General features: G+C 74.1%; 39 protein-coding genes and 1 riboswitch (1 of these 40 running past the window's edge). Of the genes, 26 read left to right on the plus strand and 13 right to left on the minus strand.

Annotated elements, in window-relative coordinates; translation table 11 throughout:
* The 9 genes from AB0L89_RS26800 to AB0L89_RS26840 all read left to right on the plus strand — a co-directional run.
* Positions 1 to 10,575, plus strand: partial view of a type I polyketide synthase gene (locus AB0L89_RS26800; RefSeq protein ID WP_365145788.1) — the 3' portion only. 405 nt of this gene lie to the left of the window's left edge; the window shows 10,575 of its 10,980 coding nt (coding positions 406–10,980); its start codon lies beyond the left edge, outside the window; the stop codon is at positions 10,573 to 10,575.
* 84 nt (positions 10,576 to 10,659) lie between these two features.
* Positions 10,660 to 21,855 carry a type I polyketide synthase gene (locus tag AB0L89_RS26805; RefSeq protein ID WP_365145791.1) on the plus strand — a complete coding sequence of 3,732 codons (11,196 nt, stop codon included), beginning with the start codon at positions 10,660 to 10,662 and terminating at the stop codon, positions 21,853 to 21,855.
* Between the two features lie 99 nt (positions 21,856 to 21,954).
* Positions 21,955 to 37,437 carry a type I polyketide synthase gene (locus tag AB0L89_RS26810; RefSeq protein ID WP_365145794.1) on the plus strand — a complete coding sequence of 5,161 codons (15,483 nt, stop codon included), beginning with the start codon at positions 21,955 to 21,957 and terminating at the stop codon, positions 37,435 to 37,437.
* A 110-nt stretch (positions 37,438 to 37,547) separates the two neighbouring features.
* Positions 37,548 to 44,099, plus strand: a complete 6,552-nt coding sequence (locus AB0L89_RS26815; protein ID WP_365145797.1) for a type I polyketide synthase — start codon at positions 37,548 to 37,550, stop codon at positions 44,097 to 44,099.
* 73 nt (positions 44,100 to 44,172) lie between these two features.
* A complete protein-coding gene (locus tag AB0L89_RS26820; RefSeq protein WP_365145800.1) occupies positions 44,173 to 55,020 on the plus strand; it encodes a type I polyketide synthase in 10,848 nt (3,615 codons plus the stop codon).
* 48 nt (positions 55,021 to 55,068) lie between these two features.
* Positions 55,069 to 65,067 (plus strand): SDR family NAD(P)-dependent oxidoreductase, encoded by a 9,999-nt coding sequence (locus tag AB0L89_RS26825; protein WP_365145803.1) that lies wholly within the window; start codon positions 55,069 to 55,071, stop codon positions 65,065 to 65,067.
* A 157-nt stretch (positions 65,068 to 65,224) separates the two neighbouring features.
* Positions 65,225 to 67,018 carry a carbamoyltransferase C-terminal domain-containing protein gene (locus tag AB0L89_RS26830; RefSeq protein ID WP_365145806.1) on the plus strand — a complete coding sequence of 598 codons (1,794 nt, stop codon included), beginning with the start codon at positions 65,225 to 65,227 and terminating at the stop codon, positions 67,016 to 67,018.
* A complete protein-coding gene (locus tag AB0L89_RS26835) occupies positions 67,015 to 68,673 on the plus strand; it encodes a hypothetical protein (RefSeq protein WP_365145809.1) in 1,659 nt (552 codons plus the stop codon). Before AB0L89_RS26830 ends, AB0L89_RS26835 begins: the two co-directional genes overlap by 4 nt.
* Positions 68,670 to 70,220 carry an ABC transporter transmembrane domain-containing protein gene (locus AB0L89_RS26840; RefSeq protein ID WP_365145812.1) on the plus strand — a complete coding sequence of 517 codons (1,551 nt, stop codon included), beginning with the start codon at positions 68,670 to 68,672 and terminating at the stop codon, positions 70,218 to 70,220. Before AB0L89_RS26835 ends, AB0L89_RS26840 begins: the two co-directional genes overlap by 4 nt.
* A 169-nt stretch (positions 70,221 to 70,389) precedes the next feature.
* Here the strand turns inward: AB0L89_RS26840 and rfbB are convergent, their stop codons facing one another.
* Positions 70,390 to 71,364 carry a dTDP-glucose 4,6-dehydratase gene (gene rfbB, locus AB0L89_RS26845; RefSeq protein ID WP_365145815.1) on the minus strand — a complete coding sequence of 325 codons (975 nt, stop codon included), beginning with the start codon at positions 71,362 to 71,364 and terminating at the stop codon, positions 70,390 to 70,392.
* 10 nt (positions 71,365 to 71,374) lie between these two features.
* Positions 71,375 to 72,244 (minus strand): glucose-1-phosphate thymidylyltransferase RfbA, encoded by an 870-nt coding sequence (gene rfbA / locus AB0L89_RS26850; RefSeq protein ID WP_365145818.1) that lies wholly within the window; start codon positions 72,242 to 72,244, stop codon positions 71,375 to 71,377.
* Positions 72,245 to 72,799: 555 nt separating this feature from the next.
* Between rfbA and AB0L89_RS26855 the strand changes: the two genes are divergently transcribed.
* The 3 genes from AB0L89_RS26855 to AB0L89_RS26865 all read left to right on the plus strand — a co-directional run bounded on the left by AB0L89_RS26855 (position 72,800) and on the right by AB0L89_RS26865 (position 76,549).
* Positions 72,800 to 74,269: a GuaB1 family IMP dehydrogenase-related protein gene (locus tag AB0L89_RS26855; RefSeq protein WP_365145821.1), complete on the plus strand. Its 1,470-nt coding sequence runs from the start codon at positions 72,800 to 72,802 to the stop codon at positions 74,267 to 74,269.
* A 344-nt stretch (positions 74,270 to 74,613) separates the two neighbouring features.
* Positions 74,614 to 76,083: an amino acid permease gene (locus AB0L89_RS26860; protein ID WP_365145824.1), complete on the plus strand. Its 1,470-nt coding sequence runs from the start codon at positions 74,614 to 74,616 to the stop codon at positions 76,081 to 76,083.
* A gap of 10 nt (positions 76,084 to 76,093) precedes the next feature.
* Positions 76,094 to 76,549: an Lrp/AsnC family transcriptional regulator gene (locus AB0L89_RS26865; RefSeq protein WP_055564807.1), complete on the plus strand. Its 456-nt coding sequence runs from the start codon at positions 76,094 to 76,096 to the stop codon at positions 76,547 to 76,549.
* On the opposite strand, the gene AB0L89_RS26870 is transcribed toward AB0L89_RS26865, so the two are convergent.
* A complete protein-coding gene (locus AB0L89_RS26870; protein ID WP_365145827.1) occupies positions 76,546 to 77,160 on the minus strand; it encodes a Repetin in 615 nt (204 codons plus the stop codon). The two genes, AB0L89_RS26865 and AB0L89_RS26870, sit on opposite strands and share 4 nt — an antisense overlap.
* Positions 77,161 to 77,340: 180 nt before the next feature.
* A complete protein-coding gene (locus AB0L89_RS26875; protein ID WP_365145830.1) occupies positions 77,341 to 77,979 on the minus strand; it encodes a Repetin in 639 nt (212 codons plus the stop codon).
* Between the two features lie 367 nt (positions 77,980 to 78,346).
* Here AB0L89_RS26875 and AB0L89_RS26880 point away from each other — a divergent pair, with 367 nt between their 5' ends.
* On the plus strand, positions 78,347 to 79,135 hold the full coding sequence (locus tag AB0L89_RS26880) for a carbon-nitrogen hydrolase family protein (protein ID WP_365145923.1): 789 nt from the start codon (positions 78,347 to 78,349) through the stop codon (positions 79,133 to 79,135).
* A 58-nt stretch (positions 79,136 to 79,193) separates the two neighbouring features.
* Positions 79,194 to 80,891 carry an NAD(P)/FAD-dependent oxidoreductase gene (locus tag AB0L89_RS26885; protein WP_365145833.1) on the plus strand — a complete coding sequence of 566 codons (1,698 nt, stop codon included), beginning with the start codon at positions 79,194 to 79,196 and terminating at the stop codon, positions 80,889 to 80,891.
* A gap of 37 nt (positions 80,892 to 80,928) precedes the next feature.
* Here AB0L89_RS26885 and AB0L89_RS26890 read toward each other — a convergent pair whose 3' ends face one another.
* From AB0L89_RS26890 to AB0L89_RS26910, 5 genes are all read right to left on the minus strand, one after another.
* A complete protein-coding gene (locus tag AB0L89_RS26890; RefSeq protein WP_365145836.1) occupies positions 80,929 to 81,858 on the minus strand; it encodes a TIGR03619 family F420-dependent LLM class oxidoreductase in 930 nt (309 codons plus the stop codon).
* A 125-nt stretch (positions 81,859 to 81,983) separates the two neighbouring features.
* Entirely contained in the window at positions 81,984 to 82,688 is a 705-nt protein-coding gene (locus AB0L89_RS26895) for a DUF5995 family protein (protein WP_365145839.1), read from the minus strand.
* Positions 82,689 to 82,808: 120 nt separating this feature from the next.
* A complete protein-coding gene (locus AB0L89_RS26900) occupies positions 82,809 to 83,993 on the minus strand; it encodes a Cmx/CmrA family chloramphenicol efflux MFS transporter (RefSeq protein WP_365145842.1) in 1,185 nt (394 codons plus the stop codon).
* Positions 83,994 to 84,241: 248 nt separating this feature from the next.
* Positions 84,242 to 85,645, minus strand: coding sequence for a solute carrier family 23 protein (locus AB0L89_RS26905; protein ID WP_365145845.1), 1,404 nt, complete (start codon positions 85,643 to 85,645; stop codon positions 84,242 to 84,244).
* A gap of 139 nt (positions 85,646 to 85,784) precedes the next feature.
* The gene (locus AB0L89_RS26910; protein WP_365145848.1) at positions 85,785 to 86,996 is read right to left on the minus strand and encodes an MFS transporter; all 1,212 of its coding nucleotides are present in this window, start codon (positions 86,994 to 86,996) and stop codon (positions 85,785 to 85,787) included.
* Between the two features lie 98 nt (positions 86,997 to 87,094).
* Between AB0L89_RS26910 and AB0L89_RS26915 the strand changes: the two genes are divergently transcribed.
* Positions 87,095 to 88,264 carry an ROK family transcriptional regulator gene (locus AB0L89_RS26915; RefSeq protein WP_365145851.1) on the plus strand — a complete coding sequence of 390 codons (1,170 nt, stop codon included), beginning with the start codon at positions 87,095 to 87,097 and terminating at the stop codon, positions 88,262 to 88,264.
* Positions 88,265 to 88,367: 103 nt separating this feature from the next.
* Here AB0L89_RS26915 and AB0L89_RS26920 read toward each other — a convergent pair whose 3' ends face one another.
* Positions 88,368 to 90,704 (minus strand): chitinase C-terminal domain-containing protein, encoded by a 2,337-nt coding sequence (locus AB0L89_RS26920; RefSeq protein WP_365145854.1) that lies wholly within the window; start codon positions 90,702 to 90,704, stop codon positions 88,368 to 88,370.
* A 267-nt stretch (positions 90,705 to 90,971) separates the two neighbouring features.
* Positions 90,972 to 91,102, plus strand: a riboswitch (FMN riboswitch).
* A gap of 212 nt (positions 91,103 to 91,314) precedes the next feature.
* Here AB0L89_RS26920 and ribD point away from each other — a divergent pair.
* The 10 genes from ribD to AB0L89_RS26970 all read left to right on the plus strand — a co-directional run bounded on the left by ribD (position 91,315) and on the right by AB0L89_RS26970 (position 99,807).
* Positions 91,315 to 92,373 carry a bifunctional diaminohydroxyphosphoribosylaminopyrimidine deaminase/5-amino-6-(5-phosphoribosylamino)uracil reductase RibD gene (gene ribD / locus AB0L89_RS26925; protein WP_365145926.1) on the plus strand — a complete coding sequence of 353 codons (1,059 nt, stop codon included), beginning with the start codon at positions 91,315 to 91,317 and terminating at the stop codon, positions 92,371 to 92,373.
* A gap of 1 nt (position 92,374) precedes the next feature.
* Positions 92,375 to 92,989, plus strand: coding sequence for a riboflavin synthase (locus tag AB0L89_RS26930; protein ID WP_365145857.1), 615 nt, complete (start codon positions 92,375 to 92,377; stop codon positions 92,987 to 92,989).
* 44 nt (positions 92,990 to 93,033) lie between these two features.
* On the plus strand, positions 93,034 to 93,633 hold the full coding sequence (locus AB0L89_RS26935; protein WP_365145929.1) for a nicotinamide mononucleotide transporter family protein: 600 nt from the start codon (positions 93,034 to 93,036) through the stop codon (positions 93,631 to 93,633).
* Complete coding sequence (locus AB0L89_RS26940; protein WP_365145860.1) at positions 93,630 to 94,919, plus strand: bifunctional 3,4-dihydroxy-2-butanone-4-phosphate synthase/GTP cyclohydrolase II; 1,290 nt, start codon at positions 93,630 to 93,632, stop codon at positions 94,917 to 94,919. The genes AB0L89_RS26935 and AB0L89_RS26940 overlap by 4 nt, the downstream gene beginning before the upstream one ends.
* Positions 94,920 to 94,964: 45 nt before the next feature.
* Positions 94,965 to 95,450 carry a 6,7-dimethyl-8-ribityllumazine synthase gene (gene ribH / locus AB0L89_RS26945; protein ID WP_365145863.1) on the plus strand — a complete coding sequence of 162 codons (486 nt, stop codon included), beginning with the start codon at positions 94,965 to 94,967 and terminating at the stop codon, positions 95,448 to 95,450.
* A gap of 35 nt (positions 95,451 to 95,485) precedes the next feature.
* Positions 95,486 to 95,758: a phosphoribosyl-ATP diphosphatase gene (locus tag AB0L89_RS26950; RefSeq protein ID WP_030951748.1), complete on the plus strand. Its 273-nt coding sequence runs from the start codon at positions 95,486 to 95,488 to the stop codon at positions 95,756 to 95,758.
* 56 nt (positions 95,759 to 95,814) lie between these two features.
* Positions 95,815 to 96,663, plus strand: coding sequence for an ATP phosphoribosyltransferase (hisG, locus tag AB0L89_RS26955; protein WP_365145867.1), 849 nt, complete (start codon positions 95,815 to 95,817; stop codon positions 96,661 to 96,663).
* Positions 96,664 to 96,681: 18 nt separating this feature from the next.
* Complete coding sequence (locus AB0L89_RS26960; RefSeq protein WP_365145870.1) at positions 96,682 to 97,137, plus strand: PH domain-containing protein; 456 nt, start codon at positions 96,682 to 96,684, stop codon at positions 97,135 to 97,137.
* 217 nt (positions 97,138 to 97,354) lie between these two features.
* Positions 97,355 to 98,716, plus strand: coding sequence for a hemolysin family protein (locus AB0L89_RS26965; RefSeq protein ID WP_365145873.1), 1,362 nt, complete (start codon positions 97,355 to 97,357; stop codon positions 98,714 to 98,716).
* A complete protein-coding gene (locus tag AB0L89_RS26970; protein WP_365145876.1) occupies positions 98,713 to 99,807 on the plus strand; it encodes a hemolysin family protein in 1,095 nt (364 codons plus the stop codon). The genes AB0L89_RS26965 and AB0L89_RS26970 overlap by 4 nt, the downstream gene beginning before the upstream one ends.
* A 30-nt stretch (positions 99,808 to 99,837) precedes the next feature.
* Here AB0L89_RS26970 and AB0L89_RS26975 read toward each other — a convergent pair whose 3' ends face one another.
* Together AB0L89_RS26975 and AB0L89_RS26980 are read right to left on the minus strand one after the other, a co-directional pair.
* Positions 99,838 to 101,766 carry an AAA family ATPase gene (locus AB0L89_RS26975; RefSeq protein WP_365145879.1) on the minus strand — a complete coding sequence of 643 codons (1,929 nt, stop codon included), beginning with the start codon at positions 101,764 to 101,766 and terminating at the stop codon, positions 99,838 to 99,840.
* 443 nt (positions 101,767 to 102,209) lie between these two features.
* Positions 102,210 to 102,857, minus strand: coding sequence for an AAA family ATPase (locus AB0L89_RS26980; protein WP_365145881.1), 648 nt, complete (start codon positions 102,855 to 102,857; stop codon positions 102,210 to 102,212).
* 205 nt (positions 102,858 to 103,062) lie between these two features.
* Between AB0L89_RS26980 and AB0L89_RS26985 the strand changes: the two genes are divergently transcribed.
* Complete coding sequence (locus AB0L89_RS26985; protein ID WP_365145884.1) at positions 103,063 to 104,436, plus strand: peptidase C39 family protein; 1,374 nt, start codon at positions 103,063 to 103,065, stop codon at positions 104,434 to 104,436.
* A gap of 48 nt (positions 104,437 to 104,484) precedes the next feature.
* On the opposite strand, the gene AB0L89_RS26990 is transcribed toward AB0L89_RS26985, so the two are convergent.
* Positions 104,485 to 105,015: a nuclear transport factor 2 family protein gene (locus AB0L89_RS26990; protein WP_365145886.1), complete on the minus strand. Its 531-nt coding sequence runs from the start codon at positions 105,013 to 105,015 to the stop codon at positions 104,485 to 104,487.
* Positions 105,016 to 105,140 lie beyond the last annotated feature (125 nt).

The raw sequence follows: 105,140 nt of genomic DNA on the forward strand, positions 1-105,140 counted from the left end.
CTCACCCGGCAGCGCAGCTCCGCAGCCGTCTCGCACCACACCCTCGCCGGTCTCCAGCGCAGCATGATCGCGAACCGGCTCTCCTACCTCCTCGGGGTCAACGGCCCCAGCCTGACCGTCGATTCGGGCCAGTCCTCCTCCCTCGTCGCCGTGCACATGGCCTGCCAGAGCCTGCGCGCCGGGGAGTGCGAGGTCGCCCTCGCCGGCGGCGTGAACCTGAACCTCACCTTCGACGGCACCCTGACCGTCTCGCGCTTCGGCGGACTCTCGCCCGACGGCCGCTGCTACACCTTCGACTCCCGCGCCAACGGCTACGTCCGCGGCGAGGGCGGCGGTTTCGTCCTGCTCAAGCCGCTGGCCCGGGCGCTGGAGGACGGCGACCACATCCACGGCGTCCTGCGCGGCAGCGCCGTCAACAACGACGGCGGCGGCGACAGCCTCACCACCCCCAGCCGGCAGGCCCAGGAGGACGTGCTCCGCCGCGCCCACGAAGCCGCGGACGTACGCCCCGAGGACGTCCAGTACGTCGAACTCCACGGCACCGGCACCGCCGTCGGCGACCCCATCGAGGCGGCGGCGCTCGCCGCGGTCCTCGGCGCCACCCGCCCGGCGGACGCACCGCTGCGGGTCGGCTCGGTCAAGACGAATGTCGGCCACCTGGAGGGTGCCGCGGGCATCGTCGGCCTGATCAAGGTGCTGCTCTCGCTCGAAGCGGGAGCGCTCCCGCCGAGCCTCAACTTCGAGACGCCCAACCCCGCCATCCCGCTCGACGACTGGCACCTCCAGGTCAACACCGAGCGCTCGCCCTGGCCGCGGCCGGAGACTTCGCTGGTGGCGGGCGTGTCGTCGTTCGGTTTGGGCGGTACGAACGCGCATGTGATCGTGGAGCAGGCTCCTGAGGTCGATTCCGTTCCGGCGGTGAGTGCGGCCGGGGCCGGTCCTGCGGGTGTGGTGGCTGGTTCCGGTGTGGTGCCGTGGGTGCTGTCGGGCCGGTCGGCCGCGGGTCTGCAGGGGCAGGCGGAGCGGCTGCGGGAGTTCGTGACGACGGCCGCCGAGACCTCGTCGATCGCCGATCTGGCCTGGTCGCTGGTGTCGTCGCGGGCGAGTCTTGAGCACCGTGCGGTGGTGCTGGGTTCGGATCGTGCGGAGTTGCTGGCGGCGTTGGAGGCCGTGGCGGCGGGTGAGCCTGCCGAGGGTGTGGTTTCCGGTGTGCGAGGCGACGAGGCCGATGGTGTCGTGTTCGTGTTCCCGGGTCAGGGTTCGCAGTGGGCGGGCATGGCGACCGGACTCCTGGACTCCTCGCCGGTGTTCGCGCAGCGCTTCGTCCAGTGCGCCGCCGCGCTGGCGCCCCACATCGACTGGTCCCCCGAGGATGTCCTGCGGCAGCGGGACGGCGCGCCGTCCCTGGACCGCGTGGACGTGGTCCAGCCGATGCTGTGGGCCGTGATGGTCTCGCTGGCCGAGGTGTGGCGTGCGCACGGCGTGCGGCCCTCGGCCGTGGTGGGGCACTCCCAGGGCGAGATCGCGGCCGCCGCGGTCGCGGGTGTGCTCTCCCTGGACGACGCGGCGCGGATCGTGGCGCTGCGCAGCCAGTTGATCGGGCGTGAGCTGGCGGGTCAGGGCGGGATGGTGTCCGTCCCGGTCGGGCGAGAGGTGGCCGAGGGGCTCATCGAGCCGTGGGCCGGTCGGATCAGTGTGGCCACGATCAATGGCCCGCAGTCGACGGTGGTCGCGGGTGAGGCGGGGGCGCTCGATGAACTGATGGCCGCGTGTGAACGCGACGGGGTCAACGCCCGCCGGATCCCGGTGGACTATGGCTCGCACACCCCGCAGGTCGAGCTGCTGAAGGACGCCCTCCTTGAGCTGGCCGCTCCGGTGACGCCGCGCTCCGGTGACGTACCGATGTATTCGACCGTGACCGCCGAGCTGCTGGCGGACGGTACGGCCGACGCGGAGTACTGGTTCCGGAATCTGCGGCAGCCGGTGCGTTTCCTGGACACCGTGCGGGAGTTGATCGCCGCGGGTCACACGACCTTCGTCGAGGTCAGCCCGCATCCGGTGCTGACCTCGCCGGTCGAGGAGACCGGCGAGTCGGTCGGTGTGGACGTCTTCGCGGGCGGCACGCTGCGCCGTGACCAGGGCGACGGCCGCCGCTTCCTCACCTCGCTCGCCGCGCTCTGGACACACGGCGGCACCCCCGACTGGACCGAGGTGTTCGCCGGGACCGGCGCGCGCCGCGTCGAGCTGCCCACGTACGCCTTCCAGCGCCGCCGCCACTGGCTGGACGGCGAGGTCACGGCCCCCGACGCCGTGGCGGCCCCGGCGGCCGACGAGCCGGCCGCCGCGCACGACGACGGCGCCGACGGCACGCGGGACGTCGGGCACGCCGTACGCGCCCAGACGGCCGCCGTGCTGGGGCACGGCGCGCCGGAGGAGATCGACGCCCGGCGCTCGTTCAAGGACCTCGGCTTCGACTCGATCATGCTGGGCGACCTGCGCGGACGGCTCAACACCGTGCTGGGCGGGCGGCTCACCATGGCCACCCTCTTCTCGCACCCGTCCCCGGCCCGGCTGACGGGACACCTGGAGTCCATACGCGGCGGCGACGGCCCCACCGCGGCCGTCGCCGTGCGCGCAGCGGGACACGACGGCGCGGCGGACGACGACGACCTCATCGCCATCGTCTCCATGAGCTGCCGCCTGCCCGGCGGCGTGGCCTCGCCCGAGGACCTGTGGCGGCTCGTCACCTCCGGCCAGGACGCCATCACGCCCTTCCCCGACGACCGAGGCTGGGACCTGGAGCGGCTCCTGAGCCCCGACGGCCAGGGCCGGGTCACCACCGGAACCGGCGGGTTCATCGACCGCGTCACCGACTTCGACCCGCGCTTCTTCGGCATCTCGCCGCGCGAGGCGCTCGCCATGGACCCCCAGCAGCGCCTCCTCCTGGAGACCTCCTGGGAGCTCCTGGAGCGTGCGGGCATCGACCCGGACGAGCTGCGCGGGACCAGGACCGGCGTCTTCGTCGGCACGATGGACCAGGAGTACGGCCCCCGGCTGCACGAGGCGCCCGAGACCCTCGACGGCCTGATGCTCACCGGCAAGACCACCAGCGTCGCCTCGGGCCGCATCGCCTACGTCCTCGGCCTGACCGGACCCGCGCTCACCATCGACACCGCGTGCTCGTCCTCGCTGGTGGCGCTGCACCTGGCCGTGGAGTCCCTGCGGCGCGGCGAGTGCTCGATGGCGCTCGCCGGCGGGGCCACCGTCCTGTCGACGCCCGGCATCTACACCGAACTCACCAGCCAGCAGGGGCTCGCGCAGGACGGCCGCTGCAAGGCCTTCGCCGCGGCCGCCGACGGCACCGGCTTCTCCGAGGGCGCCGGCATGCTGCTCGTCGAGCGGCTCGCGGACGCCCGCCGCAACGGCCACCGCGTCCTCGCGGTCGTCCGCGGCTCCGCGATCAACCAGGACGGCGCCTCCAACGGCCTCACCGCGCCCAACGGCCTCTCGCAGCAGCAGGTCATCCGCGACGCCTGGACGCGCGCCGGTCTCACCTCCGCCGACGTGGACATGCTGGAGGCCCACGGCACCGGCACCGCGCTCGGCGACCCCATCGAGGCCGAGGCGCTGCTCGCCACGTACGGCCAGGACCGGCCCGATGACCGGCCGCTGCTGCTCGGCTCCCTCAAGTCCAACATCGGCCACACCCAGGCCGCCGCGGGCGTCGCGGGCGTCATCAAGTCCGTGCTCGCCATCCGGCACGGCCTGGTCCCGCGCACCCTGCACGTCGACGGCCCGACCCCGGAGGTCGACTGGACCGCGGGCGCGGTGCGGCTCGCCACCGAGAGCACCCCGTGGCCCGGCACCGACACGGTCCGGCGGGCCGGTGTCTCCTCCTTCGGCATCAGCGGCACCAACGCCCACGTGATCCTCGAACAGGCACCCGCGCACACCCCGGCCCCCGCCGAGGCGGCACCCGCGCCCGCCGCACGGCCCCGTGCGGGCGGCGCGCTGCCCTGGGTCGTCTCCGGCCGCACGGCGGCGGGACTGCGCGCCCAGGCCGCGCGGCTGCGGGAGTTCGCCGCCGACAGCGCCGTGACGGACGAGGAGCTGGGCCGCGCCCTGGCCACCACCCGGTCGGCGCTGGAGCACCGCGCCGTCGTCGTCGCCGACGACCGGGAGACCTTCCTGGCCGGACTCGACGCCCTGGCCACGGGGGAGTCCGCCCCGCACGTCCTCACCGGCAGGGCGCCCGACGCCCCCGGCGACCTCGTCTTCGTCTTCCCCGGGCAGGGGCACCAGTGGGCGGGCATGACCGCCGAACTGATGGCCGCCTCACCGGTGTTCGCCGACTCCATGCGCCGCTGCGCCGAGGTGCTCTCCGCCGAGGTCGACTGGAATCTGCTCGACATCGTGCGCGACGCCACGGTCCTGGAGAGCGTGGACGTCCTCCAGCCCGTGCTGTGGGCCGTCATGATCTCGCTCGCCGAGGTCTGGCGCTCCGTCGGCGTGCTGCCCACGGCCGTCGTCGGCCACTCCCAGGGAGAGCTGGCCGCGGCCTGCTTCTCCGGTGCGCTCTCGCTCGCCGACGGCGCCCGGCTCGTGGTGCTGCGCAGCAGGCTCGCCGCGGCCGAACTGGACTGCAGCGGCGGGCTGCTCACGCTCTCCGCGCCCGTCGACCGGGTCGAGGAGATGCTCGCGGGACGCGAGGGCATCTGGATCGCCGCCGCCAACAGCCCCGGCTCCACCGTGGTCGGCGGTCTCCCCGAGGTCCTCGCCGAGGTGCGCGAGGAGGCCGAGCGGGCCGAGCTGCGCCCGCGGGTCGTCCCCGCGACCTTCGCCTCCCACACCCCCGTGGTCGAGGCGCTCAAGGAGCCGCTGCTCGAAGGCGCCGCCCCGGTCCGCCCGCGCACCGGCACCATCCCGATGTACTCGACCGTCACCACCGAGCCGATCGACGGCGCGGAACTGGACGCCCAGTACTGGTACGACAACCTGCGCCGCCCGGTCCGCTTCCAGGACACCGTCGAGAACATGCTCGACGCGGGCAAGCGGGTCTTCCTGGAGATCAGCGCCCACCCGGTGCTGACCGCCCCGCTGCAGTCCGTCGGGCACGCCGCCGAGCGCGACATCCTCTGCGCCGGCACGCTCCGCCGCGAGCAGGGCGGCGTCGGCCAGTTCCTCACCAACCTCGGGCAGCTGTGGATCCGCGGCGTCCGCCCCGACTGGACCGCGCTGTTCGCCCCCGCCGCCGACGAGCCCGTCGAACTGCCCACGTACGCCTTCCAGCGCGAGCGCTACTGGCTCGCGCCCTCGGCCGCCGGCGCCCCGGTGCTCGTGGAGCTGCCCTCCGCGCCGGTCACCGAACCGGTCGACGGCTTCCGGCAGAAGGTCTTCGACGCCCCCACCGACACCCAGCGGCTGCGTGTCGTCCTGGACGAGGTGTGCGGCCAGGCCGCGGCCGTTCTCGGCTGGTCCTCGGCGCAGGAGGTCGAGGTCAACCGGGCGTTCCGCGAGGCGGGCTTCGACTCGCTGACCGCCGTGGACCTGCGCAACCGGCTGACCATCGCGACCGGGCAGACCCTCGCGCCGACCGCCGTGTTCGACTACCCGACCCCGCAGCTGCTCGCCGAGCACCTGCGCGACCGCGTCCTCGGCGGGGACGCCCCGCAGGCCCCGGCCGACGAGGCCGCCGCGGCCGTCGCCGCCCGGATCGCCCGCACGGCGTCCGGCGACGACCCCATCGCGATCGTCGCCACCAGCTGCCGCTTCCCCGGCGACGTGCGCTCGCCCGAGGACCTGTGGCGGATGCTGCACGACGGGCAGGACGCCATCAGCGGCCTCCCGGACAACCGCGGCTGGGACCTCGACGCGCTCTACGACCCGGACTCCACGCGGGCGGGCACCAGCTACGTCGACCAGGGCGGATTCCTGCACGACGCGGGCCAGTTCGACGCGTCCTTCTTCGGCATCTCGCCGCGCGAGGCCGTCGCCATGGACCCGCAGCAGCGCCTCCTCCTGGAGACCTCCTGGGAGGCCATGGAGCGCGCGGGCCTCGACCCGGCGTCGCTGCGCGGCAGCAGGACCGGCGTGTTCGTCGGCATCGTCCCGCACGGCTACGGCACCGACGCCGCCAACGCCCAGGACTCCGGCGGATACCTGTTCACCGGCGCGGCGGGCAGTGTGGCCTCCGGCCGCATCTCGTACAGCTTCGGGCTGACCGGCCCGGCGGTGACGGTGGACACGGCGTGCTCGTCCTCGCTGGTGGCGCTGCACCTGGCGGTGCAGGCACTGCGGCAGGGCGAGTGCACGATGGCGTTCGCCGCCGGTGTCACCGTCATGTCGACGCCGGGCGTCTTCACCGAGTTCAGCCAGAACCGCGGGCTCGCCCCCGACGGCCGCTGCAAGCCCTTCGCTGCGGCGGCGGACGGCACGTCCTGGGGCGAGGGCGTCGGCGTCCTCCTCCTGGAGCCGCTGTCCCAGGCCCGGCGCAACGGCCACGAGGTCCTCGCCGTGATCCGCGGTTCGGCCGTCAACCAGGACGGCGCGTCCAACGGCCTGACCGCGCCCAACGGCCCCTCCCAGCAGCGGGTCATCCGGCAGGCCCTCGCCAACGCCGGGCTCACCGCGTCCGACGTGGACGTGGTGGACGCGCACGGCACGGGCACGACGCTCGGCGACCCGATCGAGGCGCAGGCGCTGCTGGCCACCTACGGCCAGGACCGCCCCGCCGACCGGCCGCTGCTGCTCGGCTCGCTGAAGTCGAACATCGGCCACACCTCCGCGGTCGCGGGCGTCGCCAGTGTCATCAAGATGGTCGAGTCGATGCGCCACGGCGCGGTGCCCAAGACGCTGCACGTCGACGGGCCGAGCCCGCACGTGGACTGGACGTCGGGCGCGGTGGAGCTGGTGACCGAGGAGCGTCCGTGGCCGGAGACGGGCCGGGCGCGCCGCGCCGGTGTCTCGTCGTTCGGCGTGAGCGGCACGAACGCGCACGTGATCGTGGAGCAGGCCCCGGTGGAGGAGCAGGCTCCGGTCCGCTCCGTGACCGGTGAGGGCCCGGCCGGACCGGCCGGTGGTGGTGGTGTGGTGCCGTGGGTCGTCTCGGGCCGGTCGGCCGACGGGCTGCGGGGCCAGGCCGCGCGGCTGCGCGCGTACGTGGCCGCGTCCGCCGACCTGTCGATCGCGGACGTGGGCTGGTCGCTGGCGTCCTCGCGGGCGGGTCTGGAGCACCGCGCGGTGCTGCTGGGCGCCGACCACGAGGAACTCCTCACCGCCCTGAAGGCTCTGGAGGAGGGCGAGCCCGCGGCCGGTGTGGTGTCGGGCGTGGCCTCCGAAGGCGCCTCGGACGTGGTGTTCGTCTTCCCCGGCCAGGGTTCGCAGTGGGCGGGCATGGCGACCGAACTCCTCGACTCCTCCGCGGTGTTCGCGGAGCGGTTCGGCGAGTGCGCCGCCGCGCTGGCGCCCCACATCGACTGGACTCCTGAGGACGTCCTGCGGGAGCGGGACGGCGCGCCGTCCCTGGACCGCGTCGACGTGATCCAGCCCATGCTGTGGGCCGTGATGGTCTCGCTGGCCTCGGTCTGGCGTGCCAACGGGATCAAGCCGGCTGCCGTGGTCGGTCATTCGCAGGGCGAGCTGGCGGCCGCCGTGGTCGCCGGTGTGCTGTCGATCGAGGACGCGGCGCGCATCGTGGCGCTGCGCAGCCAGCTGATCGGGCGTGAACTGGCCGGTCAGGGCGGGATGGTCTCCGTACCGATCGGACAGGAGGCGGCCGAGCAGCTCATCGAACCGTGGGCCGGCCGGATCAGCGTCGCCACGATCAACGGTCCGCAGTCGACAGTGGTCGCCGGTGAGGCGGCGGCCCTCGACGAACTGATGGCCGTGTGCGAGCGCGACGGTGTGCGGGCCCGCCGGATCCCGGTGGACTACGGCTCGCACACCCCCCAGGTCGAGCTGCTGAAGGACGCGCTGTTGGAGCTGGCCGCGCCGGTGACGCCGCGTGCGGGCGACGTACCCATGTACTCGACCGTCACGGGCGAACTCCTCGCGGACGGCGCCGCGGACGCCGAGTACTGGTACCGCAACCTGCGCGAGCCCGTCCGCTTCCTCGACACCGTCCGGGCCCTGATGGAGACCGGGCACACCACCTTCGTCGAGTCGAGCCCCCACCCCGTCCTGACGTACGCCATCGCGGACGCCGGAGAGGCCGCGGCCACCGACGTCACCGTGGTCGGCACCCTGCGCCGCGACGAGGGCGGCCCGCAGCGCCTCCTGGCCTCCCTGGCCGAGCTGTGGGTCCGGGGCATCGCCCCCGACTGGCGGGCGGTGTTCGCCGCCAGCGGCGCCCGCCGCGTGGACCTTCCCACGTACGCCTTCCAGACCCGGCACTACTGGTTCGACACCGCGCAGGTCCGCCCCGCGACGGCCGCGGACCCGCACTCCGCCTTCTGGGACGTCGTCGAGCGCGAGGACCTGGAAGGACTGGCCAGGACCCTGCGCCTGGACGAGACGCCGACCGGACTCACCACCGTCCTGCCCGCGCTGTCCGCCTGGCACAAGCGGCACGCCGAGGCGAGCGCCCTGGACTCGTGGCGCTACCGGGCGCACTGGAAGTCGCTCCCCGGCGGCGCCAGGAGCACCCTGACCGGCACCTGGCTGCTGGCCGTCACCCCGGAACAGCTCGACGGCCCGCTGTACGAGACGGTGGCCACGGTGCTGCGCGCCCAGGGCGCCGAGGCCGAACCGCTCGTGGCGGACGGATCCGGCGACGGCGCGCGTCCCTGGGCGGACGCCCTCGCGGCGCACCCCGGCGCGGCCGGTGTCCTGTCGCTGCTCGCCCTGGACGAGACGCCCCTCACGGACGCGTCCGCCGTCCCCGCCGGATACGCCGCGAACCTCGCGCTGCTCCAGGAGCTGGAGGCCGCCGACGCGGACGCCGCGCTCTGGTGCGTCACGAGCGGAGCGGTGTCCACCGGCGACCGCGACCCGCTCGCCAGTCCCGCCCAGGCCCTGGTCTGGGGCCTCGGCAGGGTCGCCGCGCAGGAGCTGCCCGCCCGCTGGGGCGGTCTGGTGGACCTGCCGCGGGAGCCGGACGACCGCGCCCTCGCACGGCTGTGCGCGGTGCTCGCGGGCGACGCCGACGAGGACCAGGTCGCGGTCCGCGCCACGGGTACGTACGGCCGACGGCTCGTCCGCGCGCCCCTCGGCGACGCGGCGGCCGACGACTGGACCCCCGGCCGGGGCACCGTCCTGATCACCGGCGGCACCGGCGCGCTCGGCGGCCAGGTCGCCCGTCGCCTCGCCGCCCGGGGCGCCGAACACCTGCTGCTCGTCAGCAGGCAGGGCGACACGGCCCCCGGCGCCGCCGAGCTGACGGCCGAGCTGGTCGCGGCGGGCAGCCGCGTCACCGTCGCCGCCTGCGACGTGGCCGACGCGGACGCCCTGCGCGAGCTGCTGGCCGACGTGCCCGACGACTGCCCGCTCACGATGGTCGTGCACACCGCGGCCGTGCTGGACGACGGCGCGCTGAGCACGCTGACGCCCGAGCAGCTCGACCGGGTGCTGCGGGTCAAGGCGGGCGGCGCGTGGCGCCTCCACGAGCTGACCCGGGACCTGGACCTCTCCGCCTTCGTGCTGTTCTCGTCGCTGGCCGGCACCGTCGGCATGGCGGGCCAGGGCAACTACGCCCCCGGCAACGCCTACCTCGACGCCCTCGCCCAGCACCGCCGCGCACAGGGCCTCGTCGCCACCTCGGTGGCCTGGGGCTCCTGGGCCCAGGGCGGCATGGCGGGACTCGACGCGGTGGGGGAGACCAGCACCCGGCACGGCGTACCCCTGCTGCGGCCCGAGCGCGCCACCGTCGCCCTGGAGGCGGCGCTGGCGAACGGCGACACCAGCCTGGTGATCGCCGACATCGACTGGGAGCGGTTCGCGCACGCCTACACCGCGACGCGGCCCAGCCGGCTGCTCGACGAACTGCCCGACGCCCGTGCCGTCCTCACCGCGGACGAGCCCACGGAGGACACCGCCGCGGGCGCTCTGCCCGAGCGCCTCGCCGCGCTCGCGCCGGCCGAGCGCGAGCGGCAGCTCCGCGAGGTCGTCCGGGCCCAGGTGGCGGCCGTCCTCGGCCACGACTCGGTGGAGACGGTGGAGCTCCGGCGCCGGTTCCTCGAACTCGGTCTGGACTCCGTCACCGCCGTCGAACTGCGCAACCGTCTCAACGTCGCGACGGGACTGCGCCTGCCCACCACCGTCATCTTCGACTACCCGACCGTCACGGAGCTCGTGCGCCACCTCGGCACCGAACTCTTCGACGACGAAGGGCCGGCCGCGGACCCCGCGGATGGCACGGCGCCCGGCACGGCCGAACTCGACCGCATCGAAGCGCTGTTGACCCGACTGCCCGACGGCGACCCCAACAGAACCGAGATGGCCGGACGGCTGCGGCAACTGCTGCGCGCCGCCACCGGCACGGCTCCCGACGGCGACGACGCCGTCGACGCCGAGGACCTCGAATCCGCAAGCAACGACGAGATCTTCGACTACATCGGCAAAGAGTTCGGGATCTCCTGAACCCCCTGCTCACGTCGCGGCTCTGACCGGCGCCCTCCCGCGGGCGCACGCACACTTCCGTCTCACCCTCGGGGGCACGCAAGCATGGATGACGCCAAGAAGCTCCGCTACTACCTGACCCGGGTCACGGCCGAGCTGAAGGAGACCCAGTCGCGGCTGCAGGCCGCGGAGTCGGCGGGCAGCGAGCCGGTGGCGATCGTCGGCATGAGCTGCCGCTTCCCCGGCGGCGTGGCCTCGCCCGAGGACCTGTGGCGGCTGCTGTCCGAGGGCGGCGACGCCATCACCGGGCTGCCGGAGGACCGCGGCTGGGACCCGGCCTCGCTCATCGACGTGACGGGCGAGCGTCCCGGCTCGTCGTACGTCGCCGAGGGCGGATTCCTGCACGAGGCAGGGGAGTTCGACGCTTCCTTCTTCGGCATATCGCCGCGCGAGGCGCTCGCGATGGACCCGCAGCAGCGACTCCTCCTGGAGACCTCCTGGGAGCTTTTCGAGCGCTCCGGCATCTCCGCGGACGCCCTGGAGGGCAGCAGGACCGGTGTCTTCATCGGCTCCAGCTTCCGCGACTACGGCAGCAGGCTGCCCGCGATCCCCGAAGAGGTCGAGGGCCACGCCATGACCGGCACCGCGGGCAGCGTGGCCTCGGGCCGCATCGCCTACAGCTTCGGTCTGACCGGCCCCGCCGTGACGGTGGACACGGCCTGCTCCTCCTCGCTGGTCGCGCTGCACCTGGCGGTGCAGGCGCTGCGGCAGGGCGAGTGCACGATGGCGCTCGCCGGCGGTGTCGCGATCATGTCGACGCCCGACCTGTTCACGGAGTTCAGCCGCCAGCAGGGTCTTGCGCGCGACGGCCGCTCCAAGGCGTTCGCCGCCGCCGCCGACGGCATGAGCGCCTCCGAGGGCGTCGGTCTGCTGCTGGTCGAGCGCCTCTCGGACGCGCGCCGCAACGGCCACCAGGTCCTCGCCGTGATCCGTGGCACCGCCGTCAACCAGGACGGCGCCTCCAGCGGTCTGACCGCGCCCAACGGTCCCGCGCAGCAGCGCGTCATCCGCCAGGCCCTGACGAGCGCCGGCCTCGCGTCGTCCGACGTGGACGTGGTGGAGGCGCACGGCACGGGCACGGCCCTGGGCGACCCGATCGAGGCGCAGGCGCTCCTTGCGACGTACGGCCAGGACCGTCCCGAGGACCGCCCCCTGCTGCTCGGCTCCCTCAAGTCCAACATCGGCCACACGCAGGCCGCCGCCGGTGTCGCCAGCGTCATCAAGATGGTCGAGTCGATGCGGCACGGCGCCGTGCCGAAGACGCTGCACGTCGACGAGCCGACGCCGCACGTCGACTGGGCGTCGGGCGCCGTGGAGCTGGCGACCGAGGAGCGTCCGTGGCCGGAGACCGGCCGGGTGCGCCGCGCCGGTGTCTCGTCGTTCGGCGTGAGCGGTACGAACGCGCACGTGATCGTGGAGCAGGCTCCTGAGGCCGAGTCCGCTCCGGCCGTGAGTGCGGCTGAGGCCGGTCCTGCGGGTGTGGTGGCCGGTTCCGGTGTGGTGCCGTGGGTGCTGTCGGGCCGGTCGGCCGCGGGTCTGCAGGGGCAGGCGGAGCGGCTGCGTGATTTCGTCGCCACTGCCGACACCTCGTCAACCAACGATCTGGCCTGGTCGTTGGTGTCGTCGCGGGCGGGTCTTGAGCACCGTGCGGTGGTGCTGGGTTCGGATCGTGCGGAGTTGCTGGCGGCGTTGGAGGCCGTGGCGGCGGGGGAGCCCGCCGAGGGTGTGGTCTCGGGTGTGCGGGCCGATGAGGCCGATGGTGTCGTGTTCGTGTTCCCGGGTCAGGGTTCGCAGTGGGCGGGCATGGCGACCGAACTCCTGGACTCCTCGCCGGTGTTCGCGCAGCGCTTCGTCCAGTGCGCCGCCGCGCTCGCGCCCCACATCGACTGGGTGCCCGCGGACGTCCTGCGGCAGGAGCCGAGCGCCCCGTCGCTGGACCGCGTGGACGTCATCCAGCCCATGCTGTGGGCCGTGATGGTCTCCCTCGGCGAGCTGTGGCGTGCCAACGGGGTCAAGCCGGCTGCCGTGGTGGGTCATTCGCAGGGTGAGCTGGCGGCCGCGGTGGTCGCCGGTGTGCTGTCGATCGAGGACGCGGCGCGCATTGTGGCGCTGCGCAGCCAGTTGATCGGGCGTGAGCTGGCGGGTCAGGGCGGGATGGTGTCCGTCCCGGTCGGGCGAGAGGTGGCCGAGGGGCTCATCGAGCCGTGGGCCGGTCGGGTCAGTGTGGCCACGATCAATGGTCCGCAGTCGACGGTGGTCGCCGGTGAGGCGGCGGCGCTGGACGAGCTGATGGCCGCGTGCGAGCGCGATGGGGTCAACGCCCGCCGGATCCCGGTGGACTACGGCTCGCACACCCCGCAGGTCGAGCTGCTGAGGGACGCGCTGTTGGAGCTGGCCGCGCCGGTGACGCCGCGCTCCGGTGACGTACCGATGTACTCGACCGTGACCGCCGAGCTGCTCGCGGACGGGGTGGCCGACGCGGACTACTGGTACCGCAACCTGCGCGAGCCCGTCCGCTTCCTGGACACCGTGCGGGAGTTGATCGCCGCGGGTCACACGACCTTCGTCGAGGTCAGCCCGCATCCGGTGCTGACCTCCCCGGTCGAGGAGACCGGCGAGTCGGTGGGTGTGGACGTCTTCGCGGGCGGCACGCTGCGCCGTGACCAGGGCGACGGCCGCCGCTTCCTCACCTCGCTCGCCGCCCTGTGGGCGCGGGGCGTGGAGCCCGACTGGCAGGCGGTGTTCGCCGGGACCGGCGCGCGCCGCGTCGAGCTGCCCACGTACGCCTTCCAGCACCGCCACTACTGGCTGGACGGCGCGGCGGGCACCGCGGAGGTCTCCGGGGCCGGTCTCGCCGCGCTCGGCCACCCGCTGCTGGCCGCCGGCATCGCCCTCGCGGACGGCGAAGGACACATATCCACCGGCCGCATATCGCTGCACACCCACCCCTGGCTCGCCGACCACGCCGTCATGGGCCGGGCGCTGGTGCCGGGCGCCGCCGTGCTGGAACTCATGCTGCGCGCGGGCGAGGGCGTCGGCGCCGAGCAGTTGGACGAACTCGTGCTGCACGCCCCGCTGGCCGTGCCGGGCGGCGACGCCGTGGCCGACCTCCAGGTCGCCGTGGACGCCCCCGACGAGCAGGGCAGGCGCGCCGTGCGGCTGCACTCCCGGACCGTGCGCCCGGGGCAGGAGGACGACGGCGCCGAGTGGATCTGCCACGCCGAGGGCCTCCTGACCGCCGCGCCCGCCGAGGAGCGCGGCACCGCCGACACAGCCTGGCCGCCGGCCGGTGCCGAGTCCGTGGACATCGACGGGCTCTACGACCGCCTCGCGGCCACCGGCTACGGCTACGGACCCGTCTTCCAGGGCATCCGCGCGGTCTGGCGGCGCGGCGACGAGCTGTTCGCCGAGGTCGCGCTGCCGGAGGGCGCCGAGCGGGACGCCGGGCGCTTCGGGGTGCACCCCGCGCTCGTCGACGCCGCGCTCCAGACCCGCCTGGTGACCCTCCTGGAGGGCGAGGGCGAGCGCCTCATGCCGTTCTCGTTCGCCGGGGCCCGCCTGCACGCCACCGGGGCCACCACGGCGCGCGTCCAGCTGACGCCGACGGGCGCCGAGACCCTCGCGGTGCGGCTGACCGACCACACCGGACTGCCCGTCCTCACCATCGACGCGCTCACCTCGCGCCCGCTGACCGCCGACGCGGTCGCAGGTCAGCGGGTGGACTCGCTGTACGAGGTCAACTGGACGCCGTTCGCGGGCGGTTCGGAAGACAACGATGCCTTCGGCCCTTCGGCCGTCCTCGGTGACACGCTGCCGGGCCTGGACCTGCCGCGCCACGACGACCTCGCCGCGCTCGCCGAGAGCGTCCGCGCGGGCGGCCCGGTGCCGACGACCGTGTTCCTGGCCTGCCCCGCGCCGGCCGACACGGACACCCCGGCCGCCGTCCGCGCACTCCTCGCCGCGACCCTCGCCACCGCACAGGAGTGGCTCGACCTGCCCGAGCTCGCGGAGGCCCGGCTCGCCGTGGTGACCCGCGGCGGCGCGGCCGTCGCGCCGGGCGAGCGCCCCGAGCCCGCGCACGCGGCCGTGCGGGGCCTGCTGCGCACCGCGCACACCGAGAACCCCGACCGCTTCCTGCTGGCCGACCTGGACGGCGACCCGGCGTCCGCGGCCGCCCTGCCCGCCGCCGTCGCCGGTGCGGTCGCCGCGGCCGAGTCCGCGCTCGCGATCCGCTCCGGCGCGGTGTCCGTGCCCCGTCTCGGCCGGGTCGCCCCCGCCGACGCGGGCACCCTGGCGCTTCCCCCGGCCGAGGCCTGGGGCGTGGACCTGGACACGGCGGGCACCCTGGACGGGCTGCGCCTCGCCGAGGCCCCGCGCTCCGCCGAGCCGCTTGCGGACGGCCGCGTACGGGTCGCCGTGCGTGCCACGGGCGTCAACTTCCGCGACGTACTGGTGGCGTTGGGCGTCGTCCCGAACACCGAGGCGCTGTTCGGCAGCGAGGGCGCGGGCGTCGTCACCGAGGTGGGCCCGGGCGTCACCGGGTTCCAGGTGGGCGACCGCGTCATGGGCCTGCTGTCCGGTTCGTACGCGGGACCCGCCGCGATCGCCGACAGCCGCATGCTCGTCCCGATGCCCGCCCACTGGTCGTTCGCCCAGGCGGCGTCCGTGCCCGCGGCGTTCCTGACCGCCTACTACGCGCTCGTCGACCTCGCCGAGCTGCGCGAGGGCGAGTCGCTCCTCGTGCACGCCGCCGCCGGCGGCGTCGGCATGGCCGCCGTGCAGCTCGCCCGCCACCTCGGCGCCGAGGTGTACGCGACGGCGAGCGAGCCCAAGTGGCCCACCGTGCGCGCCACCGGCGTCGAGGCCGACCGCCTCGCCTCCTCGCGCAGCCTCGACTTCGCCGACCGCTTCCTCGCGCGGAGCGAGGGGCGCGGCGTCGACGTCGTCCTCAACAGCCTGGCCCGCGAGTACGTCGACGCCTCGCTGCGACTGCTGCCGCGCGGCGGCCGGTTCGTCGAGATGGGCAAGACCGACATCCGCGACGCCGACGAGATCGCCGCCGCCCACGGCGGCGTGCGCTACCGCGCCTTCGACCTCGGCGAGGCCGGCGCCGACCGCCTCGGCGAGATGCTCACGCACCTGGCCGGCCTCTTCGCCCGCGGCGAGCTCGCCCCGCTGCCGGTCACCGCGTGGGACACCCGCCAGGTGCCGCAGGCCTTCCGCCACATGAGCCAGGCCCGCCACACCGGCAAGGTCGTCCTCACCAACGCGCGCCCGGCCCTCGACGGCACCGTCCTGGTCACCGGCGGCACCGGCCTGATCGGCTCCGCCGTCGCCCGCCACCTGGTCACCGGACACGGCGTCACCGACCTGGTGCTCACCAGCCGCCGCGGCCAGGACGCCCCCGGCGCCCGCGAACTCGCCGCCGAACTCACCGGACTCGGCGCCACCGTGCGCGTCGAGGCCTGCGACGCCGCCGACCGCGCCGCCCTCGGCACGCTCCTGGACGGCATCGACGGTCTCGCCGGCGTCGTGCACGCCGCGGGCGCCCTCGACGACGGCATCGTCTCCGCCCTCACGCCCGAGCGCCTGGACACCGTGCTGCGCCCCAAGCTGGACGCCGCGTGGCACCTGCACGAGCTCACCCGCGACCGCGACCTGGCGCTGTTCGTCCTCTTCTCCTCGGCCGCCGGTGCCCTCGGCTCCGCGGGCCAGGGCGGCTACGCGGCGGCGAACTCCTTCCTCGACGCCCTCGCCGAGGAGCGCCGCGCCCAGGGCCTGCCCGCGCACTCCCTGGCCTGGGGGCTGTGGGCCGACCGCAGCGCCATGACCGGCACGCTGGGCACCGCCGACCTCGACCGGATGCGCCGCATCGGCATCCGCCCGCTCACCACGGACGAGGGCCTCGCCCTGTTCGACGCGGCGGTGCGCCTGCCGTACCCGTACACCGTCCCCGTCCGCCTCGACGTGGCCGCGCTGCGCGAACAGCGGCCCCCGGCCCCGCTGTTCCGCGCCCTCGTGCGCACCACGGCCAAGCGCGCCGCCGCCAACTCCCCGGCGGGCGGCGGCGACGGGCTGCGCGAGCGGCTCGCCGCGCTGGCCCCTGCCGACCGCGACCGCGCCCTCACCGACCTCGTGCGCACCCAGGCCGCGGTCGTCCTCGGACACGGCGGCGCCGACGCGGTGGAGACCGACCGGGCCTTCCGCGACATGGGCTTCGACTCGCTGACCGCCGTCGAACTGCGCAACCGCATCGGCTCCGCCACCGGCCTGCGGCTGCCCGTGACCGCCGTCTTCGACCACCCGACCCCGGTCGCGCTCGCGGCCGAGATCGGCGCGCGGCTCGGCGTGGACGCCGGCGCAGCGCCGGACCGCGCGGTCCCGCTCGCCGCACCGGCCGCCGCCGGCGCGGGCGACGACGACCCGATCGCGATCGTCGGCATGAGCTGCCGCTTCCCCGGCGGCGTCGACTCGCCCGAGGCGCTGTGGCGGCTGCTCACCGACGAGCGCGACGCCATGGGCGACTACCCCACCGACCGCGGCTGGGACTCCGTCGACCTGCACAACCCCGAGTCCCCGGACCTGCACTTCGCCAAGGTCGGCGGATTCCTGCACGACATGGCGGACTTCGACCCCGGCTTCTTCGGGATGTCGCCCCGCGAGGCCCAGGCGACCGACCCGCAGCAGCGGCTGCTCCTGGAGGCCACCTGGGAGGCGCTGGAGCGCGCCGGCATCGACCCCGGCACGCTGCGCTCCACCCCGACCGGCATCTTCACCGGCCTCATCTACAACGACTACGCCGCGCGCTTCCCCGACCTGCTCAGCGGCTACGAGGGCTACCTCGGCAACGGCAGCGCCAACAGCGTCGCCTCCGGCCGCATCGCCTACACGCTGGGCCTGGAGGGCCCCGCGATCACCGTCGACACGGCGTGCTCGTCCTCCCTGGTGGCCCTGCACCAGGCCGCGCACTCCCTGCGCAACGGCGACTGCACGCTGGCCGTCGCCGGTGGTGTCACCGTCATGTCGACCCCGCGCCCGATGGTGGAGTTCAGCCGGATCAGCGGCCTCTCGCCCGACGGCCGCTGCAAGGCGTTCTCCGCCGAGGCCAACGGCATGGGCTTCGCCGAGGGCGTCGGCATGGTCGTCGTCGAGCGGCTCTCCGAGGCCCGCCGCAACGGCCACCCGGTCCTCGCCGTGCTGCGCGGCTCCGCCCTCAACCAGGACGGCGCCTCCAACGGCCTGACCGCGCCCAGCGGCCCCGCCCAGCAGCGCGTCATCCGCCAGGCGCTCGCCAACGCCGGGCTCACCGCCGCCGACGTCGACGCCGTCGAGGCCCACGGCACGGGCACCCCGCTGGGCGACCCCATCGAGGGCCAGGCGCTGCTCGCCACCTACGGTCAGGACCGCCCCGAGGAGCGCCCGCTGCTGCTCGGCTCGGTGAAGTCCAACATCGGCCACACCCAGGCGGCGGCCGGTGTCGCGGGCGTCATCAAGATGGTGCTCGCCCTGCGCCACGGCGTCGTACCGCGCACCCTGCACGTCGACGACCCCACCCCGCACATCGAGTGGGGCTCCGCGGGCGTGCGCCTCGCCGACGCGAGCGTGCCGTGGCCCGAGACGGGCCGCCCGCGCCGGGCCGCCGTCTCCTCCTTCGGCATCAGCGGCACCAACGCCCACATCATCCTCGAACACGCCCCCGAGGCGGCGCCCGAGGCCGGCCCCGACACCGGCGCCCCCCTGCCCTGGGTGATCTCCGCCAAGAGCGCGGAGAGCCTGCGCGAGCAGGCCACCAAGCTGCACGCCCACGTGAGCGCCGGCTCGGCCGCCGCCGTCGACGTGGCCCGCTCGCTGCTGACCACACGGGCGCGCTTCGACCACCGTGCCGTCGTCATCGGCCGTGACCGCGACGAACTCCTGGACCGCCTGGCCGCGTTCGGCCGCGGCGAGGAGCCGGCCGGTGTCATCCAGGGCACCGCCGCACGCGACACCCGGACCGCGTTCGTCTTCCCCGGCCAGGGTTCGCAGTGGGCGGGCATGGCGACCGAACTCCTCGACTCCTCCGCCGTGTTCGCGGGGCGGTTCGGCGAGTGCGCGGCCGCGCTGTCGCCGCACATCGACTGGGTGCCCGCGGACGTGCTGCGCGAGCGGGAGGGCGCACCGTCCCTGGACCGCGTGGACGTGATCCAGCCGATGCTGTGGGCGGTCATGGTCTCGCTGGCCGAGGTGTGGCGTGCGCACGGGGTCAAGCCCGCTGCCGTGGTGGGTCATTCGCAGGGTGAGCTGGCGGCCGCGGTGGTCGCCGGTGTGCTGTCGATCGAGGACGCGGCGCGGATCGTGGCGCTGCGCAGCCAGTTGATCGGGCGTGAGCTGGCGGGTCAGGGCGGGATGGTGTCCGTACCGATCGGCGAGGACGCCGCGGAAGAACTGATCGAGCCGTGGGCCGGTCGGATCAGTGTGGCCACGATCAACGGTCCGCAGTCGACGGTGGTCGCCGGTGAGGCGGCGGCGCTGGACGAGCTGATGGCCGCGTGCGAGCGCGACGGTGTGCGGGCCCGCCGGATCCCGGTGGACTACGGCTCCCACACCCCGCAGGTCGAGCTGCTGAAGGACGCCCTCCTTGAGCTGGCCGCTCCCGTCACCCCGCGCCCGGCCGACGTACCCATGTACTCGACCGTCACCGCCGAACTGCTCGCGGACGGTGTGGCGGACGCCGAGTACTGGTACCGCAACCTGCGCGAGCCCGTCCGCTTCCAGCAGACCGCGCAGGCGCTGGCCGACGCGGGCCACGGCGTCTTCGTCGAGGTCAGCCCCCACCCCGTGCTGACCAACGGCATCGCCGACAGCCTGGCGGACCTCGCGGCCGAGCCCGTGGTCGCCGGCACCCTGCGGCGCGACGACGGCGGCCACGCCCGGCTGCTGACCGCGCTCGCCGAACTGTTCGTGGCCGGCGCCCCCGTGGACTGGTCGGGCACGCTCGACGGCGGCCGGACCGTGGACCTGCCCACCTACGCCTTCGCCCGCCAGCGCTACTGGCTGGACGCGCCCGCGCCCGCCAAGGGCACCGCGGCACCCGGCGTCGACGGCGCGTTCTGGACGGCGGTCGACGGCGGCGACACCGAAGAGGTCGCCTCCGCGCTCGGCGTCGCCGACGACTCCGTGCGCTCCTCGCTCGCCACCGTCCTGCCCGCGCTCTCCGCCTGGCACAGCAGGCAGCGCGAGGAGTCCGCCGTGGACGCCTGGCGCTACGGCATCGAGTGGACGCCCGTCCAGGACACCAAGGCCCGCCTGTCGGGCACCTGGCTGCTCGCCGTCCCCGAGGAGCACGCCGACGACCCGGCCGTGCACCTCGTCGCCGCGGGCGTCGAGCGCCGCGGCGGCTCGGTCCGGCCCGTCCTGCTCCCCGCGGAGACGGCCGACGACGCCGGTACCGCGTACGCCGAGGAGATCGCCGCACGACTGCGCGCCGTCGAAGGACACGAACAGGCCGCCGGCGTCCTGGCGCTGACCGGCCGCGACGAGGAGTCCCACCCGGCGCACCCGGGCGTCCCCGTCGGCTTCACCCGCACCCTCGGCCTGATCCAGGCGCTGGCCGCCACCGCCGTCACCGCGCCCGTGTGGTGCGTGACCAGCGGCGCCGTCACCACCGGTGGCGAGAGCGAACTCACCGGACCCCGGCAGGCGATGGTGTGGGGCCTCGGCCGGGTCGCGGCCCAGGAGTACCCCGACCGCTGGGGCGGCCTCGTCGACCTGCCCGCCGACCCCGCCGACCAGGACATCGACCGGCTGTGCGCGCTGCTCACCGGCGAGTCCGGCGAGGACCAGCTCGCGGTACGCCCCTCCGGCGTCCGCGCCAGGAGGCTGGTGCGCACCGCCGCCGAGGCGGGCCGTGCCGGTGCCTGGCCGACCCCGAAGGGCACCGTCCTGATCACCGGCGGCACCGGCGCGCTCGGCGGCCACCTCGCCCGGTGGCTCGCGGAGCGCGGCGCCGAGCACCTGCTGCTCCTGAGCCGCAGCGGCGAACGGGCCGAGGGCGCCGCCGAGCTGCGGGCCGAACTGACCGCGGCGGGCGCCGGGGTGACCATCCTGTCCTGCGACGCGGGCGACCGCGACGCGCTGGCGGCCGTGCTCGCCGGCATCCCCGCCGAGCGCCCGCTGACCGCGGTCTTCCACACCGCGGCCGCCCTGGACGACGGCCCGCTGGAGACGCTGACCGTCCCCCGCGTGGCCGCCGCGCTCCGCTCCAAGGCCGGTGCCGCCTGGAACCTCCACGAGCTGACCGCCGACGCGGACCTGTCGGCGTTCGTGCTCTTCTCCTCCACCGCGGGCACCTTCGGCGCCGCGGGCCAGGGCAACTACGCGCCCGGCAACGCCTACCTGGACGCCCTCGCCTGGTACCGCAGGGCGCAGGGCCGGGTGGCGACGTCCATCGGCTGGGGCGCGTGGGACCAGGGCGGCATGGCGGAGAAGGACGCCGTCGCCGACCTGCGCCGCAGGCACGGGGTGCCGCTCATGTCCCCGCGGCGCGCGACCCTCGCCATGGAGCGGGCGCTGTCCGGCGACGACACCTTCGTGGTGCTCGCGGACATCGAGTGGGAGAAGTTCCAGCTCGCCTACACCGCCGCACGCCCCAGCCCCCTGCTGTACGGCCTCGCGGAGGTCGCCCGCCCGCAGGAGGCGGCCGCCGACCGGCCGGGCTCCGGCGGCGGACAGGCGGGCCCCGCGCTCGCCGAGCGCCTGCGCGGCCTGGCCCGCAAGGAGCAGGAGCGCGTGCTGCGCGAGGCCGTCCGCACCCACGCCGCCGCCGTGCTCGGCCACGACGGCGCCGAATCGGTGCCGCTCGCCCGGCCGTTCGGCGAGCTCGGGCTCGACTCGGTCACCGCCGTGGAGCTGCGCAACCGGCTCGGCGGCGCCGTCGGCCACAAGCTGCCCGCGGGCCTCATCTTCGACTACCCGACGGTCGCCGACCTCGTCGCCTACCTGCACGACCTGCTGTGCGGCGACGAGACCTCCACCAGCAGCCCGCTGCTGGCCGAACTGGACCGGCTCGACGTGGAGTTGGCCACCCTGCGCGACGACGACCCCGCCCGGGGCGAGGTGGCGGAGCGGCTGGAGAAGCTGCTGCGCCGCGTCAGCCCCGACTCGGTCGTCACCTCGGGCGGCGGGGCGCAGGGCTGGGACCTGGGCGCCGCGTCCCAGGACGAAGTGTTCGCAATGATCGACGAAGAGCTGGGGGAGTCGTGATCCGGACCGGCCGGGCGCCCTGCGCGCCCGCCCCGCTGACCCAGCCCGGAACCACGTCTGCCGATCCCGTTAGTGCACAGAAGGATGGACTCGTCCCCCATGGCGAATGAAGAGAAGCTCTTCGACTACCTCAAGCGCGTGACCGCGGAGCTCAAGGAGACCAAGTCACGCCTGCGCGAGGTGGAGTCGGCGGCCGCCGAACCCGTGGCGATCGTCGGCATGAGCTGCCGTTACCCCGGCGGCGTCGCCTCGCCCGAGGAGCTGTGGCGGCTGGTGGCCGACGGCTCCGACGCCGTCTCCGGGATCCCCCTCGACCGCGGCTGGGACGTGGCGGGCCAGTTCGACGTGACGGGCGAGCGCGCCGGCACGTCGTACGTCGCCGAAGGCGGATTCCTGCACGAGGCCGCCGAGTTCGACGCCGCCTTCTTCGGCATCTCGCCGCGCGAGGCCCTCGCGATGGACCCGCAGCAGCGCCTCCTCCTGGAGACCTCCTGGGAGCTGTTCGAGCGCTCCGGCATCAACCCGACGAGCCTGCGCGGCAGCGACACCGGCGTCTTCGTGGGCTCCAGCTTCCACGGGTACGGCGACCCGGCCACCGCCCCCGACGAGGTGCAGGGCTATCTGCTCACCGGGCGCGCCGACAGCGTCATCTCCGGGCGGATCTCCTACACCCTCGGCCTGGAGGGCCCGGCGCTCACCGTCGACACGGCCTGCTCCTCCTCCCTGGTCGCCCTCCACCTGGCGGTCAACGCGCTGCAGCGCGGCGAGTGCTCGCTCGCGCTCACCGGCGGCGTGATGGTCATGTCGACGCCCGAGGTGTTCGTCGGGTTCAGCCGCCAGCAGGGGCTCTCCCGCGACGGCCGCTGCCGCGCGTTCGCCGACAGCGCGGACGGCACCGGGCTCGGCGAGGGCGTCGGCCTGCTCCTGGTCGAGCGGCTCTCCGACGCCCGCCGCAACGGCCACCAGGTCCTCGCCGTCGTCCGCGGCACCGCCGTCAACCAGGACGGCGCGTCCAACGGCCTCACCGCCCCCAACGGCCCCTCCCAGCAGCGCGTCATCCGCCAGGCCCTCGACACCGCCGGGCTCGCCCCCGCGCAGGTCGACGTCGTCGAGGCGCACGGCACCGGCACCACCCTCGGCGACCCCATCGAGGCCGACGCGCTGCTCGCCACCTACGGCAAGGAGCGGCCCGCGGAGCGCCCGGTGCTGCTCGGCTCGGTGAAGTCCAACATCGGCCACACCCAGGCCGCCGCGGGCGTCGCCGGCATCATCAAGATGGTCGAGGCCATGCGCCACGGCACCGTCCCCAAGACGCTGCACGTGGACGAGCCCACCACCCACGTCGACTGGGCCTCCGGCGCCGTCGAGCTGGTCACCGAGGCCCGCCCCTGGCCCGACACCGGGCAGCCGCGCCGCGCCGGTGTGTCCTCGTTCGGCGTGAGCGGCACCAACGCGCACGTCATCGTCGAGCAGGCGCCGGCCGACGAGAGCGCCGACGCCGAGGCCGCCGCGCCGGTCGACGGGCCCGCCGCGTCCGGCGTGGTCGCCACCGGCGGCGTCCTCTTGTGGCCGCTCTCCGGCCAGTCCGCCGCCGGACTGCGCGGACAGGCCGCCGCCCTGCGGGAGTTCACCGCCACCGGCGCGTCCTCGCCCGCCGGCATCGGCCGCTCCCTCGCCCTGACCCGCGCGGGCCTGGAGCACCGCGCCGTGGTCATCGGCGCCGACGCCGACGAGCTCGCGGCGGGCCTCGCCGCGCTGGAGAACGGCGAGCCCGCCGCCGGGGTCGTCTCCGGCCTGCGCTCCGGCGACACCTCGTCCGACGTCGTCTTCGTCTTCCCCGGCCAGGGCGCCCAGTGGGCGGGCATGGCCACCGAACTCCTCGCGACCTCGCCGCAGTTCGCCGCCCGGTTCGCACAGTGCGCCGCCGCGCTCGCCCCGCACATCGACTGGGTGCCCGCCGACGTCCTGCACGAGCGCGCGGGCGCGCCGTCCCTGGACCGGGTGGACGTCGTCCAGCCGATGCTGTGGGCGGTCATGGTCTCCCTGGCCCACCTGTGGCGCAGCCACGGCGTCGAGCCGTCCGCCGTCGTGGGCCACTCCCAGGGCGAACTGGCCGCCGCCGTCGTCGCCGACGTCCTCTCGCTGGACGACGCGGCCCGCGTCGTGGCGCTGCGCAGCCGCCTCATCGGCCGAGAACTGGCGGGCCAGGGCGGCATGGTCTCCCTGCCGCTGCCCCGCGCCGTCGCCGAGGAGCTCATCGCCCCCTGGGACGGCCGCATCGACGTCGCCACGGTCAACGGCCCGCAGTCCACCGTCGTCGCCGGTGAGGCCGCGGCCCTGGACGAGCTGATGGCCGCCTGCGAGCGCGACGAGCTGCGCGCCCGCCGCATCCCCGTGGACTACGCCTCCCACACCGCGCAGGTCGAGCAGCTGCGCGACGCGCTCCTCGACCTCGCGGCCCCGGTGACGCCGCGCCCGGCCCGGGTGCCGATGTACTCCACGGTCACCGCCGAACTCCTCGCGGACGGCACGGCCGACGCCGAGTACTGGTACCGCAACCTGCGCGAGCCCGTCCGCTTCCACGACACCGTCCAGGCCCTCGTCCGTGCGGGCAGCACCACCTTCGTCGAGGCCAGCGCCCACCCCGTGCTGACCGCCGCCGTCCAGGACACCGGCGGCGCGCTCGACACCGAGGTCGCCGCCGTCGGCACCCTGCGCCGCGACGAGGGCGGCCCGCGCCGCTTCCTGGCCTCCCTCGCCGAGCTGTGGACGCACGGCGTGGAGCCCGACTGGCAGGCCGTGTTCGCGGGCACCGAGGACGACCGCGCCGACCTGCCCACGTACGCCTTCCAGCGCCGCCGCTACTGGCTGGACAGCGCGGCCGGCACCGCCGACGTCGCGGGCGCCGGGCTCACCGCGCTCGCCCACCCGCTGCTGTCCGCGGGCATCGCGCTCGCCGACGGCGAGGGCTACGTCTGCACCGGGCGCCTCGGCCCCGACTCCCACCCCTGGCTCGCCGACCACACGGCCGCGGGCCGCACCGTCGTCCCCGCCGGTGTCCTCCTCGAACTCGCCCTGCACGCGGGCGAGCACCTGGGCGCCGACCGCCTCGCGGACCTGGAGATCCACCGGCACCTGGTGCTGCCCGACGGCGCGCAGGGCACCGCGCCCGGCGTGGACGTGCAGGTCGTCGTGGACGCCCCCGACGAGCGCGGCGAGCGCCGCGTCCGCGTCTTCGCCGGCGCCGACACGGACGGCGACCCGGACCGCGCCTGGACCCTGCACGCCACCGGCACCCTCGGCACCCGCACCGACGCGGGCGCCCCCGACGAACTCGGCGGCACCTGGCCGCCCACCGGCGCGACCGCCGCCGACCCCGACGAGCTCTACGGGCGCCTGGCCGCCGCCGGTCTCGCCCTCGGCCCGGTCTTCCGCGGCCTGCGCGGCGTCTGGCACAGCGGCCGCGACGTCTTCGCCGAGGCCGAGCTGACCGAGTCCGCGGCCGGTGACGCCGCGCGGTTCTGCGTGCACCCCGCCCTGGTCGACGCCGCGCTGCGGCCCGCCGAGGGCACGACGCCCGCCGCCTTCACCGGCGTCGAACTGCACGCCACCGACGCCACCGCCGTGCGCGTACGGCTGCGGACCGTCGCCGCCGACACGCTCGAACTGCTCCTGACCGACCCCACGGGCCGCCCCGTCCTCACCGTCGAGCAGGTCACCACCCGCCCGTTCGACGCCGCCGAGGCCGCCGGCGCGCCGCAGGCGCTGTCCTCGCTGTACGAGGTCTCCTGGACCGCGCTGCCGGAGACTTCCGCCGCACAGGGCACCGCACGCCACGCCTTCCTCGGCGAGGGCGCCGCTCCACAGGGCGCCACCGTCCTCGCCGACCTGGACGCGCTGCGCGCCGCCGTCGCCGACCCGGCCGCCGCACCGGACACGGTGTTCCTGACGGTGCCGGGCACCACGGACGCCGGGGCCGACATCCCGCGGGCCGCGAGGGACGCGGCGGCCGAGATCCTGGAGACCCTCCGCGCCGTCCTGACCGACGACGCGCTCGAAGCCGTCCGGCTGGTCGTCCTCACCGAGCACGGCGCCGCCGTCTCCGCGGACGAGCCCGTCGAGGTGCCCGCGGCGACCGCGCGCGGCCTGGTCCGCTCGGCCGCCGCCGAGTACCCCGGCCGCGTCACCCAGATCGACCTCGACGGCACGGCCGCCTCCCGCGCCGCGCTGCCCGCCGCCGTCGCCACCGCGACCGCCGCCGGGGAGCCGGAGACCGCCCTGCGCGAGGGCACCGCCCTGGTGCCCCGCCTGGGCCGGGTCCGCGACGCCGGGCCCGCGCCCTTCCCGCGCGACGGCGAGGGCCCAGTCCTGATCACCGGCGGCACCGGCGTCCTCGGCGCCGCCGTCGCCCGCCACCTGGTCACCGGGCACGGCGTCACCGAGCTGGTGCTCGCCGGCCGCCGCGGCCCGGACGCCCCCGGCGCCGCCGACCTCACCGCCGAACTCGCCGCGCTGGGCGCCGACGTCCGCGTCGTGGCCTGCGACGTGGCCGACCGGGACGCGGCGGCCGAGCTGATCGCCGCCCTGCCCGGACTGCGCGGCGTCGTGCACGCGGCCGGCGTCCTGGACGACGGCGTCGTCGCCGCGCTCACCCCCGAGCGCCTGGACACCGTCCTGCGGCCCAAGGCCGACGCCGCCTGGCACCTGCACGAACTCACCGCGGACCTCGACTTCTTCGTCCTGTTCTCCTCCGCCGCCGGTGTCTTCGGCGCCCCCGGCCAGGGCAACTACGCGGCGGCCAACGCGTTCCTCGACGCCCTCGCCCGGCACCGCCGCGCCCAGGGCCTGCCCGCGCACTCCATGGCCTGGGGCCTGTGGGCCGACGCCAGCGCCATGACCGGCGTACTCGACCAGGTCGACCTGCAGCGCATCGGCAGGGCCGGCGTACGGCCCCTGTCCACCGAGACCGGCCTCGCCCTCTTCGACGCGGCCCTCGGGCTCGACCGGGCGCTCACCGTGCCCATCGGCCTCGACCTGGCCAAGGCCCGCGCCGCCGACACCGTGCCCGCGCTGCTGCGGGGCCTGGTGCGCCCGCGGCGCGCCCTCGGCCGGGCCGCCGCCGAGAGCGCCACCCTGGAGCTCGGCGACCGTCTCGCCGCGCTCCCCGGAGCCGAGCGCCGACGCACCCTCGTGGAGCTGGTGCGCGCCCAGGCCGCCGCCGTGCTCGGCCACGACGGCACCGACGAGGTCGGCGCCGACCGGCCGTTCAAGGCGCTGGGCTTCGACTCGCTCACCGCCGTCGAACTGCGCAACCGCCTCAACACCGCGACCGGCGTACGGCTCTCCGTCACCGCCGTCTTCGACCACCCCACCCCCCTCGCGCTGGCCGCGCACCTGCTGCCGCTGGTGCTGCCCGGCGCCGGGACCGAGGGCACGGACCGGCCCGCCGCGGTCACCGTGGCGCGCGCCGACGACGAGCCCATCGCCATCGTCGGCATGGGCTGCCGCTTCCCCGGCGGCGTGACCTCGCCCGAGGAACTGTGGCGGCTGCTGGCCGACGAGCGCGACGCGCTCTCCGACTTCCCCGCCGACCGCGGCTGGGACCTGGACGCCCTGTTCGACCCGGACCCGGACCGCGCGGGCACCTCCCACACCCGCACCGCCGGATTCATCGACGACGTCGCCGACTTCGACGCGGAGTTCTTCGGGATCTCGCCGCGCGAGGCGCTCGCCATGGACCCGCAGCAGCGGCTCCTCCTGGAGACCACCTGGGAGGCCATGGAGCGTGTCGGCATCGACCCGCTGAGCCTGCGCTCCACCCCGACCGGCGTCTTCATCGGCGGTGCCGTCTCCGGCTACAGCACCGACCTGTTCACGACGGAGGACGGCCTCGACGGCCACCTCCTCACCGGCAACGCGACCAGCGTGGCCTCCGGCCGCCTCTCGTACACGTTCGGTTTCGAGGGTCCCGCGGTGACGGTGGACACGGCGTGCTCCTCGTCGCTGGTGGCGCTGCACCAGGCGGTGCAGGCACTGCGGCAGGGCGAGTGCACCCTTGCCGTGGCGGGCGGTGTCGCCGTCATGCCCACCCCGCGGCTCCTGGTCTCCTTCAGCAGGCAGCGCGGGCTGTCCCAGGACGGCCGCTGCAAGGCGTTCGCGGCGGACGCGGACGGCACCGGGTTCGCCGAGGGCGTCGGCGTCCTGTTGGTGGAGCGGCTTTCGGACGCGCGGCGCAACGGGCACGAGGTGCTCGCGGTGGTGCGGGGTTCGGCGGTGAACCAGGACGGTGCGTCGAACGGTCTGACGGCGCCGAACGGTCCGTCGCAGCAGCGGGTGATCCGTCAGGCGCTGGCGAGTGCCGGGCTCGGCGCGGCCGAGGTCGACGTCGTCGAGGCCCACGGCACCGGCACCTCCCTGGGCGACCCGATCGAGGCGCAGGCCTTGATCGCCACGTACGGCCAGGACCGGCCCGAGGACCGGCCCCTGCTCCTCGGCGCCCTGAAGTCCAACATCGGCCACACGCAGGCCGCCGCCGGTGTCGCCGGCGTCATCAAGATGGTCGAGGCGATGCGGCACGGGATGGTGCCCAGGACGCTGCACGTCGACGAACCGACCCCGCACGTGGACTGGTCCGCGGGCACGGTCGCGCTGACGACCGAGAGCCGCGCGTGGCCGGAGACCGGGCGGCCGAGGCGCGCCGGTGTCTCCGCGTTCGGCATCAGCGGCACGAACGCGCACGTGGTTCTGGAGCAGGCGCCGGTGGAGGCACCGGCCGCCGTCGACGCCGAACCCGCCGGGGAGCCGGCCGCCGACGGCCCGCTGCCGTGGGTCGTCTCCGGCCGCACCGCCGCGGGGCTGCGCGGACAGGCGGCGCGGCTGCGGGAGTTCGCGGCGGGTGCCGAGGCGTCCGACACGGACATCGCCTGGTCGCTGCTCTCGACCCGGGCGGGCCTCGAACACCGTGCCGTCGTGCTCGGCGAGAACCGCGCGGACCTGCTGGCCGGGCTCGACGCCCTGGCCGCCGGCGAACCGGCCGGGAACGTGGTCCGCGACCTCACCGCGGGCGAGCGCCCGATGGCCCTGGTGTTCTCGGGGCAGGGTTCTCAGCGGGTCGGTATGGGTCGTGAGTTGGTGGGTCTGCCGGGGTTCGGTGAGGTCTTCGAGGAGGTGTGCGGTGCCTTTGACGCGGTGTTGGATGTGCCGTTGCGTGAGGTGTTGTGGGCGGAGGAGGGCTCGGAGCGTGCGGGTCTGATCGACGAGACGGTGTACACGCAGTCGGGTCTGTTCGCTTTTGAGGTGGCGCTGTTCCGGCTGCTTGAGCGGTGTGGAGTGCGTCCGGATTACGTGATGGGTCACTCGGTGGGCGAGTTGGCTGCTGCTCATGTGGCGGGTGTGTGGTCGCTTGAGGATGCCGTTCGTGTGGTCGCGGCTCGGGGTCGTCTGATGCAGGCGCTGCCCGCCGGTGGCGTGATGGTCTCCCTCGAAGCCTCCGAGGAGCAGGCGCTCGCCTGGCTCGCCGAGGCCGGGGCGGACGACGAGGTCTCGCTGGGTGCGGTGAACGGTCCGTCGTCCGTGGTGGTTTCCGGTGCCGGGGCTGCGGTGGAGCGGGTGGCGGAGCTGGCGCGGGCGGCCGGGTGCCGGACGCGGCGGCTGCATGTGACGCAGGCGTTCCACTCGCCGCTGGTGGAACCGGTGCTTGAGGAGTTCGCCGCCGTCCTGCGCGAGGTCTCGTTCGCCGAGCCGTCGCTTCCCGTTGTCTCCAATGTGACCGGTGAGGTGGCCGGGGCCGGTGAGCTGACCGATGTGGACTACTGGGTACGCCATGTGCGTCAGGCCGTGCGCTTCGCCGACGGGGTGGAGTGCCTGGTCGAGCGGGGCGTGACGGAGTTCGTCGAGGTCGGCCCCGAGGCGGTGCTCAGCGGTCTGGTGCAGGGCCGTGGCGAGGGCGTCGTGGCGGTGCCCGCGGTGCGGGTCACCCAGGGCGAACTCGCCTCCTTGGTCCAGGCGTTGGCGCGCCTGCACGCCCGGGGTGCCGAGGTGACCTGGCCGACGCTGCGTCCCGGACGCCGTGTCGCCCTGCCCACCTACGCCTTCGACCGGCAGCGCTACTGGCCCCGGCGCTCCGCACCGGCCGGCGTGGAGGCCGCCATCGGATCGGTCGGCCTCGAACCCACCGGGCACCCGCTGCTCGGCGCCCGGGTCGGTCTGGCCGACGGCGACGGCGTGCTCCTCACCGGCCGGATCTCGCTGGCCGAACAGCCCTGGCTGGCCGACCACGCGGTGCTCGGCACGGTCCTCTTCCCCGGCGCGGGCTTCGTCGAGATGGCGCTGCGCGCCGGTGACGAGGTCGGCTGCGACGGCGTCGAGGAGCTGACGCTGCACGCCCCGCTGGTGCTGCCCGAGGGCGTCACCGCGCGGATCCAGCTCACCGCGGGCGACGCCGACGACGAGGGCCGGCGCTCCTTCACGGTGTACGCGAGGACCGGCGACGCCGGGCAGTGGGTCACCCACGCCACCGGTGTGCTGGCCCCGGCCCAGGCGGCCCCCGCGCCGTCCGCCGTCTCCGAGGTGTGGCCGCCCGAGGGCGCCGTACCCGTCGAGGTGGCCGGGCTCTACGACGCGATGAGCGAGGGAGGCTTCGCCTACGGGCCCGCCTTCCAGGGGCTCAGGGCGGCCTGGCGCCGCGGGTCCGAGGTGTTCGCCGAGGTCCGGCTGCCCGAGGGCGGCGACGCGGGCGACGCGGCCGACTTCTGCCTGCACCCCGCCGTCCTCGACGCGGCCCTGCACGGCGTGGGCCTCCTCGAGGCGTCCGGCGGCGCCGAGCCGCCGCGCGGGCTGCCGTTCTCCTGGGAGGGCGTACGCCTGTACGCCACCGGTGCGAGCACGGTGCGGGTCCGCCTCGCCCAGGCGGGCAGCGGCGTCACGGTGACCATGACCGACGGCGCCGGGCTGCCCCTGGCCTCCGTCGGCTCGCTCGCCCTGCGCCCGGTCACCGGCGACCAGCTGCGCGCCGCGCGCGGTCACGGCGACTGGCTGTACCGCGCGGGCTGGGCCGAGGTGTCCCCGGTCGCGGCCCCCGACGGCGCTTCCCGGCCCGTCTGGGCCGCGGTCGGCGACACGGCTGCCGCGCTCACCGGTACGGCCGACGCGGACGTCACGGCGTACGCGGACCTCGCCGCGCTCGCCGCGGCCCTCGACGCGGGAGCCACCGCGCCGGAAGCCGTCGTCGTCACCTGCCCGGACCTCGCCGGGGACGGCGTGGACGTACCGGAGGCGACGAGGGAGGCCACCGGCTGGGCGCTGGAGACCGCGCAGACCTGGCTCGACGACGACCGGTTCGCCCCGGCCCGCCTGGTCCTGGTCACCCGCGGCGCGGCCACCCTCGACACGGAGTCCGCCGACGTACCGGGCCCGAACCTGCCGCACGCCGCCGCCCGCGGCCTGCTCCGCTCGGCCCAGTCCGAGCACCCCGACCGCATGGTGCAGCTCGACCTGCCCACCGGGTCCGTCGACGAGGCGGCGTCCCTGGTGGCCGCCGTCCGGACCGCACGCGCGGCCGGCGAGCCCGAACTGGTGCTCCGCGACGGCGCGTCGTGGGCGCCGCGGCTTGCCCGCACGGCCCCGGCGGACCCCGGCGAGCGGACCGGCGGCGCCGAGCCCGCTCCTGTGTGGGACCCGCGGGGCACCGTCCTGATCACCGGCGGCACCGGCGTCCTCGGCGCCGCCGTCGCCCGCCACCTGGCCACCGAGCACGGCGTACGCCACCTGCTGCTGCTCGGCCGGAAGGGCCCGCAGGCCCCCGGCGCGCAGGAACTGGTCGCCGAACTCGCCGCGCTCGGCGCCGAGGCCACCGTCGCCGCCTGCGACGTCGCCGACCGGGAGAGCCTGGCCGCCGTCCTCGCGGACGTCCCCGCCGACCGGCCGCTGCGCGGCGTGGTCCACTCCGCGGGCGTCGTCGACGACGGCGTCGTCTCCTCGCTGACCCGCGAGCGGATCGACACCGTGCTGCGGCCCAAGTCGCAGGCCGCCTGGAACCTGCACGAGCTGACCGCGGACCTGGAGCTCGGCGCGTTCGTGCTGTTCTCGTCCGCCGCCGGCATCCTCGGCGCCGTGGGCCAGGCCAACTACGCGGCGGCCAACACCTTCCTCAACGCCCTGGCCGAGCACCGCAGGGCGCGGGGCCTGCCCGCGCACGCGCTGGCCTGGGGCCTGTGGGAGCAGCGCAGCACCATGTCCGGCGTCATGAGCGAGCAGGACCTCGCCCGTGTCTCGCGCGGCGGCATGTCCGCCCTGTCCATCGAGGACGGCCTCGCGCTGCTCGACGCGGCGCTCGCCGCCGCCGAACCGGTGCTCGTCCCGATGGCGTTCGACCCGGCCGCCGTCCGCGGCGAGGCCGCGGGCATCCCGCCGGTGATGCGCGCGCTCGTGCGCACCACCGCCCGGCGGGCCGCGGGCACGGAGCCGACCGGCGGGCTGCGCGACCGGCTGCGCACCCTGCCCGCCGCCGCCCGCGAGGAGGAGCTGCTGCGGCTGGTGCTGCGGCACGTCACCGCCGTGCTCGGCTACGCGGCGGACGCCGACCTGGAGTCCGACCGGGCCTTCTCCGACCTCGGCTTCGACTCGCTGACCGCGGTGGACCTGCGCAACCAGCTCGCCACGGCCACCGGGGTGCGGCTGCCCGCCACGCTCGTCTTCGACTACCCGACGCCCGAGGCGCTCGCCCGCCACCTGCGCGCCGAACTCGTGGGCGAGGACGCCGATTCGGCGGCCCCGGCCCTCGTGGCGCAGGTGGCCTCCGGCGATGACGACCTGATCGCGATCGTCGGCATGAGCTGCCGCTACCCGGGCGGTGTCCGCACCCCCGATGAGCTGTGGCAGCTGGTCGCCGAGGGCCGCGACGGCGTCACGCCGTTCCCCGAGGACCGCGGCTGGAACGTCCGCGACCTGGTCGACCCGGACGGCACGCGCCCCAACACCAGCTACGTCGGCGAGGGCGGATTCCTGCACGACGCCGCCGAGTTCGACCCCGAGTTCTTCGGGATCTCGCCGCGCGAGGCGCTCGCCATGGATCCGCAGCAGCGGCTCCTCCTGGAGACCACCTGGGAGGCGTTCGAGTACGCGCAGATCGATCCCGCCTCCGTACGCGGCAGCCGCGTCGGCGTCTTCGCCGGGCTCATGTACCACGACTACGCCGCCCGGCTGCCGTCCATCCCGGAGGAGGTCGCCGGCTTCCTCGGCAACGGCAACACCGGCAGCATCGCGACCGGCCGTGTCTCGTACACGTTCGGCTTCGAGGGTCCCGCGGTGACGGTGGACACGGCGTGCTCCTCCTCGCTGGTGGCGCTGCACCAGGCGGTGCAGGCGCTGCGGCAGGGCGAGTGCACGCTGGCCCTCGCGGGCGGGGTCGCCGTCATGGCGACCCCGGACTCCTACGTCGAGTTCAGCCGTCAGCAGGGCCTCGCGCCCGACGGCCGCTGCAAGTCCTTCGCCGCCGGTGCCGACGGCACCACCTGGTCGGAGGGCGTGGGCCTGCTCCTGGTGGAGCGGCTTTCGGACGCGCGGCGCAACGGGCACGAGGTGCTCGCGGTGGTGCGGGGTTCGGCGGTGAACCAGGACGGTGCGTCGAACGGTCTGACGGCGCCGAACGGTCCGTCGCAGCAGCGGGTGATCCGTCAGGCGCTGGCGAGCACCGGGCTCGGCGCGGCCGAGGTCGACGTCGTCGAGGCGCACGGCACCGGCACCCCGCTCGGCGACCCGATCGAGGCGCAGGCCGTCCTCGCCACGTACGGCCAGGAGCGCCCCGAGGGACAGCCGCTCCTGCTGGGCTCCCTGAAGTCCAACTTCGGCCACACGCAGGCCGCCGCGGGCGTCGCGGGCATCATCAAGATGATCGAGGCGATGCGGCACGGGATGGTGCCCAGGACGCTGCACGTCGACGAACCGACCCCGCAGGTGGACTGGTCCGCCGGTGACGTCGAGCTGGTGACCGAGAGCCGCGCCTGGCCCGAGACGGGCCGCCCGCGCCGTGCCGCCGTCTCGTCGTTCGGCATCAGCGGCACGAACGCCCACGTCGTCCTGGAGCAGGCGCCGGCCGAGCCCGCCGCCGTCCCGGACGACGAGCCGGCCGAGCGGCCCGAGGCCGACGGCGTCGTGCCCTGGGCGCTCTCCGCCCGCTCGGCCGCGGGGCTGCGCGGACAGGCGGCGCGGCTGCGGGAGTTCGCGGCGGGTGCCGAGGCGTCCGACACGGACATCGCCTGGTCGCTGCTCTCCGCACGCTCCGCCATGGAGCACCGCGCCGTGGTCACCGGCCGCACCCGCGAGGAGCTCCTGCGCGGCCTCGACGCCGTCCTGGCCGGCGAGCCCGCCGCCCACACGGTCCTGGACCGCGCGAAGTCAGGCCGCACCACGGCCCTGGTGTTCTCGGGGCAGGGTTCTCAGCGGGTGGGTATGGGCCGTGAGTTGGTGGGTCTGCCGGGGTTCGGTGAGGTTTTCGAGGAGGTGTGCGGTGCCTTTGACGCGGTGTTGGAGGTGCCGTTGCGTGAGGTGTTGTGGGCGGAGGAGGGCTCGGAGCGTGCGGGTCTGATCGACGAGACGGTGTACACGCAGTCGGGTCTGTTCGCTTTCGAGGTGGCGCTGTTCCGGCTGCTTGAGCGGTGTGGAGTGCGTCCGGATTACGTGATGGGTCACTCGGTGGGCGAGTTGGCCGCGGCTCATGTGGCGGGTGTGTGGTCGCTTGAGGATGCCGTTCGTGTGGTCGCGGCTCGGGGTCGTCTGATGCAGGCGCTGCCCGCCGGTGGCGTGATGGTGTCGCTGGAGGCCTCGGAGGAGCAGGCGGGGGAGTGGATCACGGAGGCTTCGGCCGGTGATCAGGTCTCGCTGGGTGCGGTGAACGGTCCGTCGTCCGTGGTGGTTTCCGGTGCCGGGGCTGCGGTGGAGCGGGTGGCGGAGCTGGCGCGGGCGGCCGGGTGCCGGACGCGGCGGCTGCACGTGACGCAGGCGTTCCACTCGCCGCTGGTGGAGCCGGTCCTTGAGGAGTTCGCCGCCGTCCTGCGCGAGGTGACCTTCAACGAAGCCGGAATCCCGGTGGTCTCGAACGTGACGGGAACGGTCGCGGAAGCGGGCGAGCTGGGCACGGTCGAGTACTGGGTACGGCACGCGCGTCAGGCGGTGCGCTTCGCCGACGGGGTGGAGTGCCTGGTCGAGCGGGGCGTGACGGAGTTCGTCGAGGTCGGTCCCGAGGCGGTGCTCAGCGGTCTGGTGCAGGGCCGTGGCGAGGGCGTCGTGGCGGTGCCCGCGGTGCGGGTCACCCAGGGCGAACTGGCCTCCTTCGTCCAGGCGTTGGCGCGTCTGCACGCCCGGGGTGCCGAGGTGACCTGGCCGACGCTGCGTCCCGGACGCCGTGTCGCCCTGCCCACCTACGCCTTCAACCGGCAGCGCTACTGGCTGGACGTCCCCGCCGCCGACGGCGAGGGCCACACCTCCGAGGTGGACCAGGCGTTCTGGTCCGCCGTCGAGGGCGAGGACATGGACGTACTCGTCCGCACCCTCGGCGTCGACGACGACGAACGCCGGGCACCGCTGCGGGAGATCCTGCCGGTCCTCGCCGACTGGCGGCGCCGGTCCAGGGAGCGTTCGGACCTCGGTGAGCTCTGCTACGACGTCAGCTGGCAGCCGCTCGTGGAGCAGCCGGGCCGGGCGACCGGCACCTGGCTGCAGATCACCGCGGGCGGCCCGGCGGCCGCCGCGTCCGCCGAGGCCCTGGAACAGCAGGGGCTCGACCTCGTCACCGTGGACCTGTCCGCCGACCTGGCGGACGGCGCCGGACCCGACGCGCTCGCCGAGCGGCTGCGCGCCGCGCTCACAGACACCTCCGCGCGCGGTGTGCTGTCCCTCCTCGCGCTGGCCGAGGGGCAGGACGACGCCTGGCCGCTGACCGTGACGCACGAACTGGTGCGCGTGCTCGGCGAGTCGGGCGTCACCGCGCCGCTGTGGTGCCTCACCCGGGGCGCCGTCGCCGTCACCGGCGGCGACCCGCTCCGGCCGGACCAGGCGCAGGTGTGGGGCCTCGGCCGCGTCGCCGCTCTGGAGCACCCCGAGCGCTGGGGCGGTCTGGTCGACCTGCCCGACACGCTCGGGGCGCGGGACGCGGCACGCCTGGCCTCCGTCTTGGCCGGGGACAGCGGCGAGGACCAGGTGGCGCTGCGCTCCGGCGGGCTGTTCGCCCGGCGGCTGCGGCGCGCGCCGCTCGCGGTCACCGCGGACGGCACGGGCTGGACGCCGCGCGGCGCCGTCCTGGTCACCGGCGGCACCGGCGCCCTCGGCGCCCACGTCGCCCGCCGTCTGGCCCGCTCCGGCGCCGAGCACCTGGTGCTCACCAGCCGCCGGGGCCCGCAGGCCCCCGACGCCGCGGCGCTGGAGGCCGAACTGACCGCCCTGGGCGCCCAGGTGACCGTCGCGGCCTGCGACGTCGCCGACCGGAGCGCACTGGACGCGCTGCTCGACCGGCTCGCCGCCGACGGCGTACGCATCACGGCGGTGCTGCACACGGCGGGCGTCGCCCAGTCCAGCCGCATCGACGAGACCGGACCCGAGCAGGTCACCGCCCTCAGCGCGGGCAAGACCGACGGCGCCCGCCATCTGGACGAGGCCTTCGCGGACACGGAGCTGGACGCCTTCGTCCTGTTCTCCTCCACGGCCGGCGTCTGGGGCGGTGCCGGACAGGGCGCCTACGGAGCGGCCAACGCCTACCTCGACGCGCTCGCCGAACGGCGCAGGGCGCGGGGCGCCGTGGCCACCTCGGTGGCCTGGGGTCCGTGGAGCGAGGGCGGCATGGCGGCCCAGGACGACGCCGAGGCGCACCTGCGCAGGCGCGGCGTGCGGGCGCTCGCCCCGGACACCGCGCTGACCCTGCTCCAGCACGCGGTCGACCAGGGAGTGGCCTCCCTGACCGTGGCCGACGTCGACTGGGAGAAGTTCGCCCTGTCGTACACCTCGACCCGGCCGAGCACCCTCCTGTCCGACATCCCCGAGGCACGGCAGGCACAGACGCCCGCCGAGCCGGTCAAGGACGACGCCGACGCGTTCGCGCGGCGCCTCGCCGGACTCTCCGGCGCCGAGCAGCAGCAGGCGCTCACCGAACTGGTGCGCACGCACGCGGCGGCCGTCCTCGGCCACACCGGGATCGCCGCGATCGAGGCGGACAAGCCGTTCCGGGACGTGGGCTTCGACTCGCTGGCGGCGGTCGAGTTCCGCAACCGGCTGACCGAGGCCACCGGGCTCGGCCTCTCCGCCACGTCGATCTTCGACTACCCGACCCCGGCCGAGCTCGCGGAGCACCTGCGCGGCGAACTGGGCGGGGACGAGCTGTCGGAGAAGTCCGTGCTGGCCGAGATCGACCGTCTGGAGGGCAGGCTCGCCGCGGTCGCGGGGCAGGCCGCGCCCTCCCCGGACGTGCTGGCCAGGCTGACGGCCCTGGTGGAGCGCTGGTCCACGGAGTCGCCGCGCGAGACGGCGACCGAGCATCTCCAGACCGCGTCGCGTGACGAGGTCTTCGACTTCATCGAGAACGAGCTGGGCCTGTGAACGACAGCAGGCCACACGGCACGAACGGGCCGGCACACGCCGGCGGAACCGCGCGCACGAGCGGCGAGCGGCAAGGCGTAAGGCGGCGAGACACACGAATGGGATCCACCATGGATGAGGACAAGACTCTCGACTACCTCAAGCGGGTCACCGCCGACCTGCACAAGGTCCGCGGCCGGCTGCGCGAGGTCGAGGACGCCGACCGGGAGCCCATCGCCATCGTGGGGATGAGCTGCCGGTTCCCCGGCGGCGTCGGCTCGCCCGAGCAGCTGTGGGAGCTGGTGCTCCAGGGCGCCGACGGCGTCAGCGAGTTCCCCAAGGACCGCGGCTGGGACCTGGCCGCGCTCTTCGAGGGCACCCCCGGCGAGGAGGCCAGGTCGGCAACCCGCGCCGGCGCGTTCCTGCACGACGCCCCCGACTTCGACGCGGACTTCTTCGGGATCTCGCCGCGCGAGGCGCTCGCCATGGACCCGCAGCAGCGGCTCCTCCTGGAGACCTCCTGGGAGGCCATCGAGCGGGCGGGCATCGACTCCAAGACCCTGCGCGGCAGCAGGACCGGTGTGTTCGTCGGCACCAACGGCCAGGACTACGCCACCCTGATGCTCGGCGACAACCAGTCCGAGCTGGCCGGGTTCATGGGCATCGGCAACGCCGCCAGCGTCGCCTCCGGCCGCATCGCCTACACCTTCGGCTTCGAGGGCCCCGCGCTCACCGTCGACACGGCCTGCTCCTCCTCCCTGGTCTCGCTGCACCTGGCCGCGCACGCGCTGCGCAAGGGCGAGTGCACGATGGCGCTGGCCGGCGGCGTGACGATCATGTCGACGCCCAGCATGTTCACCGAGTTCACCAAGCAGCAGGGCCTCGCCTCCGACGGGCGCGTCAAGGCGTTCGCCGCCGCGGCCGACGGCACCGCCTGGGGCGAGGGCGTCGGCGTGCTCCTCGTCGAGCGGCTCTCCGACGCCCGCCGCAACGGCCACCCGGTCCTCGCCGTGCTGCGCGGCTCCGCCGTCAACCAGGACGGCGCGTCCAACGGCCTGACCGCCCCCAACGGCCCCTCCCAGCAGCGCGTCATCCGCCAGGCGCTCACCAACGCCCGCCTGTCCGCCGCCGAGGTCGACGTCGTCGAGGCGCACGGCACCGGCACCAAGCTCGGCGACCCCATCGAGGCGCAGGCGCTGCTGGCCACCTACGGGCAGGACCGGCCCGAGGACCGGCCGCTGCTGCTCGGCTCGGTGAAGTCCAACATCGGCCACACCGCGGCCGCCGCGGGCGTCGCGAGCGTCATCAAGACCGTCCTCGCCCTGCGCCACGGCGTCGTACCGCCCACCCTGAACGTCGACGAGCCCACCCCGCACGTCGACTGGCGGGCCGGGGACGTGCGCCTGGTCACCGAGGTCACCGACTGGCCGCGCACCGGGCAGCCGCGCCGCGCCGGCATCTCCGCCTTCGGCGTCAGCGGCACCAACGCGCACGTCATCCTGGAGGAAGTCCAGGAAGAGGCCGCCGAGGCCGCCGCGGCCGAGCCGTCCGCCGAGACCGGCGGGACGCCCGCCGAGAACCTCGTGCCGCTCGCCGTCGACGGCGCCACCGTGCCGTGGGCCGTCTCCGGGCACAGCCCCCGCGCCCTGCGCGAACAGGCCGCCCGGCTGGGCGCGTTCGCCGCCGCGAGCGACGCGGACACCCTCGCCGTGGGCCGCTCGCTCGCGCTGCACCGCACCCCGCTGCGCCACCGCTCCGTCGTCCTGTCGGGGGAGCGGGACGGGCTCCTCGCCGGTCTCGACGCCGTCGCCGCACAGGAGACCTCCGCGCACGTCGTGACGGGCGAGGCCGCCTCCGCCGACGCGAAGGTCGTCTTCGTCTTCCCCGGCCAGGGCTCCCAGTGGGCCGGCATGGCCATCGAACTCATGGCCGCCTCCCCGGTGTTCGCCGAGGCCATGCGCGCGTGCGCCGACGCCCTCGCGCCCCACCTCGACTGGGACCCGCTGGAGCTGCTGCGCAGCGGCGAGAAGCTGGAGCGCGACGACGCCGTCCAGCCCGTCCTGTGGTCGGTCATGGTCTCGCTCGCGCGGCTGTGGCGCTCGCTGGGCGTCGTGCCCGCCGCCGTCGTCGGCCACTCGCAGGGCGAGATCGCCGCCGCCTGCGCGGCGGGCGCGCTCTCCCTGGCCGACGGGGCCCGGCTCGTGGCGCTGCGCAGCCGGGTGTTCAACGAGCACCTGTCGGGCAAGGGCGCCATGTACTCGCTCTCCGCGACGCCCGAGCAGGCCGCCGCGCTCATCGGGGACCGGGCCGGGGTGTGGATCGCCTCCACCAACGGCCCCGAGTCCACCGTCGTCGCCGGTGACCTCGACGCGCTCGCCGAGGTCAACGCCGAGGCGGAGGCCGCCGGTCTGCGCCCGCGCAAGGTCGGCATCGAGTACGCCTCGCACACCCCGCACACCGAGCGGGTCCGCGACCAGCTCCTGGAGCTCGCCGCGCCGGTCGCGCCGCGCGCCGGGCAGACGCCCCTGTACTCGACCGTCACCGCGGGCCCGGTGCCCGGCGAGACGCTCGACGCCGAGTACTGGTACCGCAACCTGCGCGAGCCCGTCCGCTTCCACGAGACCATCCAGCTCCTGCTGGACGAGGGCAACACCGCCTTCGTCGAGGTCAGCCCGCACCCGGTCCTGCTGACCGCCGTCCAGGACACCGTCGCGAACCAGCCCGCCGGCGCCCGCGAGGCCACCGTCACCGGCACCCTGCGCAGGAACGACGGCGGCACCCGCCGCCTGCTGACCTCGCTGGCCCAGCTGTGGACCGGCGGCGCGCACGTCGACTGGGACACCGTGTACGGCCCGGCCGACACCGTCGACCTGCCCACCTACGCCTTCCAGCGCCGCCGCTACTGGCTGACGGGCGCCGCCGGCGGCGCGGCCGACGTCTCGGGCGCCGGACTCTCCCTGGTCGGCCACCCGCTCCTGGCCGCGGGCGTCGAGGCCGCCGACGGCGACCGCTACGCCCTCACCGGCCGGCTCTCCACCCACAGCCACCCCTGGCTCGCCGACCACCAGGTCCTCGGCCGCGTGCTGGTCCCCGGCACCGCGCTGGTCGAACTCGCCCTGCGCGCGGGCGAGTACGCGGGCTGCGGCCAGGTCGCCGAACTCATCCTCCAGAGCCCGCTCGCGCTGCCCGCCGAGGGCCCTGGCGTCGACGTCCAGGTCACCGTCGGCGAGCCCGACGAGACCGGCGGCCGCGCGGTGGGGATCTTCTCCCGCCCCGCCGACGGCAGCGCCCAGGAGTGGACCGCGCACGCCACCGGCACCCTGACCGCGCAGCCCGCCGCCGCGCCCGCCGCCGACCAGGGCGCCTGGCCGCCGGCCGACGCCACCCCCGTGCCCGTCGAGGGCCTGTACGAGCGGCTGACCGAGTGGGGCTACGCCTACGGGCCCGTCTTCCAGGGGCTGCGCGGCCTGTGGCGGCGCGGCGGCGAACTCTTCGCCGAGGTCGCCCTCGACGAGCGGGGCGGCGCGGACGCCGGCCGGTTCGGCGTCCACCCCGCGCTCGTCGACGCCGCGCTGCACAGCCAGATCGCCACCGCGCTCGACCAGGACAACGGCGTCGAGCCGAGGCTGCCGTTCTCCTTCGGCGGCGTACGGCTGCACGCCACCGGCGCCACCGCCGCCCGCGTCCGGCTGACCCCGAACGGCGACAACGCGCTGACACTGACCATGACCGACCCCGCGGGCCTGCCGCTGCTCACCGTCGACGAGCTGACCTCGCGTCCGGTGGCCGCCGCCGACGTGCGCGAACGCCCCCGCGTGGACGGGCTGTACCGCCTCGACTGGGCCGCGCTGCCCGAGTCCGAGGAGACCGTGCGCACCCTCGCGGTGCTCGGCGCCGCGGACGACCTGCCGGAGACGGCCGAGGTGACCGGCCGCCACACCGGACTCCCCGCGCTGCAGGAGGCCGTGCGCAGCGGCGAGGAGCTGCCGGACGTCGTCCTGCTGCCCGTGCCCACCAGCACCGGCGACACCGTCGCCGCCACCCGCGAGGTGACCGGCGCCGTCCTGGAGGCCGTCCAGGCGTGGCTCGCCGCCGAGGAGACCGAGGAGGCCTGCCTGGCGGTCGTCACCCGCGCGGGCGCCGCCGCCGTCCCCGGCGACACCGTCGACCCCGTGCACGCCGCCGTGCGCGGCCTGGTCCGCTCGGCCTGCTCGGAGAACCCGGGCCGCGTCGTCCAGATCGACGTCGACACCGACGTCCGCTCGGCCGCCGCGCTGCCCGCCGCGATTCGCGGCGCGGTCGCCGCGGGGGAGACGGAGAGCGTGGTGCGCGCGGGCGACGCCCTGGTGCCGCGGCTCGCCCGGGTGGCGCCCGCCGACACCCTCACGCCGCCCGCCGAGGGCGCGTGGAGCCTCGACGTGGACGGCAGCGGCACGCTGGAGGGCCTGCGGCTCGTGCCGTGCCCGCCGGCCGAGGTGCCGCTGACCGAGGGACAGGTGCGGATCGAGGTCCGCGCCACCGGCGTGAACTTCCGTGACGTGCTGCTCGCCCTCGGCGTGGTCGACGTCGCCCAGTCCTTCACCGAGATGGCCTTCGGCTCCGAGGGCGCCGGCTTCGTCAGCGAGGTCGGGCCCGGCGTCACCGGCGTCGCCGTGGGCGACCGCGTCATGGGCCTGCTGTCCGGCTCGTACGCGGGACCGGTGGCCATCGCGGACGCCCGCACCGTCGCCCCGATCCCCACCGGCTGGTCGTTCGCCCAGGCCGCCGCCGTGCCCACGGTGTTCCTCACCGCCTACTACGCGTTGCAGGACCTGGCGCGCATCAAGGAGGGCGAGTCGCTGCTCGTGCACGCCGCGGCCGGCGGCGTCGGCATGGCCGCCGTGCAGCTCGCCCGGCACTGGGGCATCGAGGTGTACGCCACCGCCAGCGAGCCCAAGTGGCCCACGGTGCGCGCCTCCGGCATCCCCGCCGAGCGCCTGGCCTCCTCCCGCACCCTGGACTTCGCCGAGACGTTCCGCGCCGCCAGTGGTGGCCGTGGCGTCGACGTCGTCCTGAACTGCCTGGCCCGCGAGTTCACCGACGCCTCGCTCGACCTCCTGGTGCCCGAGGGCCGGTTCATCGAGATGGGCAAGACCGACATCCGCGAGCCGGAGGCCGTCGCCGCCTCCTGGCCCGGCACCTTCTACCGCTCCTTCGACCTCGGCGAGGCGGGCGCGGCGCGGATCGGCGAGATGCTCACCGACCTCGCCCGGCTCTTCGAGGAGGGCGTGCTCGCCCCGCTGCCGGTGACCACCTGGGACGCCCGCCGCGCGCCCGAGGCCTTCCGCTACCTCAGCCAGGCCCGGCACGTCGGCAAGGTCGCCCTGACCATCCCCACCGCGAAGCTGGACGGCACCGTCCTGGTGACCGGCGGCACCGGCGCCATCGGCGGCGCCGTAGCCCGCCACCTCGCCGGGACCCAGGGCGTCACGGACCTCGTCCTCACCAGCCGCCGCGGCCCCGAGGCGCCCGGCGCCGACGAGCTCGTGCGGGAGCTGGCCGAACTCGGCGCCACCGCCCGCGTGGTGGCCTGCGACACCGCCGAACGCGCCGACCTCGCCCGCCTGCTGGACGGCATCGCGGACCTGAAGGGCGTCGTGCACGCCGCAGGCGTGATCGACGACGGCGTGCTCACCGCGCTGAACCGCGAGCGCCTCGACACGGTGCTGCGCCCCAAGGTCGACGCGGCCTGGCACCTGCACGAGCTGACCCGCGGCAAGGACCTCGCGCTGTTCGCGCTGTTCTCCTCCGCCGCCGGAGTGTTCGGCGCGCCGGGCCAGGCCAACTACGCCGCCGCCAACGCCTTCCTGGACGGCCTCGCGCACCACCGCCGCCGCCTCGGGCTGCCCGCGCAGTCGCTGTCGTGGGGACTGTGGGCGCAGGCCAGCGGGATCACCGGCGAACTCGACAAGACCGACCTCGACCGGATGGCCCGTACCGGCGTACGCGCCCTGTCCACCGCCGACGGACTCGCCCTGTTCGACGCCGCCACCGGGGACAACCACACGCACACCGTCCCCGTGCAGCTCGACCCGGCCCGGTTCACCGGCGCCGTCCCGCCGCTGCTCAGCGGTCTGGTCAAGGCCCCGGCCCGGCCGACCGCGTCCGCCGCCGCGCCCGCGGCGGGCACCGCGGGCGGCGGGCTGGCCGAGCGCCTGGTCCAGCTGTCGCCGCAGGAGGCCGAGGAACTGCTCACCGAGGAGGTGCGCCGCCAGGCCGCCGTCGTCCTCGGCCACGACGACACCGAGACCGTCGGTGCGCAGCGGCCGTTCAAGGACCTCGGCTTCGACTCGCTCACCACCGTCGAACTGCGCAACCGGCTCAACTCCGCCACCGGTCTGCGTCTCCCGGTCACCCTGCTGTTCGACCACCCCACCCCGGCGGCCGTGGCGGCGCACCTCAAGCAGCAGCTGCTCCCCGAGGTCGACGCCGCCGAACTGGCCGTGAGCCAGCTCGGCAAGCTGGAGGCGCTGCTCGCCGAGGTCGCCGAGGACGACCCGGCGCGCGCCAACCTCACCGTGCGGCTGCGCGCCGTCGTGGCGAAGTGGACCGAGGGCGAGGGCACGACGGACTCGGTCGACCTGACCGACGCCACCGACGCGGAGCTCTTCGAGCTCATGGACAACAAGCCCTGGTCCAGCTGACCGGCAGGCGGGCGACCCCGCTGCCATGTGAACCCACCTGCTGACTGCATTTGTTGGATCGGAAGAGGATTGGATGTCGAACGAGCAGAAGCTCCGCGAGTACCTGAAGCAGGCGGTTGCCGACGCCCGCGACTCCTACGCACGGCTGCGCGCCGTGGAGGAGGCCGCCCGTGAACCGCTCGCCGTCGTCGGCATGAGCTGCCGGTTCCCCGGTGGGGTGCAGACCCCCGAGGACCTGTGGCAGCTGGTCGCCGAGGGGCGGGCGGGCATCGCGGACTTCCCCGCGGACCGCGGCTGGGACCTGGGTGCCCTCTACGACCCGGACGGGCTGCGCCCGCGCAGCTCCTACATCCGCAAGGGCGGGTTCATCGACGGCGCCGCCGACTTCGACGCGGAGTTCTTCGAGATATCCCCGCGCGAGGCCCTCGCGATGGACCCGCAGCAGCGGGTCCTCCTGGAGGCCTCCTGGGAGGCGTTCGAGCGGGCCGGGATCGACCCGGGCACGCTGCGCGGCGAGAGCGCGGGGGTCTTCGTCGGCGGCGTCCTGTCCGGGTACGGCTCGAACGTGGGCAACACGCAGGACAGCGAGGGCTACCTCCTGACCGGCAACGCCTCCAGCATCTTCTCCGGCCGCATCTCCTACACGTACGGCTTCGAGGGACCGGCCGTCACCGTCGACACCGCCTGCTCGTCCTCGCTGACCGCGCTGCACCTCGCGGCGCAGTCGCTGCGCAACAAGGAGAGCTCGCTGGCCCTGGTGGGCGGCGTGATGGTGATGTCGACCCCGGCGGCCTTCACCGAGTTCAGCAAGCAGCGCGGTCTCTCCCAGGACGGCCTGTGCAAGGCGTTCGCCGCCTCCGCCGACGGCACCGCCTGGGGCGAGGGCGTCGGCGTACTCCTCGTCGAGCGGCTCTCGGACGCCCGCCGCAACGGCCACCGCGTCCTCGCCGTCATCAAGGGCTCGGCCGTCAACCAGGACGGCGCCTCGAACGGCCTGACCGCGCCCAACGGCCCCTCCCAGCAGCGCGTCATCCGCCAGGCCCTCGCCAACGCCGGGCTCTCCCCGGCCGACGTCGACGCCCTGGAGGCGCACGGCACCGGCACCACCCTCGGCGACCCGATCGAGGCGCAGGCGCTGCTGGCCACCTACGGCCAGGACCGGCCCGAGGACCGTCCGCTGCTGCTCGGCTCGGTGAAGTCCAACATCGGGCACACCCAGTCGGCGGCCGGCATCGCGGGCGTCATCAAGATGGTGCTCGCCCTGCAGCACGGCGTCATCCCCCCGACCCTGCACGTCGACGAGCCCACCCCGCACGTCGACTGGACCGCGGGCGCCGTCGAGCTCGTCACCGAGCCCGTCGCCTGGCCCGAGACGGGCCGCCCGCGCCGGGCCGCCGTCTCCTCGTTCGGCATCAGCGGCACCAACGCCCACGTCATCCTCGAACAGGCCCCCGAGCCCGAGGAGCCGGACACCGGGGCGCCCGCCGCCGACACCGAGGGAGCCCCGCCGGTCCTCACCGGCGTCGTACCGCCCTGGCCGCTGTCCGCCAAGAACGAGGCCACGCTGTACGACCAGGCCGCACGGCTGCGCACCTTCGTCGGCACGGCGGGCGACACCGCCGCCCCCGACGCGGACGCCGTCGCCGCCGCGCTGGTCCGCACCCGCGCCGCCTTCACCCGCCGCGCCGTCGTCCTCGGCGACGAGCGCACCGCGGCCCTGACCGCGCTCGCCGACGGCACGGCGGACGCCCCCGGTCTGGTGCACGGCACCGCGCGCCCCGGCGCCAAGGTCGCGTTCGTCTTCCCCGGCCAGGGCGCCCAGTGGGTCGGCATGGCCACCGGGCTGATCACGTCCTCGCCCGTCTTCGCCGACGCCATGCGCGCCTGCGCCGACGCCCTGGCGCCGCACACCGACTGGCGGTTGCTCGACGTCCTCGGCGACGAGCAGGCCCTCAAGCGCGTCGACGTGGTGCAGCCCGCGCTGTGGGCCGTCATGGTCTCCCTCGCGAAGGTCTGGCAGGCCGCGGGCGTCACCCCCGACGTCGTGGCCGGACACTCGCAGGGCGAGATCGCCGCCGCCTGCGCCGCCGGGATCCTCACCCTGGCGGACGGGGCGCGTCTGGTCGCGCTGCGCAGCCGCACCATCGCCGAGGACCTCGCGGGCCAGGGCGGCATGGTCTCCCTCGCCGCCTCCGCCGAGCGCGCCGCCGAACTCCTCGGCGGGCGCGAGGGCGTGTGGGTCGCTGCCGTCAACGGCCCCGGGGCCACGGTCGTCGCGGGCGCCCCCGAGGTGCTCGCCGAGGTCTCCGAGGCCGCCGAGGCCGCGGGCGTCCGCGCCCGCACCATCCCGGTCGACTACGCCTCGCACACCCCGCACGTCGAGAGCATCCGCACCCGGCTCCTCGAGGTCGCCGAGCCGATCGAGCCGCGCGCCGGCACCGTGCCCATGCACTCGTCGGTGACGGTGGAGCCCCTCGACACGGCCACCGAGGCCGACGCGCAGTACTGGTACCAGAACCTGCGCCGGCCCGTGCGGTTCGCCGAGACGGTCGCCGCGCTGCTCGACCGGGGCATCGACACCTTCGTCGAGATCAGCCCGCACCCCGTGCTCGCCCCCGCCGTCGAGGACGTCGCGGCCGCCGCGGGCCGCGGCGACGTCGTGGTCTCCGGCACCCTGCGCCGCGACCAGGACGAGAGCGCCGCGCTGACCCGCGCCGCCGCCGCGCTGTGGACCCGTGGCGTGCCCGTCTCCTGGGACGCCTTCCTGGACACCGTGGCCGCCACCGCCACCCCGGCCGCCGTGGCCGAGGCCGCCGAGCTGCCGACGTACCCCTTCCAGCGGCGCCGCTACTGGATGGAGGGACCGGCAGGCACCGGCGACGCCGCGGGCATCGGGCTCGACCCCGTCGCGCACCCGCTGCTCGCCGCCGCCACCGTCCCCGCCGAGTCCGGCACGACCGTGCTCACCGGGCGCCTCTCGCTGCCCACCCACCCCTGGCTGGCCGACCACGCGCTCCTGGAGACCGTGCTCCTGCCGGGCACCGCCTTCCTCGAACTCGCGCTCGCCGCGGGCCGCGAGACCGGCTGCGGCCGCGTCCAGGAACTCACCCTGGAGCGGCCCCTCACCCTCACCCAGGACACCGGGGTCACCGTCCAGGTCCAGGTCTCCGAGGCCGACGAGAACGGCGCGCGCTCCGCTGCCGTCTACTCCCGCTCCGGCACGGCCGACCAGGACGAGCCCGCCGAGTGGATCCGCCACGCCACCGCCACCCTCGCGGCCGAGGAGCCCCAGGAGACGGACGGGTTCGGCGACCTCCAGGGCGCCTGGCCGCCCGCCGGCGCCACCGCCGTCGAGATGGGCGACTTCTACGACGCGCTGTTCGAGCGCGGCTACGAGTACGGCCCCGCCTTCCAGGGCCTCCAGTCCGTCTGGCGGCGCGGCGACGACGTGTTCGCCGAGGTCGCCCTGCCCGAGGAGGCGAGTGCCGAGGAGTTCCTCGTCCACCCGGCGCTCCTCGACGCCGCCCTCCACGCCATGGGCCTGGGCGGGCTGTTCGGGGACGAGGGCACGGTCCGCCTGCCGTTCGCCTGGTCCGGCGTGCAGAGCTGGACCGACGGTGCCACCGCGCTGCGCGTCCGGCTGAGCGCGGCGGGCGAGGACGGCGTACGGCTGCGCGCCACGGACACCGCGGGCACGCCCGTCGCCTCCGTGGACGAGCTGGTCCTGCGTCCGCTGTCCGCCGCCGACGTGCGCACCGTCCCCACCCGCTCGCTGTACGTCCCGCGCTGGGACGCCTGGCAGCCCGCGCCGACGGACGAAGCCCGCACCGCGCTCTGGAACCCGGGCGCCCCGCTCGCCGACGTGCTCGGTGACGAGCCGGAGTTGGTGCTGCTCGACTGCACCGCGCAGGGCCTGCCCGAAGCCGTCGACGTACCGGCCGCGGCGCACGCGCTGACCGGCGCCGTGCTGGCCCGAGTGCAGGAGTGGCTCGCCCAGGAGACGCCCGCGGCGGCGCGCCTCGCCGTGCTGACGCGCGGCGCCGTCGGCATCGCGCCCGAGGAACTGCCCGACCCGGCGCAGGCCTCCGTGCGCGGCCTGCTGCGCTCCGCCATGTCCGAGAACCCGGACCGTTTCCTGCTGGTGGACACCGACGGCGAGAGCGCCGACGTGTCCGCCGCCGTCCTCGCCGCGGCCGTCGCCGAGGGCGAGCCGGAGGTCGCCCTGCGCGGCGACGCCGTGTTCGTCCCGCGCCTGACCCGCCCCGACACCGCCGCTTCCGGCACGGGTGCGGAGTGGTCGGGCGAGGGCCCGGTGCTCGTGACGGGCGGCACGGGTGTGGTGGGTGCCGCGGTGGCGCGGCACCTCGTGGCGGCTCACGGTGTGCGTGAGCTGGTGCTGGTGAGCCGTCGGGGCGAACAGGCCCCGGGGACGGCCGAGTTGGTGGCCGAGCTGACCGGTCTGGGTGCCCGTGCGCGGGTGGTGGCGTGTGACGTGGCCGTCCGTGGCGAGGTGGAGCGGCTGCTGGCCGATCTGCCGGACGTACGGGGAATCGTGCACGCGGCCGGTGCGGTGGACGACGGCGTGGTGCCGGGTCTGACCGCGGAGCGGCTGGAGTCGGTGCTGCGCCCGAAGGTGGACGCGGCCTGGCACCTGCATGAGCTCACGCGGGACAAGGACCTCGGTCTGTTCGTGCTGTTCTCGTCGGCGGCCGGTGTGTTCGGTTCGCCCGGGCAGGCCAACTACGCCGCCGCGAACGTGTTCCTGGACGCCCTCGCGGTGCGCCGCAGGGCCGAGGGCCTGCCCGCGCAGTCCCTGTCGTGGGGCCTGTGGGAGGAGACCAGCGAGCTGACCGCCACCCTCAGCGAGTCCGACAGGGCCCGCCTCGACCGCGGTGGTCTGCGGACGCTCGGCACCGAGGAGGGCCTCGCCCTCTTCGACCAGTCCCTGGCCCTCGACGCCCCGCACCTGGTGCCCGTACGCCTGGACCTGACGCGCGCCCGCGCCGAAGGACAGCAGGTGCCGCCGCTGCTGCGCGCCCTGGTGCGCACCCCCGCCCGCCGCGCCGGCGGCGCCGCGGGCCGCGGCTGGCGCGCCACCTTCGACGCCACGCCCGAGGCCGAGCGCGAGCAGCTGCTCGTCGACCTCGTCCGCGACCGGGTCGCCGCCGTGCTCGGACACGCCGGCGCCGAAGAGGTCCCCGTCGACCGGGGGTTCAAGGACCTCGGCTTCGACTCGCTGACCGCCGTGGAGCTGCGCAACCGCCTCAACGACCTCACCGGCACCCGGCTGCCCGCCACCCTCGTCTTCGACTACCCGACCCCGGCCGTGCTCGGCGCCCACCTGCACCAGCTGCTCGCCGGCACCGCCGTGCGGCAGCAGGCCGCCGTGGCCCGTGTCGTGGCGGACGACGAGCCCATCGCCATCGTCGGCATGAGCTGCCGCTTCCCCGGAAACGTCGACTCGCCCGAGGACCTGTGGCAGCTGCTCGCCGACGGCGGCGAGGGCATCAGCGCCTTCCCGTCGGACCGCGACTGGGCCCTCGACTCGTTCTTCGACCCCACCGGCGAACGCCCCGGCACCTCGCTGGTCGACCAGGGCGGCTTCCTGCACGACGCCGCCGACTTCGACGCCTCCTTCTTCGGGATCTCCCCGCGCGAGGCCGTCACCATGGACCCCCAGCACCGGATGCTCCTCGAACTGTCCTGGGAGGCCATCGAGCGGGCCGGCGTCGACCCGACCCGGCTGCGCGGCAGCAGGACCGGCGTCTTCTCCGGCCTGATGTACCACGAGTACGCCGCCCGGCTGCGCTCCGTGCCCGAGGACGTCGCCGGCTTCCTCAGCAACGGCAACGCGGGCAGCGTCGCCACCGGCCGCGTCTCCTACACCCTCGGCTTCGAGGGCCCCGCCGTGACCGTGGACACCGCCTGCTCCTCGTCCCTGGTCGCGCTGGACATGGCGGTCAGCGCGCTGCAGCGCGCCGAGTGCGACCTCGCGCTCGCGGGCGGCGTCACCGTGATGTCCACGCCGACGATCTTCGCGGAGTTCACCCGTCAGCGCGGCCTTGCGCACGACGGCCGCTGCAAGGCCTTCTCCGACCGCGCGGACGGCATGGGCGTCGCCGAGGGCGCGGGCATGGTCCTGGTCGAGCGGCTCTCGGACGCCGTGCGCAACGGTCACCGCGTCCTCGCCGTCATCAAGGGTTCGGCCGTCAACCAGGACGGCGCCTCGAACGGCCTGACCGCGCCCAACGGCCCCTCGCAGCAGCGGGTCATCCGCCAGGCCCTCGCCAACGCGGGCCTCGGCACGTCCGACGTGGACGTGGTGGAGGCGCACGGCACGGGCACGTCGCTCGGCGACCCGATCGAGGCGCAGGCGCTGCTCGCCACGTACGGCCAGGAACGCGCCGACCGGCAGCCCGTGCTGCTCGGTTCGGTGAAGTCGAACATCGGCCACACCCAGGCCGCGGCCGGCATCGCGGGCGTCATGAAGATGGTGCTCGCCCTGCGGCACGGCACCGTGCCGCGCACCCTGCACGTCGAACGCCCCAGCGAGCACATCGACTGGACCGCGGGCGCCGTCGAGCTGGCCACCGAATCCGTCGCCTGGCCCGAGACGGGCCGCCCGCGCCGGGCCGCCGTCTCCTCGTTCGGCATCAGCGGCACCAACGCCCACGTCATCCTCGAACAGGCCCCCGAGCCCGAGGAGCCGAAGCCGGCCGGCGACGCCCCCGAGCCCGTGCTCGCCGCGGCCGACGGCGCCGTACTCCCGTGGCCCGTCTCGGCCAGGACGCCCGCCGCGCTGCGCGGCCAGGCCGGCCGGCTGCGCGCCCTGGCCGCCGCCGGCACCGACCCGACGGCGACCGCCGCCGCGCTCGTCGCGACGCGCACCGCCTTCGACGAGCGCGCCGTCGTCCTCGCCGCGGGCCCCGAGGGCTTCGTCGAGGGCCTGACCGCCCTGGCCCGCCAGGACTCCGAGGTGCCCGGCCTCGTCTCCGGGACCGTGCGTCCCGGCGCGAACGTGGCCTTCGTCTTCCCCGGCCAGGGCGCCCAGTGGACCGGCATGGCGCTCGGACTCATGGAGTCCTCCCCGGTGTTCGACACCTGGCTGCGGCGCTGCGCCGACGAGCTGTCGGCGCACACCGACTGGAACCTGCTCGACGTGCTCGGCGACAAGCAGGCCCTGGAGCGGGTCGACGTCGTGCAGCCCGCGCTGTGGGCCGTCATGGTCTCCCTCGCCGCGGTCTGGCAGGAGAGCGGCATCAGCCCGTCCGTGGTCGTCGGCCACTCGCAGGGCGAGATCGCCGCGGCCTGCGTGGCGGGCGCGCTGTCGCTGGCCGACGGCGCCCGGCTCGTGGCGCTGCGCAGCCGCGTCATCGCCGAGGAGCTCGCCGGACGCGGCGGCATGGCCTCGCTGACCGTGCCCGCCGACCAGGCCCAGGCCCTCATCGACCGGTACGCGGCCTCCGACGAGGACGCCGACCCGGCGACCGGCGTGGTCATCGCCGCGGTGAACGGCCCCGGCGCGGTCGTCGTCGCCGGTGACGAGGGACCGCTGCGGCGGCTCCTCGACGGCTGCGAGGCCGACGGGGTCCGCGCCCGCCGCATCCCCGTGACCTACCCCTCGCACGCCCCCCAGGTCGAACTCATCGAGGACCGCCTCCTGAAGGAGCTCGGCGACGTCGACTCCGCGCGGCCCCGGGTGACCTGGCACTCCACCGTGACCGGGGAGCACGTCGCGGAGGCCGAGGCCGACGCCGCGTACTGGTACCGCAATCTGCGGCAGCCCGTGCGCTTCGCCGAAGTCGTCGCCGAACTCCTGGCGTCCGGCGTCGACACCTTCGTCGAGATCAGCCCGCACCCGGTGACCACCGCGGCCCTGGAGGACGCCGCGCTGAACGCCGGTGGACGCGAGGTCGTCGTCACCGGCACCCTGCGCCGCGACGAGGACGAGCGCACGGCACTGCTGCGCAACGCCGCCACCCTGTGGACCCGCGGCCTCGGCGTCGACTGGACGGCCCTGACGCCCGCCCCGGACCCGGCGGCGGACCCCGTCGACCTGCCGACGTACGCCTTCCAGCGCGAGCGCTACTGGCTGGACGCGCCGCAGGACTTCGGCGACCCGGGCGGCGTCGGCCAGGAGGCGACCGACCACCCGGTCCTTGCCGCGGCCGTCGTCCCCGCCGGCACGGACACCCTCCTGCTCACCGGCAGGCTCACCGCCCCGGCGGCGGCCTCGCCCGCCGAGCACACCGTCCTCGACACGGCCGTCGTGCCCGGCGGCGCCGTGCTCGACTGGGTGCTGTACGCGGCGGACCGCCTCGGCCTGCCCGGCGTCGCGCACCTGGAGCAGCACGACCCGCTGCTCCCGCCCGCCGAGGGCGCCCTGCGCGTCCAGGTGATGGCCGCCGCGCCCGACGCCGACGGGAGCCGCGGGCTCACCGTCCACGCGCAGCCCGACGGCGACCCCACGGCGGAGTGGACCCTGCACGCCACCGCCGTGCTGCGCCCCGAGTCCGACGCGGCCGACGAGACGTACGCGCGCCTCGCGGGCGTCTGGCCGCCCGCCGACGCCACCCCGCTGGACGCGGCCGGCCTCTACGGCGAACTCTTCGCCGCGGGGCAGCAGTTCGGCCCGGCGCTCCAGGGGCTGCGCGCGGCCTGGCGCAGCGGCGAGGAGGTCTGTGCCGAGGTGGAACTGCCGGAGCGGGCCGCCGACGGTCTCGCGCCGCGCGCCGCGCTGCTGGAGTCCGTCTGCCACGCCTGGCGCCTGACGGACGCGGGCGGTCCCGGTGCCGCCGGGCCCGTGCAGCCCGCCGTCTGGCGGGGCGTGCGGCCGGGGGCCGAGAGCCTCTTCACGGCCGCGGGCGCGGACGCGGGCGACGACGCCCGGACCGTGCGGGTGCTCCTGTCCCCGGCGGGCGACGGCGCCGTGCGGGTGCGTGCCACGGCCGTGGACGGCACCCCGCTGCTCGGCGCCGACCAGGTCGAGCTGCGCCCGGTGAGTGCGGCCCGGCTGCGCTCCGCGGGTTCGGTCGCCGCCCGTTCGCTGTACGAGGTCCGCTGGGAGCGCCGTCCGTTCGACGCGCCCACGGACGAGGTGCGTTCGCTCCTGTGGGACGGCACGCGGTCGGCCGAGGAAGTCGCGGCCGCCGTCGCCGACGGCGTACGCCTGGTGCTCCTGGACACCGCCGCCCTGCTCGGCGACGGGCCGGGGGAGACCGACGGCGAGGGCCTGCCGCGCCGGGTGCGCGACGCGCTGACCGGCGCGCTCGCCCGCGCCCAGGAGTGGCTGGCCGACGACGCCCTCGCCGACGCGCGGCTCGCCGTGGTCACGCGCGGCGCCGTCGCCCTGGCGGACACCGAGGCGGTGGACCTCACGCAGGCCGCCGTCCGGGGCTTCCTGCGCTCGGCCCGCGCCGAACACCCCGACCGTTTCGTGCTGGTGGACACCGACGGCGAGAGCGCCGACGTGCCCGCCGCCGTCCTCGCCGCGGCCGTCGCCGCCGACGAGCCGGAGGTCGCCCTGCGCGACGGCGAGACGTACGTCCCCAGGCTGTCCCTGATCGGCACGGACACCCGTGCCGGTGCGGGTGCGGAGTGGTCGGGCGAGGGCCCGGTGCTCGTGACGGGCGGTACGGGTGTGGTGGGTGCCGCGGTGGCGCGGCACCTCGTGGCGGCCCATGGCGTGCGGGACGTGGTGCTGGTGAGCCGACGCGGCGAACAGGCGCCGGGCGCACGCGAGGTGGTCGACCGGATCACCGAACTCGGTGCCCGTGCGCGGGTGGTGGCCTGTGACGTGGCCGTCCGTGGCGAGGTGGAGCGGCTGCTGGCCGAACTGCCGGACGTACGGGGCATCGTGCACGCGGCCGGCGCGGTGGACGACGGCGTGGTGTCGGGTCTGACCCCGGAGCGCCTGGAGTCCGTGCTGCGCCCGAAGGTCGACGCGGCCTGGCACCTGCACGAGCTCACGCGGGACAAGGACCTCGACCTGTTCGCGCTGTTCTCGTCGGCCGCCGGTGTGTTCGGCTCGCCCGGACAGGCCAACTACGCCGCCGCGAACGTGTTCCTGGACGCCCTCGCGGTCTGCCGCAGGGCCGAGGGCCTGCCCGCGCACTCGATGGCGTGGGGCCTGTGGGAGGAGACCAGCGAGCTGACCGCCACCCTCAGCGAGGACGAGCTGCGCCGCATGAGCGCGGGCGGCGTCCTGCCGTTCAGCACCGAGGAGGGCCTCGCCCTCTTCGATCGCGCCCTGACCAGCGGACGGGCGCACACCGCCCCCGTCCAGCTGGACCGCGCCCTGCTGCGCGGCGGCGAGGACACGCCCGCGCTGCTGCGCGGCCTGGTGCGCGCCGCCCCGCGCCGCGCCACGGCGCCGGACGCCCAGACGCTGCGCAGCCGGCTCTCCGCGCTGCCGGCGGCCGAGCGGACGGACGCGCTCCTGGAGACGGTGCGCGGCCAGATCGCCGAGGTGCTCAAGTACGGCACCGCCGAGCAGATCTCGGCCACCCGGTCCTTCACGGAGCTCGGCTTCGACTCGCTGACCGCCGTGGAACTGCGCAACCGCCTCGCGCGGATGGCCGGCACCCGGCTGCCCACCACGCTCGTCTTCGACTACCCCACGCCCGAGGCGCTCACCGGACACCTCCTCGGGATCCTGCTGCCCGAGACGGCGGCCGAGGAGTGGGGCAAGGAGACCGTCGACCGCCTGGAGGCCATGCTCGACGACGAGCGGGACGAGGCCGAGGTCAGCCGTCTGACGGCCCGTCTGGAGACCCTGCTGCTGCGCTGGCGGGAACGCTCCAGGACGCTCGCGGGCGCCGCCCCCGGCGGCCGGGACGAGGAGCTCGGGGCCGACGAGCTGAGCTCGGTCAGCGAGGAAGAGCTGCTCCGCTACATCGACGACGAGATCGGGCTGAGCTGATGCAGGCACGGCCCACCAGCACCACGCGTACAACGAGGGGTTTCGTTCATGGCTGAGAAAGAGCAGGTCGTCGAGTACCTGAAGCGGGTGACGGCGGACCTGAAGCGCACCAGGGACCGGGTCCGGGACCTGGAGGAGACCGAGCGGGAGCCCATCGCCATCGTGGGCATGGGCTGCCGTTTCCCCGGCGGGGCCGGCACGCCCGAGGCGTTCTGGGACCTGCTGCGCGACGGCGTCGACGCCATGAGCGACTTCCCCGCCGACCGGGGCTGGCAGCAGCCCGAGGGCGGCACCCGTCCGCAGGGCGGATTCCTCGACACGGCCACCGAGTTCGACGCGGGCTTCTTCGGGATATCCCCGCGCGAGGCCCTGGAGATGGACCCGCAGCAGCGGCTGCTCCTGGAGACCTCCTGGGAGACCCTGGAGCGCGCCGGGATCGACGCGGCCACCCTGCACGGCAGCGGGACCGGCGTGTTCATCGGCGTCAACGGCGCCGACTACCCCGGCATGCTCAACCACGCCGGGCACGAGTCCCTCGGCCATCTGCTGACCGGCAACGCCTCCAGCGTCGTCTCCGGCCGCGTCTCCTTCGCCCTCGGCTTCGAGGGCCCGGCAGTGACCGTGGACACCGCGTGCTCCGCCTCCCTCGTGGCGCTGCACCTGGCGGCCCGCGCGCTGCGCTCCGGCGACTGCCCGCTGGCCCTGGTCGGCGGCGTCACCGTGATGTCGACCCCCGGTGTCTTCGCGGAGTTCGGCAAGCAGGGCGGTCTCGCCGCCGACGCCCGGTGCAAGGCGTTCGCCGAGGGCGCCGACGGCACCGCGTGGGGCGAGGGCGTCGGCGTACTGCTCGTCGAGCGGCTCTCCGACGCGCGGCGCAACGGTCACCAGGTCCTCGCCGTCGTGCGCGGCTCGGCCGTCAACCAGGACGGCGCCTCGAACGGCCTGACCGCGCCCAACGGCCCCTCGCAGCAGCGGGTCATCCGCCAGGCGCTCGCCAACGCGGGCCTCGCCGCGTCCGACGTGGACGTGGTGGAGGCGCACGGCACGGGCACGTCGCTCGGCGACCCGATCGAGGCGCAGGCGCTGCTCGCCACCTACGGCCAGGAACGATCGGGCGAGCACGCGCTGTTGCTCGGATCCGTGAAGTCCAACATCGGTCACACGCAGGCCGCGGCCGGTGTCGCCGGTGTCATCAAGATGGTGCTGGCGATGCGGCACGGCGTCGTCCCCCCGACCCTGCACGTGGACGAGCCCAGCAGCCATGTCGACTGGGCCTCCGGCGCCGTCGAGCTGGCCACGGACCGGGTCGACTGGCCGGGGCGGGGGCCGCGCCGCGCGGGCGTGTCCTCCTTCGGCATCAGCGGCACCAACGCCCACGTCATCCTCGAACAGGCCCCCCAGGAACCGGCCGCCGAAGAGGAGGCGGCCGACGCGGCGCCCGCGGTGTCGGCACCCGACGTACTGCCGTGGGTGCTCTCCGCCAAGTCGCCGTCCGCGCTGCGCGCCCAGGCCGCCCGGCTGCGGGACCACGCCGCCGCGGGCGCCGACCTCGCGGGCACGGCGCTCGCGCTGGCCACCACCCGCACCGCCTTCGAGCACCGGGCCGTCGTCCTGGGCGAGGACACCGAGGGACTCACCAAGGCCCTCGACGCCCTCGCCGACCAGGGCGCGGCGGGCCGCCACCTCGTCCACGGCACGGCACGCCCCGGCGCCAAGACCGCCTTCGTCTTCGCCGGGCAGGGCGCCCAGTGGGTGGGCATGGGCCGGCAGTGGTACGAGCGACTGCCGGCGTTCGCCGCCGCGTTCGACGCCGTCCGCGCCGCCGCCGACCCGAAGCTCGACGTCCCGCTGGCGGACGTGGTGCTCGCCGGGTCCGACGGACACCCCGCCGAGCACGGGGAACTGATCCACCGGACCCAGTACACCCAGATCGCCCTCTTCGCCGTCGAGGTCGCGCTGTTCCGCACCCTGGAGGCCTGGGGCGTACGTCCCGACGTCGTCCTCGGCCACTCCATCGGCGAGATCGCCGCCGCCCACGTCGCCGGGGTGCTCTCCCTGGACGACGCGGTCACCCTGGCCGTCGCCCGCGGCGCCCTCATGCAGCGACTGCCGGACGGCGGCGCCATGCTGGCGCTCGACGCCACCCAGGAGCAGGCCGAGGCCTGGCTGGCCGCCCTGCCCGAGGAGCACCGCGCACAGGTCGCGATCGCCGCCGTCAACGGCCCCTCCGCCGTCGTCGTGTCCGGCGCGTCGGACGCCGTGGACCAGGTGGCCGAGGCCGCCGACCGGGCGGGCCGGCGCACCCGCAGGCTCCAGGTCAGCCACGCCTTCCACTCGCCGCTGATGGAGCCGATGCTCGACGAGTTCCGCGCCGTGCTCGCGGGCCTCTCCTTCGCCCGCCCGGAGATCCCGCTGGTCTCCACCGTCACCGGTGAGCCCGCGGCGGACGACATCACCTCGCCGGACTACTGGGTGCGCCACGCCCGGCAGGCCGTCCGCTTCCAGGACGCCGTGCGCGCCGCGGCCCCGCGCGTGGACGCCTTCCTGGAGATCGGCCCGCACGCCGTCCTCACCCGCCCCCTGGAGGACAGCCTCCCCGAGGGCCACTCCGCCACCGTCACCTCGGTCGCCCACCGCGAACGGCCCCTGGTCGCCGCGCTGCTGCGGGCCGTCGGCGCGCTGTGGACCGGCGGCGCGGCCGTGGACTGGCGTGCGCTGCTGCCCGCCGTGCCCGCCGCCCAGGACCTGCCCACCTACGCCTTCGAACGCCGGCGGTACTGGCCGCGTGTCTCCTCGCGCGGCACCGGTGACGTGAGCGGCGCCGGACTCGCGGGCCTGGACCACCCGCTCCTCGGCGCGGCCGTCAGCGTCGCCGACGGTTCCTCCGCGGGCGGCGCGGTGCTCACCGGCCGGATCTCCCTGGCCACCCACCCCTGGCTCGCCGACCACGCCATCGTGGGCGCCGTCCTCCTGCCGGGCACCGCCTTCGTCGAACTCGCCCTGCGCGCGGGCCGGCACGTCGGCTGCGGCGGGCTCCGCGACCTCACCCTGGAGACGCCGCTCGTCCTCACCCCCGAGGGCGCCGTGCAGATCCAGGTCGGCGTCGGCCCCGCGGACGACCGGGGCAACCGGCCCGTCGTCGTGCACTCGCGCCCCGAACCGCTCGACGACGGCACCAGCGGCGCCGAGGCGGAGTGGATCCGGCACGCCCAGGGCGTGGTCGCCCCGGCCACCGATCCGACGCCGGACGCCGACGACTTCGGCGCCGTCACCGGCGAGGTGTGGCCGCCGCGCGGCGCCGCCCCGGTGGAGATCGACGACTTCTACCCCGCGCTCGCCGAGGGCGGCTACGCGTACGGCCCCACCTTCCAGGGGCTGCGCAATGCCTGGCGGCGCGGCACCGACTTCTTCGCCGACGTGGAGCTGCCCGAGGACGCGGCGGACGACGTCGCGGGCTTCGGCGTCCACCCCGCCCTGCTCGACGCCGCCCTGCACGGCATCGGCCTGGCCGGTGCGGGCGAGGAGGGCGAGGACACCGCGCGGATCCCGTTCGCGTGGACCGGCGTGCGGCTGTGGGCGAGCGGCGCCCGCACCGTCCGCGTCTGTCTGTCGACCACGGGCACCGCCGCCGTCCGCGTGCGGATCGCGGACGCCGCGGGCGCCCCCGTCGTCGGCATCGACGAACTCGTGCTGCGGCCGGTCACGGAGACCCCCGTCGCCCCGGCGCGCGCCGTGGTCGCCGAGTCGCTGTTCACCGAGGCCTGGGAGCCCCGGAAGGCCCTCGCGCAGGGCGCCGCCGAGAGCGCGGCCCCGCCGGTCTGGGGCGCCGGCACCTCCGTCGAGGAACTGGCCGCCGCCGTGGCCGAAGGCGCCGACACCGTCCTCCTGGACTGCACCGGACAGGGCGGCGCCGACGTCCTCGCCGGAGCACGAGCGGGCGCGGGCCACGCCCTGGAGCACGTCCACGGGTGGCTGGCGCACGACGGCCTCGCCGCGGCCCGGCTGGCCGTCCTGACCCGGGGAGCCGTCGAGGCACGCCCCGGCGACGGCGCCGACCCCGCGCAGGCCGCGGTGCACGGCCTGGTGCGCTCGGCCCGCTCCGAGCACCCCGGGCGGTTCGCGCTGCTCGACCTGGCGCCCGGCACCGACGCCGACGACATCCCCTGGGCCGCCGTGCGCGCCGCGCTCGCCGACCAGGAGACCGAGCTGGCCGTGCGCGACGGCGACGTCCTCGTGCCGCGCCTGGTGCGCGCCGCGCCCGCCGCCGAGGCCCCCGCCGCGTACTCCGGGCAGGGCACCGTCCTGGTCACCGGCGGCACCGGCGTCATCGGCTCCGCGGTCGCCCGGCACCTGGTCACCGCCCACGGGGTGCGCGACCTGGTCCTCGCCGGACGGCGCGGCGCCGACGCCCCGGGCGCGAGTGAACTCGCGGAAGAACTGCGGGAGTTCGGCGCCGAGGTGCGCCTTGCCGGCTGTGACGTGTCGCGGCGGGAGGCGCTGGCCGAACTCGTCGACTCCCTGCCCGAGCTGCGGGGCGTCGTCCACGCGGCGGGCGTCCTCGACGACGGCATGGTCACCGCCCAGACGCCCGAGCGCCTGGACACCGTGCTGCGGCCCAAGGCCGACGCCGCCTGGCACCTGCACGAGCTCACCCGGGACCGCGACCTCGAACTGTTCGCGCTGTTCTCCTCCGCCGCCGGTGTCTTCGGCTCCCCGGGCCAGGCCAACTACGCGTCCGCCAACACCTTCCTGGACGCCCTCGCCCGGCACCGCCGCGCCGCGGGACTGCCCGCGCACTCGCTGGCCTGGGGCCTGTGGGCCGACCTCAGCGCCATGACGGGCACCCTCAGCGACACCGACCTGGGCCGGCTCGACCGCGGCGGCCTGCGGGCCCTGAGCGCCGACGAGGGCCTGGCCCTGTTCGACGCCTCGGTCCGGCTGACCGCGCCCGTCGCCGTACCCGTACGCCTGGACCTGCGCGGCCAGAGCGACCCGCCCGCGCTGCTGCGCTCCCTGGTCAGGGCCGCCCCGCGGCGCGCCTCGGCCACCCCGGCGGCCGCCTCATCGGCGTGGCACGGACGGCTCCTCGGCATGGCGGCGGCGGAGCGCGCGGCCGCCCTCGTCGACCTGGTGCGCGAGCACGTCGCCACCGTCCTCGGCCACGGCGCGCCCGAGGACATCGCGCCCGGCCAGTCCTTCGACGCCCTCGGCTTCGACTCGCTGACCGCCGTCGAACTGCGCAACCGCCTCGCCGAGTTCACCGAGGTCCAGCTGCCCACCACCCTCGTCTTCGACTACCCGAGCCCCGAGGCGCTCGCGGCCTTCCTGGACGAGGCGCTGGCGGGCCCCGCCGACCAGGGCGCCCGTGCCGCGCGGGTGCGGGCCACCGACGACGACCCGATCGCCGTCGTCGGCATGGCCTGCCGCTACCCCGGCGGCGTCGGCTCCCCCGAAGAGCTGTGGGAGATGGTGCTCGCGGGACGCGAGGGCATCGGCGGGTTCCCCGACGACCGTGGCTGGGACCTGGAGCGGCTCTACGACCCCGAGCCCGGCCGCACCGGTGCCACCTACGTCCGCGAGAGCGGATTCCTGTACGACGCGGCCGAGTTCGACGCGGGCTTCTTCGGCGTCTCGCCGCGCGAGGCCACCACCATGGACCCGCAGCACCGCCTGCTCCTGGAGGCCTCCTGGGAGGCCATCGAGCGCGCGGGCATCGACCCGACGAGCCTGCGGCACAGCAAGACCGGCGTCTACGCCGGCCTGATGCACCACGACTACGTCGCACGGCTCCAGGAGATCCCCGAGGAGATCGCCGGCTACCTCAGCAACGGCACCGCGGGCAGCGTCGCCTCCGGCCGCATCGCCTACACCCTCGGCCTGGAGGGCCCTGCCGTGACCCTCGACACGGCCTGCTCGTCCTCCCTGGTCGCCCTGGACATGGCCGTGTCCGCGCTGCGCAGCGGTGCCTGCGACCTCGCGCTGGCCGGCGGCGTCGCCGTCATGGCGACCCCCGGGGTGTTCACCGAGTTCGGCAAGCAGGGCGGTCTCGCCCCCGACGGCCGCTGCAAGGCCTTCGCGGACGGCGCCGACGGCACCTCCTGGGGCGAGGGCGTCGGCATGCTGCTCGTCGAGCGGCTCTCCGACGCGCGCCGCAACGGCCACCAGGTCCTCGCCGTCGTGCGCGGCACGGCCGTCAACCAGGACGGCGCCTCCAACGGCATGACGGCCCCCAACGGCCCCTCCCAGCAGCGCGTCATCCGCGCGGCGCTGGCCGGAGCGGGCCTCGGTGCCGCCGACGTGGACGTGGTCGAGGCGCACGGCACGGGTACGTCGCTCGGCGACCCGATCGAGGCGCAGGCGCTGCTCGCCACGTACGGCCAGGAGCGCACGGGCGGACGCGCGCTGCTGCTGGGGTCGGTGAAGTCGAACATCGGGCACACGCAGGCCGCGGCCGGTGTCGCCGGTGTCATCAAGATGGTGATGGCGATGCGGCACGGCGTCGTCCCGCCCACCCTGCACGTCAACAGCCCCAGCGGCCACGTCGACTGGTCCTCCGGCGCCGTGGAACTGGTCACCGAGCCCACGGCCTGGCCGGGGCAGGGACCGCGCCGCGCGGGCGTGTCCTCGTTCGGCATCAGCGGCACCAACGCCCACGTCATCCTCGAACAGGCCCCGCAGGACACGGCGGGGCCGAAGGGCGACGACGGCGCGGCCGGAGTGCTGCCGTGGGTGCTGTCCGCCAAGTCGCCGTCCGCGCTGCGCGACCAGGCCGCCCGGCTGCGGGACCACGCCGGCGCGCGGGACACGGACGTGCCCGGGACGGCCGTGGCCCTGGCCGCCGGCCGCACCGCCTTCGACCACCGGGCCGTCGTCCTGGCCGAGGACGCCGACGGATTCGCCGCCGCCCTCGACGCCCTGGCCCGCGGGGAGGCCCCCGCCGACGCCGCCGTGCGCGGCACGGCGCGCACCGCGCTCAAGGCCGCGTTCGTCTTCCCCGGACAGGCCGATGGCTGGGCGGAAGCCGCACGCGAACTCCTCGACTCCTCAACGGTGTTCGCGTCCGCCATGGCCGACTGCGCGGCGGCCCTGGCCCCGCACACCGACTTCGCCCTGCTGGACGTGGTGCGCGCCGCGCCCGAGCGGCTGACCGACGCCGCCGTCGCGCGTCCCGCGCTGTGGGCGGTCACGGTGTCGCTCGCCGAGGTGTGGTCGGCCGCGGGCGTCACCCCGTCCGCCGTCGTCGGCCTCGGCGGCGGCGAGATCGCCGCGGCCTGCGCCGCGGGCGTCCTGTCCCGCGCCGACGGCGCCCTGCTCGCCGCGGGCCAGGGCCGGCTGCTCGCCGCGCACGGCGCCGCCGCGCACACCCCGGAACTCGACGCCCTGCGCGAGGAACTGACGGCCCTGGCCGCCGAGGTGACGGTCGGCGGCGACGCACGCGTACGGATGTACTCGGCGGTGACCGGGGCGCGGCTGGCGGCCGACGAACTCGACGCCCGGCACTGGTACCGCGCCCTGCGCGAGCCCGTGCGGCCCGGTGCGGCGGTGAAGGCCCTGCTGGCCGACGGCGTGGACGCCGTCGTCGAGCTCGGCTCCCCGGCCGTTCCCGAGACGGCCGCCGCCGTCGAGGAGATCGCTGCCGCCGACGGACGCGAGGTCCTCGTCACCACCGCCCCGCGGCACGGCGAGGCGGCGCGCCCCGCGCTGCTGCGCACGGCCGCCGAGCTGTGGGCGCGCGGTGCCTCCGTCGACTGGGCGGCCCTGCTCGGCCTGACGGCGCGCCCCGCCGACGTCCCCACGTACGCCTTCCAGCGGCGTCACTACTGGCTGGAGGTCTCCGCGCCCGCCGGTGACGCCGGCACCGTGGGGCTCACCGCGGCCGACCACCCGCTCCTCGCGTGCGCGGTCGAACTCGCGGAGAGCGGCACGGCGCTGCTCACCGGCCGGCTCGCGCAGGCCACCCACCCGTGGCTGGCCGACCACGTGGTCGTGGACACCGTGGTCGTCCCCGGCAGCGTCCTGCTCGACTGGGCGCTGTACGCCGGAGGCCGCCTCGGCTGCGGCCAGGTGGCCGAACTCGCCCTGGAGGCGCCGCTGGTCCTCGACCCGCGGGCGGCCGTGCACGTCCAGGTCCAGGCGGGCCCGGCGGACGACGCCGGACGGCGCCGTCTGACCGTGCACTCCCGGCCCGAGCGCGCGGACGGCGCGGAGACGGGGGAGTGGACGTGCCACGCCCGTGCCGTCGTCGCGCCGGTCCCGCAGGGCGCCGTGGACACGGCGGGTTTCCGTGCCCTGGCCGGTGCCTGGCCGCCGCCGGGCGCCGAGGCCCTCGAACCCGCCGCTGTGTACGCCGGTCTGGCGGAGCGGGGGCACGTGTACGGGCCCGCGTTCCGTGGCCTGCGGGCCGCCTGGCGCAGCGGCGACGACCTCCTCGCCGAGGTGGCGCTGCCCGAGGAGATCTCCGCCGCCGGGCAGGCGTTTGCGGGCGTGCACCCGGCACTGGTCGACGCGGCGCTGCACGCCCGCGCGCCGCACGCGGACGCCTCGGGCGCCGACGACGCCCAGGTGTGGCTGCCGGCCGCCTGGGACCGGGTGCGGGTCCTGGACGCCACGGGCGCGACGAGCCTGCGCGTACGGCTGTCGGACGCCGCGCCGGACGGGGCGGGGGAGCGGACCCTGAGCCTCCACCTCGCCGACGCCACCGGCCGACCGGTGGCCGAGGTGCGCGGGCTGACCCTGCGGGCGGCGCCCGCGGCGGACTTCCGGCGCGACCCGGACGCCGCCGTGCCCGCCCCGGCACGGCCCGCCGCCCGGACCGCCCCCGCCGCCCTGCCCGCGCAGGCCGCGAAGTCCGCCCAGTCCGCGCACGACACCGTCGCGCGGTTCCTCGCCGCGGAGCCGGACCAGCGGGCCCTCCTCCTCCAGGACGTGATCCGCACCGAACTCGCGGCGGTGCTCGGCCACGGCGAGGGCGAAGTCATCGACGTGGACGCCGAGTTCCTCGATCTCGGCGTGGACTCGATGGCGGGCATCGACCTGCGCGCCCGGCTCGGCACGCTGCTCCGGCTGGAGCTGGCGGCCGCCGAGTTGTTCGAGCACCCGACCACGGCGCTGCTCGCCGAGCACCTGGTCGGCCTCGTGGGCACCGCTCCCGACCCGGACGCGGCGGCCCCGGCGACCCCCGCCGGTGCCGTACCCGCCTCGCCGTTCGACAGCCTGGAGGCGCTCTACCGCCAGTCCCACGCGCTGGGGCAGGCGGGCTCGGTGGGCATGGACCTCATCCAGGCCGCGGGCCGGCTGCGGGCCTCGTTCGGCACCGGGACGGTGGCGGACCACCTTCAGGAGCCGGTCCGGCTGGCCAGGGGCGAGGCGGAGCGCGCCGTCCTCGTCTGTGTCCCGGCCATCACCGCGACCGCCGGACCGCTTCAGTACGTCGGGCTCGCCCAGCAGATCCAGGGCGAGCGTGACGTGCTGGTCCTGGTCAACCCCGGCTTCGGCGAAGGGGAGTCGGTGCCCGCGACCTTCGAGGCGTTCCTCGACCTCCAGGTCGAGGCGCTGCGCGCGGCCGTCGGCGAGCGGCCCTACGTGCTCCTCGGGCACTCGGCCGGCGGACTGATCGGCCACGCGCTGGCCATGCGGGCGGAGCAGGCCGGGCTCGCCCCGGCGGCCACCGTCGTCCTGGACGCCTTCCAGGCGGGCACCCAGTTCTCCACCGAGCTGAGCCGGGCCATGATGGACGCCCTCTTCGCCCGCGAACACCTCTTCGGCAAGGGCGCGTTGAGCGGCGTACGGCTCAGCGCGATGGGTCACTACCACACGCTGATGGACGAGTGCGCGATCGCGCCGACCCAGGCGCCGACGCTCTTCCTGCGCCCCGAGGACCCCATGCCGAACCAGGCGGACGCCTTCGACGGCGACGGCTGGCGGGCCTCCTGGTCCTTCCCGCACACGCTGGTCACCACACCGGGCGATCACTTTACGATCATGGAGGACAACATCTCCGCGACGACCGGCGCGATTCGTGCCTGGCTCGCGGAACGAGACATCTGAACGGGACATCTGAACCACCGGGCAGCACACGTCAGTTCAGGGGTGCTGCCCGCCCCCCGGCCCCCGGGGCGGGCCGACCGCTCCGAGCCGCCTGACTCCGCACGAAACCTACAAAGCGGCTCCCCAAAGATCCGTGCTCCGAAGGAGACATTCCACCGTGATAGTCCTTGGTTACAACGGCTTCTCCCGCATCGCCGAACTGTTCGGCAAGCTCTTCGGCTACACCCAGGACGGCGTCGACCGGCACAGCTTCCTCGGCCACGACGCGGCCGCGGCCCTGTTCATCGACGGCAAGCTGGTCGCCGCCGTCGAGGAAGAGCGCATGAACCGGCAGAAGAAGACCACGGCCTTCCCGATCAACGCGATGCGCTGGTGCCTGGACCAGGCCGGTCTGGACTTCGACGACGTCGACTACTACGCCTTCGGCTGGAAGTTCACCGACGAGTTCGCCGACTCGGTCATCACCCGCTTCGCCGAGGCGGAGATCCCGGCCGAGTACAAGCTCCAGGCCATCAGCAACTTCGGCGAGCTCTACAACGGCGCCTGCAGCAAGAAGGCGATCCTCGAGGACTTCGAGCGCCACACCGGGCACACCCTGTCCGAGGACAAGCTCATCACCGTCCCGCACCACCGGGCGCACCTCGCCTGCGGCCGCACCTTCGCCGGCTTCGACGACGCCGCCTTCATCATCAGCGACGGCCAGGGCGAGCGGGACAGCTCGATCATGGGTGAGATCCGCGACGGCGAGGTGAAGGTCTTCGAGCAGTTCACCATCGACGCCGCCAACTCCATCGCCCAGCTCTTCGCGGAGATCACGCGGTACCTCGGGTTCACCCCGAACAACGACGAGTACAAGGTGATGGGCCTCGGCGGCTTCGGACAGCCGCCGAAGCAGGAGGAGAACCCCTTCCTCAACCACGTCGTCACCTTCGACGGGCCCGGCCGCTACTCGCTGGCCCTGGCCAACGACCCGCGCGGTCCCCGCGCCTACGCCGTCCTCTTCGACGAGATCTTCGGCGGCAACGACGACAACCGCGGCGAGTTCGAGTTCCAGGTCCGCGTCGCCTCCGCGGCCCAGCAGATGCTCGAAGTGGTCACCGCCCACCAGCTGCGCGGCCTGGCCGAGGTCACCGAGCTGCGTGACCTCATCTACGAGGGCGGTGTGGCGCTCAACTGCGTCAACAACACCAAGCTCCTGGAGGACCTGCCCTTCGAGCGCGCCGAGGTCAGCTTCGGCGCCAGCGACCCGGGCGTGTCCATCGGTGCCGCCGCGCACGTCGTCCGCGAGCAGAACGTCCCGCTCGTGCCCGTCAAGTCGCCCTACCTCGGCCCGGAGTTCTCCGCCGAGGAGATCCTCGCCGTCCTGGACGGCTACACCGACCGCGTCACCTGGGAGGAGCACCCCGACGGCGCGATCGTGCCGAAGACCGCCGACCTCCTCAGCGGCAAGACGGTCATCGGCTGGTTCCAGGGCCGCACCGAGTACGGCCCGCGCGCCCTCGGCAACCGTTCCATCCTGGCCAACCCGTCCCACGCGGACATGAAGGACATCATCAACACCCGCGTCAAGCACCGCGAGCCGTTCCGGCCGTTCGCCCCCATCGTCCTGGAGGAGAACGCGGCGAAGGTCTTCGAGCTGGGCAAGAAGGAGCGCTCGCCGTACATGACCTTCGTGTTCCCGGTGAAGTCCGACTACGTGGACACCATCGCGGCCGCCACGCACGTCGACGCCACCTCGCGCATCCAGACGGTCACCGACGAGTCCAACGCGCGTCTGGCCACCCTGCTGCGCGAGTTCACCGCCCGCACCGACGTGCCGTGCCTCGTCAACACCTCCTTCAACGTCGCGGGCGAGCCGGTCGTCAACTCTCCCAAGGACGCGGTCGAGTGCTTCCTCGGCACCGACATCGACTACCTGGTCCTGGGCGACTACCTGGTCACCAAGCGGTGAGCGCGACCACCGGAATCGCCTGGCGCGCGCGTACGGCACTGCTCCTGGAGGCGATCGGCGCGGTGGCCACCGTGGGCCCCGTCGTCGCCGTCATCGAGGTGTGCAGGGAACTGCTCGACGGCGACCCCGACAGCGGCCGGATCAGCCGGCTCGTGCTGCTCGTGGCCGTCGCGGCCGTCGCCGGATTCGTCGCGCAGCTGGTGGGCCGTGTGCTGAGCAAGGAGGCGGGGGTGCGGACCCAGCACACCCTCCTCCTCGCGCTCACCGGCCGGCTGCGCGGCGCCCGGGCGGCCCGGCCGCTGCACGCGTCCTGGCAGCGGCACGGCACCACCCTGGGCCGTGACGTCCACTCGATGGGGGTGATGGTCGGCCGGGCGGGTCCCGAGCTCCTCTCGGCCGTCCTCGTCTTCGTCCTGTCGATCGGCTATCTCTTCTGGGTCGACTGGCTGATGGCGCTCATCACCCTGGCGCCGATCCTGCTGGGCTTCGCCGTCTTCGGCTTCATCTCCGCGCGCTTCTTCCGCGAGATGGCGACCGACTACGCGGCGAGCATCGGCGGCATCGACGCCGTGCGGCCCACCATCGCCCTCGACCGGCGCGTCAACCCGGCCGGCACCCGGTCCGACACGGCCGCCGCGACCCGGCACGCCGCCGGCCGGCTCGCCGATGTCACCGACGAGTTCAGCGAGTTCTTCCGCGTACGCATCGGCTCGCTGCTCGGTGGCCGTGCGCTCGCCGAGATCGCCTTCTCGCCGCTGTGCGTGCTGATCTTCGTGCTGTGCGGCGGCGGGCTGCTGCTCCGCTCGGACGGTCTCGCGACCGCCGACCTGGTGCCGTTCCTGCTGCTCGGCCCGGGTCTCGCCGCGCCCCTGCTGGCCATCACCTACTTCCTCGAAGAGGTGGGCGAGGGCAAGAAGGCCGCGGCGCGCCTGACCGAGTTCGCGTCCGGCGGCGCACCGGCCGAGGCCGCGCCCGCGGCCGGGGGCGACGCCAAGGACGGTGCGAAGGGCGACGCCAAGGACGACGCGACGCCGGAGCCCGAGGCCGACCCGGGCCCCGCGCTCGAACTGCCCGAGCGGGGCGTGCTGACCGTGGTCGCCGCCACCGACGCGGGCGCCGACGCGGTCATCGACCGGATCACGGCCGAGACGCCCGCGGAGCGGTTCGCCGCGGTGGAGGCCGCCCCGGCCGTCGCCATCGGCCCGATCGGCGCGTACGTCACCTCCGACCGCCCGGACGGCGGTGCCAAGGAGGCCGAGCGCGCCGCGCGTGCCGCGGGCTGCCACGAGTCGATCGCCGCGCTGCCGCGCGGCTACGACGCGGTCGTGGGCACCGAGGCGCCGCAGTCCTACCCGGAGCTCCAGCGGCTCGCGCTCGCCCGGCTGCTCGCCGCCGACCGCGACGTCGTCCTGCTCGACGAGCGCGCCTTCCCGGGCGACCAGGACACCGTCAGGGCGGCCGTCGCCGACCTGCGGGAGCGGGCCGCCGTGGTCGTCGTCGCGGCCGGGCCGCCCGCGGTCACCGAGGGACGGCTCGTGGTGACGGAGGACGGCAAGGTGGTGGCCTCCGGCACCCACGAGGAGCTGACCGGCCCCGACGGGCCGTACGCCGATCTGTTCACCGGCGCCGCAGCGTCCCAGGAGGTGTCTCGATGAGGCCCGTACTCGCTCATTTCCTCAAGGTCACGGGGACGCGGGCACTGCGGTCGCTGTGCCTGTTCATGCTGGTCGGCGCCGTCATCCAGGGCATCGCGTTCGCCCTGGTGGTGCCCATCACCGAGGACCTGCTCACCCCCGACGCCGACGTGCCCTGGGCCTGGATCGGCGTCCTCGCGGTCGTCGGCCTGGTCTACGGGGTGCTGCACTACCTCAGCGTTCCCCTGGGCAACAACCTGGGCGCCGAGCTGGTGACCACCCTGCACCGGTCGGTCGCCGAGCGCGTGGGCAAGCTGCCCAACCGCACGCTCGACGCGGGCTACTCCGACCGCCTCGCCGCGCTCGACGGCACCGCGGTCGTGGTCCTGATGGGCCTGCCCGCGCACGTCCTGCGCCCGGCGGTGGCGGCCGTCTTCACCCCGGTGACCGTCATCGTCGTCAGCCTCTTCTTCGACGTGCGCGTCGCCCTGACGCTGGCCGGGGGTCTGGTCGTGCTGGCGCTCGTCTCGCTGCTCGTGGCCCGGCTGCTCGTCCGGCGCGAGGAGCCGGACGGCGCGGAGTGGCTGCGGCGCACGTACGAGCCGGCGGGCGCGGCGCACTCCGGCGGCCATCTGCTGCCGGCCGCCGGTGAGGTGCTGCTGTGGCGCGTGGTCGAGCTCGCCGCCTGCGCCGCCGTCGGCGTCGCGGCCGCGCTGGCCGCCGACGACGGGCTCTCGGCGGCCAAGGGCGTCGCGCTGATCGTGCTGGCGGTGCTCACGTACCGGCCCATGATGGAGGCCGTCCTGCTGACGAGCACCATCATGAACGCCCGCGAGGTCATGGCGGGCATCGGCCGGCTGCTCGGCACCCACGAGCAGGAGGACCGGCGGGCCGACGAGCCCGCCGCCGAGTGGCCCGGAAGCACCGAGGTCGTCTTCGACGGCGTCGGCCTGCGGGTCGAGGGCACGGACGTGCTCGCCACGGTGTCCTTCGAGGTGCCGGACGGGGCCACCACGGCGCTCGTCGGCACTCCCGACGGCCCCCGGCTGCTCCTGGGCGACCTGCTGACCGGCGATGTGACGCCGTCCTCGGGCCGGGTGCGCATCGGCGGCACGGACGTCACCGCGCTGGCCCCGGCCGTGGTCGAGCGGCACATCGCCCGGGTCTCCCCGCAGGCTCCGGTGCTCACCCGCGAGGAGGCCGCCCGGGTGCTCGACTCCTTCCCCGAGGAGTCGGCGGAGCGTCCCGGTGTGCGGGACGCTCTGGAGGGGCTGCGGGCGGCGGTGGAGCGGGAGAGCGACTCCGCCGTGGCGCTGCCGGAGCGGGACCGCTGGCGGCTCGCGCTGCTGCGGGCGCTGCGGGGCGATCCGTCCCTGGTGGTCGTGGACGCGACCGCCGGTGTGGACCCGTTCGGCGCCGACCCGCGTCTCGCGGAGCTGTTCGGCACGCTCGCCGCGGACCGGGCCTGCTGGCTGGTGACCGGCAGCGGCGGGGAACTCCCGCCGTGCGACCGGGTGGTGGAGACGACGGGCACGGATGCCACCGTGCGGACTCCCGCGGTGAACTGACGGGCCCTCCTCGCGTGCGGCGTCGTGCCGCACGCGAGGAGGCCGCTCGGCTCGCAGGGAGTCGGTGCCGTCGCACACGAAGACGGTTGCCGGACCCACACGAAAAGCGGTGCCGGGCCACAGTCTCCCGACTGTGGCCCGGCACCGTCCCGTTCGTGGCGCGGCGCGCCTACGCGGCGTCGCCCCAGAGCCCGTGGTGTTCCCGGTACCAGTCGACCGTCGCCGCGAGCCCGTCGTCGAACGGCACCGCGGGCCGGTAGCCCAGGACGCCGGAGATCTTGGAGATGTCCATCGCGTACCGCCGGTCGTGCCCCTTGCGGTCGGCCACGCGCTCCACCATCGACGCGTCCTTGCCGAGCAGGTCGAGCAGCCGCTCGGTCAGCGCCAGGTTCGTCAACTCCGTGCCGCCGCCGACGTTGTAGACCTCGCCCGGCTCACCGCCGCCCGCCACCAGCGCGATGCCCTGGCAGTGGTCGTCGACGTGCAGCCAGTCCCGGACATTCGCGCCGTCCCCATAGAGCGGCACCTTGCGGCCGGCCAGGAGATTCGAGACGAACAGCGGGATAATCTTCTCGGGATATTGGTACGGGCCATAGGTGTTGGAGCCGCGGGTCACGCTGACCGGCAGTCCATGCGTGCGGTGAAAGGCCAGGACCATGAGATCCGACGACGCCTTCGAGGCCGCATAGGGGGAGTTGGGGGAGAGGGGTTCCTCTTCCGTCCAGGGCGTGCCGTCGGCGTCCAGCGAGCCGTACACCTCGTCGGTCGAGACATGGACGAATTTGCCCACCTGTGCGTCGAGCGCGGCGGTCAGCAGCGTCTGCGTCCCCTGCACATTGGTCCGCACGAACTCGCCGGCTCCGGAAATGGAACGGTCGACGTGCGACTCGGCGGCGAAATGCACGACGAGATCGGCGCCCCGCAGGACCTCGCCCATCAGCGGCGCGTCGCAGATGTCGCCCGTCACGAAACTCAGCGCGGAATTCCCGGCGACGGGCGCGAGATTCTCTTTCCGGCCCGCGTACGTGAGCTTGTCGACAACCACCACTTCGGCTCCCGCGAGAGCCGGATAATCACCCTGCACCGCGTGCCGGACGAAGTTCGATCCGATGAATCCTGCACCACCGGTGACAACTATGCGCACTGGACACCTTTCAGCCTTGGCGGGAAATTTCCATCAAGTACTGCCCGTAATCGGTCTTCCCCAGCCGACTGCCCAGCTCATAGCAGGCCGAGGCGTCGATGAAGCCCATGCGGTAGGAAATCTCCTCAAGGCACGCTATCCGCACGCCCTGGCGCTGTTCCAGCGTCTGCACGAACTGCGAGGCCTGGAGCAGCGAGTCGTGGGTCCCGGTGTCCAGCCAGGCGAACCCGCGGCCGAGGTTGACCATCCTGGCCCTGCCCTGCTCCAGGTAGACGCGGTTGACGTCGGTGATCTCCAGCTCGCCGCGGGCCGAGGGGCGGACGTTCTTGGCCACGTCGACGACGTCGTTGTCGTACACGTACAGACCGGTGATGGCGAGGTTGGACCGGGGATCGGCCGGCTTCTCCTCCAGGGAGACGAGCCGTCCCTCGTCGTCGACCTCGCCGATTCCATAGCGCTCGGGATCACTCACCGAATAGCCGAACAGGACGCAGCCGTCGACGTCCCGCATCTCCTCCTGGAGCATTCTGCCGAAGCGGGGGCCGTGGAAGATGTTGTCGCCGAGAATCAGCGTCACCGAGTCATTGTCGATGAATTCCGCGCCGATGACGAATGCCTCGGCGATGCCGTTCGGCTCCGCCTGCTCGGCGTATTCGATGTTCAGGCCCAGCTGGCTGCCGTCCCCGAGCAGATCGCGGAACGTGCCCAAGTGGCGCGGCGAGGAAATGACGAGAATGTCTTGGATGCCGCCCAGCATGAGTGCCGAGAGCGGATAGTAAATCAACGGTTTATTGTAAACCGGAAGGATCTGCTTCGATATGGCATACGTTAACGGGTAGAGCCGGGTGCCACTTCCCCCGGCCAGGATTATGCCCTTCATGCGACCAAGATCTCCGTAAACGGCTGGGCTGGACTGGATGGTTCCGAAGGGGGCGCCCGAGAGCGCGGAGGCCGCTGCTGCATGCTCAAAGCGGCTTTATCTTACGGTTGTTCAAAAGTGAGCGTAGGCTTCTGTGATCGTCGCTGTCAATGTGACCCGGGACTCGTCCAGTTGTAAACCCGGATTCTCAACTCCGAGCCCTCTTCGGCATGTTGTCCAGCGGATTTCGGGCGGTACTCGGAGGTGGGCCGCGCGCCCACTCGCGGTCCACTCCGACGCGCGCTCCCGATTGCCCTCGCGCACCGCGCGGACAATCTCCGGCGCGCGGGCCGGACCGGCGGGCCCGGCCGGACGCGTGCTCTGCCGGCTCGCCGATGTGCACGCTCCGTCGGCTCGCCGATCTGTTCGAGCTCGGGTAGCCTTTCGACGTAAGGCAGGCCCACTGTCCTGCGCATCAGCCCCCGTACCTCTTTGGAGGACCACACATGGTCGGGGGCGTTTTGCTGTGTCTTCGTGGGAGTGACCTGCGCCGTTTCGCGTGAAAATGTGAGACTTATGCGTTTTCTTGAGCCCGGTACGGGTCGGCATGTTTCGAGTCCTCCGGTCCCCTACGACCTGACGTACGACGACGTCTTCATGGTCCCGAGGCGGTCCGCCGTCGGCTCCCGCCAGGGCGTCGACCTCTCCTCGCCCGACGGCACCGGCACCACGATTCCGCTGGTCGTCGCCAACATGACCGCGATCGCCGGCCGGCGCATGGCCGAGACCGTGGCGCGCCGCGGCGGCCTCGTCGTCATCCCCCAGGACATCCCGATCGAGGTCGTCACCGACGTCATCTCCTGGGTCAAGACGCGCCACCACGTCCTGGACACCCCGATCGTCCTGGCCCCCTCGCAGACCGTCGCGGACGCGCTCGCGCTGCTGCCCAAGCGCGCGCACAACGCCGGTGTCGTCGTCGACGCCGACCACAAGCCCGTCGGCGTCGTCACGGACGCGGACCTCAGCGGCGTGGACCGCTTCACGCAGCTCTCCGAGGTCATGTCCAAGGACCTGCTGCTCCTGGACGCCGACATCGAGCCGCGCGACGCGTTCAACAAGCTGGACGGCGCCAACCGCCGCTACGCCCCGGCCGTGGACAAGGACGGCCGCCTCGCGGGCATCCTCACCCGCACGGGCGCCCTGCGCGCGACCCTCTACACCCCGGCCGTCGACGCCGACGGCGGCCTGCGCGTCGCCGCCGCCGTCGGCATCAACGGCGACGTGGCGGGCAAGGCCAAGCAGCTCCTCGACGCGGGCGCGGACACGATCGTCGTGGACACCGCGCACGGCCACCAGGAGTCGATGATCTCGGCGATCAAGGCCGTCCGCGGTCTCGACCCGAAGGTGCCGATCGTCGCGGGCAACATCGTCGCCGCCGAGGGCGTCAAGGACCTCATCGACGCGGGCGCGGACATCATCAAGGTCGGTGTGGGCCCCGGCGCCATGTGCACCACCCGCATGATGACCGGCGTCGGCCGGCCGCAGTTCTCCGCGGTCCTGGAGTGCGCCGCCGAGGCCAAGAAGTACGGCAAGCACGTCTGGGCCGACGGCGGTGTCCGCCACCCGCGCGACGTCGCCATGGCGCTGGCCGCCGGCGCGTCGAACGTGATGATCGGCTCCTGGTTCGCCGGTACGTACGAGTCCCCGGGCGACCTGCAGCACGACGCCAAGGGCCGTGCGTACAAGGAGTCCTTCGGCATGGCCTCGGCCCGCGCCGTCAAGAACCGGACCTCGGACGAGTCGGCCTACGACCGCGCCCGCAAGGCCCTGTTCGAGGAGGGCATCTCGACCTCCCGGATGTTCCTCGACCCGGCCCGTCCGGGTGTCGAGGACCTGATCGACTCGATCATCGCGGGCGTCCGCTCCTCCTGCACGTACGCGGGCGCGGGCTCCCTGGAGGAGTTCACCGAGCGCGCGACGGTCGGCATCCAGAGCGCCGCCGGTTACGCCGAGGGCAAGCCGCTGCACGCCAGCTGGAGCCAGTAGCCGGGGGAGCCGATCGGCTCCGTGCCCGTCGAAGGAAGCCCGCGCCCCTCAGGGGCGCGGGCTTCCTTCTTTGTCCGGATCTGACGGCGTATCAATAGTTCCCCGCGGCCTGCGGAACGCAACGGACGAAACGGACCGCGCAACGAAGAGACGCATATGACGGAAGTGCGCAATGATCATCCGTGGTTGCGCAAGGGTGCTGCGTTACGGTCGGGAAGCCGCTGCCTCTAGAGTCATCCGCTGAACGTGGTGTGGCGGGGACCGCCTGCTCGGTGGTTCCGTCGTCAGTCGCGGGTGCCACGGGTCCTCGCCGCCCTGACCGGCAGCGATGAAGGAGCCAGCGCGTGCTCGACCAAGGCGCACCCCCGCAGAACCGCCCAAGCCCCCCGGGCAGCCCTGGCCTCGCCGGCCGTCTCATGCGCCGCAAGCCGGTGGAACTCCTGGTCGAAGAGGGTGGCCAGGGCGAGGGCGGCTCGCTCCGGCGCTCGCTCGGCATGTGGCAGCTGACCATGATCAGCATCGGTGCCACGCTCGGCACCGGCATCTTCGTCGTCCTCGGCGAGAGCGTCCCCAAGGCCGGACCCGCCGTCACGATCTCCTTCGTGATCGCCGGACTCACCGCCCTCTTCTCGGCCCTCTCGTACGCCGAGCTGGCCGGCTCCATACCGGTCGCGGGCTCCTCCTACTCGTACGCGTACGCAACGATGGGTGAACTCGTCGCCTGGGTCTGCGGCTGGTGCCTGGTCCTGGAGTACGGCGTCTCGGTCGCCGCCGTGGCCGTCGGCTGGGGCGAATACCTCAACGAACTGCTCGACGGCACCATCGGCGTCACCATCCCCGACGCGCTCTCCGCGGCGCCCGGCGAGGTCGACGGCGCCATCATCAACCTGCCCGGCCTGCTCGTCGTGCTGCTCGCCATGGTCTTCCTGCTCGGCGGCGCCAAGGAGTCGGCGACGGCCAACACGATCATGGTCATCGTGAAGATCGCCGCGCTCGTGCTCTTCTGCGCCATCGGCTTCATGGGCTTCAAGTCCGGCAACTACGAGGACTTCATGCCGCTCGGCACGGCCGGTGTCAGCGCCGCCGCCGCGAGCCTCTTCTTCTCCTACATCGGCTTCGACGCCGCCTCCACCGCCGGTGAGGAGGCCAAGAACCCGCAGCGCGACCTGCCCCGCGCGATCATGCTGTCGCTGGTCATCGTCACCGCCCTCTACGTCCTGGTCGCCGCCGTCGCCGTCGGCGCCTGGAACTGGAAGGACTTCGAGGGCTCCGAGGCCACGCTCGCCGCGATCATGAACGACGTCAGCGGCCAGCACATGTGGGGCACGATCCTCGCCGCGGGTGCGGTCATCTCCATCGCGTCCGTCGTCCTGACCGTCCTCTACGGCCAGACCCGCGTCCTGTTCGCCATGTCCCGCGACGGTCTGGTCCCCAAGACGTTCGGCAAGGTCAGCAAGAAGACGGGCACGCCGCGCGTGAACACCGTCATCGTCTCGCTGTTCTGCGGCGCGCTCGCCTCCGTCATCCCGCTCGGCAAGCTCGTCGACGCCACCAGCATCGGCACGCTCTTCGCCTTCGGTCTGGTCAACATCGCCGTGATCGTGCTGCGCCGCACCCGCCCGGACATGCCCCGCACCTTCCGCGTGCCGCTCGGCTGGCTCTTCCCGGTCCTCGGCTTCGGCTTCTGCGCGTACAACATGTTCAGCCTCGACTCGATCACCTGGGTCGTGTTCGGTGTCTGGATGGCCGTCGGCCTCGTGTTCTACTTCCTGTACGGCATGCGCCGCTCCCGATTGGCCACAGCAGAAAAGTGATCCACCCCCCGTGCGACTGAACGATCTCGACGAACGCATCGTGCACGCCCTCGCCGAGGACGCCCGCCGCTCCTACGCCGACATCGGCCAGCTGGTCGGCCTCTCCGCGCCCGCCGTGAAGCGGCGCGTGGACCGGCTGCGGGCCACCGGAGCCATCACCGGCTTCACGGTCCGCGTCGATCCGGCGGCCCTCGGCTGGGAGACCGAGGGGTTCATCGAGATCTACTGTCGCCGCAACACCTCGCCGGAGGCGATCCAGCGAGGTCTTGAGCGGTATCCGGAGATCGCGTCCGCGTCCACCGTCACCGGGGACGCGGACGCGATCGTCCAGGTCTTCGCCGCCGACATGCGGCACTTCGAGCGGGTGCTCGAACGGATCGCGGGCGAGCCGTTCGTGGAGCGGACGAAGTCCGTGCTGGTGCTTTCGCCCCTGATGCGGAGATTTTCTTCGGGCTCGCCCGCTTAGTCGCGCCCCTTCGTCCAGTCGCGCCCGTTCATCGGCGTGACGTGGAACGTCCCGCTCCCCGGCCTCGTCTTCTCGAACGGGGCCGCGCTCACGCACTTGGGCATGTCGTCCGGCAGCTCGCTCGGCAGGCCCAGCATCGCCCAGCTGTAGCCGAAGCGGTCCTGCTCGCCCTGGTCGTGGACCGTCAGGCCGACGCGCTTGCCGACCGTGTTCCTCAGGTCGCCGTCCGCCTCGGTGACCACCGCGGACACCGTGGCGACCTTCCCTCCGGTCATCAGGCAGTCCACCCGCGCCTCACCGGCGCCGCCCCACTTCAGCTCCTCCACGTAGTGGCTGAACCGGATCGTGCCGTGGGCCCTGCCCGGATCCCTCGCGTCCGCGGCGTCCAGCCGGGCGTCGAAGGTGAACGTGATCTCGTCGCCCTTGGGCCGGTCGATCATCGCCGTGCCGGTCAGGGCGGCTGCCGCGCGTTCCTTGGCGGGGCGGGGCGAGGAGCCGTCCCAGCCCGATTCCGACGCGGCGGCGGAGAAGCCCGCTCCGCCGACGGCGAGCACGAGTGCGATGCCCGCGACGGCGGCGCAGGTGCGGGCGGTCCGGTTGGTGAGTCTCACGGGATGTCCTCCGTCTGTGGCCCCTCGCCCGGCTCTTCCGGGCGAGTCCCACACTTCCGCGCGCCGGCGCCCCGCACATCGCACGCGAGGAGGTGACCGCCTCCGCCGCGCGGCGGGGACGCCGGCTCCCGGGCCCTCCCGGGGAAGGAGCCGCCCGACCCCCGTACGGGCGGCCCCGGGTCACTGGCCGGTCGGGTAGTCGAACTTCCACGGGAGCACGGTGAAGTCGCCGGTGCCGCTCCTGACCTTCTCGTACGGGGCCGAGCTCGCGCACTTCGCCAGGGTGTCCGGCTGGCCCTGCGTCGCGCCGTAGGCCGCCCAGCTGTAGCCGACCCGGTCCTGCCTGCCCTTGCCCTTGTCGTCGACGGTGAAGCCGACCCGCCGGTTCTTGAGCTCGGGCAGGTTCGTCTCCTTGATGATGCCGGTGGCCGTCGCCACCTTGCCGCCCGTCATCAGGCAGTCGATACGGCCCTTCGCCCAGCCGCCCTTGCCGCCCGGCTTGTCGAGGTGGACGAAGCCGAAGGTGCCGGTGGCCTGCGAGGGGTCGTTCCGGTGCTTGGTCGCGAGATGCGCGTCGAAGGTGAACGTCACGTCCTCGGTGGTCTTGCGCCACATCTTCGCCGAGCCCGTGAGCGCGGCGGCCTCCCCGCGCTGGGCCCGCTCGCCGGTGCCGGTGTGCGCCGCCGTCTGCCCCGCCGCCGGGGGACGGACCGCGTCGTCACCGGACGCCGCGGCCACTCCCGCGGCCCCCGCGGTCATGAGGAGCGCGGCGCCCACGGCGAGGGCGCGGCGGTGCTTGAGGGTGCGAGTGGCGATCATGCGGTTCACGGAAGTTCCTCCGTCGTCGAGGGCCGTTCACCCGGTCTCTCCGGGCGAGATCAATCTCTCCCGGACGAGGGGTCCGGCACGTCGGGCCACGGGCGGCACTCCGCTTCCCCCGCGCGGTGGGGGCCGCCGCGTCCGCCCTGGTCCTCAGGGTGGACACCCCCGATACCCCGGGCGCACACCACCGCACCCGGGGCCCCTCGCGCACCACGCAACGAATCGCCGCTCCGGGCCCCGCACGCGCAACGGATCGTGCGGCGGCCCGCAACGGTCGCACCTTGTCCGGGCGGGGCCGCCGACCGTACCGTCATACGGACCCCACCAGCCCCTTCGTACGCCTTGAGGTTCCGCCATGCCTGCGCTGCGCACCGCCCTGCTCCAGAGCTCAGGGCAGCTCGGATCCGTCGCCGAGAACCTCGCGGCGCTCGACGAGGCCGCGGCGCGCGCCGCGGCGGCCGGTGCCGGGCTCCTCGTGGCGCCCGAGCTCTTCCTGACCGGGTACGCGATCGGCGACGACATCGCCCGCCTGGCCGAGCCCGCCGACGGGGCGTCCGCGAAGGCGATCGCCGAGATCGCGGCCCGCCACGACGTCGGCGTCGTCTACGGCTACCCCGAGCGCGCGGGCGAGAGCGTCTTCAACTCCGCGCAGCTGATCGGCCCGGACGGCATTCGCCTGGCCAACTACCGCAAGACCCACCTCTTCGGCGGCTTCGAGCGCGGCGCCTTCACGCCCGGCGAACAGCCCGTCGTGCAGGCCGAGTTGGGCGGCGTCCGGGTCGGCCTCATGATCTGCTACGACGTGGAGTTCCCGGAGAACGTCCGCGCACACGCGCTGGCCGGCACCGACCTGCTGGTCGTCCCGACCGCGCAGATGCACCCCTTCCAGTTCGTCGCCGAGTCCGTCGTTCCGGTGCGCGCCTTCGAGAACCAGCTGTACGTCGCGTACGTCAACCGGGTCGGCCCCGAGGGCGAGTTCGAGTTCGTCGGGCTCTCCACGCTGGCCGGGCCCGACGGCATCGCCCGCGCCCGCGCGGGCCGCGGCGAGGACCTGGTGTTCGGCGACGTCGACCCGGAGTTCCTGAGCGCCTCGCGCGAGAACAACCCGTACCTGCGCGACCGCCGCCCCGGCCTGTACGCGTCGCTCGTCTGAGCCCCGAGCCTCCGCCCCGAGCTTTCTGCCTCAGTTCCCCGCAAGGAGTCCGTACCCCATGACGTCCACGGTGCCCACCGCCGTCCAGCACACCGACGCCCAGCCGCCCATCACCATGTTCGGCCCGGACTTCCCCTACGCGTACGACGACTTCCTCGCGCACCCCGCGGGCCTGGGCCAGATACCCGCGACCGGGCACGGCACCGAGGTGGCCGTCATCGGCGGCGGTCTGTCCGGCATCGTCGCCGCGTACGAACTGATGAAGATGGGCCTCAAGCCCGTCGTCTACGAGGCCGACCAGATCGGCGGACGGCTGCGCACCGTCGGCTTCGAGGGCACCGGCACCGACGGGCTCACCGCCGAGATGGGCGCGATGCGCTTCCCGCCGTCCTCGACGGCGCTCCAGCACTACATCGACCTGGTGGGCCTGAAGACCAGGGCGTTCCCCAACCCGCTCGCCGAGTCGACCCCCTCGACGGTCGTGGACCTCAAGGGCGAGTCGCACTACGCCACCACCGTCGACGACCTGCCGCAGGTCTACCGCGACGTGATGAACGCCTGGAACGCCTGCCTGGAGGAGGGCGCGGACTTCTCCGACATGAACCGCGCCCTGCGCGAGCGCGACGTACCGAAGATCCGCGAGATCTGGTCGAAGCTCGTCGAGAAGCTCGACAACCAGACCTTCTACGGCTTCCTCTGCGACTCCGAGGCCTTCAAGTCCTTCCGGCACCGCGAGATCTTCGGCCAGGTCGGCTTCGGCACCGGCGGCTGGGACACCGACTTCCCGAACTCCATCCTGGAGATCCTGCGCGTCGTCTACACCGAGGCCGACGACCACCACCGCGGCATCGTCGGCGGCAGCCAGCAGCTGCCCCTTCGCCTGTGGGACCGCGAGCCGCAGAAGATCGTGCACTGGGCGCTCGGCACGTCCCTGAGCGCGCTGCACGAGGGCGGCGCGCCCAAGCCGGCGGTCACCCGCCTGACCCGCACCGCGGGCAACCGCATCACGGTCACCGACGCCTCCGGCGACATCCGCACCTATCAGGCGGCGATCTTCACCGCCCAGTCGTGGATGCTGCTCTCCAAGATCGACTGCGACGACTCGCTCTTCCCCATCGACCACTGGACGGCGATGGAGCGCACCCACTACATGGAGAGCTCGAAGCTCTTCGTGCCGGTGGACCGGCCGTTCTGGCTGGACAAGGACGAGGAAACGGGTCGTGACGTCATGTCGATGACGCTCACCGACCGCATGACGCGCGGGACGTACCTGCTCGACGACGGTCCGGACAAGCCCGCCGTCATCTGCCTCTCGTACACCTGGTGCGACGACAGCCTGAAGTGGCTGCCGCTCTCGGCGAACGAGCGCATGGAGGTCATGCTCAAGTCGCTCGGCGAGATCTACCCGAAGGTCGACATCAGGAAGCACATCATCGGCAACCCGGTGACGGTGTCCTGGGAGAACGAGCCCTACTTCATGGGCGCGTTCAAGGCGAACCTGCCGGGCCACTACCGCTACCAGCGCCGCCTGTTCACCCACTTCATGCAGGACCGCCTCCCCGAGGACAAGCGGGGCATCTTCCTCGCGGGCGACGACATCTCCTGGACGGCGGGCTGGGCCGAGGGCGCGATCCAGACGGCGCTGAACGCGGTGTGGGGCGTCATGCACCACTTCGGCGGGACCACCGACGCGACGAACCCGGGCCCCGGGGACGTGTACGACGAGATCGCGCCGGTGGAACTGCCCGAGGACTGAGCCGCCCCGGGGCCGAGCGCCGCGGCGGCCGGGGCGCTCAGACCCCGGCCGCCCGCGCCGCCTCGAACACCTGGCCCGCGACGTCCTTCAGCTCCTGGGCGTCGCGCGTCGACGTGGCCAGCTCGACGATGATCTCGTCGACGCCCACCGCGGCGTGCGCCGCCAGGTCCTCGACGATCTGGCCGACGCTGCCCTGGAACGGGGCGCGGTCCGCGCCGTCGTACGCGGCGGCCGTGTACGACGCGTTGGCCCGCAGCACGCTGCGCACCGGCCGCTCGCGGCCCCGCTCGACGGCCACCTCCCGCACCCTGGTCCACTGCTCGGCCAGCGCCTTCGCACCCGTGGCCACCGGCATCCAGCCGTCCGCGCGGTCCACCAGCCTGCGCAGGGCGCGCGGGCCGTTCGCGGGCAGCAGGACCGGGATCGGCCGCGCGGGCTTGGGCCCGACCACGGACGGCACCACGGTGGTCAGCTCGCCGGTGTACGCCACCGGGTCCGGACCCCAGACCGCGCGGCAGACGTCGATCAGCTCGTCCAGGACCTTGCCGCGCCGCTCGAACGGCGCCACGGAGGCGGCCGCGTACTCGTCGCGGGCCCAGCCCGTGCCGAAACCCGCGAGCACCCGGCCACCGCTCGCCGCGTCCAACGAGGCCAGCGAACGGGCCAGTTGGAAGGGCACGTGCAGCGGGGCGACCAGCACGCTGGTGCCGAGCCCCGCGGTCTCCGTGGCCGCGGCGGCGAGCGTCAGCGTGACCAGCGGGTCGGCGACCGAGCGGTAGTGGTCGGGCCAGGCGAGGCCCGGGACGCCGTACAGGCCCTGGGTGGCGGGCTCGGGATACAGGATGCGCTCGAACACCCACAGGCTTTCGTAGCCGATGTCCTCCGCGGCACGGGCGACCGCCGGGACGTCGCGTCCGAGGGCGTACTGCTTGGTCTGCGGGAGACCCAGTCCGAGTCGGGTGGCCATGCCGGTGCTCCTTCGCGTCGGATCACGTCGAGGTCGTTCGTGCAACGTACAACGATCGCGGGGGAGCGGCGGGTCGGGCGGCGGTGCCTGGCCGGATCGGTCCGGCGGCGGGGCGGCCGGGCGGGTCAGTCCGGCAGCGGGGTCAGCAGGATCCGCCCGACCAGGCCGACCGCCGCGTCGAGGCGCTCCCTGAACTCCTGGCCGACGGCGGGCAGTTCGCGCAGCGCCCACAGGGTGCGGGCCGTCGCCCACGCGCCGTCGCGGGCGCGCTCCAGGCTCCAGGAGCCGGCCAGGTGTGTCAGCGGGTCACCGATCTGCAGCAGATCGGGTCCGGGCATCAGCTCCTCGCGGATGCGCTCCTCCAGCGACACCAGGACGTCGCCCACGCGGTCGAACTCGTCCTCCAGGTCGGCCGGTTCGCAGTCGAGCGTCCGGCAGCTGTCCACCAGGGCGAGCGCCAGGTCGTGCCCGATGTGCGCGTTGATGCCCGCGAGCGCGAACTGCAGCGGCCGTACGCCGGGATGGCGGCGGTACTGGAACAGCGGGCGCCAGCAGGCGGGCGTGCGGTATCCCTCGGACGCCGCGTCGACGGCCGCCAGATAGCGCTCGGCGAACCGGACGTCGAGCGTGATCGCGGCGTGCGCGTCGGGAAAGGCGCCGAGGCGGATGTGCCGGGCGACCTCCTCCGTGACCGACAGGTACACGCGGTTGAAGACGGCGACTCCGTCGCGGGGCGGCCAGTCGGCGCCGAGCGCCCGCATCCGTGCCATCACGCCGTCGACCCCGTGCGCCGGGGTCCTGGACTCTGCGAACCGCTCCAACCGCGCCATGGGGGCAGGGTCCCAGCCCCGGGCCCGGCCGGGTGCCAGCGCACCGGAGGCTTCCCCGAAACGAGGGAACCGCCGCCGCGCCGGCAGCCCGGGAGGGGCACAGCGCTGTGCCGAAGGCGCCTACGAGTGGGCGCCCGACCGAGCCGCGGCGGGCGCGGCGGCCCGCCGTCCCAGGCCGAGCGCCGCGCCGCCGACGGCCAGGGCGAGCGCCACGAGCAGCGCGCTGACCCCCAGCGGCGCGCGGTAGCCGAGCCCCGCGGAGATCGCGAGGCCGCCGCACCACGGGCCGAGCGCGGCGCCCACGTTGAGCGCGGCCGTGGCGAACCCGCCCGCCAGGTGCGGCGCGTCGGTCGCCGCGTACAGCGCCTGGGAGATGAGCGTGGAGCCGACGCCGAACGACAGCGCGCCCTGCACGAGCACCAGCACGACCACCGCCGCCGGATGCGCGGCCGTCACCGCGAAGAGGAGCCAGCCGCCCAGCAGCGCGAGGGAGCCGCCGACCAGGAGCGGCAGGGGCCGCGCGTCGGCGAGGCGCCCGCTCGCGCTGACGCCGACGAACGAGCCGACGCCGAACAGCGCGAGCAGCACCGGCACCCCGGCGGAGCCGAATCCCGTGACGTGGGTGGCCAGCGGCTCCAGGTACGTGAACGTGCAGAACGTCGCGCCGTTCACCAGCGCGCCGAGGAGCAGCGTCACCAGGAGCCGCGGCCGGCGCAGGGCGCGCAGCTCACCGAGCGCGCCCGGCCCCCCGGCGTCCGGGGCCCCGGCCGGTACGGCCCGCGCGATGGCGAACACGGCGGGCAGGGAGACCAGGGCCACGGCCCAGAACGCCGAGCGCCAGCCCCACGCCTGGCCGAGCAGCGCGCCGGCGGGCACGCCCGCGACACAGGCGAGGGTGACGCCGCCGAGCAGCGCGGAGGTCGCGCGGCCCTTCGCGTTCGGCTCGACCATGGCCACGGCGGTCACCAGGGCGACCGCCAGGAACCCGGCGTTGGCGAGGGCGCCGACGACACGGGTGGCGAGCAGCACCGCGAAGCTGGTGGTGAGGGCGCCGAGGACATGGACGCCGAGGAAGGTGATCAGGAAGAACAGCAGCGCGCTCCGCCGCGAGAAGCGACGGCTGACGACGGCCATCAGGGGCGCACCGACGATCATTCCCACGGCGAACGCCGAGGTCAGATGGCCGGCCGTCGGGATGGACACGTCGAGGTCACGCGCGATGTCCGAGACCAGGCCGGACAGCATGAACTCGGAGGTGCCTTGCGCGAAGACGGCAAGGCCGAGCAGGTAGAGGGCAAAGGGCACAGCAGGACTCCGCAACCACGGTGGGGATCGAGAGGATCAGGGCACGGGGGCGGTGATCCGGTGGTGGCGGTGCCGGGAGCGCGCGAGCGGCTGCACGAGGGCAGCGTGAAGGGCCGCGGGAAGGCGGCGGGACGCGTCAGCGCGTGTGCACGGGAAGCCACCGGACGACCGGTGGCCGGAGTCTGTCGGACTCGGGTTGCGACATGGTGCGCACCCTAATCAGGAGGCACGCACCGCGTCCAATGGTTTCAGCGCTTCTCGCCGGTGCCGTCCTCGGCGCCTGCCTCGTCGTACGTCGAGGTGCCCGAATCCAGCAGGGGTTCCTGGGACTTGAGGTGCGGGGGAGCGAAGGCGCGCAGCACGTGGTAGCCCGTGATGACGACGATCGTGCCGAGGGCGATGCCGCTGAGCTGGAAGTTGTCGGTGAACTTCAGGGAGACGCCGCCCACGCCGATGATGATGCCCGCCGCGGCCGGCACGAGGTTCAGCGGATTGCGCAGGTCCACCCCGGCGTTGATCCAGATCTGGGCGCCGAGCAGGCCGATCATGCCGTACAGGATGACCGTGATGCCGCCGAGCACACCGCCGGGGATCGCGGCCACGACCGCGCCGAACTTGGGGCAGAGACCGAAGAGCAGCGCGAAGCAGGCCGCCGCCCAGTACGCGGCCGTGGAGTAGACGCGGGTCGCCGCCATCACGCCGATGTTCTCGGAGTACGTCGTGTTGGGCGGGCCGCCGACCGCGGTGGAGAGCATGGAGGCGGCGCCGTCGGCGGAGATGGCGGTGCCGAGCTTGCCGTCCAGGTTGTCGCCGGTCATCTCGCCGACGGCCTTCACATGGCCCGCGTTCTCCGCGATCAGCGCGATGACGACGGGCAGCGCCACGAGGATCGCCGACCACTCGAAGCTCGGCGCGTGGAAGGAGGGCAGCCCGATCCAGTCGGCCTTGCCCACGGCGGACAGGTCGAGGCGCCAGTGGTCGACGACCTTGCCGGAGCCGTCCGCCGAGTGGATCTTGCCGAAGACCAGGTCGAACACCCACGAGATGACGTACCCGAAGATCAGTCCGAGGAAGATCGCGATGCGCGACCAGAAGCCGCGCAGACACACCACGGCCAAACCGGTGAACAGCATCACCAGGAGGGCCGTCCACTGGTCCTGCGGCCAGTAGGTCGACGCGGTGACCGGCGCCAGGTTGAAGCCGATCAGCATGACGACCGCGCCGGTCACGATCGGCGGCATCGCGGCGTGGATGATCCGCGCCCCGAACTTCCGCACCGCGAGTCCCGCCAGGAACAGCGCCGCCCCGACGACGAAGACCGCGCCGGTCACCGTCGCGCTGGAGCCGCCCTGCGCGCGGATGACGGCGGCGACGCCCACGAAGGAGAGCGAGCAGCCCAGGTAGCTGGGCACCCGGCCGCGGGTGGCGAGCAGGAAGATGGCGGTCGCGACACCCGACATCATGATGGCCAGATTCGGGTCGAGCCCCATGAGGACGGGCGCCACGAAGGACGCCCCGAACATGGCCACCACGTGCTGCGCGCCGAGCCCGAAGGTACGCGGCCACGAGAGCCGCTCATCAGGGCGGACGACCGCGCCGGGCGCGGGGGTGCGCCCGTCGCCGTGCAGTCTCCAGCGCACGCCGAGATCCATGGTGAGTGTCGCTTTCTGTGCGCCGAGGGGGCCGTGTCGCCTGGCCCGAAATGATCGACGCCATGTTAATGCGGCGTCAGTGCGACTTCTCCCCGGTGCGGTTCACCCGGCCTCGGGTCGGGACGGTCGTCCCGACCCTTCAGGACTTCGGTCCGGGCGCCGCCACGTCGGCCGGCGCGGTCACCGAGGACGTGCGGCCGTCCGTGCGCAGGACCCCCGCGAAGACGGCGAGACCGCAGGCCAGCAGCGTCACCAGACCGAAGGAGGCCACGAGGCTCGTCGCCTGCGCCAGGGCGCCGATCGCCGACGGGGCGAGCAGGCTGGAGGTGTACGTGATGGTGGCGACGCCCGCGATGGCCTGGCTGGGGTTGGGGCCGCTGCGCCCGGCGGAGGCGAAGGCGAGCGGCACCACGACCGCGATGCCGAGGCCCATCAGCGCGAAGCCGCCCATGGCGACCAGCGGGTGCGGGGCGACGACGACGAGGAGGCCGCCGAGCGCCGCGAGGATCCCGCCGGCGCGCACGGTGCGCACCGCGCCGAACCGGTTGACCACCGCGTCGCCCACGAGCCGCGCGATCGCCATGGTGAGCGTGAAGCCGGTGGTGGACGCGGCGGCGACACCGGCCGACGTGTCCAGGACGTCCCGCAGGTAGACCGCCGACCAGTCCAGGCTCGCGCCCTCCGCGAAGACCGCGCAGAAGCCGACGGCGCCGATCAGCAGGGCCGACTTGGGCGGCAGCGAGAACCGCGGCGGCGCCTCCTCCTCGGGCTCCGGCTGGAGGTCGAGGACGCCCTGGACGGCCATGAGGCCCGCCGCGGTGAGCGCCGCGGCGGCGAGCGCGTGGTGCAGCCGGGCGTCCGAGCCCAGATGGGCGGCGACCGTGCCGGCCGCGGAGCCGATCAGGGCGCCGACGCTCCACATGCCGTGCAGGCCCGACATGATCGACTTCTGCATGCGGTTCTCGGTCTCGACGCCGAGTGCGTTCATCGCCACGTCCGACATGCCCGAGGTCGCGCCGTACACGAACAGCGACAGGCAGAGCGTCGGCAGATTCGGCGCCAGCGACGGCAGGACCAGGGCGAGCGTCCACATCGCGAGCAGCCCGCGCAGCGCGTTGCGGGCGCCGAAGCGGTGGCTGATCCGGCTCGCCAGCGGCATCGCCACGGAGGCGCCGATCGCCGGGAAGGCGAGGGCCAGACCGAGCATGCCCGCGCTGACGTCGGAGTGCTCCTGGATCCAGGGCACCCGGGTCGCGAAGGAGCCCGCGACGGCGCCGTGCACACAGAAGACGGCCGCGACGGCGAGCCGCGCCCGCTTCAACCGGTGCTTGTCGAAGACCACTTCACTCATTCCGCTGTGCCCCTCCCGAGAGCTGCCCCGCTACGGCGACGTAAACTATCAGGAACCCTGCCTGATAAATAGACGACTTTCTGTGGGAGGATCCGGCCATGCCCGCCTCGCCCGCCTCACCGAGTACCGCCCGAGCCATCAACGACCGGCTCGCGCTGGGCCTCCTGCAGAGCGAAGGCCCCCTGACCGCGAACCAGCTGAAGCAGCTCACCGGCCTGTCCCGGCCCTCGGTCGCCGATCTCGTCGAGCGGCTCCAGGGCTCCGGACTCATCACGGTCGTCGGCGAGGCGGGTGCCCAGCGGCGCGGCCCGAACGCCCGGCTGTACGGGATCGTCGCCGACCGGGCCCACCTCGCCGCCCTCGACGTACGCACCGAGAGCGTCTCCGTCGTCGTCACCGATCTGCTCGGCGCGGTCCTCACCGAGGCCTCCGCGCCCATCGACGGCGAGACCGGGCCCGCGGTGGAGCGCGCCGTGGCCCTGGTCGGGCGCGCGGCCCGCGAGGGCGGCGTCCAGCGGCTGCACACGGTCGGCATGGGCGCCCCCGGCCTCATCGACCCCGCCACCGGCGACCTGCACGACACCACCTCGCTGCCCGCCTGGCACCGGCGCCTGGCGGGGGTGCTCCAGGAGCGGTTCGGCGCCCGGGTCCTCGTGGAGAACGAGAGCAACCTCGCCGCCCGCGCCGAGCAGCGCGACGGCGCCGCGCGCGACCGGGACACCTTCGTGCTGCTCTGGCTCGGCGACGGCGTCGGCGCCGCCGTCATGCTCGACGGGGTGCTGCGCCGGGGCGCGTCGGGCGGCGCGGGAGAGATCGGCTTCCTGCCGGTGCCGGGCACGGGCACCGTGCCGTCCGCCACCGGCTGCGAGGGCGGCTTCCACTCGCTGGCCTGCGCGGAGGCGCTGCGGGAACTCGGCGCGGAGCACGGCCTGCTGAAGCCGGAGATGACCGCCGCCGAGGTCGTGCGGCACGCGGTGGAGGCCGGTGAGGGCGCCTTCCTTGACGCCGCCGCCGACCGGATCGCCGTCGGCGCCGCCGCGATGACCGCGATCCTCGACCCGGGCTGCGTCGTCCTGGGCGGCGAGGTGGGCCGCGCGGGCGGCGCCGCGCTCGCCGACCGCGTCACGGAGCGCGTCGGCGCCATGTCCCCGCTGCGCACCGAGGTCCGCGCGAGCACGCTGGGCGGCGCGGCGGTGCTGCGCGGCGCCCTGCTCGCCGCCAGGGACGCGGCCCAGGACGAACTGTTCGGACCGCCGCCGGGGCACTGAGCCGGGCCCGGCCGCGCACCCGGCCCGGACAGCGCTCACGCCCGCGGGGTGCGCGACCCCGCGGGCGTGAGACGTAAGGGGACGGGTCAGCGCCCCGGGGGAATCAGCAGGCCCCCAGGTCCTGCCAGACGCCCCACTCGCCGCCGGCGCCGGGCTCGTCGCCCTTCGTCCACCACTTGGCCTTCCAGGTGTGGGACTTGTGGGACACGGTCGTCCCCGAGCCGTACTCCGACGTCGAACTCCACGCGGGAGCCGTGCACTTGCCCGGGGTCGGCGGGTCCGTCGGGCCCGGCGGGTCGGTCGGTCCGGTGCCCGTGCCCGGCTCGACGACCGTGGTGCCGCGCGCCAGGTCACCGGCGAGCGCGTAGTTCGTGCCGCCGATGTTCACCGTCCAGTTCCACGGCGTGGACACCGGCAGGTAGTAGTTGAACGACAGGTCGATCGACGCGCCGGGCGCCACCGACTGCCAGGCGGGCAGCTTCAGCGAGACCCGGTGGAAGTCGCCCTTGAGCCCGCCGACGTTGCTGCCGGTGTGGTCGCTGCTGATCACCTTCGTGCCGAAGCCGGACTGGTCGGAGGCGTTGGCCGGGGCCGCGGTGGAGTAGTCGAACTGGAACTCCGTGCCGCCCGGCAGCGTCGTCTTCGTGTTGTTGGTGATCTTCAGCTTGGGCGTGATCGGGTAGTTGGAGTCACCGAGCTTGAAGTCGCCGAACTCCACGCCGATGTCGACGGCCTTGGCGGGCAGCTCCTTGTTCGAGACCTTCGCGCCGTAGGGCTTGGCGGCCTTGAACTTGTCGTACATCAGCGACGTGAGCGTGTCGCCGATCTCGTACTGACCCTTCGTGGCGTTCCAGCGGTAGTCGCCCGCCATCTCCCAGACCATCGTGCCGCCGATGCCCCGGTCGACCACGTAGTCGGCCTTCTTGCCGACCGACTCCTCGTCCTCCGTGGACAGGAAGACCTTCTTGTCGGCGTTCCACAGCCACGGCGCGACCAGCGAGGAGCTGTACTTGCGGGCGTAGGTGCCGGTCAGTTTGGTGTCCGCGGAGAAGCCGTACTTGGTGACGTAGTCGCCGACGATCCCCTTCTCCAGGTTCTTGGCGTGCCACATCGGGTTGGAGCCCGCCGGGGACTCCTTGCCGTTGTCGTCCTTGTCGTGCCAGAGGTTGTCGATGCCGACCGCGCCGTCGCCGCACTTGGTCAGGCCCGACCCGGCCGGGCAGGTGGTCGAGGCCGCCTTGCCCCACAGCCCGTCGGTGCCGCCCTGCACGTTCTTGAAGCCGCGCGTGTAGTACGGCAGGCCGATGTTGATGCGCCCCGCGGGCATCGAGCCGCGGAAGTAGTGGTACGCCCAGTCGGTGTTCAGATAGCCGATGCCGCCGTACTGTTGGCTGCCGTAGACGCCCGCCGCCGCGAGCTCGGCGTCCTTGCCGTCGTCGAAGAGCGAGGCGTTCGGGCCGACGTACTCGTTCCAGGCGCCGTGCAGGTCATAGGACATGATGTTGACGTAGTCCAGGTACTTCTGGACCTGGAAGGTCTCCATGCCGCGCAGCAGATAGCCGGATGAGGGGGCCGCCACTGTCAGCATGTAGTGCTTGCCGTCGGCCGCGCCCGCCTTGTCGAGCTTCTGGCGCAGGGACTTCATCAGCGCCGCGTAGCCCTTGACCAGGCCGCCGCGCCGGGCGTTGGAGATCGAGTAGTCGAGCGGGTTGCCCGCGTCCTTCATCGAGGTCGGGTACTCGTAGTCGATGTCGACGCCGTTGAAGCCGTACTTCTTGATGAACGCGACCGCGGAGTCCGCGAAGGTGTCGATGCCCGCCTGGTTCACCGAGCCGTCGGCGTTGGTGGCCATCGAGTAGAAGCCGCCGGAGTCCACGCGCTTGCCGTCGTCGCCGAAGTACCCGCCGGTCTCGGCCCAACCGCCCACCGAGATCAGCGTCTTGACGTTCGGGTGCTGCTTCTTGAACTTGTTCAGCAGGTTGAAGTGGCCCTTGTAGGGCAGGGCGGGGTCCATCTCGGCGCCCGCGACGCCCGGCCAGGTCATGCCGGTGGCGGCGTTCTTCTCGCCGTCCGCGCCGACGGACAGCTTGTTGTCCTTGTCGACGTGCGCGAAGGCGTAGTTGATGTGGGTGACCTTGTCCCAGGGGATGTCCGGGGCGAGGTAGGCGGGCTCGCCGTTCTTGCCGGTGCGCCAGCCGGTGAAGTAGCCGATGACGCGCCGCTGGTGGTCGGCGCCCATCTTCTCGCGGCCGTCGGTGTCGTAGACCGAACAGTAGGGAACGTCGACGCCGGGCGTCTGGTAGAGGCCGTCGGGGCGACAGGACGCGTTGTCGGCGGCCTGCGAGACACCGCCGGAGAGCAGGCCGACCAGCAGCCCCGCGACGGCGGTGCCGGCCGCGAGCAGGGTGGGTCTCGCTCGGGTGAGGGAGAGGGATGACAAGGAGGCCTCCTGGGACGGGGGCGGAACACGAACGGGCGGGACACAACTGGCACAGATGTGAAGCGTTCTGGGGCCCTGGCGTGCGCACGCCGTCGGGTCCGGCTCCTCGGAGGTGACGCAGAGATTAAAAGGACTAGACCATTGAGTCAATAAGTCCGGACCAATTTGGTTGAACGTGATGTTGAACGGTGATGCTGTGAGCCAGCCCACAGTCCGTCACTCGCATGGGCCACGATCAGGCGTGGCACACTGGCCTCGTACCAGAAGCAGCGCACTCCGGGGTCGGTGTAATTCCGAACCGGCGGTTACAGTCCGCGACCCGGTCGCCTCCAGCGACCGGTTGACCAGGTGAAATTCCTGGACCGACGGTGAAAGTCCGGATGGGAGGCAGTGCGCGGCGGGCGGGCATCTTTGCACGCCGCCGTAATGGCTCGTTCCTGGGTTGTCCCAGGGGCGGTTCCTGGGTTTTCCCGGGGACAGGTGTCATCCGGCGCAGGCGTCGCTCCAGGTGTCTTCGTCCGTACGTTCTGTCGTCATCGACAGGCCCCGGAGTCCGTGCCCGAAGAGGCAGGAGGACCCGGTGGCCACCGCCGTAGCCGAAGCAGCCGCCATGCGGCGCGCCATCACGCTGGCCGCGCACGGCCTCGGCGCCACCAGCCCCAACCCCGTCGTCGGCTGCGTCGTCCTCGACGCCGCGGGCGAGACCGTCGGCGAGGGCTGGCACGAGCGGGCCGGCGGCCCGCACGCCGAGGTCAACGCCCTGCGCACGGCGGGGGAGCGGGCCCGCGGCGGCACCGCCGTCGTCACCCTCGAACCCTGCAACCACACCGGCCGCACCGGCCCCTGCGCCCAGGCCCTGATCGACGCCGGGATCGCCCGTGTCGTCTACGCCGTCGGCGACCCGAACCCCACCGCGACCGGCGGCGCACAGACCCTGCGCACGGCCGGCATCGAGGTGGCGCAGGGCCTCCTGGAGGCCGAGGCCGCCGAGGGCAACGCCGCCTGGCTGACCTCCGTACGCCTCGGCCGCCCCCACGTCACCTGGAAGTACGCCGCCACCCTCGACGGCCGCATCGCCGCCGCCGACGGCACCAGCCGCTGGATCACCTCCGCCGAGGCCCGCGCCGACGTGCACCGGCTGCGCGCCGCGTGCGACGCCGTCGTCGTCGGCTCCGGCACCCAGCGCGCCGACGACCCGCACCTGGCCGCGCGCGGCATCGAAGGTGCCGTGCAGCCGCTGCGCGTCGTCGTCGACACGAACGGCACCGCCGTCACCCCGGACGCCCGCGTCCTGGACGGCGCGGCGCCGACGCTCGTCGCCGTCGCCGAGGACGCCACGCCCGCGCACGGGGAGCAGGAGACGGTCCGGCTGCCGCGTGCCGGGGGCGGACTCGACATCGCCGCCCTCCTCGACGCGCTGTACGCACGCGGGGTGCGCTCCGTCCTCCTCGAAGGCGGCCCGACGCTCGCCGGGGCGTTCGTCGCCGCCGGCGCCGTCGACCGGGTCGTCGGCTACCTCGCCCCCGTCCTCCTCGGCGCGGGCCCCGCCGCCCTGACCGGCGGCGGAATCACCACCATCACCGAAGCGTTGCGGCTCGACGTGAGCGAGACCGTGCGCATCGGCCCCGACCTCCGCATCACCGCGACCCTCGTAGCGAAGGAGCACTGACGTGTTCACCGGAATCGTCGAAGAGCTGGGCGAGATCACCGCCGTCGAGAACCTCCCCGACGCCTCCCGCTTCCGTCTGCGCGGGCCCGTGGTCACCGAGGGCGCCAAGCACGGCGACTCCATCGCCGTCAACGGCGTCTGTCTCACCGTCGTGGAGCACGAGGGCGACGAGTTCACCGCCGACGTGATGGCGGAGACCCTGAAGCGCTCCGCTCTCGGCGCGCTCACGGTCGGCTCCCGCGTCAACCTGGAGCGCCCCACCTCGGTCGGCGCGCGCCTGGGCGGCCACATCGTGCAGGGGCACGTCGACGGCACCGGCGCGATCGTCGAGCGCACGCCGTCCGAGAACTGGGAGATCGTCAAGGTCTCGCTCCCCGCCGAACTCTCCCGCTACGTCGTCGAGAAGGGCTCCATCACCGTCGACGGCGTCAGCCTCACCGTGGTCGACGCGGGCCCCGACTACTTCACCATCAGCCTGATCCCCACCACCCTCGCGCTGACCACGCTCGGCATCAAGCAGCCCGGCGACCCGGTCAACCTCGAGGTCGACATCATCGCCAAGTACGTGGAGCGCCTCCTCGGCGACCGCGCCCCGGCTCAGGAGGCCACCCGGTGAACTGGCTCAACTCCGAGGCCTTCACGGCCTTCGACCAGCACATCATGTGGTCCGACATGATCGGCAACACCGTCGGTCTCGTCGCCCTCGCGCTCGGGTGGCGGCGCTCGATATGGACCTGGCCCGCCCAGTTCCTCTCCGGCGTCATCCTCGTCGCCGCGTACGCCTCCGCGCAGCTGTCCGGCGGCGTCGGCAAGCAGCTCCTCGTCATCGGCGTCGCGCTGTGGGGCTGGCGGCAGTGGACGCGAGGCAAGCGGCAGGCGCAGGACGGCTCCATCGCCATCCGGTTCGCGACCTGGAAGGAGCGGGGCATCCTGCTCGGCGGCACCGCGGCCGGCACGCTCGCGGTCGGCGCCCTGTTCAGCGCCGTCCCCTCGCTGTCCTGGAACCCCTGGCCGGACGCCTACATCTTCGTCGGCACGCTCGCCGCGATGGTCGCCCAGGCCCGCGGGCTCGTCGAGTTCTGGTTCGCCTGGCTCCTCGTCGACGTGGTCGGCGTCCCGCTCGCCTTCAGCAGCGGCCTCGCCTTCTCCGGCCTCGTGTACGTCGTCTATCTCGCCCTCGTCCTCTGGGGCATGCGCGACTGGTGGCTGCGCTCCCGCGCGGCGGCCTCGCAGCCCGTCATGGAAGGAGCCCCGGCATGACCGTGGCACCTGTTTGGTACAGCACCGACAACGTCGAAGACCTCTCCCTCGACCCCGTCGAGCAGGCGATCCGCGACATCGCGGCGGGCCGCCCGGTCGTGGTCGTCGACGACGAGGACCGCGAGAACGAGGGCGACCTCGTCATCGCCGCCGAGAAGGCGACCCCCGAGATCGTCGCCTTCATGATGAGCGAGTGCCGCGGCCTGATCTGCGCGCCCATGGAGGCCGACGAGCTCGACCGGCTCCGGCTGCCGCAGATGGTCGAGCACAACACCGAGTCGATGAGCACGGCCTTCACCGTCTCCGTCGACGCGTCCGCCGCGCACGGCGTGAGCACCGGCATCTCCGCCGCCGACCGCGCCACCACGCTGCGGCTGCTCGCGGGCGGCGAGGCGGGCGCGGACGACTTCGTGCGCCCCGGCCACGTCTTCCCGCTGCGCGCCAAGCCCGGCGGCGTGCTCGTGCGCAACGGCCACACCGAGGCCGCCGTCGACCTCGCCCGGCTCGCGGGCCTGCGCCCCGCCGGGGCCATCGTGGAGATCGCGGGCGAGGACGGGAAGATGCTCCGGCTGCCCGAGCTGATCCCCTTCGCCCGCAAGCACGGCCTGACGATCATCTCCATCGAGGACCTGATCGCCTACCGCCGCTCCGCCGAGCCCACCGTCCGCCGCGAGGCCGAGGTCAGCCTGCCCACCGCCTTCGGCGACTTCACGGCGTACGGCTACCGCTCCACCGTCGACGGCGTCGAGCACGTCGCCCTCGTCCACGGCGACCTCGGCGACGGCACCGACATCCTCGCCCGGCTGCACTCCGAGTGCCTGACCGGCGACGTCTTCCACTCCCTGCGCTGCGACTGCGGCCCCCAGCTGGAGGCGTCCATGCGGCGCATCACCGAGGAGGGGCGCGGCGTCGTGGTCTACCTGCGCGGCCACGAGGGCCGCGGCATCGGCCTGCTCTCCAAGCTGCGCGCGTACGAACTCCAGGAGCGCGGCAGCGACACCCTCGACGCCAACCTGGAGCTCGGCCTGCCCGCCGACGCCCGGGACTACGGCGCGGGCGCCCGGATCCTGGACGACCTCGGCGTCCGCAGCGTCCGGCTGATGACGAACAACCCCGACAAGACCGACGCGGTCCTGCGGCACGGCCTGAAGGTCACCGGGCGCGAGCCCATGCCCGTCAAGGCCGGCGAACACAATCTTCGGTACCTGCGCACCAAGCGGGACCGGATGGGGCACGACCTGCCCTGGCTGGACACCACCGACGTGTCCGCCTGCGGAAACCAGTAATCCCAGTCAGCAGCTACCACGGTCAGAACAGCTAAGGAGAAGCGCGTGAGCGGCAAGGGTGCACCCGTACTGAGCGTGAAGAACTGCGGCGACCTGCGCGTCGCCGTCGTCGCGGCGCAGTGGCACGAGAAGGTCATGGACGGCCTGGTCGACGGCGCGCTGCGCGCCCTGAACGAGCTGGGCATCAGCGAACCGACCGTCCTGCGCGTGCCCGGCAGCTTCGAGCTGCCGGTCGTCGCGAAGGTCCTCGCCGGGCGGGGCTACGACGCGATCGTCGCGCTCGGCGTCGTCATCCGCGGCGGCACCCCGCACTTCGAGTACGTGTGCCAGGGCGTCACCCAGGGCCTCACCCAGGTCTCCGTCGACTCCGGCGTCCCGATCGGCTTCGGCGTGCTGACCTGCGACACCGAGGAGCAGGCCCTGGACCGCGCGGGCATCGAGGGATCCCGCGAGGACAAGGGCCACGAGGCGGTCACCGCGGCCGTGGCCACCGCCACCACGCTGCGCACCATCTCCGAACCCTGGCGCTGAGGGGGACCGGGCGGCCGCGTAGAGTGGCGACCATCATGTCCAAGAAGACTTTCGAGGAGCTCTTCACCGAGCTCCAGCACAAGGCCGCCAACGGCGACCCCGCGACCTCCCGCACCGCCGAGCTGGTCGACAAGGGCGTCCATGCCATCGGCAAGAAGGTCGTCGAGGAGGCCGCCGAGGTGTGGATGGCCGCCGAGTACGAGGGCAAGGAAGCCGCCGCCGAGGAGATCTCGCAGCTCCTCTACCACGTGCAGGTGATGATGGTCGCCCGCGGCATCTCCCTCGACGACGTGTACGCCCACCTCTGAGCCGTACGTCCACCGCATCCGCTCGACTCACCCATCACGCAAAGGAATCCCGCCTCATGCTGCGCATCGCCGTCCCCAACAAGGGTTCACTGTCCGGACCTGCGTCGGCGATGCTCCATGAGGCCGGCTACCAGCAGCGCAAGGAGTCGAAGGAGCTCGTCCTCGTCGACCCCGAGAACGAGGTCGAGTTCTTCTACCTCCGGCCCAAGGACATCGCGATCTATGTCTCGGCCGGCAAGCTCGACATCGGCATCACCGGCGAGGACCTGCTGGTCGACTCCGGCGCGAACGCCGAGGTGATCCTGCCGCTCGGCTTCGCCCGCTCCACCTTCCGCTTCGCCGCGAAGCCGGGCACCGCCAACGGCATCGCCGACCTCGCGGGCAGGACGGTGGCGACCTCGTACGAGGGAATCGTCGCCAAGCACCTCGCCGAGCAGGGCGTCGACGCCTCCGTCGTGCACTTGGACGGCGCCGTCGAGACCGCCATCGAGCTGGGCGTCGCCCAGGTCATCGCGGACGTCGTCGAGACCGGCACCTCGCTGCGCAACGCGGGCCTTGAGGTCTTCGGCGAGCCGATCATGAAGTCCGAGGCCGTCGTCATCCGGCGCACCGGCGCGGAGACCGAGGACCCGAAGGTGCAGCAGTTCCTGCGCCGCCTCCAGGGCGTCCTGGTCGCCCGGTCGTACGTGATGATGGACTACGACTGCCGCGCCGAGCACCTGGAGCAGGCCGTCGCCCTCACCCCGGGCCTGGAGTCGCCGACGATCTCCCCGCTGCACAACGAGGGCTGGGTGGCCGTCCGCTCGATGGTCCCCGCCAAGGAGGCCCAGCGGATCATGGACGACCTCTACGCCATCGGGGCGCGGGCCATCCTGACCACGGCCATCCACGCCTGCCGCCTCTGACCCGGCCGGAGCAGAACGATGTCCGAAACCCCCGCCCTGCCCGCCCTGCCCGTCACCTTCAGGCCGACCCGGACCCGGGCCGTCCTGCTCACCGCGGGCGTCGCGATCTTCGTGGTGATCACGGCGATCGCCTTCCTGCTGCCCACCCTCAGCCCGGGGGAGCGGACCAGCTTCGTCTTCACCGGCGCGCTGCTGTGCGGCGTGCTCGCGATGCTCAGCAGGCCCAAGGTGGTCGCCGACGAGTCCGGCGTGACCGTCGTCAACATCGCGACGAGCCGCCGCCTCGCCTGGGCCGAGATCGTCCAGGTCAACCTGCGCCCGGGGGACCCCTGGGTGTTCCTGAACCTCAGCGACGGCACCAGCCTGCCCGCCCTCGGCATCCAGCCGGGCATCGCCAAGCAGCAGGCCATCGTCGACGCGCGGGCCCTGCGGGCGCTCACCGACGCCCACACGGACCCGGGCACGGGGGCCTGATCCACCGGACACGCTCTGGACGTCCCTCGGCCGGTCTTGATTAATCTGGTGGCAGGGCGTGCGGGATGTGCCGCCCCGCTCCGATGGGCCGGACCGGCCCCCAGGGGCTCCTGCTAACCGAGGAGTGACTCCCTCCGGCGATGGACGGATCGTCCTGTAGTACCTGCGCCGCCCCCTCCCGACATACCGGGACCGGCACGACCGGAGAGGCGGCGGCATGACAGTGCCCCTGCTGCTTCTCGGGGCGGCATTCCTGCTGATTCTCGCCAACGGCTTCTTCGTGGCGGCCGAGTTCGGCCTCGTCACCGTGGAACGGCCGGACGCCGAGAAGGCCGCGGCCGACGGGGACCGAAGGGCCCGCACGGTCGTCAACGCCCTCAAGGAGCTGTCCTTCCAGCTCTCGGGCACCCAGCTCGGCATCACCATCACCTCCCTCGTCGTCGGCATGCTCGCCGAACCGGCCCTCGCGCACCTGCTCGCGGGCCCGTTCACGGCGATCGGGGTCCCCGAGGGCGCCGTCGGCGGAGTCTCCGTGGTGGTCGGCATGCTGCTCGCGTCCGCCGTCCAGATGGTGATCGGCGAACTGGTGCCCAAGAACTGGGCCGTCTCCCGGCCCCTGCAGGTCGCGCGGTTCGTCGCGGGCCCGCAGCACCTGTTCTCCCGGCTCTTCCGGCCGGTGATCGCCCTGTTGAACGCGGTGGCCAACCGCCTGGTGCGCACCCTGGGAGTCGAGCCCGCCGAGGAGCTGGCGTCCGCCCGCACCCCGGGCGAACTCGTCTCCCTGGCGCGGCACTCGGCGCAGGCCGGCGCCCTGGAGCAGGACACCGCCGACCTGTTCGTACGCACCCTCTCGCTCGGCGAACTGACCGCGCAGCACGTCATGACGCCGCGCGTGAAGGTCAGCGCCCTCCAGGCGTCGGCGACCGCCGAGGACGTCGTCAACCTGACCCGCGCCACCGGCCTGTCCCGCTTCCCCGTCTACCGCGAGCGCATCGACGAGGTCGTCGGCGTCGTGCACCTCAAGGACGCCCTCGCGGTCCCCGCGCACGAACGCCTGCGCACCCCCGTCGCCCGCATCGCGCAGTCGCCGCTGCTCGTCCCCCAGACGCTGCCCGTGCAGCCCCTCCTCGCGCGGCTGCGCGAGGAGCAGCCCATGGCCGTCGTCGTCGACGAGTACGGCGGCACGGCGGGCGTCGTGACCCTGGAGGACATCGTCGAGGAGATCGTCGGCGAGGTCCGCGACGAGCACGACCTGCACGACCTGCCCGAGCTGTGCGCGGCGCCGCCCGAGGACGGCAGGCCCGCGTGGGACGCCGACGGCGGCTGCCGGGTCGACACGCTGCGGCGGGTCGGGCTCGACGCGCCCGAGGGTCCCTACGAGACCGTGGCAGGCCTCGTCGCCGATCTGCTCGGCCGCATCCCGGCCCCCGGCGACCGGGCCGAACTCCCCGGCTGGCGGCTCTCGGTGCGCCAGGTCGGGCACTACCGCGCCGAGCGGGTGCGCCTGGTGCGCACCAGGGACGCCGGTGTCCCGGGCGCCGCCCCCGTCGTCAAGAGAGCCGCGGAGGCCCTGCGATGAGCCTGATCCAGCTTCTCTTCGCCGTTCTCCTGGTGCTGGCCAACGGCTTCTTCGTGGGCGCCGAGTTCGCGCTCGTGTCGGTGCGGCGCAGCCAGATCGAGCCGCTGGAGTCCAAGCGGGCCCGCCAGGTCCTGTACGGCCTCGAACACCTCCCGCAGATGATGGCGGCCGCGCAGTTCGGCATCACCGTCTGCTCGCTGACGCTCGGCGCCGTCGCCGAGCCGACCGTGGCCCACCTGCTGGAGCCGCTCTTCGCGGCCGTCCACCTCCCCGAGGGCATGATCCATCCCCTCGGCTATGTGATCGCGCTCGCCCTCGTGGTCTTCCTGCACCTCGTCATCGGCGAGATGGTCCCGAAGAACCTCGCGATGGCCGCCCCGGAGAAGACGGCCCTGTGGTTCAGCCCGGGCCTGGTCGCCTTCGCGCGGCTGTGCCGCCCGGTGACCGTGGCGCTCGGGGCGTGCGCGCGGCTCGTCCTGAAGCTCTTCAAGGTCGAGCCCAAGGACGAGGTGGAGGCGGTCTTCACCAGCGTCCAACTGGGCCGTCTCGTCGAGGACTCGGGCCAGGCGGGGCTGCTGGCCCCCGAGGAGCAGGAGCGCCTCGAGGACGCCCTGGAGCTGGGCTCGCGCCCCGTCACGGACGTCCTGCTCGACCGGGCCTCGCTGGTGACCGTGGGCCCCTCGGTCACCCCGGACCAGGTCGTCGAGCTCACCGGGCGCACCGGGTACTCCCGCTTCCCGGTCCGGGCGGAGAACGGTGCGTTCATGGGCTACCTCCACGTCAAGGACGTCCTCGATCTGGAGGAGACCGACCGTGCCGTGCCGCAGCAGGTGTGGCGTCCGATGACCACCTTGCGGGCCGAACTCCCGCTGGACGACGCCCTGACCGTGATGCGCCGCGCCGCGACACATCTGGCGCAGGTCGCCGACGCGTCCGGCCGGGTGCTCGGCCTGGTCGCCCTGGAGGACGTCCTGGAGCTCCTGGTCGGTGAGGTCCGTGACCCGGCGCACCGGGTCGCGGTGCCGCGCAAGGCCCAGGAGGCGCGCGCCGGCGGTGCGCGGGAGGCACGCGGCGGCGCCCTCGTGGGGTGAACGCGCGGGGCGGGGCCGCGGAAAACGTCCTCAGATGCCGGACGGATTCTGCGGCCCGCGCCCCGAGAGCACCTCTCCGTATGCCTGCATCAGATCGGGCAGCCGCAGCGTCGACAGGTCGTCGCGCCCCGGCTCGCCCGGATAGCCCGAGAGCCGCAGATCGCGGTAGGCGCAGCTCTTCTCGTACAGGGTGCGCAGGAACCGGCCGTTGCCGAGCTCGTCGATCCAGGCCTGCTCGACGACGTGCCCGCTGATCGAGCGCAGCTCGTCCAGGGCCTCCTCGTCCCACACGTCGCCGTTCTCGGCGGCGAGCACCTCGCCGATCGAGGTCAGTTCGAGGGGACGGTACGAGGGGAAGTCCACGCGGGACGTGAAGCGCGAGGAGAGACCGGGGTTGGCGGCGAGCAGCCGGTCCATGCCCTCGGGGTAGCCCGCGAGGATCACCACGAGGTGGTCGCGGTTGTCCTCGGCGCGCTTGAGGAGGACCTGCAGGGCCTCGTCGCCGTACGCGTCGCCCTTGCCGTAACCGGAGTTGGAGAGCGAGTAGGCCTCGTCGACGAAGAGGACGCCGCCGATCGCGGAGTCGATCAGTTCGTTGGCCTTCACGGCGGTCTGGCCGAGGTACTCGCCGACCAGGTCGGCGCGCTGGGCCTCCACGAGGTGGTCGCCGCCGAGCAGCCCGAGCGCGTAGAAGACCCGGCCCAGGATGCGGGCCACGGTGGTCTTGCCGGTGCCGGAGGGGCCGGAGAAGACGAAGTGTCGTTTCGGCGGCTGCACGGGCAGGCCCTGCGCGGTCCGCAGGCGTGCCATGTTCAACTGCGCGGAGAGCGCCTTGACCTGGCGCTTGACCGGCTCCAGGCCCACCATGCGCTCCAGCTCGGCGAGCGCGGCCTCCAGGAGCGCCGGGTCGGTGGGTCCTGGCGGCAGCTGCGGCGGGCCCGCCTTGACCGGGATGATCGCCTTCTCGCGGACGGTGTCGGCATCGGAGGGCGTGGCGGGGCCGGTGGGTCCGCCTGGGGCGCCGGGGCCGCCCGCGGCCGGGGGGCCGCCGCCCGGCGGGAGTTCGGGGTCGGTGACCTTCACGTCCCGGCCCTCCGCGCCGAACAGCACGTCGATGCCGTCGGGGCCCTCCAGCATGTCCTGGCCCGCACCGGCCAGGCTGATCGCGGCGGCCAGGTCCGCCGCCTCGTCGTACCCGTCGCCCTCGGCGATCGCCGCGAGCCGCGCCGAGGTGTCCATGAAGGAGGCGTCGACCCGGTGGACCGCGCGGTACAGCGGCAGGGCCGCCGCCGAGCGGCCCGTGCCCTCGTGCGCGCGGGCCAGCCAGTAGCGCAGCTCCTTGCGCTGCGGCTGCTCGCTGCGGCAGCGCATCAGGGCGGCGGACAGGAGCGGCTCCGCCTGGCCGTACATCTCCAGGCGCACCCGCGCCATGCCGCCGAAGAGCCCGGCCTCGATGCCGAGCATCGGGTCGTCGATCAGCGGGTCGGTGTGCCGCACCAGCTGGTCCCAGTCCTTGACCAGATAGGAGCGGCAGGCGTGCAGGAAGCGCACCTGCGGGTCCGCGTCGACCGGCGGCAGCCCCGCGAGCGCCCGGTCGAGCTCGGGGACGTGGCGGCCGTCGAGCCAGTGCGAGGCGTGCGCGAGGAGCAGGTCGCGCGCGCTCTCCAGCACGGGCTGCACCCACCAGCCGAGCCAGTACCAGGAGTTGAGGGTGCGCGCGTGCCGCGCGCGCTGTTCCCCGAACCGGTCCCGGTGCTGGAACATCCGCAGCAGCGCCGTCGTCGTGTCGATGCGCAGCGCGTGCAGTCCGAGCCAGCCGTCGGCCATCCCCGGATCCATCCGTACCGCGGTGCGGAACTCCTCCTCCGCCTGGGGATAGGCGCCCATGGTGTAGGCGTCGACGCCCCTCAGCCAGGCGAGGTCGGCCGGGGCGGGTGAGCCCACCGCGTCGAAGTCCATCAGGTCCCCCACAAACCGTGCCCCCGTTTGCGTACCGCCGGACCGGTGCCCGCCGGCCACTGCGCTGAACCACCGTGCTGCGGACGGGAGTTGACTCGGTGCGTAGAGCAGCCGTCCGAAAAGACGCACCGAGAGGCATCGTACCTGCGGGGGAGTGGTCGGCCGTAGGGTGCCGCACCGGCGGATCGGCCGGAAAGGGCCGACGAGGGGCGGCGGCGATGGTGACCGAGGGTGAGCGAATGGCGGCTCGGTGCGGCCGGAAAACGGCCCGGAAGGCAGAACGAAGCCCCCGATCACGGGGGAACAACCGGGGGCTTCGCGTCTGCGGGCGGTCCTCGAAGACCGCTCCCTCAGAACGTAAGTCCTGTATGGGCCCTGGGTCAAGCAGAGTTGGGGCACTCGTGAAAACTCGTGGGGCCAAGTGGAAGTGGATTTCCGGAGGTTCAGCGGATCGCCGACGGCCCTTCACTCTCCGTGACGATTCGGGTCTCCGCTCGCGCCTCACCGGGGCCTGGCAGCACCTCATATCCCTCCGGGCACTGTCGCACCAAAAGGTGGGCGAAGGGCCGGGAAGGGTCCTCGGCGAAATGCCGGAGTTCCGTGGGCTCCCATCCGTCCCAGAAATCACTCTGGACCGCCCCGTCGCGCCGACGCCCCCGCCGCCACGCCTCCTCGCGCGGCACGTCCATCCACAGCAGCGCGGCGAGGTGCCCACGCAGCGCCCGGCGGCCGGCGCCCACGCCCTCGACGACCACCACCGGCGCGGGTGGCAGCACGAGCTCGTCTGGGCCGAACCGACGCCCGTTCCAGTCGTACGTCGCGTGGCGTGCCGTCTCGCCCCGGGAGAGCGGCGCGACGATCTGCCGCAGCAGCCGCTCCATCCAGTCGAACAGCTCGGTGTGGCTCGCGATGTCGTCGAGGCGCAGGACGGGCGCGCCGCCGAGGGCCTCGGCCAGGCGCCGGGCGAACGTCGACTTGCCGGAGCCCGCGTGCCCGTCGACGGCGATCAGCCGGACGGGTCCGCAGGAGGGCGGCAGGCGGCGCAGGGTGTCGGCGAGGCGGGGGAGCGGGGTGGGCTGGTGTCCGGTCATCACCGGCAAGGGTACGACCGCGGAAGGATGCGTTCCGCGAGCCGTCCCTGGTCATGCCATTGGTAGACGCCAATATTGGTGCGTGCGGCAGTGTCCGAAACGCTGGCAGAAGTCGGCCGGGACCGGCCATAGTTGGCCCACTTCCGTGCACCGACCCGACCCTTCCGGATCACGCCGGAAACCACGTCGACTGGGGGTCCCCTTCATGGACCGAGCTGATGACATGTCCCGCAGATCCGTGCTCGCCACGGCGGCCGCGGTGGCCGCCCTCGCGGCGACGACGGCCCCCGCCCTGGCCGCGGGCACCGCGGGAGCCGGGGGCCGTCCGCCGCGCGCGGACCGCCTGGTGGACAACCGCTTCTGGACCTCGTACGCGCACTGGCGCTCGGGCACCCACGAGGGCACCGCCGCCGTCGCCGGGGCCCGCCCGGGGCTGCGGATCGCCGAGCCCGTGGGCCGCACCGACTACGCCGACCCGCACACCGGCCGCACCGCCACCTGGGAGTACGCCCGCTGGACGGCGCCCGTGCACCGCTCCGCCGTCCCCGCCACGGAGCTGATCGCGTCCTGGAACGCGCGCACCCCGGCCGGCACCTGGCTCCAGGTCGAGCTGCGGGGCACGTACGCGGACGCGACGCAGACGCCGTGGTACGTCATGGGCCGCTGGACCGCGGGGGACGACGAGGCGGTCGACATCCGCCGGACCTCGGTCGACGACCAGACCGACGGCAAGTCCACCGTCTGGACGGACACGCTCTCCCTCGACGACGCGGCCACCGGCCCGCGCGTCGTCTCCTACCAGCTGCGCCTGACGCTGTACCGCACGCCGGGCACGACCGCGACGCCCACGGTCTGGCGGCTCGGCGCGATGGCCTCCGCGATCCCCGACCGCTTCACGGTCCCCGCGTCCAAGCCGGGCCTGGTCAAGGAGCTGACCGTCCCGCGCTACTCGCAGGAGACCCACGTCGGGCAGTACCCCGAGTACGACAACGGCGGCGAGGCCTGGTGCAGCCCCACCTCCTCGCAGATGATCATCGAGTACTGGGGGCGCAGGCCGACCCCGGCGGACCTCGCCTGGGTCGACCCGGCCTTCGCCGACCCGCAGGTGTGCCACGCGGCCCGCTTCACGTACGACTACCAGTACGGGGGCTGCGGCAACTGGCCGTTCAACGCCGCCTACGCGTCGACGTACAGGGACCTCCAGGGCGTCGTGACCCGGCTGGCCTCGCTCACGGAGCTGGAGTCCCTGATCGCCGCGGGCATCCCGGCCATAACGTCGCAGTCCTTCCTCAGGGACGAGCTGACGGGTGCCGGGTACGGCACGGCGGGCCACCTCATGACGGTGATCGGCTTCACCGCCGACGGCGACGTGATCGCCAACGACCCGGCGTCGCCGAGCAACCCGGCGGTGCGCCGGGTCTACAAGCGCCGTGAGTGGGAGAACATCTGGCTCCGCACGAAGCGGTACAACGCCTCCGGCAAGGTGGTCTCCGGTACCGGCGGGGTCTGTTACCTGTACTTCCCGACGAAGCTCTCCGCGGCCCAGAAGAAGGCGCTGACCGCGGTGGGGATCCACTGAGCCGACCGGAAGGGCCCCGCCCGAGTACGGGGCGGGGCTCGCGCCGCGCTACTCCGGGTCGTTCACGTGCTGCCAGTCCTTGACGTGATCGGGCTGGTCCTTGAGGCCGAGCAGCATGATGTCCCGGTTGCCGCTGGTCCAGTCGGCGGTCATCTTCAGCCCGCTGATGCGCCAGTGGTCGGCGGCCCGGACCAGGTTGAAGAGGTAGTGGCCGCCGACGGTCCAGGTGGCCTCGCCCTGGTCGTTCTCCAGGACGTGGGTGGCCAGCACGGACGCGGTGCACTCGGCGGTGTCCCCGTTGAGCGTGACGAGGTGGTTGGAGACGAGGTGCTGGGTGGCGTCCAGGCCGCCGAGGGCCGTGGTCCAGCCCTTGATGATGCCCTGGCGGGGCATCTTGAGGGGTTCGCCGCCGTTCAGCGAGGTGTAGTCGAGGTCGACCTCCTCGGTGAATATCTCGTCGAAGGCGCTCCATTCCCTGCGGTCCGCCTTCCAGCCCAGCTGGGTGCAGACGTCGACGATCGAGGCGTGGTCGCGCAGCACCGACAGGCTGTCGGTGTCGAACGGTGGGGTATCGGCCACGAGAGCTCTCCTGTGTAGTGCGCTTGCGGGGTCTTAGACGTCATTTCAGTTGGTGTGATCTTGCGGCAGTCTGGGGTGATGACTGCTGCGCTTGTCGAGCGGATGGCCCCGGAGGACCTGTGGGA

The sequence above is a fragment of the Streptomyces sp. NPDC052114 genome (assembly GCF_040680155.1).
Taxonomy (GTDB): domain Bacteria; phylum Actinomycetota; class Actinomycetes; order Streptomycetales; family Streptomycetaceae; genus Streptomyces.

Coding starts and splice junctions, on each gene's coding strand:
- AB0L89_RS26805 (WP_365145791.1), top strand. CDS start 10,660: ATGGATGACGCCAAGAAGCTCCGCTACTACCTGACCCGGGTCACGGCC.
- AB0L89_RS26810 (WP_365145794.1), top strand. CDS start 21,955: ATGGCGAATGAAGAGAAGCTCTTCGACTACCTCAAGCGCGTGACCGCG.
- AB0L89_RS26815 (WP_365145797.1), top strand. CDS start 37,548: ATGGATGAGGACAAGACTCTCGACTACCTCAAGCGGGTCACCGCCGAC.
- AB0L89_RS26820 (WP_365145800.1), top strand. CDS start 44,173: ATGTCGAACGAGCAGAAGCTCCGCGAGTACCTGAAGCAGGCGGTTGCC.
- AB0L89_RS26825 (WP_365145803.1), top strand. CDS start 55,069: ATGGCTGAGAAAGAGCAGGTCGTCGAGTACCTGAAGCGGGTGACGGCG.
- AB0L89_RS26840 (WP_365145812.1), top strand. CDS start 68,670: ATGAGGCCCGTACTCGCTCATTTCCTCAAGGTCACGGGGACGCGGGCA.
- rfbA (WP_365145818.1), bottom strand. CDS start 72,244: ATGAAGGGCATAATCCTGGCCGGGGGAAGTGGCACCCGGCTCTACCCG.
- AB0L89_RS26855 (WP_365145821.1), top strand. CDS start 72,800: ATGCGTTTTCTTGAGCCCGGTACGGGTCGGCATGTTTCGAGTCCTCCG.
- AB0L89_RS26875 (WP_365145830.1), bottom strand. CDS start 77,979: ATGATCGCCACTCGCACCCTCAAGCACCGCCGCGCCCTCGCCGTGGGC.
- AB0L89_RS26885 (WP_365145833.1), top strand. CDS start 79,194: ATGACGTCCACGGTGCCCACCGCCGTCCAGCACACCGACGCCCAGCCG.
- AB0L89_RS26890 (WP_365145836.1), bottom strand. CDS start 81,858: ATGGCCACCCGACTCGGACTGGGTCTCCCGCAGACCAAGCAGTACGCC.
- AB0L89_RS26895 (WP_365145839.1), bottom strand. CDS start 82,688: ATGGCGCGGTTGGAGCGGTTCGCAGAGTCCAGGACCCCGGCGCACGGG.
- AB0L89_RS26905 (WP_365145845.1), bottom strand. CDS start 85,645: ATGGATCTCGGCGTGCGCTGGAGACTGCACGGCGACGGGCGCACCCCC.
- AB0L89_RS26910 (WP_365145848.1), bottom strand. CDS start 86,996: ATGAGTGAAGTGGTCTTCGACAAGCACCGGTTGAAGCGGGCGCGGCTC.
- AB0L89_RS26915 (WP_365145851.1), top strand. CDS start 87,095: ATGCCCGCCTCGCCCGCCTCACCGAGTACCGCCCGAGCCATCAACGAC.
- ribD (WP_365145926.1), top strand. CDS start 91,315: ATGCGGCGCGCCATCACGCTGGCCGCGCACGGCCTCGGCGCCACCAGC.
- AB0L89_RS26935 (WP_365145929.1), top strand. CDS start 93,034: ATGTGGTCCGACATGATCGGCAACACCGTCGGTCTCGTCGCCCTCGCG.
- AB0L89_RS26940 (WP_365145860.1), top strand. CDS start 93,630: ATGACCGTGGCACCTGTTTGGTACAGCACCGACAACGTCGAAGACCTC.
- AB0L89_RS26950 (WP_030951748.1), top strand. CDS start 95,486: ATGTCCAAGAAGACTTTCGAGGAGCTCTTCACCGAGCTCCAGCACAAG.
- hisG (WP_365145867.1), top strand. CDS start 95,815: ATGCTGCGCATCGCCGTCCCCAACAAGGGTTCACTGTCCGGACCTGCG.
- AB0L89_RS26960 (WP_365145870.1), top strand. CDS start 96,682: ATGTCCGAAACCCCCGCCCTGCCCGCCCTGCCCGTCACCTTCAGGCCG.
- AB0L89_RS26965 (WP_365145873.1), top strand. CDS start 97,355: ATGACAGTGCCCCTGCTGCTTCTCGGGGCGGCATTCCTGCTGATTCTC.
- AB0L89_RS26970 (WP_365145876.1), top strand. CDS start 98,713: ATGAGCCTGATCCAGCTTCTCTTCGCCGTTCTCCTGGTGCTGGCCAAC.
- AB0L89_RS26975 (WP_365145879.1), bottom strand. CDS start 101,766: ATGGACTTCGACGCGGTGGGCTCACCCGCCCCGGCCGACCTCGCCTGG.
- AB0L89_RS26980 (WP_365145881.1), bottom strand. CDS start 102,857: ATGACCGGACACCAGCCCACCCCGCTCCCCCGCCTCGCCGACACCCTG.
- AB0L89_RS26985 (WP_365145884.1), top strand. CDS start 103,063: ATGGACCGAGCTGATGACATGTCCCGCAGATCCGTGCTCGCCACGGCG.